Origin of the sequence: Fulvimarina pelagi HTCC2506 (assembly GCF_000153705.1) — a bacterium.
Lineage (GTDB): Bacteria > Pseudomonadota > Alphaproteobacteria > Rhizobiales > Rhizobiaceae > Fulvimarina > Fulvimarina pelagi.
In genome coordinates, this window is sequence record NZ_DS022272.1 from 2,314,268 (window position 1) to 2,429,610 (window position 115,343).

A 115,343-nucleotide genomic window follows, 5' to 3' on the forward strand; every position below is an offset into this window, starting at 1 on the left:
GCCGGTTTCGAGGTCGTGCAACACCAGCTTGGCGTTCGTCTTGCCGATATCGATGACGGCGACGTTTCGGATCGGACGCTCCATCGGCTTCAATCCATATGGAACAGGGGCTGGAGCGGCACAGCGACGGGTTCATTGTCGGGTTTGGTTCTCATGATGTCGGCCATCGTCGCCCACCAGCGCCGCATCACCGGCTGGTTCGGCAGGTCGTCCATGCCATGGTCGTGCGGCCGCGAGAGGATGCCGAAGAGGGCATTTGTCTCAGGATCGAGGAAGATCGAATAATCCCGGACGCCAGCGTCACGTAGCAACTCGACCAGTTCCGGCCAGATCTCGTCGTGGCGCCGGCGATACTCGTCCGCCATGCCTGAATTGAGCGCCATGCGGAAGGCATACCGTTCAAAGCCGGCCTTCTCGGAAAGATCAGGCGACATCGCGAACGCTCCCTTCCTGGGAAGCCTTGGCCACGATGAGCCGCACACCGGCGGCCTCGACCATCGCTGCGTCCTTGTCGGAGACACCGCCGTCGGTGATCACGACATGCGCCCGCTCGAGCGGCGCGATGATCATGCTCGACGGGTGGCAAAATTTTGAGGAATCGACGAGCAAAACGAGTTCGTCGGCTTGGCGCATCAGCCGCTGTTCGGACTGGATGATCAGAGGGTCGGTTTCCGCGATGCCAAAGGGGGAGATCCCCTGCGCCCCCATGAACATCCGCCGCGCTCGGAAATGCGCGATCCCATCGTTCTCGAAAGGGCTGAGGATCAGGGCCTGATCGCGATAGATCGCGCCGGCCGGCACCATCACAGTGCATTCGGAATGCTCGGTGAGATGAGTCGCGACCGAGAAGGAATTGGTCAGCACCTGAAGTCGGATACCGGCGAAGTGATGCACCATCTGGAACGTGGTCGTCCCGCCATTGATGATGATCGCATCACCCTCCCCGCAGAGCCGTGCGGCTTCCTTCGCGATCGCGCTCTTCTCACTTTCCTTGATCGTACGGGCGGTTTCGAACGGCAGGCTCGAAACCTCGCCGAAGGGCGCGGCTTCCATAGCTTCCGCACCGCCGCGCACACGTTTCAGCTTCTTCCGCAGCGCGAGCGCGGCGATATCCCGGCGGGTCGTCGCTTCCGACGCCTCCGTCAGCCGGGCGAGCTCCTGCACGGTCGCAACCGAGCGGGCCTGAACCACGCTGAGGATGATCCTCTGTCTTTCGCGCTCGTGCATATCCGGCGTTTCTCCCACTCCGGATGCTGGCCGAACCCCGAATGGTTGTCAATCAATTTTGATCATTTTCAATCATATTGCGATGCACAATGATGATTTATGATTGAATTCGTTGACTTGAATGCTGTTTTGGCAAATGCTGCGCGCGAATATCGCTTCGAAGAGGTTTACGATGCCGACACATCCGGAGACGAACGGGTCCGGGCTCCTGCCTTCGCTCTGGGACGAGACCCATGCATCGACCCTCGACGAACCCGGCCGGCTTCTCTACCGCTCGAACCTTCTTGGTGCGGACAAGCGGATCACCAATTACGGCGGCGGCAACACCTCGGCGAAGGTGACAGAGAAGGACCCGCTCTCCGGCGAGGACGTCACGGTTCTATGGGTGAAGGGCTCGGGCGGCGACGTCGGCACGATGAAGCGAGACGGCTTCGCGACGCTCTATCAGGATAAGCTCGAAGCGCTGAAAGGCCTCTATCGCGGCGTCGAGCACGAGGACGAGATGGTCGGCTATCTGCCGCACTGCACCTTCGCGCTCAATCCCCGCGCGGCCTCCATCGATACGCCGCTGCACGCCTATCTGCCCTATATCCATGTCGACCACATGCATCCCGACGCCGTCATCGCGATCGCCGCGACGTCGACGAGCCGTGAGCTGACCCGCGAGGTCTACGGCGAAGAGATCGGCTGGCTCGGCTGGCGCCGGCCAGGCTTTGAACTCGGGCTGGAGCTTTCCGCTTTTGCGGAGGAAAACCCGGACGCCAAGGGCGTTGTCCTCGAGAGCCACGGTCTCTTCACATGGGGAGATACCGGCCGCGACTGCTACGAGACGACGCTCCGCATCATCAATAAGGCCATCGCCTTTCTTGACGAAAAGACAGCCGGCCAGTCGGCCTTCGGCGGTCTCGTTCGCAAGTCTCTGGACGAAAACGAACGCCGCGCCGTAGCCGCGCGGCTGATGCCGGAGATCCGCGCTCGGATCGGCCAAGACGAGCGCAAGATCGGCCATTTCGACGACAGCCAGACCGTTCTCGAGTTTGTCGGCTCCAAGAAACTCGGCGACCTCGCACCGCTCGGCACTTCCTGCCCAGACCATTTCCTGCGCACGAAGATCCGGCCGCTCGTCCTCGTCCTTGGCCCGGCCGGCGACGTCGATACGCGTATCTCCGATCTCGACGCCTCCATCGCATCCTATCGCGAGGACTACGCGCGTTATTACGAGACCTGCAAGCATCCCGACAGCCCGGCGATGCGCGATCCCAATCCCGTGGTCTATCTCGTCCCCGGCGTCGGCATGATCACCTTTGCCAAGGACAAGGCGACGGCGCGGATCGCCGGCGAATTCTACGTCAACGCGATCAACGTCATGCGCGGCGCCTCGGCGATCGGCACCTATCGGGGCCTCCCCGAACAGGAAGCCTTCGACATCGAATATTGGCTCTTGGAGGAGGCAAAGCTCCAGCGCATGCCGAAGCCGAAGGCGCTTGCCGGCCGCGTCGCCTTCATCACCGGCGGCGGCGGCGGCATCGGCCGGGCGACGGCCGAACGGCTCCTAACCGACGGCGCCTGCGTCGTCCTCGCCGATATCGACGAAGGGGCGCTGGAGCGGGCGACGTCCGACCTCGCAGGGCTTTTCGGCGGCGATCTGGTGCGGTCCGTCACCGTCGACGTGACGAGCGAACAGGCAGTCGCAGACGGGTTCGCGCGCATGGCCGTCGACTATGGCGGCGTCGACATTCTCGTCTCCAATGCCGGCATCTCGTCCTCCGCGCCCATCGAAGAGACCGAGCTTTCGATGTGGAACCGGAACATCGATATCCTCGGCACCGGCTATTTCCTCGCCTCGCGCGAAGCCTTCCGCATGTTCCGTCGCCAGAAGCTCGGTGGCGCCGTGGTCTTCATCGCCTCGAAAAATGGCCTCGCCGCCTCACCCAATGCCGCCGCCTATTGCACGGCGAAGGCCGCCGAGATCCACCTCGCCCGATGCCTGGCGCTGGAGGGTGCGGAGGCCGGCATCCGCGTCAATGTCGTCAATCCAGATGCCGTGCTGCAGGGCTCGAAGATCTGGACCGGCGAATGGCGCGAGCAGCGCGCCGCTGCCTACAAGATGGCACCGGACGAACTGGAGGAGCACTACCGCAAGCGCTCCATGCTGAAGCGCTCGGTCCTGCCTTCGGATGTCGCGGAGGCCGTCGCCTTCCTCGTGGGCGATGCCTCGGCAAAATCGACGGGTAACATCATGAATGTCGACGCGGGCAACGCGCAGTCCTTCACACGCTAACGCCCTATACTTTCCCTCGCCTAGGGCCACTTAAGAGTTTCAGCCCATGACCGACATGCCGATCGATCCTTCGGTAATCGAAAGCGATAACGCCGAGCGAAGCACAGGCTTCGAGGCGGATTTTGCGGCCCTTGGCGAACAGCTCGAAAGGTGCGGCGTTGCGATCGACACCATCGTCAAGGCGGTGCGCGATTTCACCGTCGCGGTCCCCTCCTGGGGTGTGGGCACCGGTGGTACGCGGTTCGCCCGCTTTCCTGGCCCTGGCGAGCCGCGCGGCATCATGGAAAAGCTCGACGACTGCGCCGTGATCCATCAGCTCGGCCGTTCGACTCCCTCGGTCTCGCTGCATATTCCGTGGGACCGCACCGACCCGGCGGCGCTGAAAGATAAGGCGCAAAGCCTCAAACTCTCCTTCGATGCCATGAACTCGAACACGTTTCAGGATCATCCCGACGATCCGAAACAGCCGCTCTCCTACAAGTTCGGATCACTCAGCCATGCCGACGAGGCGGTGCGGAGACAGGCGGTCGAGCACAATCTCGACGTTATCGAATTCGGCCAAGCGATCGGATCGACCGCAATCACCGTCTGGATCGGTGATGGCTCAAACTTTCCGGGCCAGGTCGACCTTTTGCGCAGCTTCGAGCGCTATCTTGAATCGGCGAAGGCAATCTACGGCGCCCTCCCCGAGGATTGGCGCATCTTCACCGAACACAAGATGTACGAGCCGGCCTTCTATTCGACGATCGTGCAGGACTGGGGCACGAACCTCCTCATCGCGCAGGAGCTCGGGCCGAAAGCCTACTGCCTCGTCGACCTCGGCCACCACGCGCCGAACGTGAATATCGAGCAGATCGTCTCGCGGCTGATCTTCGCCAGAAAGCTCGGCGGCTTCCATTTCAACGACTCGAAATATGGCGACGACGATCTCGACACGGGCTCGATCGATCCGTTCCGGCTATTCCTCGTGTTTAACGAACTGATCGAGGCAGGCGAAGCGCTGGAACGTCTTGATCCGGCACACATGATCGACCAGTCGCACAACGTGACCGATCCGATCGAAAGCCTTATTCGCTCCGCAGACGAAATTCGCCGGGCCTATGCGCAGGCGCTTCTCGTCGATCGGGTCGCGCTACGAGAATATCAGGATGCGAACGATCCAATGATGGCGTCCGAATGCCTGAAACAGGCTTTCCGAACGGACGTTACGTCGATCCTCGCGAAGGCTCGGATAATGGATGGGGGCGCGATCGATCCAATCGCCGCGTATCGCGCCAGCGGCTACCGCAAAAAGGTCGCCATCGAGCGCCCTGAGGTCAAAGGCGGTGGGGGCGGCATCGTTTGATCGGATCCTCCGATGACAACGCTCACGGTCTGAGTTTGGTGGCCAATGGGTAGCGATAGCTTGGCTGACGCGATGAAGACCGAGCCGCGCGGCCGTCCATTTTCATCGCACCGCGCGCGATGCTCCGAGGTGAAGCCACCACGCAGGCGACCGAGCGCCTAGTTTCCAAAAGTCGCTTCTTACGTCGACTGCGCAAAGATGAGCACGTACGACCGTGGGGTCGAGCATGTCGGCCGACTGCTCTTGCTCCGCCATCGCGGCAAGCGTTTCCGGTATCGCATCGCACAAGCCGGTTTCGACCCAACGGCGATAACGCCGACTGTTCCACGTGCCATGCCGATCACCGTTCAGTTTTGGTGTATCCTGAGTTAAGCACACAGTGCATAGCGCTAGAGGATATCTTTTGATCGATGAATTGAATGCGAAGTAATTTTTGGAGCGGCACCTGTTTCAAAATCTCTCCATGAAGGAGGTGAATGGTGGGCAGAGCGTTGAGCGAAGATTTGCGTTCACGGGTTCTGAACGCATCTTCGGACGGGATGCCCGCACGTCAGGCTGCAGCCCAGGCCGGGGTCGGCATCTCGACGGCAATCCGTTAGGTCGGGCGCGCGAAGGTTTGTGAGCGAACGCCACAGCTGCAAGGTTGGCGGCGCGGTTCGGCTCTTGATTCGCATGAAGCTTTCATCGTCGGGATGATTGAGGAGCAGAAGGACGTCACGCTCGACGAGATGGTTAAGCGTCTCGTCGACGAAGTGGGAGTTCGAATTAGGTGCAGTACTATGAGCGTCTGGCTCTACCGCCGCGGCTGGGCCTTCAAAAAAGATCGCACACGCGCTGGAGCAAGAGCGAGCCGACCTCCTGGGTCGACGCCGAGCCTGGCTTAAAGCCAGCCCGATCTCGATCCCGCACGCTTGGTGTTCATTGATGAGATGGGACTGTCGACCAATATAGCCCGCTCGCGGTCGGGCGCCTTGCGGCGAGCGTTACCGGGCGGAGATCCCTCACTGTTACTGGAAGACGACGACCTTCACCGGCGCGCTGCGACTGACGGGAATGACTGCGCCCATGGTTCTGTACAGCGCCGCACACGATATCGCCTTGTAGGCCTACGTCGAACAGGTGCTCGTGCCGACGCTTATCCCAGGTGACATCGTGACCATAAATGATCTTCCGGCGCTACAGGCCGAGAGCGTACGATCGGTGATCGAGCGCGCAGGTGCCACGCTGCTTTATTTACCGCCCTACGATCTCGACTTCAATCCGATCGAGATGGCCTTTACCAGTTTCAAGTCACTTCCGCGGGCATGAGCCGAGCGCTCAGTCGACTGGCTCTGAGACGCTGTCGGCACCGTCCTTCCGCTCTCCCAAACCGACGAATGTGCCAATTACTTCATCGCCGTCAGATATGAGCCGGATCAAGATGGATTTGCTCTAAATCGTCGCGTTTGTTGGGACTATCGGAAACCCAGTGTGTGTGCGAGGATATTAGGGACTAAGGAGGCTGCCCTTGGCCGCCGCAGGGACCCAGGGTCCTTAGGCTACGTGAACAAAGGTCGACGCGCTTTCGCTTGGTCGATAGAGACTGCCATTTGGAGGCAGTTTTGGGCGAGCGCATCGAAATATCTAATAAGACTGTGCGATCATCGAGCCTCTCCTGCCTGCGGAGCGCGGGCGCGGATGCCGACCCTCACACGATAACCGCCGTTTCTTCGAAGGCATGAGGTGGCTTGCCCGGACCGGGCCGCAATGGCGGCATCTGCCCGATGAATACGGCAAATGGAACAGCGTCTTCCGGCGTTATCGCCTTTGGCTCGAAACCGGCCTGTTCGATGCGATGCTCGAAACGCTGGCGGAGATGGCGGATCGAGAGCGATCGGCCGACATGGTCGATTCCACTGTCGTGCGCGCTCATCACTGCGCGGTGGGCGTAAACGTATGGCCCGCCCCTGTTGCAAGTGGTTTCCGATTGAAGGCGTGAGCAGTCTGCAAAAACGTATCCGGCATGTCGGTCGTGCCGCCGCCAAGATGGAGATCCGCGCGTTCTGATCCTCATAAAAGGGCCGGCTTCGGAGAGCCATCTTGCACCGGAGGTTTTGAGAGCGCCGATCGACTGTCAGGCCATCTTCCTTTCACCGCTCGCAGCTCGTTGGCTCCGGCACGGAAATCGAGGCCAATTTCATCAGATCGTTTGCGGTCGCTCCTCGTAAGAACAAGCGTGACGAAGTAGCGCCCAGACGGTCCGCGCCATCTTCGCCGCAAGCGCGACCACGGCGGTGTTGGGATGCGTCCTCGCCAGAAGTCCGCGCAGCCACGATCCGACGGCCGTGTCCGACGCCCGCAAGACCGGCATTGCCGCTTGGGCACCCTGGATCAGCATCTTGCGCAGTATTTGGAACCGCGCTTAGTGATCCCAGAAGCTTGGGCCGTCCGCCGGTCGTCACCTGTCGCGGAACGAGGCCGAGCCAGGCCGCTAGGTCGCGTCCCTTCACAAAAGTCGCGGCGGCTCCCATGGCGGCCACAAGCGCCGTGGCGTTGAGAGGACCAATGCCCGGAATCGTCGTCAGCCGTTTGGCGCGTTCATCGCTTTTGGACATTGAGACGAATTCCGCGTCGAAGGCGGCGATCCGCCCGTCCAATTCGTCCCAGCGCTTTCTCATGTCCGCCAGCAGGAAGCTCATGCGGACACCGAGCCTATCGGTCTCGCCCTCGAGCAATACTTCCAACCGCAAACGCAACTTTACATGCCTTTGAGCGACGACATTACCGCGCTCCAGAAGCAGGCTTCGGATCTGGTTCGTCAGTGGTGTGCGGTCGCCGACGAGCCTGTCGCGCACCCGGTGCAGGGTTTGAACGTCTAGTTGCTCTTCGCTCTTGAGAGCGACGAACCGCATGGTCGGTCGTGTCGCAGCTTCCGCGATCGCCTCGGCATCGCGGTCGTCATTTTCTAGGCCTCCACGTAAGGCCGAACGTATTCCGGCAACATCATGCGGATGTCACGGCCTTGCGCCTGCATCGCCCGGCCAGCGTGATGAGCGCCATAGCAGGCTTCCATCGCAATTACGCAGGAGGAAGCTTGGCGGTGAAGGCAATCAAGTTCTCACGCCACACCCGACGCCTCAGGACCATGGTTCCACCTTCGTCGAAGCCAACGAGGTTGCAGCTGTTCTTGCCGAGATCAATGCCCAGAATCATGATGTTCACAGTTCGCTCCTTCCTATCCAGACATCGGCAACCCTACACGGGAGCCTGAGGGGCGGACCATCCATGAAAGGGACTTAGAAAACCTAAGCGCTCGGCCGATCGCAGGTCGACTTCACCTCGAAGCTCCACGCGTGGTGCGACGGCAAAGGGCGCCCGCTCGGCTTTCTCCTGCCACCGGGCCAGACACACGACGTCATCGGCTTCGGCCCGTTGATGCGCATGATCGACGATCGGATCGAAGCGCTTTTAGCCGATAAGGGAAGGGATACGACGTAGGACGCAGCCGGGGTGCGTAAGGAATTGCGAGTGGCGAACATCGAGGCGGTTATTCCCGCCAAGCGGAACCGGATCGATCCGTCGTCGCATGACGCTGAGAAGTACAAATGGCGCAATCTCGTCGCGCGCCTGTTTTACAAACTCAAGAACTGGCGGCGGGTCGCCACACGACACGACGAAACCAGAGAACCCTATCTCGGCTTCGTCTCCATCGCCGCAGTCAAACTATGGCTACCCTTCGTCCATTGGGCCTAATCTCTTCGCGAATGCGATGAACGGCACGACCTCGCCGTAGCCCTTTCGCGAGCTTTGGCCAATCGCCACGTGTCTCAGGGCCCGCTCGGCGTGTTCGAGCGCCGTTGGGTCTTCTATTATTCAGCGGTCGCTGCATCGGTGGTAGCTGGGTGGATGTCTTCCCGCGCTATGGCAACGGGCTTGCCGCTCTTGTAGGACATGAAGTCGAGTTTGTGACGCAGGACATGGACGATCCAGGTTTTAACCGTAGCGTTCAGGAAACGCCGGTGATTGCTTCTGGAGAGGCCTTCAGGCCGTCAATACCTGGAGGACCTCGTCGACTTCACCGGCTTTCATCTCGTTTGCGAGATGCAGCCAGAACTTAGCGCCCTCGTTCTGCTTCTGCCAGAAGTCAGTGGGTCTCTTTTCTGCCGTCGTCAAGAACCCCGAAAGCAATATGAACCGCCTTGTTGCGAACGAGACCTTTATCCCTAATCTTATCGGGGAAAACCAGGGAATAAACCGGCTGGATCGACTGGGCCCATCAGGGGACAACCCTGTCCAGAACCGCATCCATCGCCGCCGGGATCAGGTCCGACGAGACATCGGCGCATCAGAGACCATGGAAATGACTGACAATCTCAGTTAGTCATGCGGCCGCCGTACATCGAGATAACTTTCTCCTTGAAGCCCGGAAAGCGGCACTCCTACTTCAACACGTCGCTGTTTTTCGGCGTGGAGATTAAATGCCCTGTTACGAGCGATTTACCGATTCGACCAAATATACATTCCGAATTAACGGAAAATAAACAACTGAGAGGCTCTCCCTTCGGTCGCAGAAATACTTATTTTCGATAATTTTTACCACACAAAATTCCATCAGAAACCGTCTATTCTTTGCGGAAGTCGCTGCGCGCCTTCTGTAGATCGCCGATTTGCCCGACATCGATCCAATATTCGCGCATAGGAAAAACCACCGCTTTCATATTTCGCTCCAATATGCGGTCGAATAATTGTGTCATGTCGGCATGCTCTCTATACGCCAACAACTCAAGAGAATTGGGAGAGAGGACGTAGATACCAGCGTTGACATACTGAGATATAGTTGGCTTCTCTTCAATAGAAAGCAACCGGGCGTCGTCGCTCCGCACTACACCATATGGTATCTGCACGAGATGTTCCCTGGCGCAGAGAGTTGCATCTGCCAAGTGCTCGTCATGAAAACGGATGACCGATTCAAAGTGCAGTGTCGTAAGCAAATCACCGTTCATGATAATAAAGGGCCGGCTTGGGCGCTCAGGCAATAATGTAAGCGCGCCAGCTGTCCCTAAAGCCTCCTCTTCTTGGACGTAGGTAATTGAGGAGTCAAATGCTGAGCCATCGCCGAAATAGTCACGGACAACGTTGGCCATATAGTTGAGGCATATCGTAAAATTACGGAAGCCTTGATCCGTAAAATTTCTAAGGATGATCTCGAGTAGCGGCCGACCTCCAACCGGCAACATAGGTTTCGGCATTGTTTCAGTCAGCGGCCTCAGCCGTTTTCCAAGACCTCCAGCCATCAATATCACCTCAGTCTCTCTAGATTGAAGAGTCGAAAAGTCATCTAGAAAGGCGACATCAAATAGAAAACCGTCCGCGTCAATGATTGGCATATGATGGACGTTTTTTTCACGCATAAGCCGCGCGGCATCTTTGCGTGATGGGGCAGAAATAAAGTCTGACTGCATTATTCGGTTTACTGGGTCCTCGAGCGAAACGCCCTGCAGAAAACCCCGCCGCAAGTCACCGTCGGTGACCATAGCGACAAGCCGCCCATTGGACGAGATTACAAATGCGACTTGCCGACCGGCATGATCGATGCTTTCGATTGCTTCTCGAATTGTCGCATCTTCAAGTATGCAAAGTTGCTTGATATCTAACACGTTGTACCCTCGAAATTAGATCTGCCGCGTTTGCTCATGAAAGCGTCCAAGCCTACAGCTCCTGGATAGCAAAAAAGAAATCAATGCTAACCGAATGCTTGAATATTCGCGAAGCAAATTACCGCTGCGGCTGAAGCACGTGGTCCGATGCGACGTAAATGTCAAGCGTGGATCGCGAACGAATACCCGAAACTTGCTTCTTCTATGTATTTTGAGCTGACCTTGTGGTCCGAATTCGTGCAATTCTATGTTTTCCGCGTCGGTAAATTCAGACTGCGGTTCGCGATTCAATCTGTCGGGCCGATATAAAGCAGGCATGGCACGAACAATATCGATTGATCTCCGGCAATGGGTAGGACGCAATGCGCCAGGGTGCGATAACGCATGCGGCGGCTAATTGATCCAGAATACGGCGTAGGGCGCCTAACCGTTCGGCCTCATCGACTAATCGCGCGACAGGATTCGAGGACACTTCGAACGGGTGGTCCAGCGCACCGCTCAGGATCGGCTTTTATTCACCTTCGACTACGGCAATGTACGGTTCTATGACGAACTGTTTAAGAATGCGCTCATTTCACACGCTCCTCGCTAGGTGCGCTGCTCCTACCTCTGGCTCATTACATTCAACTCAGATTCCTAAGGTCATCACATTGAGATAATAGCATTGAACGTAAAGGTTTTAGTCACTGCAATAAATGCGAAGGCCGCGAACCCTGGAAATTAGCTTTGCGTTTAAGCTGAAAGGAAATGACCATGCAATATTTTAGTGGCGGAGAGGCAGGGACTCGCCTCCAATTAAGTCGATGTCATTGTTTAATTTGTGATCTCTGCCACCACTCGTTTTTTCTTTTGTATCACTACACAATACCATTTGCCCGAATCGCAAATAATAGAGGGGCCCGGTTTCGAAGACGCCGGATCTTCTACCTTGAAAGGAGAAAGCATTGCACGCAGCCGTTTCTTTTTACAGCGAGCGACTGCTTCCCCCTGGGTGACCTGCCACTCATTTCGTCGCGACACTTGATTAGACTCCGCTCTTGATGAGTGCGACCGAAATGACGCGAAAGCCTTTTACGGACGAGCAGATAATCAACGGCCGAAATGAGTATTAAGCCAGTGTTAAGGGCGCTGATCTCGCCCGCAGGCACGGAATCTGCGAGGGGACGCTTTACAACTTGAAGGCCAAAGACGGCGGCATAGCTGTCTCCGACACCAAGCGCCTTGAGGCTTTGGAGGAGGAGAACGCCAAGCTGAAGAGTTCCTGGCCGAACAGATGCTGGATTGTAGCCGCGCTCCGCGACGTTCGACCTACGGTCTCCCTGTAGCGAAAATGGTAGAGCCCGCCGCCAAACGCGGAGCCGTTTCGCATCTGCGGGCCGTGATGGACCTGTCAGAGCGGTGGGCCTGCCAGATCGTCGGTGCCGATCGGAAGATGGTTCGCTACCAGTCGCGCAGACCACCGGATAGAGAGCTTCGCGGCAAGCTGCGCGATCTGACCCATGAGCGGCGTTTTTTCGGCTACCGCCGCTTGTTCGTTCTCCTGCGTGGCGAGGGCGAGCCTTCCTTGATCGTCCGCATCTATCGTCTGTATCGCGCGGAAGGGATGGCAGTCCGCAAGCGCCGTGCCCGGCGGCGTGCCGTGGGAACCCGGGCGCCGATCCTCATCGAGGCCAAGCCGAACGCTCGCTGGTCATTGGATTTCGTCCACGACCAGTTTGCCTGTGGACTCCGTTTCCGCGTTCTCAACATCGTCGACGATGTCACGCGAGAATGCCTCGCAGCAATCCACAATACATCGGCCTCCGGTCGCCGTGTCGTCCACGAACCAAAAGCGTTGATCGCGAGCCCTGGCAAGCCTGGAATTATCTCCGATCACGGCACGGAGTTCACCTCGAACGCGATCCTCGCCTAGTCAGAAGACCATAGAGTGGAATGGCACTAAATCATGCCCGGCAAGTCGATGCAGAACGGTTTCATTTAGAGCTTCAATGGCCGCATACGTGACGAACGACTGAACGAGAGCTTGTTCCTCAGCCTCGGCCACACGCGCGCAGTTCGATCACCGCCTGGATCCGGGATTTCAACACGCGGCGGCCGCGCTCCCCGCTCGGCTACCTGACCCCGGCGGACTTCGCCAAGACGATCAGCACAACCGGCTTCGGCGCTCCGCTATCAGAGCGCTTCAAGTCTACGCCGTCCTGCGGACCTCAACCCGCGCCCGGCGGAGTAGCAGAAACGGACAAGGCTCCAATCGCCGTAGGATGAAAGATCGGGGGCAGATCAGATCGCAAAATTGCATTGCATCCAGCGCAGTTCACATGACGGCATATGGCGGCTGTTGAAGCCCTCTAATGATGACTATAAAACAATTTTTGTTCGGTGGCGGGCAAACGGATGGCTACAGGTCAAGCAGCTTTCGGAGGGGCCGCGCTATTGGCGATAGCGATCTACGGTAAGATAATTGGAGCTCCGAATAGCATTTCATAATTGAGCCTTGTCGCTCTTTTGGCTTTTGCTTGCCGTTCCTCAACTGGTTTGCAATTATTTCCCTGACGCGCTCTAGAGCTCGACCATCACGGAGCACATCGACTGCGGATTCATTAGCAGCAAGTCGCTTAAGCGTTGGAACTATCTCCTCTGGTGAAGATATCTCTGGTGCAATTCCTGATGAGTCGAGGTCGAATGGTAGAGGCTTTCCAAAAGGATTTACAGCGATGGCTGGCTTTTGCATTGCATGAGCCTCGATGGCAACGGAACTAAAGTGCGTAAAAACAGCGTCCGAGGCAACAATTGCAATAGGAGACTTCGCTTCCTGATTAACTAGGATCTCGATGTTGTATGTTCGTGCAAGTTCATCATAGGCTTGGCGGTACGGGCTGGTCTCGTTCGGATGCATCTTAATCAAAACTGTGACACCACCGCGAGCCAACGCTGCATCACAAACTACACGAGCGACGGTGATGATGGTTTTGACGCCAAGCGGCTGCGAAGCGAAGAGCCATACGTCACCATCTGTGCTGAGCCCAAGACATGAACGTGCTTCAACTTTATTCAGCGTTCGGTACGGCGCCATATCGTGATCAACTTTGAAGCTGCCGATCGGAAGCACGCCGTCCTTCTTGCCAAGACGCGCAAACATCCGCGCTGACTCATCGTTCAGAGCGAAAACGGTCTTGGCCGCCGGGGCTAAAAAGCGTCGTGTCCGGGTAATCGTGCCTGTTTGTACATCGAACGTTGGCAATCCCACTTCATGGGCGGCGGCAACCAGGATGTTCGACGGCAGATGCCGTCCGGGCACGACGATCACTCCATCAACACACGACACCAGCCTTTTTGCCTGTCTCCATATAACGCGGTGTAGCCGTTCTAGTCTCATGCATTCGCGCAACGCGAAGTCATGAAGGGCAGGTCCGAAACGATCCTCCATCTGTTCATATCCAGTTGCGATCCGACTAGCCGACCGCCCGACGTCCCGCATGCGTTTGAGATCTGCCATAGAGGCCTTTACGGTCGGAACCTTAACTAGGTCTACAAGAGCGAGCTTTTTCACCGGATTTGGAAGGTAGTTTTTAAGAAAATCCGGCTCAAAAGGGCCTAGCGATGCGTTCGATATTACGAGGTCGAAAGTGCGTGTCAGATCATTCAGAAGCGGCGCGGCGACACCGACATATTGCAAATTACCTGTAGCGATCGACAAACAAAGCCGGCCACGCGATTTAGAGCGTTCGAGTTTACGGATTGCCGTCTCATCGTAGCCCCTCAACCCGCCGCGCTGGATCGCATCCCATACCTCCTGTGCTGCGTTCCGGGACGGGGGAGGACTACCGACCGAGCGCAGGCGCTTGCCGAAGGATGCTGCGAGCAAATCCCAGAGTGCACGATTGCTGGTCTCATCGGGCGACGAAACGAGCGCGACCTCTACATCAGGTTCATCGGACAGAAGACGTTCCAAGACATACGGGCCTCGCAGTGCCGCAACGAGTCGGTCCTGAAGTGCCACGAAGTGGCTCCAGCGCCACTCTTCCCTGACGCATGCAGAATAGCCTTCTGCGACAGCTTGGCAGAACCCGTAAAGCAGATCGTCATGTTCACCCCCGACGCTCTCAAATGCAAGAAGCTCATAGGGCAGATCCCGATCGCGAATAACAGAAGCTAGTTCCGTCTGGCTATGCCTGTCCGGGCAGAACAAACGCGTTTTAGACGACCCTGGGGTGTCAGCGACGACTTCCGCAATCGCTCGAACGGCATCAACCTTCGGCTGTATGACGTAGACTGTGTTCGCTCTGTTCATTCCAAATGCCTCGTGCCTCGCGCACGTTCCTTGCGTGACAGAACAGACCGATACTCCCAAAAGTAGAGTAAGTCAGATGAGTTCTTCGCTTTTCACTGCAATTGTATCGCTCGCCATCGCCGGAAGGGAAAGTGCGACGACAGCGGAATACCTCACTTCGTGCTCCACCTCTTTGCAGCCGCTTCTAAAAATCTTTGTAGCGGAGGACGTTGTTGGTGTCCCAGGCGAATGAAACCAGGAACTGGTTCGGAACTTGTATATTCCAGTCCGATCTGCCTGATCTGACTTCCATCCGCAACAAACGATCTATTTGTGCTTGATGTGTCAATTGTGCGACGACTTTCAACTCGAACCTACGCGAAGGTTCAAAATGCGCTGCAATAGATGACTGTTACGTCTTATGTGTTGACAGCGAAAGCGGCACTGGGCGCAAATCTATCGAAGCGACCGGTCACCTCCGAAGCCGTCGGATGGCCGTATGGTTGGTGCATCAATTGCCGCTATCTGCCACCGATACAATCAGTAAAGTTGACCGTCTCCAGGATGCCATGCCTCCATCAATCCTTGTAAGATTTGCATTATTTCACCGCTGTTTCAAATTGCGATGATACTCTCGACGCGACCATTCCGCGTGCTGCTCGTCGCCTACATCCATTAATTGTAGGACCAAGGCACCGCATTCCAGCGACGTACACGTCGATCTTACAAACCAAAAATATGTTTTATGCTTCGTTACGTTAGATGATTGCAGTATGTCTGCAAATTGCAGCTCGTAGGGCAGCCTTGAAGTTGATTGTCAAGAACGCGCGTGTAGCGAACCGTTTGAAGGCGTTAGTTCCGATGGCTACGCCAATGCCACGGAGCAATTTAAAAGGCCGGTCATCCAATAAACCTGCCCTCTTCCGGTTCACTCGCGGCTGCGAATGGGCCGGTGGCGAGTTTCAGTGTATACCACAATAAGATGCGCTTAATTGTTTCTTCAAAAATTGAAAGCATCCTCAATGCTGCAAAAGCGTAAGAAGCAGAGCGTTCTTGCCAATATATATCAGAAATCAGAGAGTGTTTATCGAAAAGAGATGGGTAATTTTGAAGCTGCATTATGTGTACTTACTTCAATTGAACCCCTCGAAAAACACCCCTCCTGTCGTGATTTATGATTACAACGGCCTGATCGGGTTGGGAGGATGGGATATGTAAACAGCTGGAATTCTGGGATATCGATGAGCGCAATGGCTGACTGAGTGAGGCCGGCGATCTTCTTGACAAGAAGAACGCGATCATTCCGGGGAAAGGTTTTTCGGAAGCCGCTCTCTAAGGCTCTCAAGCGCTCGGACGGATCGCAGGGCAGCAGACCGCCCTACGATCCGGTTCGGATGTTCGAGGTGTTGATCCTTCAGATGCTTGACAACCTCCCGGACGATCAGGCCGAGTTTCAGATAGAAGACCGGCTCTCATTCATGCGGTTCATCTGGCTCGATCTCGACGACAAGGTCTCGGACGCCAAGACTATCTGCCTGTTCCGCGAACACCTTTCCGAACGTGGTGCGATCAAGAGTTTGTTCGCTCGCTTTGATAGCATCTCGCGAAGGCCGGCTAACTGACGATGGGCGGCTAGTTCGTGAACGCGACGATTGTCGCGGTATCGAAGCAGCGCAATACCGAAGACGAGAAGGTTGTGATCAAGGCCGGCGAGGTGCAGGGAGCCTTAAGAACAAAGGCGCCAAGCTGCGTCAAAAGGATCGTGACGCCCGGTGGACCGTGAAGTTCTTCAAGACGAAGCCGGCAGCGGAAACCAAACAGCAGCATATCGACATCGCGGTCCCCGCGTTCGGCTACAAGAACCATGTGTCGATCGACCGTCGTCGCGACTTCATCCGCGGCTGGTTAGCGACGATCGCCGTCTGGGACGGGGCGGAACTGACGGAGGTCCTCGCTCGGCAGAATACGAGTTCAAAGGTCTGGGCGGATACCGCTTACCGATCGAAAAGAACGATGACTGGTTGGATCGGAACGGCTTCACGTCGGATATCCACCGCAAGAAGCCAAAGAGGAGGCCGATGAGTGAGTGAATATCCGCGTCAATGGCCGGCGTTCTGTGATCCGCTTTAAGATCGAGCATGTCTTCGCTCGTCAGCATGGACCCAGGAGCACCTTTATCCGAATCATCGGATCGCGCGGGCCGAGGCGAAGATCGGCGTGGGTATTCTCGCCTACAATCTCACGCGCTTTGTCTGGCATCAGCGGCGAGGTGCGCCCGCATGATGGCAAAAGCGCCGTCAGAGCGACTTGAAGGCGGTCTGCAAATTACGAAAAAATCCGAAAATGCGACGCGTCAAAGAAAATGCGACCCCGACACAACCTTCAAGCCGTCTTTAGCACTTGCAAATCGCGGTTCTTCGAGATGCCCAACTTGAAGGCCAAAGACGGCGGCATAGCTGTCTCCGACACCAAGCGCCTTGAGGCTTTGGAGGAGGAGAACGCCAAGCTGAAGAGTTCCTGGCCGAACAGATGCTGGATTGTAGCCGCGCTCCGCGACGTTCGACCTACGGTCTCCCTGTAGCGAAAATGGTAGAGCCCGCCGCCAAACGCGGAGCCGTTTCGCATCTGCGGGCCGTGATGGACCTGTCAGAGCGGTGGGCCTGCCAGATCGTCGGTGCCGATCGGAAGATGGTTCGCTACCAGTCGCGCAGACCACCGGATAGAGAGCTTCGCGGCAAGCTGCGCGATCTGACCCATGAGCGGCGTTTTTTCGGCTACCGCCGCTTGTTCGTTCTCCTGCGTGGCGAGGGCGAGCCTTCCTTGATCGTCCGCATCTATCGTCTGTATCGCGCGGAAGGGATGGCAGTCCGCAAGCGCCGTGCCCGGCGGCGTGCCGTGGGAACCCGGGCGCCGATCCTCATCGAGGCCAAGCCGAACGCTCGCTGGTCATTGGATTTCGTCCACGACCAGTTTGCCTGTGGACTCCGTTTCCGCGTTCTCAACATCGTCGACGATGTCACGCGAGAATGCCTCGCAGCAATCCACAATACATCGGCCTCCGGTCGCCGTGTCGTCCACGAACCAAAAGCGTTGATCGCGAGCCCTGGCAAGCCTGGAATTATCTCCGATCACGGCACGGAGTTCACCTCGAACGCGATCCTCGCCTAGTCAGAAGACCATAGAGTGGAATGGCACTAAATCATGCCCGGCAAGTCGATGCAGAACGGTTTCATTTAGAGCTTCAATGGCCGCATACGTGACGAACGACTGAACGAGAGCTTGTTCCTCAGCCTCGGCCACACGCGCGCAGTTCGATCACCGCCTGGATCCGGGATTTCAACACGCGGCGGCCGCGCTCCCCGCTCGGCTACCTGACCCCGGCGGACTTCGCCAAGACGATCAGCACAACCGGCTTCGGCGCTCCGCTATCAGAGCGCTTCAAGTCTACGCCGTCCTGCGGACCTCAACCCGCGCCCGGCGGAGTAGCAGAAACGGACAAGGCTCCAATCGCCGTAGGATGAAAGATCGGGGGCAGATCAGATCGCCCTGCCATCCAGAACCTGCCCACGATGGCAGGGGCGCCACCCCTCGCCCGATGCGTACGATCAGCGATCGGATTGAAGTGCTACTTGCCTAAAGGGATACGATGCTGCCGCGATCTGCGAGGAACTGCAAGAGTCGGACATGAGGCGGTCATTCCCGACAAGTGGGACTAGATCGATCTGACGCCGCCTGACACCGAAAAGTGAAGATATCGCAATCGGGTAGAGCGCTCTTAAACAATTTAAAGAACTGAACCCAGGTCCGCAACGCGAGAAGACAAGACTAAAGAGCCCTAACTTGGCTTCCTCTCCATCGCGGTGTCACACGACGGTTACCCGTTGGTCATACACTTAGTGGTTTAGCCAAGTCGGATAAGCCCTTGATCGGTTTCCGATTTCCGTGGACGCACGCCACTCTTGAGCATGCATGAAAGAATATTAACCGAGCATGGCGCCGGCGATCGCGACCGGCTCAATACGATCGTTGCCGATCCCAACATGCCGCAGAAGCATGTCTGGAGGGCGCGGATCGTGATCATGAGCGCCAATGGTGTCTGCACGAACGCGATTAGGACCGCGACCAGCAAGTCGAATACAACGGTTTGGCGCTGGTAAGAGCGCTTTGTAAGGGAAGGCGTCGACGGGCGCTTGCGTGATAAGTCTTAGCCGCCCGGCTCGCCGCTGGTTTCGAATTGAGCGATGAAAGAAGTCGTGCGCCTGGCTCAAGCGCGTCCACCAAACTAGGCGACGCACTGGAAGGCACAGACGATGGCGAAGGCTTTTGCGCTGGCAGTCTCGACCCTTCAGACGATCTAGAAGGCACACGGCCTTGCGCCGCGGCCGGCGGCATACCTTCAAGCACTCAAACGATCCGGCCTTCGTCAAGATGCTTTGCGATGTCAACGGCCTTAACGTCGGACCGCCGGCGCCTGCCGTGGTTCTCAGCGTCGATGAGAAGAGCCAGATACAAGCACTCGATTGTACACAAACAGGACTGCCCGCGAAGACCGGCGCGGCGCGGCGCGACGACGACGCATGACTACATGTGGCATGCGACGACGACGCTGCTTGCCGCTCTCGACACCCTCGACGGGACCGTCATTGGCCGGAACATGCAGCGCCATCGCCATCAGGAGTTCAACCGCTTCCTCAACAACATTGAGCGCCGCTTTCCGGCGAGCAAACCATTCATACCGGGCTCGACAACTACGCAGTCCACAAGCACACGAAGGTCCGGGACTAACTTGCGCTGCGTCAACGCTGGACCTTCCACTTCACGCCGACCTCGTTGTCAAGGTTCAATGCGGTGGAAGGGTTCTTCGCAAAACTCAGCAGCAAAAGGCTGAAGCGCAGCGTCTTCCTCTCGCTCGTTGAGCTTCAGGAGACCATCAACCGCTTCATCGACGAATACGACGCCAACGATCCAAGCCCTGCGTGTGACAAGCCGACCCTAAGATAATCATTGTTGCTCGAAGTCGGGTTCCCGGCGTCAGAGCCGGACCACCAGCAAGAGGAATTGTGCAGACATTGCGCATAACGCTTACCGAAAGACGTCCTTCAGCTTTATCAAGTGAACTTATCGACAGTCGAACGAGTCGAGCGCTTCCTAATCGGTTCCAGCTAGTTGCATGGCAGCGCGGCCCATACAAGAACTCTGCCGACTAATGCCGCGCCGGCATCAAACTAGCGACAACGCGTCTATGGCTTGGGTCGTAGTTCCGTGTTTTAGGGGCTATAGCCTGCAATCCGTTCATGGTGAGGAAGCGCTAAAAGGTGATCGGCGATGCTACACAAACGCCCATCTTCTTTTGTACTGAGAAATGCCTTTACTTGTTGTAGAACGCCAGGCTTAAAGAGACGATCGTATCTATCGTCAATCTCGATTTCTACGGGTGGCTCAAATGCAGAGTGAATTTCCCAAAGTTGCTCCATTGGCCGCAATAAGAACCTCCTATGAACCGAATGAACTTCAAGGCCCCAGCGGCCCGGCGTACCCCAATTTGCTGCGTAAGAGAAAAGGGCCCCCTTCGTGCTTTCTCCGCTACCTGCGAATCGGCTGGAGGTTGGATGCCAATCCAATTCACCGGATGTAGTGGCATTAAATCTTCCTACTGGAGTACCGGCGATATAGAAAGCGAGATCAACAACGTGTGTCGAATTAGCAAGGAACCAGTTCGATTTTATAAGGGGGGACTTTTCGAGAACGCTAACACGTTCTGAAAGCTCACTAAAATCGAAATTGACAAGCTTAACTCCGCCGTCAGCAGCGACAAGTTGGCATAAATGATCTACTGAGGCATAAAAACGACGATTATAAGCAACATATAGCTTTGAGTTGAAGCCCTTCCAAACGCTCCCGAGACGACGTATTTCATCTCCATTCAGGCCGGCCGGCTTTTCGACGAGAATTCGGCTGCAACCAGACTCCATCAGAGCGATCGCATTGGCGCTGAGTGTTTCTATGCTCGTCGAAACAATTGCGCCTACCGGAGAACCATACTTGATGATTGCTGCTTCGAGGCCACCGCGCTCGACTTCTCTACCAGTTCTTGCTTCTAACTGGGCAGCGCTAATCTCGCTCCTTCCGACTATCCGAAATTCGCAGTCTAATGCCTCCAGAACTCTTACATAAGCCTCTGCCATAGGCCCTGCACCTATCAGCCACAACTTTTCAGTCACCGCGGGTCTTCTCCAGCACGAACGATCCTTAGGTAATTGGTAGCGTGTGCGTGTCACCGCCGTTCGCGATGCTATGCAATATTAGCGCCTCTAGGATTAAAGACTCAGCTCTCGCAAGCGGTTGCAGCGCCGGCAGTTCAGTTTCTTGGCCCGAAATTACTTGATCGACTATTTTCCCAGTTAGAGAGCTTTGCAATTCTAATTTTCCTTTGAGTATGAGACCATCGTCGCGTTTACAGATACCTTCACCCTCGTAAATTCGCCACTGATACGAGTTTGTGTTGACTGTAATGAGCAGTGGCTTGACTTCAGGTTGCGCCTCCATCGATAGCTCTATTCCTCCTTGGAACTCTACGACGAGACGGCCGAACACATCAATGAAGCCAGGCCGCTTTGCCGTATGCCATTCAGACCACAAGCTCGAAGTGTCTGCGGCTATTGGTTCCGCATTGCTCCAAAACCGGACGAGATCAATGAAATGCATCGCATTGCAGCTAATGCTCCAATCACCTCCGTGCACACTCACGGATTTAGGACCCCCATCCTCTCGTATCAGCCGTGCGATATGCTTGTGCCACTCCATCGCTCGCCTTGGTGTGTTCACAACCGCTCGATTTCCACAGGCGGAAACAATACCCTGAATATCTTCGAGTGACTGAGCAAGCGGCTTCTCCAAGATCCAGTATTTGACGGACGCATTTAAAAGAAGTGCCTCTATGGCTATGCGGCGATACTGAGCAGTTGTGGCAACTATCGCTATATCAATGTTATCTACCAACTCCGTACTGAGACGATGCGGACTCTTCTCGCCCCCAGCTTCTACCCATCGCTGCAAAGCCAATTCCCGATTTGTAGCTAAAGGCTCGACTATATGGATAACAAGTGAGCCCAATGAGCTACGGACAAGGGCTTGGAGGTGACGCGAACCGATTGCCCCGAGTCCTAAGATGGCTATCCTATACATTGCTTAGGTCCATTACTCTCAATCTTATAGATGACACCTCAGACCCCCATGCGTTGAACTTTATCGATTTTACAAATCCACTGCACTATAAGATCGGGAAGGCGTAACGCAAGCCGAGATGTTGCAACTGCTCTTCTTTCTGGTGTTTTGTAACGTTTAATTCTATCGACATGATATCTAAGTAACGTTCGCCAGTGAAAAATATCGAGGAGCACGTCAAAAGAGGGCAGTCTTTCTTTATCGCATGGCGATGCGATGGGCCTGCTTCAGTCGATCAAATGAGCGCTTTAGCTCGTTGCAATCTCTGCAGTGGCGAAAGTCGCATTCGGCAGGCTCTCAGCGGTCGTGCTAGGGTACGATGGCCGGGAAATAGCCTCGTTTAACCAAAGATCTTTAATTGCCGGCTTTCGGAAGTGTCAAGAATTTCGTGTGTGGGCGGGCGGTTGAAGATTTTCAGGCCCTAGCCGCTGTGAAGCGCTCGCCGTAGAGGATGGCGAACTGCGCTTTGGCCATCGCCCGGTCACTGGGCGCCATTTGCGACTCCTTCTCGGCCCGGTTCAAGGCAAGGAAGGGACGCTTGATGGCCGCGTCGTCGCGCGGGAAGTGGCCGCGGGCGGGTACCGTCCGGCGCAGTTTGGAGTTCATCGCCTCGATTTGATTCGTGGTGTAGACGATTTTGCGAACCTCTTCGGGGAAGGCGAAGAGCGGGATGACCTCGCTCCATGCCCGGCGCCAAGCTCTGGCCGATGGCCATGTATTTCTGGCCCCATTCGCCGTTCTCGACCGCCATCAGGGCCTTTTCAGCCGCTTCGGCGTCGGTGGCCCGGTAAATGTCCTTCAGCGCCACGGCGACGGGCTTGCGATCCTTGCGATGAAGTCGAAGCTATGACGCAGGAGATGAACGATGCAGGTTTGGACCGTGGCACCTGGAAAGACCGCGACGATCGCCTCGGGAAAACCCTTCAGGCCGTCGACGACGGCGAGGAGAACATCCTCGACGCCTCGGTTCTTCATCTCGTTCATAACCCGCAGCCAGAACTTGGCGCATTCGTTCTGCTCCAGCCAGAGGCCGAGGATGTCCTTGGTACCGTCGGCGCGCACGCCAAGGGCGATGTGGACGGTCCTGTTGCGGACGAAGCCCTCGTCCCGGATTTTGACCCTGAGGGCATCAAAAAAGACAAGAGGATAAACTGGCTCGAGCGGCCGGGCCTGCCAGGCGGCAACCTCGTCCAGAACCGCGTCGGTGACGGCCGAGATCAGGTCCGGCGAGACGTTGACGCCATAGAGATCGTGGAGATGGCCGACGATCTCTCGGTTGCTCATGCCGCGGGCATACATCGAGACGACCTTTTCATCGAAACCCGGAAAGCGGCGCTGATATTTGGCGATCAACTGCGGATCGAAGCTCGACTGCCGATCTCGCGGAACGGACAGCTCGAACTTGCCGCTGTCGCTCGTCACGGTCTTCTTGCCGTAGCCGTTGCACCCGTTTCCAGCGCCCTTCTCGCCGGCGAGATGGTGATCCATCTCGGCGTTGAGCGCCCGCTCGGCGGGCGCCTTCTTCAGGCCGTCGAGCAGGCCGCCGGGGTCAAAAGCAGTCGTCGGATCGGCGCCCAACAGAAGCTGGTCGAGCAATGCGTCAGAGATGTTGGGTTCCTGGCGGCGGGCCATGGGTGATCTCCTTTGGTCCCATTATGCCCGCCCACACACGGGGATACCTAACACTTCTGACGAACCCGACGAACTTCGGAATACCCGGAAGGGACAAACCATCAGACCGACTTATTAGCCGCGGCAGCTCTAACGCGCCGACCAGACGCCGTCGTCGTCTCGATCGAGGCGCCTCATCCAGAACTGCATCGGCTTCTTCGTCTCCTGCGTATCGCCGACATCGCGCCAGGACATCGGCGCCTCGATCCCCTTGAGGACGCGGTAGCCACGCTTTGTCCAGAAGCCGTCGAGCGGCTTGTAGTCGTCTGGCTTCATGGGGTGATCCGCAGGGCGCACCACACCGCAAAACGAGACGATGGAATAGCCCTGCTCCCGCGCAGCGGCTTCCCGCTCGTCGAAGAAGGCGTGGCCGATGCCGTATCCGCGCCACTCTGGCAGGAGCACCGATTCGGCGCAGTAGAAGACCTCGTTCGGATCGATGCCATTCTCGGCGAAGGCCTTGGCCAGTTGCGGCTGATGGTCGGAGAGCGGCGCCGCCGTCGAAGCGCCGATCACATCCCCACTTGGCGCCCGCGCCAGTATGACCACGGCACCCTTCGATTCCGCATAGGTCTTCAGGTAATCCCTCTCGTATTCGAGATCGCCATCGTAGAGATAGGGATAGGCCCGAAAGACCGAGATCCGAAGGCGGGCGACGGTGTCGAGCACATCGAGCACCGCATCACCGGCCAGCCGTTCGATCGTCGGCTGCGTCGCGCTAGGCGGCATCAACACCGAATGCGCCCTCGCAGGAAGGCGTCTCCTCATCGCGGATCTTGGAATTGCGGGTCGCACCGATCGACTGGATGCGGTCGCTCGCATCGGTCACGAGATCGATTTCGCAAACGCGGACCTCAGTCCCATCACCCGCCGCGGCCGATGGTGCAACATAGCGCTTGCGCCAAGTGTAACGGACGCCGCCATTGCGTTCGCCGTATTCGGCAAACGGGCTGCCGTACCGGGCGAAGAACGCGTCGGCCGATTGCCCACGCCAGCGCTCGGACAGGCTCTGCGGGCTTATGTCTCCGCCATTGACGCTTACGCAGGCGGACAGACCGGCGGTTACAACGAAGGCGACTACGGCAATACGGAGATTGCGGGCCAAGGTCGGATCTCCCAGCGGCGAAATTACCTGCAAGGCTGATTGAAGGCGAAGCAAGGTCCCGTCAAGGCTTTCCGCAAAGGTTCGGTCGCGAAACGACCGGCCCTTACAACATCTGCCGCACCCTGGTGTGCACGCTCTCGAAGACCGCGTCCGGCACGAAGAAATCTGCGACCGGATCTCTGCCGCCTTCCGGTCCATAGACGGAGAAATCGGTGACGCCTGCGTCGCGAAGGACTAGTTCGTCGATGAAGAAGTTCCCGGTCGTCTCACGGGCCGGCCGGGTGAGGATCGCATGGGCGGCATCGGCGACGATGTCCGGACTGCGGCTGATCTTGGCCATTGCGTCCCCACCGAGGACATTGCGCACCGCGGCCGTGTCGATCGCCGTCAACGGCCAGAGCGAATTCACAGCGACGCCCCGATCCTTGAATTCTTCTGCCATCCCGAGCGTGCACATGGACATGCCGAACTTCGCCATCGTGTAGGCGGTGTGACCGGCGAACCATTTCGGCTTCATGTCGAGGGGCGGCGCGAGATTGAGGATATGGGGATTTTCGGCCTTCAGGAGATGCGGCAGGCAGGTCTTCGAGACGAGGAAGGTGCCGCGCGCATTGACCTCGTTCATCAGGTCGTAACGCCGCATCTCGGTTTCGAGAGTGCCGGTCAGCTGGATGGCGGAAGCATTGTTGATGCAGATATTGATACCGCCGAACCGCTCGACGGCCCTTTCTACGGCCGCCTTCACCTGATCCTCCTCCCGGATGTCGCAGACGGCGGCAAGTCCCTGCCCGCCTGCTTTCTCGATGTCTTCGACAGCAGTATGGATGGTGCCGGGCAGCTTCGGATGAGGTTTGTCGGTCTTGGCGGCAATAACGACATTGGCACCGTCCCGCGCCGCCCGCAGCGCGATCGCATAACCGATCCCGCGAGAGCCTCCGGACATGAAAACCGTCTTTCCCCTTAGACTCGCCGCCGCCATTTCTTGCCATCCCGGTTCGACCTGATCGTCAAACTGGGCTGACAAATACGGTATGGCAAGTGAAGTCGATGTGGGCTTTGCGCGTGAGGAGCGGCTCTCTGATCCGAGTCGCCGTTCGCTGACGAGACCATATTCGGAATAGGATGCTCGGCGATTCGGCGGTTACTCGAGCCAGATGGTAGTCGTAACCTAGAGATATCGCGCTATTCACCCTGGCCTAGGAAACGAGCAAACTCATCAGGCGCAGTCAATGTTCGATGAGGTTTGCGATAGCGTGACCGTCCCCATTGGCCGATTCTGATCGAGAAAGCAGACGCTGCTGCGTTGATCCAGGCAACCTCGAAGACACGCTTAGGGAGCGCGGTCCGTCCCTTTCGGACGACTGCGGATGGCAGGGCTTCGTCTGAGCCTACCAGTTCGGGGAGAATTTCGAGTTCGATGCGGTTACGACCGTTTTTCTTGGCCCGATAGAGCGCCCGGTCCGCTGCTTGGAACAGATCGCAAAACGCGTTGATGTCCTCGTCTATGGCGACACCGACACTCGCGGTGATTTTGACGCGAAACTCACCGTTTTCAACCGCCATCCGGATACGTTCTGCGACGCTGCAGGCGTCGGAGTGCTGGGTCGACGGCAGGATGACCGCAATCTCTTCGCCTCCGTAACGCGCCAGAATATCGCCCCGGCGCACCTGACGGCGGATAGTAGTCGAAACGCTTCGGAGAACCTTGTCGCCGAAGAAATGCCCCCACTGGTCGTTGACCTGCTTGAAGTGATCGATGTCGATCAAAAGCAGGGCGACAGGGCCTGGAACCTCCCCCCGTTCGCGCAGATCGCTCAGCCGCTCCACGGACTGATCGAAGGCGCGGCGGTTCGGCAGACCGGTCAGCGAATCGGTAAAGGCTTCCCGTTGCAGGATGCGCGTCGCATGACGCCGCCGGCCGACACCGGTAAGGAAGTGGCCCAGCAACAGGATGCCGAACCAGTTCGCAGCAACGTGAGGCACCAGCGTGCGCATGGGATCGACGCCCGGCGCGAAAAACGGGATCAGCAAGAGGAGGAAGCTCTGGGCACAACCCAGTGTCGCGAGAACGAGCAATTTCGAGGGATCGTAGCCACCTTCACGCTTGCGCACGAAGCGACTGCAGAGGATGCCGATCAATACGGCAGAAACGACGACAATAACACCGAGATAGGCGCCGGCGCCGCCGATCCAGAGCCTGTAGGCGCCTGCAATCAACCCCGAAATGAGGCCCGCGAGCGGCCCGCCGAACGGCGCGGCGAGAACGAGAACGATCCCACGAGCGTCGACGATCACGCCCGGCCCGAGTTCGAACGGGTCGGACATCGCAATGACCGCCGCAAAACCAAATGCGAGGCCGATCGTGAAACCGCGGGGCAGAACCGACGGAGCAATGTCCGAAACGAAGCCGTAAAACAATGCGACGAGCGAAAGCAGCGCGGTGCCGCGTATCAAGACATAAATGATTTCCGACTCGAAAAGCGTCATCTGGGCCCCGCTCTGCGTTTTCAAGGAATCCCATAGAGACTGCAATTTTCCGTTAAATTCGAAGAATCCAGCCTGCAGATCGCCTGAAAATCCGTGGCCCTACGCAAATGACGGGCAAAAGAACTCCCGTGGAGGCGTTCCCACGAGCAGGTTCAGACTGTCCGGAGCTCGTATTCCAGAGCGAAGGGCTTCCCGCTGGCTCAGCGTACATCACCAGTAGCCATTGATGAAACCATAAGCCGGGAAGCGCCGACAGGACCGGCGCCCGCTTTCTTTGGCTTTACGTGAAACCTATGCGGCCTTGTCCTTGTGATCCTGCAAGCCATAGCTGCCGAAGGATTTCACCGTGTCCGCAATTTCGCCTTCGCTCAGGAGGTTCGGGCCACCTATGAGGAGGGACATGTAGTACTGTTTTGCGATCGTCTCGAGTTCGACGGCGAGCCACATCGCCTTGTCGAGATTGGCACCCGTCGCGATCATGCCGTGATTGGCGAGGAGGCATCCGGTACGGTCCTCAAGCGCTTTGAGCGCCGCAGTGGAGAGTTCCTTCGTGCCAAAGGTCGCGTAGTCCGAGCAGCGGATGTCCATGCCGCCGAAGGCCGCCATCATGTAGTGGCAGGCAGGGATCGACTTACCGGCGATGGCGAGCACCGTTGCATAGGTCGAATGGGTGTGGACGATGCCGCCGACATCGTGCCGGCCCTTCATGATGTCGAGGTGGAAGCGCCATTCGGTCGAGGGCTTCAGCGGGCCCTCCCAGCTGCCGTATTCGCCGTCGACCGGCATTGAGGCAACCATATCGGGCGTCATCGCCTCGTAGGCAGTGGCCGACGGCGTGATCAGCATCCGATCCTCGTGCCGGGCCGAGATGTTGCCCGACGTACCCTGATTGAGGCCGCTGGCATTCATCCAGCGCGCCTTTTCGACGATCGCCTCGCGCAACTCGCGTTCCGTCTGTGCCATTGCAATGTTTCTCCATCATACGGGATGACGCCCCAGGGCAGCGCTTGGGAGGACGGGTCAAGGGGCGTCGTTGAACGGCGCGGACAACCCTGTCCGCGCCCATAGGCATTTCGGTCAGCTTCCGAGCGTGAAGGGACCGGTCATCTGGTCGACGTTGTCCGGTGTGATAAGCGAGCAGTTGAACTGCTGCTTCTCAGTCTCCGGCTCGGTACCGTTCTGGATAAGGGCGTCGGCCTGGCGCACCGCTTCGGCCGCGAACTCGGCGACCGGCTGCAGCACGGTGTAGGACATTTCGCCGGCCTTCACGGAATCGACGGCGTCCGGGTTGCCGTCGAAACCACCAACGACCATGCCTTCGGAGAACTTGCCGGCTTCCTTGAGGGCTGCGATCGCTCCGAGCGCCATCTCGTCATTGCCGGAAATAACGGCGCCGACATTCGGGTTCGCCTGGAGGATCGACTGCATCTTGTTGTAGCCTTGGGTGCGATCCCAGTTGGCGGTCTCCTGGGCGAGCTTTTCGAGATCCGGATATTGGGAGAGCACCGTCTCGTAGCCGTTGGAGCGGGTGGCAGCGTTGTTGTCGGCCGGGTTTCCGAAGAACTCGACATATTGTGCGTCGTCGCCTGCGAGCTCGACCCATTTCACCGCTCCGTCCGCGGCGCACTGGGCGTTGTTGGAGACGAGCTGCGCCTTGGCGAGGCCGGTCTCATTGATCTCGGCATTGATGAGGAAGACCGGAATGCCGGCATCGACGGCCTTCTTGACCGCGCCGATCGAGCCGTCGGCATTGGCGGGATCGAGGAGGATCGCGGCGGACTGGTTGGTGATCGCCGTGTCGATGAGGTTGCTCTCGACATTGGTGTCGCCCTTATGGGCGGAGACGCTGGCCTGGTAACCCATTTCCTCGGCAGTTGCCTGGGCGACGTCGCCCTCGGTCTTCCAATAGGGGTTCGCCGGATCGTTGACGATGATGGTCATCAGACCCTTGTCCTGTGCCATCGAGACACCGGCTCCTGCAAGCAGCGTGGCGGATGCCATCGCGGCGATGGCGACGCGGCGTGTGATTGTCAGCATGGATTTCCTCCCGTTTGAATTGAGCCGGCGAAACCGGCGGTCTTTCCGAAGGTCTTGGCGCTATTCCTTGGCCTTGGCCTGCGGAGATGGCGGTGTTCCGGACCCCGACGGCTTGCGACCACCGGATCGGTACTGGATCGAGTTGAGTAGGACGGCGAGCACGATCACGGCGCCGGTGAAGACAGTCTGCCAGTAGGTCGAGACGCCGATGATCACGAGGCCGTCGGCGAGAAAGCCGATGACGAAGGCCCCAAGCAGAGTACCGCCCACTCGGCCTCGGCCGCCGGACAGGGCCGCTCCGCCGACGACGACCGCGGCGATGGCCGTCAGCTCGTAGGTCTGGCCGGCCGTTGGCCCGGCGGAGGTCAGCTGAGAGGAAAGAACGAGACCCGCGATCGCCGAGCAAATGCCCGATAGGACATAAACCGCGATCGTGACGCCGCGCACCGGCACGCCGGAGAGTTCGGCCGCGCGGGCATTGCCACCTGTCGAATAGATCCAGCGGCCGAAGGCGGTGCGCTTCAAGATGAGCATGGCGATGACCGCCACGACAGCAAGCACGATGACGCCGATCGGGATTCCGAACAGACGGTTGAAACCGAGCCAGTCGAAGCCTGTGTTCCCAAGAGCCTCGCGACCGCCAAGATTGTTGTAGGTGAGGCCGTTGGTCATCAGAAGCGCAACGCCGCGCGCCACATAGAGTAGGCCGAGCGTCGCGACGAATGCCGGCACCTTGAAAAAGGCGATGAGGACGCCGTTTACGAGGCCGACGAAGGCCCCGACGAGACAGGTGAGGATCGCGACCACCCAGACCGGCGGATAGGCGGTGAAGCCAAGGCTTTCGAAGGCAACCCCCTGCATCAGTGCGCCTGCGACGACGCCGGCGAGCGCCAGAACAGAGCCGACCGACAGGTCGATGCCGCCCGTTAGGATCACCAGCAGCATGCCGATCGCGAGCAGGCCGAAGATTGCCACATGCGAGGACATGATCAGGAAATTGTTCACCGAGAAATAAACCGGCGACAAGATCGAGAAAACGATGATGATCGCGATCAGGGCGAAGAAGGCGCGGCCTTCCAGCAGGATCCGCGCGATGTCGAACCGCCCGTCCGTAAGGCCGGGGATCGCGACTTTGCGTGAAGCGCCGATATCGGACATCTGGTCGGACTCCGCTTGAGAAAGGTTCAGGCCGCGGCCTTCGACTCGCCGGAGGCGGCCATGATCGCCTCCTTGGTCGTGTCGGGGCCGAATTCCGCCGCGATGGTGCCGCGGCGCATGACGATGATGCGATGGGCGATCGACAGACACTCGCCCACCTCGGAGGTGGTGAAGAGCACTGCGAGCCCTCGTTTTGCGCCTTCGGCGAGTAGTCTGAAAACCTCGGCCTTGGCGCCGATGTCGATGCCGCGGCTCGGCTCGTCCAGAAGCACGGCCTTCGGCTCGGTCGCCAGCATCTTGCCGATCACGACCTTCTGCTGGTTGCCGCCCGACAGCGATGTGATCGGAGCCTCACCGCCATCAGTCTTGATGTGGACGTTGCGGATCGAGCCGGTGACGATGTCGCCCTCGCGCTTCTTGGAGGTGAAGAGGCCCTTGGTGAAGGCCCCGATGGAAGCGAGCGAGAGATTCTGCCCGACCGACATGGTCTGGACGAGGCCGTCGCGCTGACGGTCCTCTGGCACGAGTACCAGTCCTTCGGCGATGCGGCCAGCGATCGAAAGCCCGTTCATCTCGCGGCCATTCAGCCGGATTGTGCCGCTCGTCTCCTGAAGGCGGCCCGCGACGCATTCCATCAGTTCGGTACGGCCAGCTCCCATCAGGCCGTAGATGCAGACGATCTCACCGGCCTTCACGTCGATGGAGACCTTGTCGACCAGAAGCCGCTCGGGATTGACCTTGTCGGGGACGCAGAGATTCTCGATCGAGAGCGCTGCCTCGCCCATCGTGTGGCCGACGGGCGGCGAGCCGAGGTCGAAGCCCTCGCCCACCATGTTGTGCACGATCCATTCGAGATCGATCTCGGAGCGCGGCGCGCGGGCGGTCATCGAGCCGTCCCGCAGGACGACGGCGTGATCGGTGATTTGCAGCGCCTCTTCCAGATGGTGGGAGATGTAGACGATCGAGACGCCGCGGCTCTTGAGGTCGTGGATGACGCTGAAGAGCACCTCGACTTCGCTCGCCGAGAGTGCCGAGGTCGGCTCGTCCATGATGAGAATGCGTGAATTCACCGACAGCGCGCGGGCTATCTCGACGATCTGCTGCTGGCCGAGGCGCAGGTCTTCGACCATGGTGAGCGGATCGATGTCTTCTTCGAGCTCTTCCATGAGAAGGCGCGTCTGGCGCTCTTCCTCGGCGTAGTCGATGCCGCCGGCCCGGCCCTTGATCTCGCGGCCCATGAAGATGTTGTCGCGAACTGAGAGATTGGGCGCGAGGCTGAGCTCCTGGTGGATGATCGAGACGCCGCGATCGCGCGCATCCGTCGAGGAGGCGAAGGTCACGGGCTCTCCGTCGAGGATAATCTCGCCGGAGGTCGGCTTCATGACGCCCGACAGGATCTTCATCAGTGTCGACTTGCCGGCCCCGTTTTCACCGAACAGCGTCGTCACCTGCCCCTTGTGGACGTCGAAATTGACGCCCTTCAACGCATGGATATTGCCGAAGGACTTCGCGACGTCCCGCGCCGATAGGACGACCTCGCCCATCGCGTATTCGCGTGCCGCGGTCATTGTTCGACGCTCATGCGGACCGGCGTCACTAGCCAGTTCTTTGGGTTGATCAGCTTGAAGACGCCGGTGACGGTGATTGTCTTGCCGGTCAGTTCGGAATTGTCGATCGGCTGGAGGACCTCGGCCTTCATCACGTCGTTGATAGCAGCGCCCGCGTTTTGATACTCGATCTGGTTCTTGAACTGACCGAATTCGATCGTGCCCATGGCATCGCGCAGGTCGGTGCCGTTGACGGCCGGACCGGTCTGAACGCGCACGCGCGTCTCTTCAGGCAGGCCCTCGACATTCACATCGTAGACGCCTGAGCGACCGTCGCCGACGACGCCGGAGAACTTGACCGGCATCACGGCACCGACGCCGGCGGATACCCCGTATTTCTCGGACGCTGCGGCCTTGTCTGCGGCAATCTCGTTCGCAAGGGTTTCCGCTTCGACGGCACGCGTCTCAACGAAGGTCTGTATATCCGGGAATTGGGCGGCCCCGAATTCTTCCGGAGAGAATGTGTCCGATGCGAAGGAGGCCGCCTCTTCCGAGCCCTCCCAGACGATCGTTGTGTCGAGCGCCATAGCCACAAGCAAAATCGCTCCCGCCGCGGGCAGAAGGATGCGGGCGGAGAAAAAGTTACCGCCGTTCTTGGATCTTGAAGTGGACTGAAGGCTCATGCGCTCGATCCCTCGTGCTGTCCGTTTGAAAATAATGCGGGAGCGAGACATCCTAGGACCCAGGACGGCGACCAAACCAAGCGGAAACGGCGCGGCCTCGTCTGATCCTGAAGGCCTCCTCCCGAAGCCTTTGCCGCCGCCCGGCATTTACCCTTGGGAGGTCATTTCGGGCAGCGACTGGGTTGATCCTACTAGCAATCCCCTGCAAAATGCAATAAGTTTCTTGTCATGAAATTTATTGCATCGCAAAAAAGAGACGGGAACGGACGAGCGATGGTGAGCGGAGTAACGAAGCGCAATGCAGATACGAGTCTCGCAGTCCGCGCGGCTTGGCTTCACTATGCTGGCGGTATTACCCAGGCCGAGGTCGCCAAGCGCCTCAAGGTGTCGAACGCGACCGCGAGCCGATTGATCGCAAGCGCACACGAAAGCGGCGCAGTGAAGGTTTCCGTAGTTGGAGACGTCGCCGATTGCCTTGCGCTCGCTGAACGGCTGCGACTGGCCTATGGCCTTTCGGCTTGCGAGGTTGTGCCCGATCTCGGAGAGGAAGGACTGCCGCTACGTGCGCTCGGGCGGGCCGGCGCCACCTTCCTGGAGCGCACCATTGAAAACGCCGATGGTCTCACGCTCGGGCTCGGCCACGGTCGGACTCTCGCGGCCGCGATCGACGCCATGTCAGGTGTTGACGGAAGCGGCCTCGAATTCGTGTCCCTGCTCGGGGGTGTCACGCGGAATTACGCCGCCAACCCGCACGACGTGATGTTCCGCCTCGCCCAAAAAACCGGCGTCGCGAGCTACTGCCTGCCAGTGCCTTTTTTCGCCAACACCGCTGCGGATCGAGACGTTCTTCTGGCCCAACGCGGTGTTCGACAGATATTCGACAAGGCGCTCGGCGCCGACATTATGGTAGCCGGCGTCGGCACGGCGGTCAGCGACACCCAGTTGCGCCTCTCGGGCATGCTGGAAGCCCACGAGATCGAGGAGGTGCGCGCGGCGGGCGGTGTCGGCGAGTTCCTTGGCCACTTCTTCGATGGAAACGGCATGCCGGTCCGAACCTCTCTAGACGGTCGTACGGTATCGCCGGGGCTCGACGACCTGTCGGGTCGCCGGGTCATCGCGATTGCAGGTGGAGCTGAGAAGGTGGCGCCGCTCTCGGCGGTCCTTCGCAGCGGCTATATCAGCGAACTGATCGTTGATGAGGCTACGGCGCTTTCGCTCGTTACGATGAAACGCCCGATCAAGATTACCGAGAAAGAGGCCGTATGATCTGGATCGAGACTCAGCGGCAAGATCCCGGAGCGCGATCGGAGCCCGCCGGTCATGGCTGATCGCGGCGACATCCTGATCGGCATCGACGCCGGCACGTCCGTGATCAAGGCGGTCGCCTTCGATCTCACCGGCCGGCAGTTGGCTTCGAGCGCGGTGCTCAACCGCTACGACGAAGGCGAGGACGGCTCGGCGACCCAGCCGATGCTGCGCACATGGACCGATTGCGCCGAGGCGCTGCGTGGGCTCGGCGACAAGATTGAGAACCTCGCCGCCCGCACCCTGGCGCTCGCGGTGACCGGTCAGGGCGACGGCACCTGGCTGGTCGGCGCGGGCGACGAACCCGTCGCGAATGCCTGGCTGTGGCTCGACGCGCGATCGGCGCCAACCGTCCGTAAGCTCGCCGCCGGTGATAATGAACGCGCCCGCTTCGAGGCGACGGGAACCGGCCTTAACACCTGCCAGCAGGGCTCCCAGTTGGCCCATATTGCAGCCCATCATCCGGAGCTTCTAGCCAGAGCCGAAGCCGCGCTCCACTGCAAGGACTGGCTCTATCTCAACCTCACCGGCGTGCGGGCGACCGATCCATCCGAAGCCTGCTTCACCTTCGGCAATTTCCGCACGCGCGCCTATGACGACACGGTGATTGCGGCCCTCGGTCTGGAAGACTATCGCCATCTCCTTCCCGAGATCGTCGACGGCACAAAGACCACCCAAAGTCTGACGGCCGCTGCGGCATCGCAGACCGGCCTCTTAGAAGGAACGCCGGTCTCGCTCGGTTACGTCGACATGGCAATGACCGGCCTCGGGGCCGGCGTCCATACCGGAGACCCGGCCGCGGCCGCCTCGACCGTCGGCTCCACCGGCGTCCACATGCGCGCCGTAACGCCGGACGAGGTGGTGTTGAACGCCGAAGGCACCGGCTACGTCATCGCGCTTCCGGCGCCCGATATGGTCACGCAGGTCCAGACCAATATGGCCGCGACCCTCAACATCGACTGGTGGCTCGATGTCGCCGCCGACATCGCCGGCGAATTCGGGACTAGCCCGAAGCGGAGCGATCTCGTCGGCCATATCGACGGCTGGCTGTCGCGCAGCGATCCCGGCGCGATCCTCTATCATCCCTATATCTCGGCGGGCGAGCGCGGCCCCTTCGTCAATCCGGACGCGCGCGCCGGCTTCATCGGCCTTTCGAGCGGCCACCGCTTCGCCGACCTGATGCGCGCCGTCGTCGAAGGTCTCGGCATGGCCGCGCGGGACTGCTACGCCGCGATGGGCGCAATGCCCGGCGAACTGCGCCTCACCGGCGGCGCGGCGCGCTCAAAGGCCTTTCGCGGGATCATCTCTGCCGCCGTCGGCGCTCCGGTCCGCATCTGCCGGCGCGAAGAAACCGGCGCGGCCGGCGCCGCGATGATGGCGGCGGTCGCCCAAGGGGTCTACGGCTCGATGGACGACTGCGTCGCCGAATGGGTGACGCCGCTTCTCGAGATCCCCGAAAAACCAGATCAGGCCCTCACAGAAACCTATGTGGCGCTCTATCCGAGCTACAAGCTCACCCGCGAAGCCCTTATTCCCGTCTGGGACGGGATGGCGAAGGACCGGCCACGGAACCGCCGCGTGGATGCGAGTGCCACGCCGCTCGATACGACCATGACAGACGAGCAGAAGGACGAAACCCGATGAGCGAAGACAATCTTATCGACGTCCTCGTCATCGGTGGGGGCATCAACGGGGCCGGCATCGCGCGCGACCTCGCCGGGCGCGGCCTCTCTGTGATCCTCTGCGAAAAGGACGATCTTGCGGAAGGCACGTCGTCGCGCTCGGGCAAGCTGGTCCATGGCGGCCTGCGCTATCTCGAATATTACGAGTTTCGGCTGGTGCGCGAAGCGCTGATCGAACGCGAAGTTCTGCTGAACGCCGCGAGCCACATTATTTGGCCGATGCGCTTCGTCCTGCCCCACAGCCCGGAGGACCGGCCCGCCTGGCTCGTGCGGCTTGGCCTCTTCCTCTACGACCATCTCGGCGGCCGAAAGAGGCTGCCGGGGACGCGGATGCTCGATCTCAAGCGCGATCCGGAAGGTGCGCCGATCCTCGACAAATACACAAAGGGCTTCGAATATTCCGACTGCTGGGTCGACGATGCCCGCCTCGTCGTCCTCAATGCCGTCGGAGCCGCCGAAATGGGCGCGGAAATCCTGCCGCGCACGGCCTGCACTTCGGCCCGGCGAGACGGCGAGACGTGGACCGCCGAGTTGAAGAGCGAGACGACCGGCGCGACGCGAAAGGTTCGTGCGCGCTGCATCGTCAACGCCGCCGGCCCCTGGGTCAACGACATCGTCGGCCGTGTCGCGGGCCGCAATTCGCGGCGCAACGTGCGCCTCGTGAAGGGCAGCCACATCATCGTGCGGAAGTTCTGGGAGGGCCCGCAGGCCTATCTCGTCCAGAACCACGACAAGCGCGTCATCTTCATCAACCCCTATGAGGGCGACAAGGCGCTGATCGGCACCACCGACATCGCCTTCGACGGCCGGGCCGAGGACGCCACCGCCGACGAGAGCGAGATCGAATATCTGATGGCGGCGGTGAACCGCTACTTTAAAGAAAAGCTGCGCCGCGAAGATATCCTCGAGACGTTCTCCGGTGTGCGCCCGCTCTTCGACGACGGCCAGGGCAACCCGTCCGCCGTGACCCGCGACTATTCCTTCGATCTCGACGAGGACGGCGGCGCGCCGATGCTGAACGTCTACGGCGGCAAGATCACCACCTTCCGCGAGCTCGCCGAGCACGCGGCGGGGAAGATCGCGAAATTCTTCCCCAAGATTGGCAAGGACTGGACCGCCGACACGCCCATGCCCGGCGGCGAGATCGAGAACGCCGACTTCATCGCCTTCGTCGAAAAGATGCGCGCGCGCTTTCCGGGCTTCCCCCGCGATCTCCTCATTCATTACGGGCGCCTCTATGGCGCCCGAATGGAGAAGTTCATCGGCGGCGCGAAGACCCCCGACGATCTCGGCCGGCACTTCGGTGCCCTGCTCTACGAGGCCGAAGTGCGCTATCTCGTGAAGCACGAGTGGGCAATGCGACCGGAAGACGTCCTCTGGCGCCGCACCAAGCAACGGCTTCATCTGACGAAAGACGAGCAGGAAGCCTTCGCGGGCTGGTTCGAGGACACCGTTCGATCATCGGGTGTTGGCGGCGGTTTCCATGCTGCCGCACAGTGATCACGCGAATCGATTGACTCTCGCTATCGACCTGTGACGGCAACTGATTTGCTGGCCAATGCCCGATCGGCCCGGATTTTCGTGAGAAGTGTTTCGCTGCGAGAAGGCGCGCGCCATGACAGCGCAGGCCAAAAATGATTTCATGCGCGACGTCGAGACTCATCGAGATGGTCCAGCATCGGCTGCGCTAGTGCGCCGTCGCAGATGCACCATAGAACTAGTTGGCCCGGGCGCCTCACACCCGGCACGAGGAGGAACCCGTTGAGCAGCTTCGTCTTCCAGACCACGCCATCCATCCTGTCTGAAGTCGGTTCGACCGCCCGGATGGGCGAGATCATGGCGAAGAAGGGCTGCAGAACGGTCTTCTTCGTCACGGACAAGGGCATTCTCGATCTCGCCCTCGCGGAAACCGCGCTTGCCGGCTTCAGGGAGGCAGGCGTCGAGACGGTGGTCTTCTCCGACGTCGAGGCCGATCCGCCGGAAGCGATGATCCTGTCCGCCGTCGAAAAGGCCCGCGCGGCCGGTTGCGACGGTGTCGCCTCGGTCGGCGGCGGCTCCTCGCTCGACACCGCCAAGCTGATCGCCGTGCTTCTCGCCGGCGAGCAGGCGATCGCAGAGATCTACGGCGTCGGTCAGGTCACCGGCGAGCGGCTGCCCCTCGTTCTCGCACCGACGACCGCCGGCACCGGTTCCGAAGTCACACCGATCGCCATCGTCACCACCGGCGAGGCGGAGAAGAAAGGCGTCGTCTCGCCCCAGCTCTTGCCCGACTGGGCAATCCTCGATGCCGAACTCACCATCGGCCTGCCGGCCCATGTGACGGCAGCGACCGGCATCGATGCCATGGTGCACGCCATCGAGGCCTACACCTCCGCGCACAAGAAAAACCCGGTTTCCGATTGCCTCGCCCGCGAGGCGCTCGCCCTTCTCGGCGGCAACATCCGCACGGCCTGCAAGGAGCCAGAGGATCGCAAGGCCCGCGGCGACATGCTGCTCGGCTCGATGCTCGCCGGCATGGCCTTCGCCAATGCGCCGGTCGCGGCGGTGCATGCGCTGGCCTATCCGCTGGGCGGGCATTTCCATGTGCCGCACGGCCTCTCGAACGCGCTCGTCCTGCCGCATGTGCTCGAATTCAACATGCCGGAGGCCGAAGCCCATTATGCCGCGCTCGCGCCGATCGTCTTCCCGGAGCTTGCCGGAAGATCACCGACCGAGGCGGCCAAGGGGCTCGTCGAAGGCTTCCGCGCGCTCGGCCCGGACCTCGGCATGAAGACGCAACTGCGGGATGTCGGCGTCAGCCACAACAATCTGCCGAAGCTCGCCGAGGACGCGATGAAGCAGGAGCGCCTGCTGATCAACAACCCGCGCACCATGACCTACGAAGCCGCGCTCGCGATCTACGAAAAGGCGCTGTGAAACCAGTCGCAGTGGCGAATCAGGTCGGGATGAGGTTGAAGGCTAAGGCTTCAATATCTGGAAAAATCGATGCGCCAATCTGCTTCTGACGCCTTCCAGATTTATGTGAAGGTCTGCGATATGCACGGCACGAGGCTCGCAGTATCACTCTACGCGCCTAACGACGGCGAACGTGACCTTCGCCTCTTGGGCGAGCCGCTTCTTTCTGCCGCCCTGCCCTTGCCACCACTCGGCCTCTACAGTCGCTCTTTCCCCGAACACAGGCCGAAAGCCCCGGTGTTTTGGACCGGGGTTTTTGGGTTTGCTGTGTGTGTTGTTTTGAGAAGAAGGGTTTGTTTTTGCTTGGGATTTGCGGACCTGGCGGCGACCGACTTTCCCGCGTCTTGAGACGAAGTATCATGGGCGCTGGCGCGTTTCACGGCCGAGTTCGGAATGGGATCGGGTGGGGGCGCGCCGCTATGACCACCAGGTCGGCAAATACCAAGCAGGGTGAGAAGCTGGTTTTAGACAATAAGAAGAATGTTGATCGCCTTTGATCTGGCTTGGCCCTCGCCCCAAGAGGGCTCGGGGATCTCAACCTGGCGAACGCATGGTTCGCCTTCGGCCTTTCGGCCGAACCGGTCTCAGCCTTCGAGCTGGTAAGCTCTCCGGCATCTTCGGCTCAAAACAGTTTCACTGTTTTGCCCCTCCCTGTCGGTCGGGGTCGCCTTTGATGATCATGGGCGAATGGGAACGATCAAGTTCGTTCGGGCGATTAGTACCGGTAAGCTTCACAGGTTGCCCTGCTTCCACACCCGGCCTATCGACGTGGTGGTCTACCACGGCCCTGATAGGGAGCACTCGTTTTCAGGTGGGTTTCCCGCTTAGATGCCTTCAGCGGTTATCCCGACCGGATATAGCTACCCTGCAATGCGGCTGGCGCCACAACAGGTCCACCAGAGATCCGTCCATCCCGGTCCTCTCGTACTAGGGACAGATCCTGTCAATGCTCCGACACCCACGGCAGATAGGGACCGAACTGTCTCACGACGTTCTGAACCCAGCTCACGTACCGCTTTAATTGGCGAACAGCCAAACCCTTGGGACCTGCTCCAGCCCCAGGATGCGATGAGCCGACATCGAGGTGCCAAACAACCCCGTCGATATGGACTCTTGGGGGTCATCAGCCTGTTATCCCCGGCGTACCTTTTATCCGTTGAGCGATGGCCCTTCCACTCGGGGACCACCGGATCACTATGACCGACTTTCGTCTCTGCTCGACTTGTCTGTCTCGCAGTCAGGCGGGCTTATGCCATTGCACTCGACGAGCGATTTCCGACCGCTCTGAGCCCACCATCGCGCGCCTCCGTTACGCTTTAGGAGGCGACCGCCCCAGTCAAACTACCCACCATACACTGTCCCGGATCCGGATGACGGACCGCGGTTAGACATCCATGACGGCAAGGGTGGTATTTCAAGGATGGCTCCACGCAAACTGGCGTCCACGCTTCAAAGCCTACCACCTATCCTACACGTGCCGACACGAATGCCAGTGTAAAGCTATAGTAAAGGTGCACGGGGTCTTTCCGTCTGACCGCAGGAACCCCGCATCTTCACGGGGAATTCAATTTCACTGAGTCTGTGCTGGAGACAGCGGGGAAGTCGTTACGCCATTCGTGCAGGTCGGAACTTACCCGACAAGGAATTTCGCTACCTTAGGACCGTTATAGTTACGGCCGCCGTTTACTGGGGCTTCGATTCAAGGCGTGAACCTCTCCTCTTAACCTTCCAGCACCGGGCAGGCGTCAGACCCTATACGTCGTCTTATGCGACTTCGCAGAGCCCTGTGTTTTTGATAAACAGTCGCTACCCCTGTCTTGCCACCCCCACTACTGCGTAATGAGTCACGCTCTCGAAGTACGCGTGCAATTGCCGAGTCATCAGCACAGTCTCTCAAGCGCCTGGGTATCTCTACCATCCACCTGTGTCGGTTTCGGGTACGGTCTATAAGATGGAGCTCTTTCCTGGAACCGCTTCACCGCAACCTCAATCCAATAAGAGATTACGATACACGCGATCCGTCACTTTCCATCAGGCCCACGAATATTAAACGTGGTTCCCATCGCCTACGCCTTTCGGCCTCGGCTTAGGGGCCGGCTAACCCTGCTCAGATTAACTTTAAGCAGGAACCCTTGGATTTTCGGCGAGGGAGTCTCTCACTCCCTTTATCGTTACTCATGTCAGCATTCGCACTTCCAATACCTCCACGGCTCCTCACGGATACCGCTTCACAGGCTTATGGAACGCTCCGCTACCACTTGCCATAAGACAAGTCCTCAGCTTCGGTGCATGGCTTCAGCCCCGGTACATTTTCGGCGCAAAGACCCTTGTTTAGACCAGTGAGCTGTTACGCTTTCTTTAAATGATGGCTGCTTCTAAGCCAACATCCTGGTTGTTTTGGGATCTTCACATCCTTTCCCACTTAGCCATGACTTGGGGACCTTAGCTGGAGGTCAGGGTTGTTGCCCTCTCGACGACGGACGTTAGCACCCGCCGTCTGTCTGCCGGATAGGACTCCTCGGTATTCGGAGTTTGGTTAGGATCAGTAAGACGGTGAGTCCCCATAGCCCATCCAGTGCTCTACCCCCGAGGGTCTTCATCCGACGCTCTACCTAAATAGATTTCGCGGAGAACCAGCTATTTCCGAGTTTGATTGGCCTTTCACCCCTAGCCACACGTCATCCCGATCTATTGCAACAGATATGGGTTCGGCCCTTCAGTGCGTGTACCGCACCTCCAGCCTGCGCATGGCTAGATCACTCGGTTTCGGGTCTAATCCGACGAACTGAACGCCCTGTTCAGACTCGCTTTCGCTGCGCCTACACCTATCGGCTTAAGCTTGCTCGCCAGACTAAGTCGCTGACCCATTATACAAAAGGTACGCCGTCACCCGGTCATCAAATGCTTCGCATTTGTTGACCGTGCTCCCTTGTTATTGCTTTGGCTTCAGTCGCCAGCGCGGCCATCCGGCCGCTCGGCTTTCGTCCCGTTCGGGACGCCGCTTCGTTCAAAGCGGGGCTGTCCGCGCGATGTGTCGCCTATCGGCGACGCGCTCGGACCTGCCACACTCAAGCTTGCCCGCAAGACGCCCGAAGACGCCCTCGTCAGCCACCGTCCGCGCCCGCGACCCCGAAAGGGTCGCACATGGCAAGGACAGCCAAAGGCCGACCGGCCGTCGCGCCTGATGGCGCGTTAGCCAAGGTCGCGGATGCGACCGCCGGCGCTTGAGGCCAAGCAATAAAAGGAAACCGGCTTCAAATTCGAAGAATTTGAAGACCGGGCTTCGACTGTTTGTAGGCATTCGGTTTCAGGTTCTCTTTCACTCCCCTCGTCGGGGTGCTTTTCACCTTTCCCTCACGGTACTGGTTCGCTATCGGTCATGCACGAGTACTTAGGCTTGGAGGGTGGTCCCCCCATGTTCGAACAGGATTTCACGTGTCCCGCCCTACTCAAGGATCTTGATCAAAATTACGCCTACGGGGCTGTCACCCAATCTCGCAACGCTTTCCAACGTCTTCAGCTTGTTCAATCAAAACCACTGGCCTGGTCCGCGTTCGCTCGCCGCTACTAACAGAGTCTCGGTTGATGTCCTTTCCTCCAGGTACTGAGATGTTTCAGTTCCCCGGGTTCGCTTCTTTGACCCTATGGATTCAGACCAAAGATACTTTCACTGACTACCGTTAATCCTAGCCGCTCACGCCAGATCGCTACGCGATCGGCTCCGCGAGGGCGGGCCATAAGGCCCGACGGCCGGTCGGCCTTTGTGGCTGCCACACTCGCCATCACGGCAAGTGCGCCAACATCAAAGACCGCAGATCACCCTCTCGGGCCATCAACGGCTCAACGGTTAGAACTTAACGGTAGTCGAAAGTGGGTTGCCCCATTCGGAAATCGCCGGATCAAAGCTTATTCGCAGCTCCCCGACGCTTATCGCAGCGTATCACGTCCTTCATCGCCTGTGCATGCCAAGGCATCCACCAAATGCCCTTCAGACACTTGATCGTTCCCATCGCCCATGATCATCGGTTCAAAACCCTTAAAGGGTTTTGGACCGTTGTTCCTTATCGCTCACGCCAGATCGCTTGCGCGATCGGCTCCGCGGGGACGGCCTGACCGGCCGTCGCCCGTTCGGGCTCTGGTGTCCGTTCCCCCTTTTGCAAAGGAACACCCACCATCGACGCCAATATCCGCCCGCTCGTCAGAACGGCCGAATGGAGCTCGAAGGAAACAGTTGAGAGAGATCATGGTCGATCAGATCATTCTTCTTGAGATCGCACCGCATGATTGACCCTGATCCAGCCCCCGAAGGAACTAAAGACCAAAGCCTCCTGCAGCAGTGCGTCATGCCGGCTGGTTGTCTAGACCAACCGGCGAAAGACCAGCTTCTCGAAACGGATCCGGACGATGCGCGGTCAGGCGACATCGACTTCAAATGACAGGAACCGTCTAGTCCAGCGTCGAGCGATGCACTCGACCTCTGGCAATCCCTGCCGGCAGGACCGTCGGACTGCCCTCCCCTCTTAAAGAGGCAGGCAGAACGCTTCGGAGCGAAGCGCGGGACAAAAGCCCCTATCCATGACGATCCTTCCAGATCCGTCTTCTTCTTCACGATGTTTGAGAACAGGCAGACAAGCGAGCCGTCAAAGGCAAACCGCAAGCTGCAAACCTGAACTTTCTCTCCTGGATATCAAAGCGGTCGCCATAAAGCGCCCTGCCCTGGAACATGACCTCACCTAGGACCTCCCGGTGGAGCCTCCCCGTCCGCCCACAACAAAGCGAGGACGGACAAAGCATACAACCGATAGGCGACGCCAAGAGCGTGACGCCAGCCCTCGCACCGTAGGCGCTCGGGCATCTCCGCCTCAAAACAGTTTTACTGTTTTGCCGGCACCTTGCGGTGCCGTCGGCTACGATGGTGGAGCCTATCGGGATCGAACCGATGACCCTCTGCTTGCAAAGCAGATGCTCTCCCAGCTGAGCTAAGGCCCCAATTCTTATCGCTCACGCCCTGGCCGCGCTCCGCGAGGGCGGACCAGAAGGTCCGACGGCTGCCTGCGCACCGTAGGCGCTTCGGCATCTCCGCTTTCGATCGACATGCGATCGACCGAGCATGTCGGACAGCTACGATCGGCCGACGCTTAGCTTCGCGTCAGTCCCTCGAACCATCGAGGGCACGATCCGGTGGGCCCGTGCCGCGCTCTCGCAGGAGCATCGCTCCGAGAAAGCGAAAAACCAAAACCTGCCCGGGCCCACCATTTTTGGCTGGCACGCTGGCAGATCTAAACTCCAAACTCTCACCAAAAATGGTGGGCCCGGGTAGACTCGAACTACCGACCTCACCCTTATCAGGGGTGCGCTCTAACCAACTGAGCTACGGGCCCATTTCTTATCGCTCACGCGCGAAGCGCTCCGCGAGGGCGCCGAACAGTCGGCGGCGATCGGTCGATCGCTGCGGGAACAACCCCATTCGATCGAGCGAGGAAGCTCCGCGACGCCAAAACGTAGCGCGAACGCGCGTCGGCGATCGTTCGCCGTGCCGTCCGCAGGGAAGTCGAGCGAAGCGAACGCTCGGCCGTAAGGACATAATATCCAAGAGAAGAAAGAGAAACGAAGGCGGCGCTCAGCGGCCATCACGCCGTGGCAACTGTCAAGACAGCAGCTCATAGGCGTCTTTGTTGTGACCGCATGTTTCCACGCGGGCGGTGCGAGCCTGACTGGCCAGCACCTTTGTTCTGAAGAGATCCGATAGGGCGATCCATCCGAGGCCTGGCGCGAAAGCCAGGGGCCGGACAGGACCCATATGAGATCATCCTTAGAAAGGAGGTGATCCAGCCGCAGGTTCCCCTACGGCTACCTTGTTACGACTCACCCCAGTCGCTGAGCCTACCGTGGCTGGCTGCCTCCAAGAGGTTAGCGCACCATCTTCGGGTAGACCCAACTCCCATGGTGTGACGGGCGGTGTGTACAAGGCCCGGGAACGTATTCACCGTGGCATGCTGATCCACGATTACTAGCGATTCCAACTTCATGCACCCGAGTTGCAGAGTGCAATCCGAACTGAGACGGCTTTTGGAGATTAGCTCGGCATCGCTGCCTCGCTGCCCACTGTCACCGCCATTGTAGCACGTGTGTAGCCCAGCCCGTAAGGGCCATGAGGACTTGACGTCATCCCCACCTTCCTCTCGGCTTATCACCGGCAGTCCCCCTAGAGTGCCCAACCTAATGCTGGCAACTAGGGGCGAGGGTTGCGCTCGTTGCGGGACTTAACCCAACATCTCACGACACGAGCTGACGACAGCCATGCAGCACCTGTCACTCTGCCCCGAAGGGAGGAAACCGTCTCCGGTGACCGTCAGAGGATGTCAAGAGCTGGTAAGGTTCTGCGCGTTGCTTCGAATTAAACCACATGCTCCACCGCTTGTGCGGGCCCCCGTCAATTCCTTTGAGTTTTAATCTTGCGACCGTACTCCCCAGGCGGGAAGCTTAATGCGTTAACTGCGCCACCGACGAGTAAACCCGCCGACGGCTAGCTTCCATCGTTTACGGCGTGGACTACCAGGGTATCTAATCCTGTTTGCTCCCCACGCTTTCGCACCTCAGCGTCAGTTGTGAGCCAGTGAGCCGCCTTCGCCACTGGTGTTCCTGCGAATATCTACGAATTTCACCTCTACACTCGCAATTCCACTCACCTCTCTCACACTCCAGATCAACAGTATCAGAGGCCGTTCCAGGGTTGAGCCCTGGGATTTCACCCCTGACTGGCTGATCCGCCTACGTGCGCTTTACGCCCAGTAATTCCGAACAACGCTAGCCCCCTTCGTATTACCGCGGCTGCTGGCACGAAGTTAGCCGGGGCTTCTTCTGTGGGTACCGTCATTATCGTCCCCACTGAAAGAGCTTTACAATCCTAAGACCGTCATCACTCACGCGGCATGGCTGGATCAGGCTTGCGCCCATTGTCCAATATTCCCCACTGCTGCCTCCCGTAGGAGTCTGGGCCGTGTCTCAGTCCCAGTGTGGCTGATCATCCTCTTAGACCAGCTAAGGATCGTCGCCTTGGTACGCCGTTACCGCACCAACTAGCTAATCCTACGCGGGCTCATCCATCCCCGATAAATCTTTCTCCTTACGGACGTATACGGTCTTAATTCCAGTTTCCCGGAGCTATCCCGTAGGGATGGGTAGATTCCCACGCGTTACTCACCCGTCTGCCGCTCACCCCGAAGGATGCGCTCGACTTGCATGTGTTAAGCCTGCCGCCAGCGTTCGTTCTGAGCCAGGATCAAACTCTCAGGTTCGATCAAAAGAGGTTAAACCCTGACCTTCTGTCGCTTGCTCAAAGCAAAAAGACGAAAGAACCAGACCCCAAAAAATCCAGCCAGCCCGAAAGCCAACAAGACCAAAATGAGACCCGGCATCGCCGATCATCCACCAGCCCAGGCCAAAACCCGAACCAGCCAAACAACCAACGTCATCTATGCTTCGAAAGACAAGACATAAGTCAGCGTTCAAAAGCTCTCCCCAGTCATCCCGAACGGCAAAGGTACCGCCCAAGAAGCCGGGAGCCGCAAAACGCCGCCCACGTCTCTCTTTCTTCTCAATTACATAACCAACTTGTCAAAGATCACGCAGACATTGAATGACTGCGCCGGACATCAGATCAACGCCTCACCGAGGCCCCTCACCCGTCCGTTTGGAGAAACAAGCTTCCATCCCGCCCGTTCGATCAAAGACCAGAACCCGGAGGGCGAAAGCGCTTCGCCGATATGGAGTGACACCGCAAAAGCTTCAAGACCCGACCAGCGTCTCCGCCGATCACCACAATCCCTAACTCAGGACCGCCGCCTCGAAACCCGGAACCAGAGCGAGCTGAAGAGCTCGCCGGCGGCCCCGCGCCGTCGATGAGCGGCATATAGGCCAATCAAATCCAAACCGTCAACACCGCCAAACCAGTTTTTTCCAACAAATCTCGCACCGCAGCAAAATGCCAAAACAAGCGCCACAGCCCGCAAAATAAGCGGACCAAACGTCACCTGAACAAAGAAAACAATCAGGCACAAAAGGAAGCAAAGGCAGTCAGACGTTAAGTTCGCGAAAAGCGCCACGGTTGAAAACCCAGCTTCATATGAAACTGGGTCTTCGGATCCGTGATGAGGTGCGCGGGTCGGAGGCACTCGATCTATCAGACGAGCTTTGCGTCCAGCGTAATCTCGACGCCCGACAATGCCTTGGACACCGGGCAGCCTTCTTTCGCCTTGGTCGCGAGCTCCTTGAACTTTGCCTCATCGATGCCCGGAACCTTGGCTTCGAGCGTAATGGCGCTGGTTTTGATGGCGAAGCCGCCTTCGACCTGCTGGATATCGACTACGGATTTGGCGTTCAATTCGTCCGCAGGCGAGCCGCTTTCCGCAAGCATGTGCGAAAGCTGCATAGCGAAACAGCCGGCATGTGCTGCCGCTAGAAGCTCTTCCGGGTTGGTGCCTGCCTGACCGCTTTCGTCCTCAAAGCGCGATTTGAACGAATAGCCTCGATTTTCCAGCGCGCCAGACTGCGTTGTAAGATGCCCTTTACCATCGGCAAGTGCGCCCTTCCAAAGCGCGATCGCTTGGCGTTTCATCGAATATCTCCTTTAAACTGACTGCCTGATCCGATCATCAGGCTCAGGTTCGACAGGTGGAATAGTTCACACGTGAACAAGTTCCACGCTTATCACGCTCTGTTCATTTCTCTCCCGCTATTCTACGGGCCCGCGCCGCCGATCTACCCACAGGGGCAGTTGCCTGCCGAGCTTCGGCGGTCTGGAATTCGAAAGGCAGGCTATGTCGAATGTCCTGATCTTCGCCAGCAAGTCCGTCATGCGAGAGATCTCGGCCTGGCTCGAAGCATTGCGGAACGAGCGGCAGGCCAGCGAAGAAACGGTCGAGGCTTACGAGCGAGATGTGCGTCAGTTCATGATTTTCTTGACGGATTATCATGCGCGGCCTTCCGAACTCGACGATTTCGCCGATCTGAAGCCAATGGACCTGCGCTCATTTCTCGCCGCACGGCGCCGCGACGGGGCCGGAGCGCGCAGCCTCGGCCGAGGGCTTTCGGGGATCCGCTCCTTCCTTCGGCATCTCGAAAAAAGGGGCCTCGCCTCCTCCGCCGGCGCAAAGGCGATGCGCGCGCCGAAACAGACAAAAGGTCTTCCCCGGCCGCTCTCGGTCGCCGGAGCGCTCGACGTTACCGAGGAAGCCGATGCCTTCTCGACGGAGCCGTGGGTGGGCGCACGTGATGTGGCGGTGCTGACGCTTCTATACGGTTGCGGCCTGCGGATCTCTGAAGCGCTTACGCTCCGAGGCGACGCGCTGACAGACGAGATGGCACGTTCGATGACCATCAGAGGCAAGGGCGGCAAGACACGGCTCGTTCCGTTGATTCCCGCTGTTCACGAAGCGGTCGCGACTTATCGCCGGCTCTGCCCCCACGATCTCGATGCTGGTCACCCGCTCTTCCGTGGAGTGCGCGGTGGGCCACTTCGACCCCAAATCGTCCAGCGCAACATGGCCCGCCTGCGGGGTGCCTTCGGGCTTCCGCCTTCCGCAACGCCTCATGCGCTACGCCATTCCTTCGCGACGCATCTGCTCGCCGCCGGCGGCGATCTTCGGACTATTCAGGATCTCCTCGGCCATGCCAGCCTGTCGACGACCCAAGCCTACACCGCGGTCGATGCCGACCGCCTGCTTTCAGTCTACGACAACGCTCATCCGAGAGCCCGACGCAAAGCCGAAGTTTCCTAACTTCGAGACCAGGTTTGCGTTTTCCTGACCCGTCGATCGGGCCAGGCGTAGACATATCGAGACCTTTAACGCATCTCATTTGCTTCACTTCCAGAAGACTCCACACCGCGCCTCTGAAACATCCCGGAAGCCGCCAACGACAATGGTTAGCAAAGAGTGGAAGCCAGTAGATCTGGCGAAAATGAACTGGAGGATTCCGCCCAGCGCTCTTTCCGACGGTCAGATCACGCAGCTTTCCAAAAGCTTCGACGTGGGGTGCAGCCATTGACGCCCCTTTCGGCAAATCTCGGATTTCTGTGGAACGATCGTCCGCTTCCGGACGCCATCCGCGCAGCGAAGGCCGCCGGGTTCGACGCCGTCGAGTGCCACTGGCCCTATGCGCACGACGCCGATGCCGTGAAGGCGGCTCTTGAGGAGACCGGCCTCGCGATGCTCGGCATCAATACGGTCAAGGGTCCACGCGAGAGCGATTTCGGACTTGCCGCACAACCGGGCCGGGAGGCCGAAGCTCGCCGCGCGATCGACGAAGCCTTCGACTACGGCACCAGGGTCGGCGCGAGCGCGGTACATGTGATGGCCGGCCTTGCCGGACCGGACGAGATGGCATCAATGGCGAGCTTCGTGACCAATCTCGGACATGCCTGCGACTGGGCCCACGATACAGGCATGAAGGTGCTTATCGAGCCACTGAACCCTTACGACAACCCAGGCTATTTCCTGATCGGATTCGATAAGGCAAGGGAGGTTGTCGACGCAGTCGGCCGCGACGAGCTCAAGATCATGTTCGACTGCTACCACCTCCAGATCACCGACGGCGATCTTCTCCGCCGCTTCCGCGACAACAGAGCCGTTGTCGGCCATGTCCAGTTCGCGGGCGTTCCCGATCGCGGAGAACCCGATCACGGCGAGGTCGCCTACGACCGGCTCCTTCCAGCCATCGCTGATGCCGGATATTCCGGCGCCTTCGGCGCCGAATACAGGCCGTCTGGAAGGACCGACGCGACGCTCAAGTGGATGACGGCTTTCCGCTGATCGGCGCGCAGTATTTTGAGTTGCGCACCTCAATCGGACGTGCTTCAACGCTGTCATGGGATCGGTTCCAACACTGTCTGATGTTGCCAGGAAGGCCGGCGTTTCGCTTGCGACGGTCGATCGGGTCATCAATGGAAGACCCAACGTCAAGGCCCGCACCACCGAGCGGGTGCGCGCCGCGATGGCCGAACTCGACTATCGGCCGGATCCGCTCGCAGCCGGCCTAGCGCGGCGCAAGCGCTACCGGTTCGTCTATCTCCTCCCAGTCGGCACCAATGCCTTCATGATGGACCTCGCCAACCAGATCGGCGGCATGTCGAACTGGCTGTCCAGCAACCGCGCGTCGGCCGAAACGGTGTTCGCCGATGTCTTCGAACCGGGAACACTTGCGAGAGCCATCGACGAGATCGACCGTGCCGTCGACGGCGCCGCAATCATCGCGCTGGATCATCCCGAGGTCCGCGCGGCGGTCGACCGGTTGGTCGGAGACGGCGTCCCGGTGGTCACGCTCATTTCGGATGCTCCAGCCTCGCGGCGCTCGCGCTTCATCGGTATCGACAATCCTTCGGCCGGTCGCAGTGCGGGCGCGCTGATGGGCCGGTTTTCAGGCGGACGCACCGGATCGGTCGCCGTACTTGTCGGCTCGCTGTCCCTGCGCGATCACGTCGATCGCTGCTTCGGCTTTTCGCAAGCGATCGAACGGGAGTTCCCACGTCTCAAGATTCTTCCGGTCCGCGAGACCCGCGACGACCGATCCCTTGCCCAACGCGAAACGGTCGAACTGCTCCAAGCGAACGACGATCTCGTTGGACTTTACAATGCCGGGGGCGGCAACGTGGGCGTGGCAAAGGCGATCTGCGCGATTAACGGACACAATCGCCCGGTCGTGATCGCCCATGAACTCACCCCACGGTCGATCGAAGCGCTGAAGGATGGCAGCTACGACGCCGTGCTCGCCCAGAATCCAGGGCATGAAGCGCGGTCGGCCGCGCGGATCTTGCTGGCCAGCGCCAATGGCACCAGCGTGATCGAGGAGCAGGAGCGCATCCGTATCGACATCTTCATTCGCGAAAATTTGCCGGCGTGATAAATTCGAGAAGTTTTTGATGTGCGCACTTCAAAAACGAGTCTACCTGTGCCAGTCTCGCTGAAAACGATGCGACCCGCGCCAGCTGGCTGATGGGTCCGCCCGCCAGAGCTGGCGGCAGTCTGGGAGGACATACATGCAGACGATCAAGGGTCCGGGCATCTTCCTCGCTCAGTTTGCTGGCGACGAGGAACCGTTCAATGACTTTTCGTCGATCTGTCGTTGGGCGGCCGGGCACGGTTACAAAGGCGTTCAGCTTCCGACCTGGGATGCACGGCTGTTCGATCTCTCCAAGGCCGCCGAATCTAAAGACTATTGCGATGAAGTGACGGGCGTCGCTCGCGAGGCCGGCGTCGAAATCACCGATCTGTCGACCCATCTGCAGGGCCAGCTCGTCGCGGTCCATCCCGCCTTCGACGAGGCTTTCGACGGGTTCGCAGCACCGGAAGTGCGCGGCAATCCGAAGGCACGGAAGGAATGGGCGGTAAACCAGCTGATGATGGCGGCGAAGGCCTCAGCCCATTTCGGGTTCAATAGCCACGTCACCTTCCCCGGCGCGCTCGCCTGGCCCTTCCTCTATCCCTGGCCGCAGCGTCCGGCCGGGCTGATTGACACGGCCTTCGCCGAGCTCGCCAAGCGCTGGGTGCCGATCCTCGACGCCTTCGACGAAGCGGATTGCGATGTCGGTTACGAGATTCATCCGGGCGAGGACGTCTTCGACGGGGCGACTTTCGAGATGTTTCTGGAGGCGGCGAAAAACCATCCGCGCCTGAAGATCAATTACGACCCCTCACATTTCGTGCTGCAGCAGCTCGATTATGTCGGCTTCATCGACATCTATCACGAGCGCATCTGCGCGTTTCATGTGAAGGATGCCGAGTTCAATCCGACGGCACGGCAGGGCGTCTATTCCGGTTACCAGCCTTGGACGAAGCGTGCCGGCCGTTTCCGCTCGCTCGGCGACGGGCAGGTCGATTTCTCGGCAATCTTCTCCAAGATGGCGGAACATGGCTATACGTCATGGGCCGTGCTCGAATGGGAATGCTGCTTGAAGAGCCCCGAACAAGGTGCGGCCGAGGGCGCGCCCTTCATCGCACACCACATCATAGAAACCACCGACAAAGCCTTCGACGACTTCGCATCCGGGGGAACGGACGAAGCCGCCAACCGGCGCATGCTCGGCATCGAACGCTAAGGGAGGTCCGGCATGGCCATCGAAGGACGCGACGACAAGCGCGGCCGGCGCATCCGGCTCGGCATGGTGGGCGGCGGTCAGGGGGCCTTCATTGGGGCCGTGCACCGTCTCGCCGCGCGGATCGACGACCGGTTCGAGCTCGTCGCCGGCGCACTCTCCTCGACGCCGGAAAAGGCGAAGGCTTCAGCCGCCGAGATCGGGCTCGATCCGGCGCGCAGCTATGGCGCCTATGAGGAGATGGCGAGGGCCGAGAAAGAGCGCGAGGACGGCATCGAGGCGGTGGCAATCGTCACGCCCAACCACATGCACTTCCCGGTGGCGAAAACCTTCCTCGAAGCCGGCTATCACGTGATCTGCGACAAGCCGGTGACGACAACCAAGGCCGAGGCGGAAGAGCTCGGCGAGATCGTGAAGCGCTCAGGCAAGGCCTTCGCGCTCACCCACAACTATACCGGCTATCCGATGATCCGGCAGGCGCGGGCGATGATCGAGGCTGGCGAACTCGGCGCGATCCGCATCGTGAAGGCCGAATACATCCAGGACTTTCTCGCGACAAAGGTGGAGGACACAGGCTCCAAGCAGGCGACCTGGCGGGTCGATCCCTCGAAGGCTGGCGCGGGCGGCACGATCGGCGATGTGGGCACCCACGCCTTCAACCTCGCCTGCTTCGCGACGGGCCTTACCGTCGACAGCCTCGCCTGCGAATTGACGAGCTTCGGCGAAGGCCGCGTCCTCGATGACAATGCCCAGATGCTGTTGCGCTTCAAGGAACGGGACGGCGTCGCCGCCAAGGGCTCTCTCTGGGCGAGCCAGGTCGCGGTCGGCCACGAGAACGGGCTCTCCCTCGTCATCGTCGGCACCAAAGGTGGCCTCTCCTGGCATCAGGAGGACCCGAACAAGCTCTGGTTCACGCCGCTCAACGAGCCGAAGCAGTTGCTGACGCGCGCCGGAGCGAGTGGCCTCGACGCCGCAAACCGCGTCACCCGCGTACCCGCCGGCCACCCGGAGGGCTATCTCGAAGGTTTCGCCACGCTTTACGCCGAAGCCGCCGACCTCATCGCCGCGCTAGACGAGGGCCGCACCCCGCCGGAAGGCCTTCGCGTTGTCACCATCGAGGACGGCATCGAGGGCATGGCCTTCATCGAGGCCTGCGTGAAGTCGTCGAAGTCTGACGGCGCATGGACGAAGCTGTGAGAGTGGCATGACCACCCGCGCCGCCCCGATCCTCGAAGCCCGGCAGGTCCGCAAATCGTTCGGCCCAGTCGAGGTGCTGCACGGCGTCGACTTCTCGCTCAGGCCTGGCGAGGTGCACGCCCTTGTTGGCGAGAACGGGGCCGGCAAGTCGACGCTGATGAAGTGCCTCACCGGCTATCAGCCTGTCTCGGGCGGCGAGATCGCCCTCGACGGCGAGCCTGTGACCTTCGCTTCGAGCGACGAGGCGGAAAACCGGGGCATCGTCCTGATTCATCAGGAGTTCAACCTTGCCGAACAGCTCTCGGCGGAAGCCAATATTTTCCTCGGGCGCGAGGTGAAGAAAGGCTTCTTCCTCGACTGGAAGCATATGCGCCGACGCGCGTCCGAACTTCTTGCAGAGCTCGCGACACCCGTCGACACACGTCGCCCGGTCTCCTCGCTTTCGGTTTCCCAGAAGCAGATGGTGGAGATTGCCAAGGCCCTCGCCCGCAACGCCCGCGTCCTCGTGATGGACGAGCCAACCGCAGTCCTCACAACGCGCGAGGCTAAGGTTCTCTTCGAACAGATCGAGCGCCTGAAGGCCGAGGGCGTCGCGATCCTCTACACGTCCCACAAGCTCGACGAAATTTCGCGGGTCGCCGATGAGGTGACTGTCCTGCGCGACGGGTCCTTCATCTCCAATCGTCCCGCGAGCGAGACTGATGCCGACCGCATGGCCCGCGACATGGTGGGCCGCGAAATGAGCGACCTTTTCCCGCAAAAGACGGCGCCCAGGGCCGAAGCGCCGGCCCTGGAGGTATCAGGTTTCTCTGTGCCGGGCTACGCCGAGGAGATCTCCTTCAAACTCGCCAAGGGCGAGGTTCTTGGTTTTGCTGGCCTCGTCGGGGCCGGCCGCACCGAGCTGATGGAAGGCATCATGGGCCTTCGCGAGAACTCCGGCACGGTTCGGCGCGACGGCAAGGACATTCGCATTGCGAGCCCGCGCGACGCGGTCGGCCACGGGCTCTCCTATCTCACTGAGGATCGCAAGGGTCGCGGACTTCTCCTCAAATACGGCTTGCGCGAGAACCTTACCCTTCTCGGCCTCGACCGCTTTTCCCGGCTTATCGTCGACGAGACCGCCGAGAAGAAAGCGCTTGAAGACGCGATCCAGCGTTTCGACATCCGCGCCGCCTCGCGCGAGGGACCGGTGGGCAACCTGTCCGGCGGCAACCAGCAGAAGCTGCTTCTCGCGAAGACCATGCTCGTCGATCCGGAGATCGTCATCCTCGACGAGCCGACGCGCGGCATCGACATCGGCACCAAGCAGCAGATCTACCGCTTCATCCATGATCTCGCCGAGGAGGGCCGGGCCGTCATCGTGATCTCTTCGGAAATGTCAGAGGTGATCGGGCTTTGCCACCGGGTCGTCGTCATGCGCTCCGGCCGTATCACCGGCGAACTCTCGGGTGATGCCATCACCGAGGAAGCCATTGTGCGCCGTGCCATGGGGCTGGAATCCGAACCGCTGGAAGAGGTCGCCTGAATGACGTCAGCCAACGCAGAAAGCCCCCCGGCAAAATCGAAGACGAGGAGCGCTCCACGCTTTGATCTTCACGTTTGGGGGCCGGTCATCGCGCTCGTTGCACTCGTCCTCTTCGGAATGTCGCTGAACGATCAGTTCCTCTCGGCTGGCAACGTGACAAACGTCCTGGCTCGCTCCTCCTTCATCGGCATCATCGCCGTCGGTGCGACCTTTGTCATCACGATCGGCGGGCTGGATCTCTCCGTCGGCTCGATGTCGGCATTCCTCGCGGGGCTGACGATCATCGTTCTCAACGCCATGGTGCCTTCGCTCGGCATCTCTTGGGTGACGATCATCTTCGGCATGCTGGCCTGCCTCGCCCTTGGACTTTCCGCCGGCTTTCTGAACGGCATCCTGATAACAGTCGGGCGAATCGAGGCCTTCATCGTCACGCTCGGCACGCTCGGCATCTTTCGCTCGCTCGTTATCTGGCTCGCGGACGGGGGCACGCTGTCGCTCAATTTCGAACTGCGCGAGGTCTATCGCCCGGTCTATTACGGCGGCATATTTGGTATCGCTTGGCCCATCATCGTCTTCGCGCTTGTCGCGATCCTTGGTGAGATCGCCATGCGCAAGACCGCTTATGGCCGACATGCGGCCGCCATCGGTTCGAACGATCAGGTCGCGCGCTATTCGGCGATCCCCGTCGAACGCGTGCGGCTTGTCACCTACATGTTGCAGGGCATGCTGGTGGGCGTTGCGACCATCATGTACGTCCCTCGCCTCGGCTCGGCATCCTCGACGACCGGCCTCCTCTGGGAGCTCGAAGCGATCGCCGCCGTCATCATCGGCGGCACAGTGCTGAAAGGCGGCTTCGGCCGCGTCTGGGGAACCGTTATCGGCGTGCTGATCCTCAGTCTGATCGACAACATTCTCAACCTGACGGATCTGGTGAGTCCCTATCTCAACGGGGCGATCCAGGGCGTCATCATCATCCTGGCCGTCGTCCTTCAACGAGGCCGGAAAGGTGCTGCATGATGCGGTGCCACAAAGGGAGGTACTGAAATGAAGAAACTGACCAAACTGGCGGCTGGCCTCGGGCTCGCTGCTGCTCTCGCACTGCCGGGCGTTGCGATCGCTCAGGAAGAGGACGGCGCGACGATCGGGGTTTCCATTCCGGCCGCGACCCATGGCTGGACCGGCGGCGTGAACTTCCATGCCCAGGAGGCGATCGACAGCCTTTCTGAGACCTATCCGAACCTCGAATTCGTGCTCTCCACCGCTGGCGATCCCGGCAAGCAAGTTTCCGACCTCGAGGACATGATGGCGACGCGCGACATCGACGCCCTCGTTATCCTGCCCTTCGAGTCCGATCCGCTGACCGGGCCGGTCAAGCGCGTCGCCGATGCCGGCAAGTTCGTCACCGTGGTCGATCGCGGCCTCGCCCAAGAGGGCATCGAAAATCTTTACGTGGCCGGTGACAACACCGCCTTCGGCCGAGTGGCTGGCGAGTACTTCGTGGAGAAAATGCCGGACGGCGGCAATATCGTTGTCATGCGCGGGATTCCGACCACCATCGACAACGAGCGTGTCGAAGCCTTCCAGGCCGCCATCGAGGGTTCGGGCATCGAGGTTGTCGGAATGGAGCACGGCAACTGGAACCGCGACGAAGCCTTCGAGGTGATGCAGGATTTCCTGTCTCGACACTCCGAAATTGACGCTGTTTGGGCGTCCGACGACGACATGGCGCTGGGCGCAATCGAAGCGATCAACCAGGCCGGCCGCGAAGGTGAAATGTGGGTGCTCGGCGGCGCCGGCATGAAGCAGATGGTCGAGCGGGTGCGCGACGGCGACACCATGGTGCCGGCCAACGTCACCTATCCGCCTGCGATGATCGCCACCGCGATCCGCCTGACGGCCGACCGCTTCGTCTCGAATGCCCCGATGGAAGGCCGCTTTATCATCGACTCGGTGCTGATAACGCCGGAAAATGCTGAACAGTACTACTATCCGGACTCGCCGTTCTAAGGCACGGATCACCACCCGGGGCGGCGCATGCCGCCGCTCCGCCCAGTTGGCAAGCTCCGACATATCGACGATCCACCGCCGCCGCTTCACGCGGAGCCGCGACGATCCTCCTGTGAAAGCTGTATCCCATGACGTCCCAGTTCTTCGGCCGCTCCGAACCCGTCGCCTATGCCGGCGAGCAAAGCCGCGATCCCCTCGCCTTTCGCTGGTACGACAAGGATCGCGAGATCGCCGGCAAGCGAATGGAGGACCACTGCCGCTTCGCCGTCTGCTATTGGCATTCCTTCACTTGGCCGGGCGGCGATCCGTTCGGCGGCGAGACCTTCAATCGGCCTTGGATGCACGGCGACGATCCAATGGCTCTTACCAAGCAGAAGGCCGACGTCGCCTTCGAGATGTTCCGGCTCCTCGATGTGCCGTTCTTCACCTTCCACGATGTCGACGTCGCGCCGGAAGGCAGTTCGCTCCGCGAATTCAACGACAATCTGAAGGCCATCACCGACATCTTCGCTCAGAAGATGGAAAGCGCGAAGGTGCGGCTCCTCTGGGGGACGGCGAACCTCTTCTCAAACCGCCGGTTCATGGCGGGTGCGGCGACCAATCCGGACCCGGACGTCTTCGCCTTCTCTTGTGGACAGGTGAAAGCTGCGCTCGACGCCACGCACCGCCTTGGCGGCGCGAACTATGTCTGCTGGGGTGGACGAGAGGGATACGAGACGCTGCTCAACACAGACATGAAGCGCGAACTCGACCAGATGGGCCGTTTCTATTCGATGCTGGTCGACTACAAGCATAAGATCGGCTTCGAAGGCCCCATTCTGATTGAGCCGAAGCCGAAGGAGCCGACCAAGCATCAGTACGATTTTGATGCCGCCGCCGTCTTCGCCTTCCTGCAGAAATACGATCTTCTCGGCGAAGTGAAGCTCAACATCGAGCAGAACCATGCGATCCTCGCGGGCCACAGCTTCGACCACGAGATCCGCTACGCCTACGCCAACGATCTCTTCGGTTCGATCGACGTTAATCGCGGCGACGATCTCCTAGGCTGGGACACCGACCAGTTCGCCATGAACCCGTCGGAGATGGCGCTGATGTTCCACGAGATGCTGCAGCATGGCGGCTTCTCGACCGGCGGACTCAACTTCGACGCCAAGATCCGCCGCCAGTCGATCGCACCCGACGATCTCCTCATCGCCCATGTCGCCTCGATGGACGCGTGTTCGCGCGGCCTACTCGCGGCAGATCGGATGCTGAAGGACGGCGCGCTGACCGAACCGCTCCAGAACCGCTATGCCGGCTGGGACGCGGGCGAGGGAAAAGCCATCCTCGCCGGCGAACGTTCTTTCGAGGAGGTCGCAAGCCGCGCCTTGGATCTTGATCCGCAGCCCGTTTCAGGGCGTCAGGAGATGCTCGAAGGCATTCTCAACAGGTATGTCTGAGGCGGAAAAGCGCGCAGCATTGACGGCGCCCTCACGCTGTCGCTCCAAGTGCCGAATACGTAGTGGCTCGCCTGCAATCAGTCGCCGGATCCCGGCTCAGCGGAGAAGTATTTCTCGAACTTGCCTTCTTCGCCATCGTATTTCTCGGCGTCTTCCGGCTTCTCCTTGGCGATCGTAATGTTCGGCCACTTCTCGGCATACTCGGTGTTGATCTTCAACCAATGGTCGAGCCCCGGCTCAGTGTCAGGCTTGATCGCCTCAGCCGGACATTCCGGCTCGCAGACACCGCAATCGATGCACTCGTCGGGGTGGATGACGAGCATGTTCTCGCCCTCGTAGAAGCAGTCGACAGGGCAGACCTCGACACAATCGGTGTATTTGCACTTTATGCAATTGTCGGTCACCAGATATGTCATTGCAAATTCCCTCGGGCCTTCTCAGCTTTCCCGGCGTGAAGCGGAGATTTTCCGCATCGCGCCCATTATTCGGCGGACTATCGATTGCCCACGGTGCTGGCAAGGAAAAACGATGCCGCAGGTGGGCTAATCCGCGCAAAGTCATTCGAAATGCTGATCTTTTCGCAGCGGATTACCAGCTTTTCCGCTGCGCTCGTTCCTTGCGAGCCTTGCGTCTGTCCTTATCACGCTGAACTGGATCTTTGCGCTTGCGAACCATTACGTCGAGAATGTCTTGGAAAGGAGCCGCTACAATCTCGTCAGCTTCAGCACGATCTGAACTGCCCTGGTCTACTTCTACGACCGGCGCATTTAAGTCTTCGTACAGTGCCTGCGCATCGCCTGGCGATCCACGTCGTCCTGCGAAGCCCAATACTTGGAAAACGTGCACCCGGCTCGAATAGCTGATCGTAAGCACGTCACCGACCCGGACGTTGCGCGCGGGATTGTCGATCTTTTCCTTATTGAGACGAACCTTCTTGGCTTCGACGAGCTGCTGCGCAATGCTCCGGGTTTTCACGACGCGTGCGAAGACCAGCCATTTGTCGATCCGCTGCGAAGAAGCTTCTGGTCCCGCCTCCCCGTCTTTGCTGGAGGATCTGCCGTGCCTATTTGCCAAGCTTGTCCTTCAAGGCGGCGAGTTTAGCGAAGGGTGAATCGGGATCCGCGCGCTGGTTGCGCTTGTCCTCTCGTCGCTCGCTGCCTCCATGGCCACCACGTTCGCCGCTCTTCGGCTTGTCGAAGCGACGCTTGCCGCCCTTGCCTCCAGGTTTGCTTGGTCCTCCACGGTCCTGACGGCCATCCTCGCGTTCGCCGCCCTGCCCTCGTCCCCGGGCCTGCTGACCCTCAAACCGCTGCCCGCCGGTCCGCTGACGCTGGCCGCCAGGGCGCCGGGTGCGGTCCGAACGATGCTGGCGCCAAACGAGAACCGTACGCGGCTCTTCCGGCTCTTCGGAGCCGGCGGCAACGAGATCGGACGGCGAGCCGCTCTCAGGAGAGGTTGCGTCATCGCCTACTTCGAGTTGCTCGGCAGTGGTCTTCGCAGCAGCGGCTTCGGCTGATGCCAGGATAACGGTCTCGCGATCGGGCGGCTGCGTCTGCGACGATTGCTGAGCCGCGAGCGCGTCTCCCTTACCGGCGTCCTCACCGATCTCGACTTCGATCGCCTCGCTTGCTGGACGATCAGCTTGAGCAATTGGGCGCGCTTCATGACCGAGCATGTCGGCAGCGCTGCCCCTGTCGACTTCACCCTTGGTCGACGCAACGGCATAGGCAGCGCCTTCAGCCGGCGTTTCCGGGGTTTCGAGCGAAGACGAAGCGGGATCTACACCTTGCTCATGAGAGGCAACTTCGGAGGCCGGAACAGTCTCGCCGACGGATGCATGTGCTGCGCCATCCCCTTCAGGGCCAACCGCAGCGGCAGAAGTTTCCGCGGCTTTTGCGGCTTCGGCTTCCTTAGCGGCAGCAATCTTCGCTTCGGCATCCGCATCGAACCGGTCGAGCTCAGCCTCGATAGCGTCGGCATTCTTCTGGTCTGCGCGATAGCCCAGACCTTTAAGTATCTCCTCCATGTCGTCCGCCGTCGCACCGAGGATCGACATCATGCCCGGCGTGATCAGGAACTGGTTGCCGCTATAGCCTCCGTCGGGGCGACGCCCCTCGCCTGGCTTCCAGGAGAGCGCGGGGCGGATGATATCGGCAAGGCGTTCCAGAATATCGACGCGAACCGCGCGGCGGCCGAGCAGGCGATAACCGGCAAGTTCGTAGAACTTCGGATCATAGGTCGTATCGGCGACCGCTGAGGTGCGACCGGTGGCGAGCAATTCGGGAACGTCGCCGTAACCCGCCCTTTCGCGTGCGTCGTTGTGGATCGCCCAAAGCAACGTGATGAGATTTGCCGGCGCGGGCTTCACCAGGACCGGCACGAAGATGTGGTAGGCGCCGAAGCGCACGCCCAGCCTGCGCAGCGCCGCGCGCGCAGCCTGATCCAGCCCGCGTACGTCCTCTGATATCTCCCGGCGCTGGACGAGGCCGAAATTCTCGTAAAGGCGATAGGCGATGCCTTTGGCTGCACCGTCGAGCCCTTCGCCGTCACGCAGGTCGATGAGCGGCTTCAGGATCGTCGTCACCTGATAACCGAGGAAACGCTCGATCCGCGCAGCAACCTTGTCGCGTGCCGGACCGGTCAACTGGTCGTCGGCGAGCAGCACGAATTTCGGCTTCAGCGGGTCATCGCTCGCAGAAAGCGCAGCTACCGGAGCACCGAGCCAGCGAACGATCGCATCCGAGCCGATCGCGAAGTCGCCGTTGGGGGCATTGGCGAAGCGCTCGGCGCGTTTATCGAACTCACCGGCCAGCGCCTTTTGCGAGGCGGCACGCACGGCCTTCCCGTCCTGCCCTTCGGCAGTCGCATCGATGGAAAAACGGAACCCCTGGAGTTCGCCGACGGCGTGGCCCTCGACCATCACGGTGCCGTCGTTCGCGATCTCTGCTTCCATGAATGCGTTCTCTCTTAACCGCCTCATCAACACGCTTGTCCTGCGGTCTACGAAGCGTTTCGTCAACCTGTCGTGCAAGGCGTCCGAAAGCCGGTCCTCGATGCTTCTCGTCTTTTCACGCCAGTGTGTCGGATCGGCCAACCAGCCGGGACGGTGGGAAATATAGGTCCAGGTGCGGATTTCGGCGATCCGCTGGGAGAGCGTGTCGATCTCCCCATCGGTGCGGTCGGCACGTGCGACCTGGGAAGCCATGTAGTCCTCCGCGACACGGCCCTGCTTTGCCAGATCGCGATAGACGGTGGCGATGATTTCGGCGTGCTGGGCCGGTGCGATGCGGCGATAATCGGGCAGCTTGCAGGCTTCCCACAGGAGCTCGACCTTCTTGGGCGAGCCCGCCAAATCCATTACGTCTTCGTCGCGTGAAAGATATTCCAGCGCCCGGCGATCGACCGCCGGCAACGCCTTGGCGAGATTGGAGTCGGGTGGCGCAGTGTCGAGACTGTTCTTCAGCGCCTCGACTGTCGAGAAGTCCATATTCGCCGAGCGCCACTGCAGCACCGGCACCGACTGGAAGCTATGCGACTGCAGCGCATCTACGAGGTCGTCGGACAGAGGATCGACATGCGCCGTCACTCCGAACGTCCCGTCGCGCAGGTGACGGCCGGCGCGTCCGGCGATCTGGCCGAATTCTGCGGGTGTCAGCTGGCGGTACTGGAAGCCGTCGTATTTCCAGTCCTGAGCAAATGCGACGTGATCGACGTCGAGATTAAGACCCATGCCGATCGCGTCCGTCGCGACAAGGAAATCCACCTCGCCGGTCTGGTAGAGCTCGACCTGGGCGTTGCGCGTGCGCGGGGAGAGCGCACCTAGCACCACGGCCGCCCCGCCCCTCTGCCTGCGGATCAGCTCGGCGATGGCGTAAACCTCGGCGGCCGAAAAAGCGACGATCGCCGAGCGGCGCGGCAGCCGGGTGATCTTCTTCTGGCCGGCATACATGAGGTTGGAGAGGCGCGGCCGCGTGGCGGTCTGCATACCTGGAAGCAGGCGATTAAGCACGCCGGCCATTGTCGAAGCGCCGAGAAGCAGAGTCTCCTCGTATCCCCGACAGTTGAGGATGCGGTCTGTGAAGACGTGACCACGCTCGAGATCGGACGCAAGCTGCACTTCGTCGATCGCGACGAAGGCCGTGCCCGGATTGCGGGGCATCGCCTCGACTGTACAGACCGAATAGCGCGCATGCGGCGGCTTAATCTTTTCCTCGCCGGTGATCAGCGCGACGTTCGCCGCGCCTACCCTGTCGCATACCTTTTGATAGACTTCGCGGGCGAGGAGCCGGAGGGGCAGGCCGATCGTTCCGCTGGAATGAGCGACCATCCGCTCGATCGCGAGAAATGTCTTGCCCGTATTGGTAGGACCGAGAACGGCGGTCACCTGTCTCGTGTCGGCTTTGGAGGAAGAACGGGCGAAGAGGACGGAATCGCTCATAGGTCCCCATATAACAAGTGATACTGCATTGCGCAGGGTGACCAACGGTTCGTACGGTCGTATGCCCTTTGAGTCGTAAGGCGAGCGATATTTTCGCGTTCAGTCTTCTTCGGAACTCAGAAAATGATCGGCGTAAATGTCTCGCAGTTCCATTTTCAGGATCTTGCCAGTCGCCGTATGCGGAATCTCGTCGACAAAGACGATGTCGTCCGGCAATTGCCAACGGGCGACATGATCGAGAAGGAAATCGCGGATCGACTGGGCATCGGGCTCGGCACCTTCATTCAGTACGGCGATCAGTAGCGGGCGCTCGTCCCACTTCGGATGGGGAATGCCTACGACCGCAGCTTCCGCAACCGACGGATGGCCGACGGCCGCGTTTTCAAGGTCGATCGAAGAAATCCACTCACCGCCGGACTTGATGACATCCTTTGAACGATCGGTGATCCGCATGACGCCGCTTGGATCGATCGTCGACACATCCCCGGTACGGAACCAGCCTTCCGCATCGCTCTCTCGCTCGTCGCGCCGGAAATAGCCGTCCGCCACCCAGAAGCCGCGGACCATGAGATCGCCGAAGGTCTCGCCGTCGTGGGGCAGTGGAACACCTTCGTCGTCGACGATCTCGATCTCGACACCGTATAGCGGGCGACCCTGGCGCGAACGCATCTCGTCAAGCACCTCGTCGGGCGCGTTCGCATCCTCATGCGGCACGCGGGCGATGGTGCCGAGCGGGCTCAATTCTGTCATTCCCCAAAAATGCATGATCTCGACGTCGTGACGCTTGCGGTAGTTCGTTATGAGCGAAACCGGACAGGCCGAACCGCTGACGACAAGCCTGCGCAGCGATTTGAGGGACTGCTTGGTCTTGGCAAGATATTGCAGGACGCCGAGCCAGATCGTCGGCACGCCACATGATATCGTTACCCTTTCGGCATCGATCATTTCCGTAAGGTGCGGCCCATCCAGCTGATTGCACGGCAGGACCAGCTTGGCGCCTGCAAGCGTTGCGGCATAGGGCAGCCCCCAGGCATTGGCGTGATACATGGACGAGGCAGGCATCACGCAGTCCCGCGCCGAAATGCCGAAGGCGTCCGGCATGACGGAGGCATAAGCGTGAAGGATGGTCGAGCGGTGGCTGTAGAGAACGCCTTTCGGGTTTCCCGTCGTCCCGGAAGTGTAACAAAGCGCGGCCGCGGTCTCCTCCGGCAGGTCGGGCCATTGGAAAGTCTCGACTTCGTCTGTGAGCAGATCTTCGTAACAGAGGAGGTTTCCGACCTTCAGATCCCTCGGCATCTCATCCCTACTGCAAAGGACGACGAACGCCTCTACCGAAGGGCAAACTTCTGCGATTTCCTCGACGAGACCGGAGAATGTGGGATCAAAGAAGAGAACGCGGTCCTCGGCGTGATCCACGATGAACCGGATCTGCTCGAAGAAGAGTCGCGGATTTATGGTATGACAAACAGCGCCGAAGCCAGAGATGGCGTAATAGAGCTCGAGATGGCGATGGGTGTTCCAAGCGAGCGTCGCGACGCGGTCGCCGACCTCGACACCAAGCGACTGCAGAGCATTCGCCGCCTGGCGCGAACGTCGCGCCGTCTCGTGGTAGGTGCTGCGGTGGATCGATCCGTCGACGAGCCTGGAGACGACTTCCGTCGATCCATGGGTGCGGGCGGCATGCTCGATTAGTGAGGCGATCGAGAGCTGCCTGTTCTGCATCAAGCCAAGCATATCGCATTGCACTCCGTTCATCTCGCGTCTGCGAGATAAGACTGAGGCCTAGCGGATTTGAGGGGGCATTGCCAGCAGATCGTTGGGTGGGGATATGCGTAGGGTCTTTGACGACCTACCGCTCATGATTCAAGCGCGATAATGACGGCAAGAACGATCTCGCGAGAGGCTCAAAGGTCAAAGACAATCACGCGGCATCTTTGAACCTTTCGCCATCCTCGGTCGCCGTCCCGATTATGGCGTAGGAGCAAATGGCGGCACTCAGAGACATCGATGGCCAAGAGATCTGAGTGACTACCCCCTCAGCCGATCCCAACCTGCATCCGGCGTGAAGCGCTCGCCGTGCTTTTCCTTAAGCGCGTTCATCTTGGCGACGATCTCGTCAACGCCGCGCTTTTTGGCATAGTTGATGGGGCCGCCGCGGAACGGGGCGAAGCCGGTGCCGAAGATCATGGCGCCGTCGGCAACGTCCTCGTCTGTGATCACGCCTTCGCGCAGGCAGGCGACGATGGCGTTGAGCATGGGCAGGATGAGGCGATCGATGAGGTCGGGATCGTCCTTCGAGCCGTCTTTCAACGATTCGACCGGCTTCTTCTGCGGCTTGCCCTTGTCGTCTAATTCATAAAGCCCCTGGCCGGTCTTACGGCCAAGCTTGCCGTCCTCGACCATCTTCTTGAGCCATCCCGGCGTTGACGGGAATACGCCGCCGAGGCGCTCGCGTAGGGATTCGCTCACATCCAGCGCCACGTCGAGGCCGACCTGATCGTTGAGCTCCACCGGCCCCATCGGCATGCCGAATTTTTCGGCACGGTCGTCGATTCGCTCCTTCGGGATGCCCTCGTCGACCATGATCAGCGCTTCGGCCATGTACGGCAGCAGCGCTCGGTTCACGAGAAAGCCGGGTGCAGACTTCACCGGCGCCGGCAGGCGCGAGAGTTCGACCGCGAAATTGGTCGCGCGGCTCGTGGTCTCCTCGCTTATGCGGTCATGGCTGACAATCTCGATCAGTTGCATGCGCGAGACCGGATTGAAGAAGTGGAGGCCGACGAAACGCGAGGGATCGGACAGACCTTCAGCAAGATCGGGCAGCGGCAGCGCCGAGGTGTTGGTCGCAAGGATCGCGCCCGGTTTCAGTTTCGGCTCGATATCGGCGTAGATCTTGCGCTTCAGGTCGAGCTTTTCCGGCACCGCCTCGATAACGATGTCGGCGCGTGAAATGCCAAGCCCATCCGTATCGGGGATCAACCGATCGAGCGCATCGCGGACCTTCAATGGATCCTTCAAGACGCCCTGCAACATCTTGAAGGCGGCCTTGATCGCCTTGCCCATTGGCTTCAGCGCGACGTCGCCAAGCGTCACCCGAAAACCCTGCTTGGCGGCCCAGGCAGCGATTTCGCCGCCCATCGCCCCGGCACCGATCACATGCACATGTTTTACGCCTGACTTGCCGGTGCGAAGCCCGCGCATCTTCTCGCGCAGAAAGAACACCCGCACCAAATTACGCGAAGTCTCACTTTCGATCAGTTTGGCGAAGCTCGAAAGTTCGCCCTCCTGCATGGCTTGTTCGGACCCGCCATACTCCTCCCAGAGATCGATCAGCGCGTATGGTGCCGGATAGGTGTCCTTTGGAGCCTTCTCCGCTGTCTTCTTGCGCATCTGCTTCGCGGCGAGCGTTCGGGCCGGCTTCAGCGAGAACGCCTGATGCTTTACGCCATGCGAGGTCGGCTCGATGTCGTTGTGGAGCGCAGCGTCGACGGCGGCGCCGACATGGCGCTCCTCCACTACGGCATCGACGAGACCGATCGCTTTGGCCTTCTTCGCATTGATCGACTTGCCCGTGAGCATCAGCGTCATGGCTTCCACCGGATCCGCCTTCATGGTCGAGCGATATGTGCCGCCAAGACCCGGATGGAGGCCCAGCATCACTTCGGGGAAGCCTAGCGAGGCGTCCTTAACCGCGATCCGCATGTCGCAGGCGAGCGCAAGCTCCAATCCGCCGCCAAGACAATGGCCATGGATCACAGCGATCGTCTTCGCTTGAAGATCGGCCAGCCGGTCGAGAACGAGATGACCTTCCTTCAGCATGCCGCGGATGTCGCCGGTCGTTGCACCGACGAACTGATTTATGTCCGCGCCTGCCGCGAAACCGGCCACCTTTGCAGAGCGAATAACGACTGCAGACGGTTTTTGATCGATGATATGATCGATGTGATGGGAAAGCTCGGTGAGCACGTCACGATCGATCGTGTTCACCGATTTCCCAGGACAGTCGAGAACGAGCCAGTAGACATAGTCGTCGTCGATTGCCGCGCGCCAATTGCCTTGTTGCTCGGCGAGCCGGGCGGCACCCAGTTCCAAGGCACGGTCTTGAAGCGCGGAAAGCATTCTGCCCATCGGTTCTCTCTCGTCTTTCGTCTCGTATCCGTTCGGTCAGATGTTCACCGAAGCGTCTGCCGCGTTGGAAGAGAGGCGAAACCGCCTCCTCGAAGCAAGTTCGGGATTCTCAGGCCGCTTCAAGCAGCATGGCGCCGCCTTGGCCGCCGCCGATGCACTCGGTCGCGATTCCCCGTCTCTTGCCGAGCCGCTTCATGGCGTTTGCGAGATGGAGGGTGATCCGGTTGCCGCTGGTGCCGACGGGATGACCGAGCGAAATCGCGCCACCATCGACATTCAGGCGATCCATGGCAATTCGCCCGCCGGCTCCATTCAGACCCAGCACCTCATCGGCGATGGTGCTGTCGTCGAGTGCCTTGACGCAGGAAAGCACCTGCGCCGCGAACGCCTCGTTGATCTCCCAGAGATCGATATCGGCAACCGCCATTTCCTGTCGCTTCAGGATCGGCGCCGTCGACACGACAGGACCGAGCCCCATGATCGATGGATCGAGTGCACCCCATTCGGAATCAACGATGCGGGCGATCGGCTTCAGGCCGTGCTGTTGGACGGCCTCCTCCGAGGCAAGGATTGTCCAAGAGGCTCCGTCGGTAATCTGCGAGGCATTGCCGGGGGTTACTTTGCCGTATGGCTTCTCGAAAACGGGCTTCAGCTTGGCGAGAGACTTCACGTCCGAATCTGGGCGAACACCGTCGTCCTTTTCATAGACCGAACCGTCTTGCGCGACGGCAGGCAGCATCTCGTCCTTGAACCAGCCTTCATGCGTCGCTTTGGCGAGCCTGTGATGGCTTTCTACGGCGAAGGTGTCGGCATCGCGCCGGGAGATGTCGAAAAGATGGGCCAGGATCTCAGCGGTCTGGCCCATATTGAGTTCGGTAATCGGATCGGTCAGACCCCGTTCCAAACCGAGTACCGGCTTCAGATAATCCGGCTTCAACCCCGACGCCGCCTTCAGTTTCTGCCCGGCCGTCTTGGCTCCGTTCAACCGAGCGAACCAGTCGACGGCGCCGCGACGCAGGACGAGCGGCGAATGGCTCAGAGCCTCGGCCCCACCGGCCAGAACGATATCTGCCGTCCCGCGCTCGATATAACGGAAGGCCGTATCGATCGACTGCATGCCGGAGCCGCAGTTGATCTGGACGGAAAAGGCCGGCGTCTCGTCGGAGATGCCAAGTCGCAGAGAGGCGACACGCGCCGGATTCATTTCGTCGGCTATTACGTTGACGCAGCCAAGAATGACGAGATCGATTGCCGTTTCCGGAAACGGTTGGCGCATCAGGAGAGGCCGTCCACACTGGACCGCCAGATCGACAGGCGTGAAGGGTCCCGGCTTCCCGCGTGCCTTGATAAAGGGCGTGCGGGAACCGTCTACGATGTAGACCGACTTCGGCATTACTCGGCAGCCTCGCGATTTATCTCATGGGAATTATGGCCGGTGCCGCGCGCATCTTCCGCCGTGAAGCGCGAGACCTCCGTCATCTTGAAGGCGTCGACTTCGATCACCTTGCGCTGGGCGGCCTTGAACGCAGTGAAAGTGTCGAATTCTTCGGTCGTGATCACGCCGTCGTCGCGTGCCCTCTCCGCGTTGGAGAGCTTCGCTTCACGCATCTTCTTCTCGATTGGCTCGCACTTGTGGGCCAGCACAAAGGCACGTTCGAGATCCGCAATCGGATGCGCGTCGCGGTGCTCACCGAGATAGAGGTCCGGCGTCAGGCGATCGCGCTGCGAAGATGGCCGAAGAAGAATGTCGGCTACTTCGCGGACGAGATCGTCGGAAGGCTGCTGGTACGGAACGCCCAGCGGGAAGGCGACAAAGCGTGTCAAGGAAGCTGCCCAACGGGCAGGAAGGTTATCGAGAACACCGTTGAAGGAGATCGCGATCCGGTTCATCCCCTTTTGCATGATCAGTTCCACGATCGGGCGGTCGGCCTCTGGACGTCCCTCGACCTCGAAGCGCTTGAGGCAGGCCGCGAGAAGGTAGAGTTCCGATAGGATGTCTCCGAGGCGTGCGGATATCATCTCGCGACGCTTGAGGCTTCCGCCGAGCGTCAGGAGGGCAAGGTCCGACAACAGTGCAAAGGCAGAGGACAACCGCGACAGCTGACGCCAGTGACTGGTCATCGCAGCCTTCGGAGCAGGAGCGGCGAGTCCGCCGGTCCAACCGCGCCAGAAGGCTCTAAACACGTTCTTCACGGAATGCCCGGCATGGGCCCAGAATGCCTTGTCGAATTGCTTCAACCCTTCCTTCTCATCGGGGTTGGACAGTGCGAGCAGCTCTTTCAGCATGTATGGATGGGCGCGAATTGCACCCTGGCCGAAAATCATCAGGCTGCGCGTCAAGATGTTCGCGCCCTCGACCGTGATGCCGATCGGAACACCGCGATAAGCTGCCGCCATATAGTTCTTAGGACCCTCGATGATGGCCTTGCCACCATGAATGTCCATGGAGCGCTCGATCGACTCGCGCATTCGATATGTGGCGTTCGCCTTCATGATTGCGGAAATGACGGAAGGCTTGTGACCCTCGTCAAGCGCGGCGACCGTCAGACGGCGCGCGGCATCGATGAGATAGGCGTTGGCAGCGATCTCGGCGAGCGGTTCTTGTATGCCCTCGAACTTGCCGATCGGTACGCCGAACTGGGTTCGGACGCGCGAATACGCACCGGAAACGCGGGCGCACATCGCGGCCGAAGCACCGGACTGCGAGGGTAGCGAAATACCGCGCCCTGCCGCGAGCGCGGTCATCAGCATGGTCCAGCCTTGGCCGATCTGCTTCTCGCCGCCGAGAATCCAGTCCATCGGGATGAAGACGTCTTTGCCGTAGATCGGACCGTTTTGGAAATAGGTATTGAGTGGAACGTGCCGCTCGCCCTGGTCGACACCCGGCGTCGAAGTCGGAATGAGGGCGACAGTGATACCGAGGTTTTCGCCGCGACCGAGGTGGTTCTGAGGGTCGCGCATCTTGAAGGCAAGGCCCATGACGGTCGCGACGGGAGCAAGCGTGATGTAACGCTTTTCGAAATTGAGACGGATGCCGAGGACTTCCTTCCCCTCGTGCTTACCATATTCGACGATACCAGTATCAGTCATCGCAGCGGCGTCGGAACCGGCTTCGAGCGAAGTCAGACCAAAGCAGGGGATCTCACGGCCGTCGGCAAGGCGCGGCAGCCAATAGTCGCGCTGTTGCTGTGTGCCGAAGTCGAGCATCAGTTCGCCTGGTCCCAGGGAGTTCGGAACCATGACAGTCACACCAGCAGCGACGGAGCAGGACGACACCTTGCGGACGACTTCGGAATGAGCGGTGTTGGAGAAGCCGAGACCGCCGTATTCCTTCGGAATGATCATGCCGAAGAACTTGTTCTCGCGCATGTATGCCCATGCTTCAGGCGGCAGATCATGATCCTCGCTGATGATCTTCCAGTCGTCGATCATCGAACAGAGCTTTGAAGCCGGCCCGTCGAGGAACGCCTGCTCTTCCTCGGTCAGCATGGCCGGCGGCATGTCGACGAGGCTTTGCCAATTTGGATTTCCGGTGAACAGTTCGCGGTCGAACCAAACGGTACCAGCGTCGATCGCTTCGCGCTCGGTTTTCGAGATCGCGGGCATCACGCCCTTTGCCCATTTATAAATCGGACGGGTCAGCTTCTCGGCTCGCCAAGACATGCAGATGCACTCCTCGTTGCTTCACCCTGCCCAGTTCAAACTAACGTAGGCGAATGGGTTTAGTTTCCAGTCCAGAAATCGAATTTGGATTGTCTGCCGGAAGCGCCAAAACCGCTGGACCCGCCGTCGACTTCACAAAGACAAATCTTACGTTGCCCCTGTTTACGTAAACGGAAGACAAATGAAAAGGGGGAAATTTTGTCGCTGCTTACGTGCTCCCTGCGTAGCCGGATACATCTCAGACGAGCACTTCGATGAGTCATTAGGAGGCGGGCAGATCGAAGACGTCGACGACAACACTGCACTCCTGGTCGCTGACACGCTCTTCGGATGGCGAGTCGTACGCGATCAGTATCTTGAGGTCTCCTTTTATCGTCGCTAACGCGAGACCCTCCGCACTATCGACCCCACGCTTCGGCGGGAGATCGAGCAGCCGTTTGACCTCAACCATCGGATATAACGACCGCTCGGGATCATAGTCCGTGATCTCGATTACGGACTGAAAGCATTCCAGATCGGTGGTGGCTCCGGTTAGGATCAGCAGCCGTTCACCCTGCCAGACCATATCCCGGATGCCCTGGCCGTTGAGGTCGACGGACTGAAGGGCATAGCGCTTCCCTGTCGCTTCCTGCTTTCGCGCCTTGAGGAAGCCGCCCTTCGTCTTCTTTATTTCAAGCCGTATGATCATCGCATAACCGCCGATGACGGGACCGCGCAGGCCGATCAATACCGTATCGCCCCGCACCGCGATCCCTTCGATATCAAAACCGTTCTCCTTGCAGGGCAGCGGCACATAGGGACCGATCAGCGGATCTTTCGCCATCATATCCCGGATCGGAACCTTGTTTTTCGAGAACTTCACCATTCTGGCGTGCCGAGCTGGCGTCTTGTCGAGCGGCTCGTAAGCACCGACGAGATCGAATATGCCGTCTCCCTTGTCGAGGAGGGGCACACGGCCGAGAAAGCCACGGTTCGCGTCCCAGTCCAGATCCTCGAGATCGTAGACTCCGCCGCCTTCGATCTTGTCGCGCTTGAGCGAATGGGATCCGCAAATCCAGAGATATCCATCGGCGACGGCGAGGCCCTCGATATCCATCTCCCCGTCCGGCCCGTCGGGCAATTCGAAAGTCCGGCCGAGATTGAAATTGACGTGGTCTTCCGCCCTGAGGGTATCCTCATCGAGCACCAACCTCTCGACAGTCGAGGTCTCGTCGCAGGTCGAGAAGATCGACCGACCGACAATCGCAAGGGAGGAGATGTCGCGCCAGATTGGATCGTTGACTTCGGCAAAATGCTCGAGCGGTCTGAAATACATACTGATCGTGCCTGAGCGCTCGCGTTCGAGGGCGTGCTCCTTCTCAAGCCCCGCGTTCGCGCGTTCGGTAACCGGCATAGTCTTGGTCATATATGCGGCCCTTCCTTCTGGTGCGGGCTTCAACCCCTCCTACTCGAACGACGAAGATGACCGGGCACCGGTCTGCCGTCCAGTCTCCAGAACCGACCTTGCCGGCATCGTCGATGCGCTAGTTGCAGCGCTAGAGACGAACACGCAGCGGTCGGGCCCTTGACGATACTGATCTGGATCGCGGTCGCCGCCGCCTCGACAGCCATCGTGTGGAAGGCAAGCGGCGCGCTGGAAGGTTCGAGCGAGAAGCTCTCCCGGTTTTACGGACTGCCCCCGGTCGTCCAGGGTACGATCGTTGTGGCGGTAGGCTCGAGTTTCCCAGAGCTCGCGACCACCGTCATCTCCGCACTCATCCACGGCGAGTTTCAACTCGGCGTTGCGGCGATCGTTGGCTCGGCCATCTTCAACATTCTCGTCATTCCCGCCCTCTCCGGCCTCTTCGCCAAGGAGGGGCGGCTTGAGAGCAGCCGCGAACTCGTCTTCAAGGAAGCGCAGTTTTACATGATTTCTGTCGCAGTGCTGCTGCTCACCTTTTGTTTCGCCGTCATCTACTTCCCGGTCGAATCAGGCGCAGACACCGTGGCAGGCGAGGTCAATCGGCTGCTCGCGCTTATCCCGCTCGGGCTCTATGCCCTCTACATCTGCGTCCAGTATCTTGAAACCGTCGAGAGCACGCAGGACAACGATAGCGGAAACGTTTCGGTCGGCAGACAATGGGCGATCTTTGCAGGCTCACTCCTCGCCATCGTCATCGGCGTGGAGGGGTTGGTGCGCTCGGCGATCCGATTCGGAGAAATCTTCGACACACCGAGCTTTCTCTGGGGCTTCACGGTGATCGCGGCCGGCACGTCAATCCCGGACGCCTTCATCTCAGTGCGCGCGGCGCGCAAAGGTGACGGAGTCATCTCTATCGGCAACGTCCTCGGCTCGAATATTTTCGATCTTCTGGTTGCGATCCCCGCTGGAGTGATGGTCGCAGGAGCGACCGTCATCGTGTTTTCGGTCGCCGCACCCTTGATGGGTTTGCTCACGCTCGCGACGATCGCACTCTTCGTGGCCTTGCGGACTTCAATGGTGCTGAAGCGACGCGAATGCGTAATGCTGCTCGGGCTCTACGTCGTGATCGTCGTTTGGGTCGTGCTGGAGAGCTTCGGCGTCACAACGATGATGCGCGGACTTCTCGCAGGCTAAGCTGGCGCGTCGGATCCGGAATCCCGGGCAAGAGCTGCGATCGCCGGGTAGAGCGCGCGGTAGCGACCATAGGCTTCCTCGAAAGCGCCCTCGAGATCCGTGAGCGGCTCAAAGCTCTCTGCGATTGGCGGCATGGTCATGACTGTAGACGGGTCTTCGCCCGTCGCGGCGCATCGGCCGAGGCGGGCCGCGCCCAGAGCGGCCCCGAAATCACCGGCTTCGGGAAGCACGATCTCGGTCTTCAGGACGGTCGCCAACAGTTGCAGCCAGTAGGCCGAACGTGCACCGGCACCGACCGCCACCAGCCGCTTCGGGCGCGAAGATGCGGCGCCGGCCTCCAGGCAATCGCGCATCGAAAAGGCGACACCCTCCATCACGGATCGAATCATCGCCGGGCGGTCGGTATCGGCTTCCAGCCCCGCGAAGACGCCGCGGATTTCGGCGTCGTTATGCGGCGTGCGCTCACCCGAGAGGTAGGGGAGGAAGGTCAGCCGTCCTGGCGCTGAAACATGCTCGCCGAGTGAACCTGTCAGGTCGCCCGGTTTTTCCTGCAGAAGCTTGGAGAGCCATTCGATAGAGCCGGCGGCGGACAGGGTAACGCCCATCTGGTGCCACAAACCGGGAATTGCGTGGCAGAACGTGTGGATCGCAGTTTCGGGCGCCGGTTCGTAGCCGGCTGCAGGTGTGAAGAGGACACCTGAGGTGCCAAGCGAGAGAAACCCACTGCCAGGCTCCGAGACGCCCACCCCGCAGGCCGAAGCCGCGTTGTCACCCGCCCCTCCAGCGACCCTTACCCCCCTTCTGAGCCCGAAACGCTCGGCGAGGTCGACACGCAACTCACCCGAGGCCTCAGTCCCTTCGACGAGGCGCGGCATGTGAGAGCGGGACAGATGCGTGCGCTCCAGCATCCGGTCCGACCAGTCGCGCGCGCCGGTATCGAGCCAGGAGGTTCCCGCAGCATCGGACATCTCGGAGACGCGCTCGCCGGTGAGCCAGAGCCGCAGATAGTCCTTCGGCAGAAGGACTGCGGCGACTTTGCCGAAGATATCTGGCTCGTGGGCACGCACCCAGTCGAGCTTTGGCGCCGTAAATCCGGGAAACACGATGTTGCCGGTGATCTGCCGCGCTTCGGCATCGTCGAGGGCAGCGGCTTCCTTGGCCGCGCGCGTATCGTTCCAGAGGATGCAGGGTCGCAGCGGAACTTCGGCCTCGTCGATGAGCGTCGCCCCATGCATGTGGCCGGAAAGGCCGATACCCTCGACGGCTGCGAGCATCTCCGCATGGTCGCGCTTCAGTTCAGAGAGAACGGACTCGCAGGCGACGATCCAGCTTTCCGGATTCTGCTCGGACCATCCGAACGCTGGTCGCTCGACCGTCAGATGCGCGGTAGCCGAAGCGATCGGCTTACCGTCCTCGCCGACGAGAAGCGCCTTAAGCGAAGAGGTCCCGAGATCGAGGCCGAGCGTGACGGTCATGATGTCTTCCAGCTTTGCGATGGGTTCAAAATCGCCGGCATCCTGCCGCCGAACTTCGTCTTTCCGCAACCCTGCCCTCGCCTTGCTTTCCCCGCGATGGCGGTGACAGGGCGCGTGGGCTGCCTCGCGCGCAATTCCGTGACAAGTATATTTATGACCGGCCCGCCAGGGCTATTCCGATCATCTTACGCAAGGAAAGTGAAATCGAGAACTCGAGCCAGACCTATTAGGCCTGTCCAAATATTAATGCGCCCAACCTGAATTTATATGAACCGTCAAGCATACCGCGCATTGTGGGACCAGAAGCGACAACACAGCGTTTCACAGACGATCGATGCGGTCGGGGAGAGATGGCGGAAGAATGTCTTACGAGATCGATCCATCGTTTCCCGCGGCCGAATTCAAACCAGGGACCGGCGATGGTCCGATCCCTTCAAAACAGCAAGAGGACTTCACGATGAGGAAGCTACTTCTCGCAACATCCATCATCGCACTCGGCATGAGTCCGGCCCTTGCCCAGACCGGCGATTCTCCGAGCGACATGACGAACGGCAGCACCGGCGCCGCAGCGACCTCCGAGTCGGATGCCGCGCCGCCGGCGACGTCGGAGTCGACCACCGGCGCCACGAGCAACGCGCCGATGTCGACGGAGGATATGGTCGCTTCGCAGGAAAAGGTGCTGAACGCCCTTGAAGAGGCCGGTTACACCGACGCCGAGATCATGGATGCGGCCTATATGGTGCAGGCCCAGACGCCGGACGGTGAGCAGGTCCTCATGATGATCGACACCAGCGGTCGAGTCATGGGCGCTCAGCGCGCACCTGAAAGTGGCGCCGCCGCCAACGGCAGCTCCTCCAGTACGGATTCGATGGACAGCGAGTCGGGTTCAGGCTCGATGGACGATTCCTCGAATGCCGAGGAACTGGACGGAGCATCCAACTGAGTCCCGTTCATCGCTGACCAAACGGCGAAACAATCGAACCGGCGCGCTTATAAAGGGCGTGCCGGTTTTTTCGTGCGCGATCAGTTAGGTTTGCCAAGACAGTCTCTCAGGGATCCGGCGAGATCGAGGCGCACCCGCATCGGCAAGGACCGAAAGCATTCGCGCGCGCGATCCATCCGTTCCTTGCGCCCAAACCGCTTTTAATGCGCACCCATGATGTCGTCCAGATAGAGAAAGTCTGGTGCGGCATAATCATGAAACCGAGCTGGCCATTTCTTGCATGAGGGGTGCCCAGATCGCATTCGCGCATTCAGTCGTCGATATCTCGGTCACGGCGTGCTCCTGCTCGAACTGCCATGCGGCATGATCTTCAGTGTTGAAGACTCGCGCTCTCTTCGAATTGTGAACGGTGCGGCCATCCGGCTGTAATGGAACCGTTGCGGAATAAGTTTATTTTCCGCAGCGAAACGCCCGTAGGCTTGCTGCTGCAACCGAGCAGGCCAGCCTCCCGATTTTGGGCAAACATCGTCAAAACCACCCGCGAGGTTCAGTATCATGGCAACGAATGGCCAGGCGTCTCTGCACGCAACGAAACATCCTCTTTCTGAAAATACACGCGGCGCGATGGTGCAGCTTCTTCAAACCCATCTCGCGACGGCGCTCGACCTTACCTACCAGACGAAGCAGGCCCACTGGAATGTGAAAGGGCTTAATTTCATCGCAGTCCATAAGCTTTTCGACGAGTTGCATGAGACGACAGAAGAGTTCGTCGACGACATCGCCGAGCGGCTGACGGCGCTTGGCGGCCAGGCCCACGGTACTGTGCAGGCCGCTTCGGAGAACACGCTTCTCGATCCCTATCCGCTCGATCTCATCGACTCCGAGGCGCATCTCCGGCGGCTCTCGGATTCCTACGCCAAGTGGTCGGCGAAGCTCATGAAAGGCATCGACGAGGCGAGTGAAGCCGGCGACGATCTGACCGAAGATCTTCTTACCGAGGTTGGGCGCGGCATCGACGAAGGTCTTTATTTCCTCGAGAGCCATTTCCAGGCTGTCGAGACCTGATCGATCCACATCCAGCCAAATTGGCGATCCCGAAAGCGCCGTGGCTACGCCGCGGCGCTTTTGTTATGTGCCGCAGCCGACTCCTATATCCTCGCCCATGGCGAAACCCCTCGAATCAGGAGCCGGCGTGACGGCCAATGGCGACCTCTTTCCGCAGACGACCGTGCCCGTCCTCGTGCCGCTTCCGGTCGACCGGCCGTACTCGTACGCGGTGCCGGAGGGGATGGCAGTCGAGCCGGGCTCGATCGTCCAGGTGCCGCTCGGTCCCCGTCAGGTGGCGGGCGTTGTCTGGGAAGCGACCGGCTTGAATGGCGATGAGGTCGACTCGAAGAAGCTCCGACCGATTACGCAACTCTTCGACTGCCCACCTATCGGCGCCGACATGCGCCGATTCATCGACTGGGTCGCCGACTATACGCTGTCTCCGCCCGGTCTCGTCGCCCGCATGGCGCTCCGCGCGCCGGCCGCCTTCGATCCCGAACCCTGGATTGAAGGCCTGGAAGCGACCGAGGCTCGCCCCGAACGGATGACGGACGCGCGCCGGCGCATCTTCGGGGCGGCGGAGGAAGCACTCGTCTGGACGAAGTCGGGCCTTGCCCACGCCGCTGGCGTCACGCCCTCCGTGGTGGACGGCTTGATGAAGCTGGGCGCGTTCAGAGCGGTGAAGTTCCCGCCGCCGCCTGCCGTTGCCGAACCTGACACGAGCTACGGTCGAGCCGAGTTGAGCGAGGAGCAGAGCGAGGTTGCGGGCGAACTTGCCGCGACAGGCTGCCAGAACGAATTTTCGGTCACGCTGCTCGAGGGTGTTACCGGATCGGGCAAGACAGAAGTTTATTTCGAGGCCGTGGCATCGGCGCTCGATGCCGGAAAGCAGGTCCTCATCCTCCTGCCGGAAATTGCCCTCACCCAAAGCTTCCTCGACCGCTTTCACGAGCGCTTCGGCGCGCCCCCTGCCGAATGGCATTCCGACATCGCTCCGAGGATGCGCGAGAAGATTTGGCGGCAGGTCACGGAGGGTCGCGTGCGCGTCGTCGCCGGCGCGAGGTCCGCGCTTTTCCTGCCGTTCAAGGAGTTGGGGCTCGTTGTCGTCGACGAAGAACACGACCCTGCCTACAAACAGGAGGATCGCACATTCTACCACGCGCGAGACATGGCGGTGGTGCGCGGCCGCGTCGGCGGCTTCCCGGTCATCCTCGCCTCTGCAACGCCCTCGGTGGAGACACGGGTGAACGCGGATCTTGGCCGCTACCGGCATCTGCGCCTCGAAGCCCGCTATGCCGAGGCTTCGCTGCCCGATCTTTCGCTTGTCGACATGCGCCATGCCCCGCCGCCACGAGGCCGCTTTGTTTCACCGCTTCTCCTCACCGCGATCAAGGAGACGGTGGCGCGCGGCGAGCAGGCGCTGCTCTTTCTTAACCGCCGCGGCTATGCACCCCTCACGCTTTGCCGCGTCTGCGGCCATCGCTTCCAGTGCGCGTCCTGCTCGACATGGCTCGTCGACCACCGCCTTCGCGGCATCCTGCAATGCCACCACTGCGGCTTTCAGACCGCGCGGCCGGAAGCCTGTCCGGAATGCGGGACGCTTGATCATCTTGTCGCCTGCGGGCCCGGTGTCGAGCGGATCGCGGAAGAGATGCTTACCGATCTGCCCCACGCGCGCACAATACTCCTGTCTTCGGATTTGCCTGGCGGCGCGAGGCGCCTGCGACGGGAGCTCGAAGCAATCGCCGATGGAGAAGCAGATATCGTCATCGGCACTCAGCTTGTCGCGAAGGGCCACCACTTTCCGATGATGACGTTGGTAGGCGCGATCGATGCTGATCTTGGCCTTGCGAATGGCGACCCCCGTGCGGCCGAACGCACCTTTCAGCTTCTCCATCAGGTTACCGGACGAGCAGGCCGAACGGGAAAGGCAAGCCGCGGGCTTATCCAGACGTATCAGAGCGAGCATCCGGTGATGCAGGCAATTGCCTCGGGAGATGCGGAGACCTTCTATGCGCGCGAGATCGCCGAGCGAGAGCGTTCGCAGCTGCCACCCTTCGGTCGCCTCGCCGCGATCGTCGTTTCGGCGAATTCGAAGAAGGAGGCCGAGGACTACGCCCGGCAGGTTCGGCAAGCCGCGCCGGACGATCCCGACCTCGAAATGCTCGGCCCGGCCGAGGCGCCGCTTGCTGTTCTGCGCGGCCGGCATCGCTTCCGCCTTCTCGTCCAGGGTTCGCGCCGTGCCCCGCTTCAGTCCTATTTGCGTGCAACCCTCAACCGCGCTGCGGCACCGCGGGGGTCGGTGCAGATGCAAATCGACATTGACCCACAGAGCTTTTTGTGACGTTGCGCTTTAAGCCTTACGTAACGATATATTGGACAAGGGAGGAATGGATCGGTGAGACTTTTGGGATCGAGGACGTTTCGCCCGCTTGGGATCGGCCTCTTGGCGCTGACATCGCTCGCGGCCGTCGTCATGTCCGCCAGCGCACAGAGCGAGTCCGGTAACGAAGAAGCTGCCCCGCCGCCGCCATTCGAAAGCACCCAGCCCGGCCAGAGCGCACAGCCAAATGTCAGCGAGCAGGCGCAGGGTCTGCATCTCGGCGAGCTTCACTGGGCGCCGATTGAAAGCCAATGCGGCTTTACCGGCGGCGCGAATGCCGTCCCCGAAATGGAAACGAAGGAGGCGCAGCCCCTCGTCTTCGTGACCATGGCCTCGGCAATGCCCGACCGCACTTCGCTGCTGGAGCGCGGTTATATTATGGCGAACGGAATCGTGCGCGAACTCGAACGCGGCAAGTCCGCGCCGAACCGGGAAGGCACTGTCACAACGGTTTGGCGATCTGCTGGCGAGCCGCGCATCAACGTGTCGGTGGCGATCGACGAGACGAAGAAGACCGGTGGCGAGGTCGAGTACGACGGATCGATGACGGTCCACTGGGGCGACAAGAAGGAAACGGTCGAGATTCAAGGTCGCTGCATCGACCCCAGTGCAGCTTCAGGCACGCACTGAGAAGTGCTTCATTCCAGGCTAGTTCGGGCCTGAAGCAGAAGCTTTAGGATATGAGAGGACGGGAGTAGCACGCCTTCTTCGGTTAATTCGGGCAATCGATCGAATGAACCGGTTTTAGTGAACGGATATGATGGTCTATAAGCCGGTCGTCATTTCCTCAGCACATCGACCTTCCCATGCAGTTTGCCGTTCCGACCGAGTTCCGCGACCTCCTCCCCTTCGTCTCGGCTTGCGTGACGATCCTTCTTGGATTGATCGCGCTCTTCGCACCGCGCCTGACCTTGCGCGCGCTCAGGCTGCAGCCTCGTGAGACGCGACCCGAGGCGGCAGGGGAACCGCGTTCGGTCATCGCTGGATTCTGGCTCGGCGTCGGGATAGTCACCCTTTTCTTCTTCGATCAGATGTTCATTCAGCTCTGTCTTGGGGCCGGCTGGCTGATGAGTGCATTCGGCCGGTTCGTCTCGATTCTCTCAGATGACGGCGTGACCCTCGTGAACTGGCTCGTTCTGCTTTTCATGCTGGCCCTTGCCTTCGCCGCTCTCGCCCCCGCTCTGGGTTTCGTCACTTGAATTCGACAAGAGATATGCGGCTTTCGCATCCGTCGGAAGGCGAAAAACTCAAAACTTCCAAGGGTTTCGAAACTCACTCGCAGCGCTCGGCGCGACGGTTCGCCGATAGGTGCCGAAACCGCCCTTCAGTATGTTGTCGCGCCAAAAACCCTATGCTAGAGGGTCCGCTGTCTTCACGAAGGGTGATGCGGACGCGATCGTCTGCACCTCGCCCTTCTTGATATTTTCGGTGGACGGCGCACCTCCTGGCGTGATCACAAGCTGAAAATTCAGGAACAACCAACGCGAAAGAGAAACGGTCGTCCGTGGCAAAATCATCCTCTCCCGTTTCGGAAGTTGCTGACCGCTACGCCCAATCCCTCTTCGATCTTGCGCGCGAGGACGGCTCCATCGAGACCGTCGAATCCGAACTGGATGGCTTCCGCGACCTGATCGACGAGAACGCGGATGTCAGGCGTCTGGTCGAGAGCCCTGCCTTCACCGCCGATGAGCAGGCGAAGGGTGTAGAGGCGATCGTGAACAGCGCACAACCCAGCGCGTTGACCGGTAATTTTCTCAAGGTTGTCGCGAGAAATCGCCGGCTTTTCGTTCTGCCCGGCATGATTCGGCGCTTTAAGCAGCTCGCCGCCGCCCATCGTGGTGAGATCGAGGCGGAAGTAATCACCGCCAAGGAAATGAGCGACGCCGAACGCAACGAACTCAAGGACGTTCTCGGCACCTATGCCGGCAAGACCGTCACCCTTCGCGAGCGCGTCGATCCCTCGATCCTCGGCGGACTGATCGTTCAGGTCGGTTCACGCATGGTCGACACCTCGATTCGCACCAAACTCAATTCGCTCAAGCTTGCACTGAAAGAGGTCGGCTGATGGACATCCGCCCCGCGGAAATTTCCGATATCCTGAAAAACCAGATCAAGAACTTCGGTGCCGAAGCCGAAGTCTCGGAGGTCGGTCAGGTTCTCTCGATCGGCGACGGTATCGCCCGCGTCTACGGCCTCGACAACTGCCAGGCCGGTGAGATGGTCGAGTTCTCTGACGGCATCCAGGGCATGGTCCTGAACCTCGAGGCCGACAATGTCGGCGTCGTCGTGTTCGGCTCGGACCGCAACATCAAAGAAGGCGACACGGTCAAGCGTACGGGCGCCATCGTGGAGGTTCCGGTCGGCAAGGGCCTTCTCGGTCGAGTGGTCGACGGCCTCGGCAATCCGATCGACGGCAAAGGCCCGATCGAGAGCTCGGAAAACCGCCGCGTCGACGTGAAGGCACCGGGTATCATCCCCCGAAAGTCGGTTCACGAGCCGATGTCGACGGGCCTCAAGGCCATCGACGCTCTGATCCCGATCGGCCGTGGCCAGCGCGAGCTCGTCATCGGCGACCGTCAGACCGGCAAGTCGGCCATTCTTCTGGACACGATCCTCAACCAGAAGCCGGCCCATGACGAGGGCCGCGAGAACGACAAGCTCTTCTGCATCTACGTTGCTGTCGGCCAGAAGCGCTCGACCGTCGCGCAGTTCGTTCGTACGCTCGAAGAGCGCGGCGCGCTTCAATATTCGATCGTAGTCGCCGCGACCGCTTCGGACCCGGCTCCGATGCAGTATATCGCGCCCTTCGTCGGCTGCACGATCGGCGAATATTTCCGCGACAACGGCATGCATGCAATGATCGGTTACGACGATCTGTCCAAGCAGGCCGTTGCCTACCGCCAGATTTCCCTGCTGCTTCGTCGTCCGCCGGGACGTGAGGCTTATCCGGGTGACGTCTTCTACCTACACTCCCGTCTCCTGGAGCGCGCTGCTAAGCTTTCCGACGATCACGGTGCCGGTTCGCTCACCGCGCTTCCGGTCATTGAGACCCAGGCAGGCGACGTTTCGGCCTACATTCCGACCAACGTGATTTCGATTACCGACGGACAGATCTTCCTTGAGACGACCTTGTTCTATCAGGGTGTCCGTCCGGCCGTGAATGTGGGCCTGTCGGTCAGCCGCGTGGGCTCGTCGGCGCAGATCAAGGCGATGAAGCAGGTCGCCGGCTCGATCAAGGGCGAACTTGCCCAGTATCGCGAAATGGAGGCTTTCGCCCAGTTCGGGTCCGACCTCGACGCCTCGACCCAACGGCTCCTCAAGCGCGGACAGCGCCTCACCGAACTTCTCAAGCAGCCGCAATTCTCGCCGCTGAAGACCGAAGAGCAGGTCGTCGTAATCTACGCGGGCACGAACGGCTACCTCGACGATCTGAAAGTCGATCAGGTCGGGGACTTCGAAGAGGGGCTCCTCAACGCAATGCGGAACGATCACAAGGACGTTCTCGACGCGATCGCGGAGAAGAAGGCCCTTTCCGACGAGATCAAGGACAAGCTCAAATCGGCGGTCGACAAGTTCAAGAAGAACTTCGCCTGATCGATCGGCGCAAACGATCGAGATCAAACGGAACCGCCCGGCCCCTCTATAGGCGGCCGGGCCGCGACATCCCGGAGACGCGCGACACCCAATGGCATCCCTGAAGGATCTTCGAAATCGTATCTCCTCGGTCAAGTCGACCAAGAAGATCACCAAGGCCATGCAGATGGTGGCCGCGTCGAAGCTGCGCAGAGCGGAAGAAGCCGCGCAGAACGCGCGTCCCTATGCCGAGCGCATGCATTCGGTCCTGTCCAACCTCGCCGGCATCAACCAGAACGAAGCTCCCAAGCTGATGACCGGCACGGGCAAGGACGACGTGCATCTGCTCGTCGTCTTCACCGCCGATCGTGGGCTGTGCGGCGGCTTCAACGCCTCTATCGTCAAGAAAGCCCGCGCCAAGCAGCGTGAACTCGAAGCCAACGGCAAGTCGGTGAAGTTCTATGCCGTCGGCAAGAAGGGCTACGACCTGATGCGCCGCGATCTTTCGGACAAGATCGTCGACTCGATCAGCTTCCGCGAGTCGAGCCGCGTCGGCTTCGACGAGGCCGCGCAGGTCGGTGACAAGGTCATCGACATGTTCGAGGCCGGTGAGTTCGACGTCTGCCACCTCTTCTATGCTGAGTTCGAGAACGTGATGACCCAGGTCCCGACGGGCCAGCAGGTGATCCCGGCGTCCGTCGAGGAAGACGAAGACGGCGAAAACGAGAAGAAGGGTTCGGACGCGGGAACGACCTACGAATACGAGCCCGATCCAGCTGGAATCCTCGACGATCTGATCCCGCGCAACATCAAGATCCAGATTCTTCGAGCCCTGCTTGAGAACGCTGCGTCCGAACAGGGTGCGCGCATGACCGCCATGGACAGCGCGACGCGCAATGCCGGCGACATGATCGAGAAGTTGGAAATCTCCTACAACCGTCAGCGTCAGGCCCAGATCACGACCGAGCTGACCGAAATCATTTCTGGCGCCGAGGCGCTCTAGTACACTCTCACGGAAGGAGGCCACGATGGCTGACACCGACAATCAGAACCGGCCGAAGGGTCGCGTTGCCCAGGTCATCGGCCCGGTCGTCGACGTAGAGTTCGACGATCATCTCCCGGCGATCCTGAACTCGCTCGAATGCGACAACAATGGCAACCGGCTCGTCCTCGAGGTCGCCCAGCACCTCGGCGAGAACACTGTCCGTACCATCGCAATGGATCTGACCGAGGGTCTTGTCCGTGGGCAGCCGGTCAGCGACACCGGAAATCCGATCCGTGTGCCGGTTGGCGATGCAACTCTTGGCCGTATCCTCAACGTCATCGGAGAGCCGATCGACGAAGTCGGCCCGGTCAATTCGAACGAGACCCGTGCGATCCACCAGTCCGCACCTGATTATATCGATCAGTCGCCGGAGTCGCAGATTCTCGTGACCGGCATCAAGGTCATCGACCTTCTGACGCCTTATGCCCGCGGCGGTAAGATCGGCCTCTTCGGCGGCGCTGGTGTCGGCAAGACCGTTCTCATTCAGGAGCTGATCAATAACGTTGCGAAGGCCCATGGCGGTTACTCCGTGTTCGCCGGCGTCGGCGAGCGGACGCGCGAGGGCAACGATCTCTACCACGAGATGATCGAATCCGGCGTGAACGTCGATCCGCACAAAAACGATGGCTCCGCAGAAGGCTCGAAGGCGGCACTCGTCTTCGGTCAGATGAATGAGCCCCCGGGAGCCCGCGCACGCGTCGCGCTCACGGGTCTCACGATCGCCGAGCATTTCCGCGACGCCGGCCAGGACGTCTTGTTCTTTGTCGATAACATCTTCCGCTTCACGCAGGCGGGCTCCGAGGTGTCGGCGCTTCTCGGCCGTATTCCATCGGCCGTGGGCTATCAGCCGACGCTGGCCACCGACATGGGCCAGATGCAGGAGCGCATCACGACGACGAACAAGGGTTCGATTACCTCGGTGCAGGCAATCTACGTTCCCGCCGACGACTTGACCGACCCGGCACCGGCGACGACCTTCACCCACCTGGACGCGACGACGGTGCTCAACCGCTCGATCTCGGAGAAGGGCATCTATCCGGCCGTCGACCCGCTCGATTCAACCTCGCGCATGCTGCAGCCGATGATCGTCGGCGAAGAGCACTATCAGGTAGCGCGCGAAGTGCAGGAGATCCTGCAGAAATACAAGTCGCTGCAGGACATCATCGCCATTCTCGGCATGGACGAGCTGTCCGAAGAGGACAAGCTCACGGTGCAGCGCGCCCGCAAGATCGAGCGCTTCTTCTCTCAGCCCTTCGCGGTCGCTGAGATTTTCACGAATACGCCAGGCGAACTGGTTCCGCTGGAAGACACGATCCGTTCCTTTAAGGGTCTCGTCGAAGGCGAATACGACCATCTGCCGGAGTCGGCCTTCTATATGGTCGGGTCCATCGAACAGGCGATCGAAAAGGCACAAAAGCAGGCCTCGCAAGCCGCTTGATGCAATGAGAAGCGCGTCGTCCACACGGAGGGCGCGTTCCCCGTCCGCTTGAAAGCGGCTCGTCAACGCCACCGAAGACAGGCGACATGGCTGACAGTTTCAAATTCGAGCTCGTATCACCAGAAAAGCTCTTGCTCTCCGAAGACGCCAATTCCGTCGTCGTTCCGGGCAACGAGGGTGAATTCACCGTGATGAGCAATCACGCGCCGTTCATGACGACGCTGAAGCCAGGCATGGTCACCGCGAAGCTTTCGGGCGGCGAGGAAAAGAAGCTCTTCGTTCGTGGCGGGTTCGCGGACGTCAACGAGAACGGCCTCACACTCCTTGCCGAACATGCCGAGCCGGCGGACAACATGACCGCTTCGCAACTCGACGAGCATATCGAAGCGGCACGAAAGCGCATGGATGATGCCGAACACGACGACACGCGTTTCAAGGCGGAGGAGTATCTGTCTCAGCTACTCCACGCAAAGACGCAGCTGCCGGCCTGATCCAAGTACGAGCACATCGAAATTGGCGAACGCCATCCCTCGGGGTGGCGTTTCTCGTTTCTGGGGTCATCGACTGCGCCCTCGCCTATTTCAAGGCGGGCGCGACTCTCAGGCTTTCTTGACCGGACCTGTCGAGTTCACGTCGGATATACCCGTCCACTTTGGCCTCTTCTACAAAACGCGACAGCTCATCGGCGAGGTGTACGAAACGGCGCGGCAGAGCCATCGCTTGGCCGATCGCCGTGATCGTGCCATCGAGCATGCGGTAGGCCGGATCGTTGCCGAACGCTTTCTCCAGCGATTGCGTGACCCCGACGACGGCATCGGCAGTGCCACCATCGGCCTTGAATGCGGCGAACGACGCGCCGGGATCGGCTTCGCGAAGAAGCTCCATGTGCTGGGCATGTTCGCTGAGGAAGAGGTCGTAAGCCGAGCCCTTCGCCACCATCAGTTTCACGCCCCTGCGATTCAGGTCCTCTACGTGGCGCAGCGGCGAGTCTGAGCGGACGAGAGCCTTAGCTTCGATCAGAACATAGGGCGCAGAAAAGGCGACATGTTCTTCGCGATCCGGATCGATCGCGCAGAATGCGATCCGCCAGACATCGTCAGCGGCTGCATCGACCACTTTGCCGGCCCCGGGAAATTCGATCAGTTCCGGCTCGGCCCCGAGCGCGGCGCAGAGCCTTTTTGCGAGAGCCACGGTGATGCCGCCGAGTTCGCCCGTCGCTTTGTCGCGAAAGGCGAGTGCCGCATTGCCGAGGTTGATGGCAACGCGGAGCTTGCCATTCTCGACCAGTTCGGCACGCATGGTTTCGTAGTTCGTCATACGCCATAGACCTCAATGCTGCGGATTCTGCCGCCGGCTGCTAACGCTCGGCACCCCAGAAAGCACATGTGAAGAGCTGTCTGAGTTGGAGTTTGCCTGCAGGCCACCGAAGTCCAAGTATCATTTTCAGATAGTAGCAAGCCAGCGTAGAGCGGAGCGTGATCGAATGGCGAACCAGCGACCGAAGGCCATCATCTTCGATATCATCGAAACGATTTTTGCGCTCGAGACTGTTCGACCCGAACTGGTGCGTCTGGGGCTTCAAGCCAGCGACCTCGAGACATGGTTCGCCTTTGGTCTGCGCGACGCCTTCACCCTCAACGCGACGCGCGCGGTCAAGCCTTTCCCGGAAATACTCAAGGGCGCGCTTGCACAGCTTCTCGCCAAGCGCGAGCTCGATCCTCCCGTGGAAGACCGCGAGCGGGTCTTCGAGGCCATGCGAAACATGTCGGCGCATGACGATGCTGCCGAAGCGCTTGCGATCCTGCGGGACGCGAATCTGCCTGTCTATGCACTGTCCAACGGCGCGCGCGCCTCGACGCAGAGCCTGCTTGACAATGCGGGACTGACCCATTTCTTCACCGACCTACTCTCGGTCGAGTCGATCGATCAATTCAAGCCGAGCAAGCCAGTTTACGACCATGGCGTCGCGGCGACCGGTCAACGAGCTGCGGACGTCATGTTGGTTGCGACCCATGCCTGGGATTGTCACGGCGCAAAGATGGCTGGAATGCAGGCGGCTTTCGTCGCGCGGGGTCAAGTTTATCCCGATGTGATGGTTGCGCCGGATCTGACAGGCGTTGAACTACTCGATGTCGCTCATTCCATCGTGAACCTGAACGCTCCCGCCGAGCGTTAGGAGATTTGGTTCGAATTTGAGACTGAACGTCACAAGGATCGGCTGACCGATCGTGCTGATCATAATGTTTCAGGCGCGAGTACTTCCAAAACGCGTTTCGGCATTCGCATTGGCCGGCCCTCCGGCGAAATGACCGCGACTTTCACCTGCGCTTCGACCAGCACCTCACCGTCACGCGAGATCGACTGGTCGAGCAGCACGCGCGCGCCGCCGAGTTGCCTGGTGCGGGTTGAGACGAGAAGCACCTCATCAATCCGCGCAGGCCGGAGGAACTCGATCTCCATCTTGCGCACGGCAAACGCCATCGGATTGCCGAGCGAGCCGCTCATCAGCTGGCGATGACCGATCCCCTTCAGCCGTAAGAAGTCCGAACGCCCGCGCTCAAGGAAATGCAGATAGCGGGCGTGATACACGACACCGGAAAAATCCGTGTCCTCGAAATAGATGCGGACATCGAGTTCATGCCCCTCATCCGTCAGCCGGCCCGCCAGTTCGCTGTTCATGGTATTTCCATTTCACGCGAAACGGAGCCTTGCAAGACGCGGGTCTCCAGAAGGCGGATACGCTAGAACAGCTCCAACTGAAGTGCCTGCTTTCGAGCCTTCGGCAGAAAATTGTCGCGTAGACCGGCGCTGTCCGTCAGTCCACCCGGCGACCAGTCCGGCGTCAAGATGAAGGGGCGGACCTTGTCGATCGACTGGCAGAGCTTTGCGACATCATCGAGCCGAAGCGTTCGGAAGCGACGCGTGGAGAGGATGCGCTTCACCGCTCGGGTGCCAAAGCCCGGCACGCGCAACAGCATCTCGCGATCGGCCCGGTTCACGTCCACAGGGAACCGGCCGCGATTCTTGAGGGCCCACGCAAGCTTCGGATCGATCGCAAGATCGAGCATGCCGCCGTCACCACCCGACACGATTTCGCCGCGGTCGAATCCATAGAACCGCATCAGCCAGTCGGCTTGATAGAGCCGGTGCTCGCGCATCAGCGGCGGCTTGACCAACGGCAGCTTGGCCGAGGAATCTGGTATCGGCGAGAAAGCGGAATAGTAGACGCGTTTCAGCCGGTAATTTCCGTACAGATTCTCCGAGCGTCCAAGAACAGCGTCGTCGTCCGCTCCATCGGCTCCGACGATCATCTGCGTCGATTGCCCGCTCGCGGAAAATTTCGCCGGTTTCCGGCGGTCGCGCTTCTCCCCTTTATGCTCCTCGATCTTCTCGCGAAGATGAGCCATCGAGCGCCGAATATCGCGCGGGTTCTTTTCCGGTGCGAAGGCGCCCAGAGCAACGTCGGTCGGCAGTTCGATGTTGATCGACAGCCGGTCGGCGAAGAGCCCCGCCTCCTCGATAAGCTTCGGCGCAGCATCGGGAATCGTCTTGAGGTGGATATAGCCGGCGAAGTTCTCTTCCAGCCGCAGCTTTCGGGCGATCCGCACCATCTCTTCCATCGTGTAGTCCGAATTACGCACGATTCCGGACGATAGGAACAGTCCTTCGATGTAGTTGCGCTTGTAGAAATTCATCGTCAGGTCGACGACTTCCTGAACCGAAAACCGCGCCCGCTGCACGTTCGACGACGATCGATTGACGCAATAGGCGCAATCGTAGATGCAGAAGTTTGTCATCAGGATCTTGAGCAGCGAAATGCATCGACCGTCTGGTGCATAAGCATGGCAAATGCCATGTCCTTCGGTCGAACCGATACCACCGGTCTTCAACGAATTACGAGATTGTGCGCCCGAAGACGCACAAGACGCATCGTATTTCGCGGCGTCGGAGAGTATCGCTAGCTTGTCGCGGATAGAGAACTTGGCCATCTGCGACATATAATGTTCTTGTTTCGTTCGATCCAGTTCAAACTTTGCCGCTCTTCAGTCAGAACCCTTAGTGAGACGTTCTGGTGAGAATCAGATTTTTTGCTCGCGTTCGTCAGGCCAACCGCATTCCCAACGTTTCACGGTCCAATTGGGATGGTCGCCGGCCCATTGGGCAACGTACGGCGCCGAGAGCATCACGCATTGCGCAAGTGACTGGCGAGCCTGAAAACTCAGGCGCTCCTCGCGGCAGGATTCTGGGTTGGTCACCATGCAGACTGTCAGGATCAGATCGACCATCATACTCGACGTTCCTCCCAAGAACGAGTTGATCCGGCGGTACGAACTATGTCGAACCCACCGATTGGCGCCCGAGATTGTTTATGTGATGCGACTGCATGGCATCGCAAGCCTCGGAGAAGGGTCATGGCGCCGCAGGTTCGCGAACCAAAACCTGCGGCGCATACGTCCCGTCCCATCCGGGCTGCGCAGGAAGCTACGAAGCGCCCCTTCTGATGGTTTCGTCACACTTTGAGGACAGAGATAAAATGCCGACGGGCGGTAAGGAGCAACTCGTCGTTATTGATCTAGCGACTTTCGTTTTAGCCAGCTTACCCGCTTGGACGAGAGTCTTCAGCGTGCCTCAGTCAAAGACGCGCTATTCCCCCGCCAATCGCTTATCGTATCCGGGTGGCTCATTCGCTCGGCTGCTGATTCAGTCCAATCGCCCGCAACTTGGCCTAATATACCAATGGCGAGAATAACGCCGAGTGCCCCGCTTAGCGTTTGTAATATAGGTGTGGAGGTGACGTTGTGGTGAATAGGATGTTCGGCGTGATGGTAGATGGCCATCGCACTCACTCCAATCTTTCTCGGTGATACCCTTCCACCGATACATAATCAAAGTGAATGATAAGACAAATGAATGTTAGATATGATATGCATCATTGATATTGATCAATAACGCGCGTTTCAGTGCTGCTCTGCGTGAATAAGCATTCAGAAGTAGTGCTGAATTACGCAGTTCTGAGTGTCCGAAGCGACGGCGGTTACCGAATCTGAAGGTGCGCGAACGCTCTGACGACCTTCTCGTAAACCTCGCGCTTAAATGGAACGATGAGGTCCACGAGGTCGTCCATTGGCTTCCAGGCCCATTCGTCGAACTCGGCGTTCTCATTGCCTGGCGGGGGGTCGATCTGAATCTCGGATTCCTCGCCCTCGAAGCGGAAGGCGAACCATCGTTGAGTTTGCCCGCGAAAACGGCCTTTGAGAGCAACGCCCACCAAGTGTGGCGGGAGTTCGTAATCGATCCAGTCCGGCGCTTCGTGAAGCAGAGAGATGGTCTTGATGCCGGTTTCTTCCCAGAGCTCGCGCCGGGCGGCTTCAAGCGGGTCTTCCCCCTCGTCGATCCCACCCTGTGGCATCTGCCAGAGCTTGGTGGCGCCGGACATCTCACCGTTGTCTTCTATTTTGCGACGCCCTGCCCATACGAGATTGTCGTGGTTGAGGACCATGATCCCAACGCATGGTCGCAGGGGCAGCGGGTCATAGTCGATCGGCTTCATGGGCGGGCCTGCTTTGTCGTGCTTGGAACGTGCGACCCCGTCGGGCGGCTTGTGCGGTGACATCGTGCTAAGCAAGACAAGGGCAAGGGCCACGAGGTTCTCAAAGGCCCGGAGCCACATCGGGCGGCCTTTAAAGGCGCGTCAGCGTCCCTCCGGATCCCTAACGACCGAAGAAACCGGGGTCACCGTGATGCCGCGCCGTTCGGCTTCACGAATCCAGCTGCCGATAACGGACGTCGTCGTCTCGAAGGCAGAAGCGACGCCAATAGCGTGGCCTCTAGTCCGGGCAATCTGTTCGAGCTGATCGAGCCTGCGGCTGATCTCGCCGGCGTCCTGAACGTCGTCCAGAACAAGGTCGGCGGCACCGGCAGGTATCGACGTCGTTTCGGCGAGATCGACAGCGACGGAGCGCGCCGATGAGCCGTCGTCGAGATACATGAGGCCGCGCCTTGCGAGCTCGCTCATGAACGGATGGAGGGCACTTGCATCGGAGGTCAGTTGACCGCCGAGATAATTCATGACGCCGACATAGTTCGTCATCTGTCCGAGCGAGGCAAGAACGCTGGAGAAGTCCTCCGCATTCATTTGTTCGCTGGTGACCGTGTTGTCACCCGGATCGTTCGTCGGGTAGCCGACGGGTTCCATCGGCATCTGCAGAAGCAGTTCATGTCCGCCGCGCCGCGCCTCCTGCATCCAGCGCGCGAGACTGTTGCCGTTCGCCGCAAAGGCGAGCGTCACTTCCGACGGCAGGTTCCTGATCGCACTCAGCGTGCCGGACTGGCTGATTCCGAGGCCGCCGACGACGATGGCGACGCGTGGCCCCATCCGCGACGGCGACGCGCCGCGATAGACGTCGAAGGGCCTACGCCCGTCGACGGCGCGCACCGGAAGTAGACCATATTCGCTGTCCTCGATGAAAGCGTCGTCCGGCATGTGAGCGACCGATATAGCTTGCCGCATATCGCCGAGATCGCGCACTTCCATGTTCGCCGGCTGGTAGGGGAGTTCGGTCGTCTCGCGCCGCGCGCGCTCATTGAGGGCTGCGTCGATATCGATCTGTTTTGCGGTTCCGCGAACGCTGGATATGCCACCTGTCGCCACTTGATCTATCCCCGCCAACTCCACCGTTCCGGACGCGTCGGAGGGATGACGATCGATCCGATCGAACCAAGCGGGATAGAGCGACAGCGCAATCAGAATGACAGCCACGGTGCCGAGCCCTAAGTCAGCGCGCGTCGGCCGCAGGCTACGTCGGGGCGAACGGGCATTCGCTTTCAAGGGTTGAGAGAAAATCGCGTCCATGGCCGCAGAGCTTAGCGGTCAAGGCTGACGCGGGGCTCGCTGATCTCGATGGGGTCTTCGGCGGACGGCTCGACGTCCTCTCAAAAAATCGGCCCGGATGAGACATCCGAGCCGATCGAATACCGTGTCGGTGGGCAGAGCGGTCAGTTCGCTGCCGTATCCGCTGACGAATTGGTGTCGACCTTGGCCTGTTCCTTCGGCGGGAACATCGCATTGGTTTCGACACCGTTCAGTAGATCGAGAGCGTATTTCAGCTGAAGATCCTCTTCGCGATCCTGCGGCACGTAGCTGGACGAACCGGAACCCTCGTCGGTCTCTTCGTTGCCCGTGATATGGCCACGCAAGGAAGATTCGCCTCGACTTATCTCCTCTTCAGGGTCAAGGCCCATCTGGCGCTTGATCTCGTCAGGCAGCGGCTGCTCGACCATGATGTCCGGATCGATGCCTCGGCCCTGGATAGAGCGGCCCGACGGCGTGTAATAGAGCGCCGTCGTCAGACGCATGGCGCCGGCCGATCCGAGCGGGATGATCGTCTGCACGGAACCCTTGCCGAAGGATCGCGAGCCGACGACGGTCGCCCGCCGTTGATCCTGCAGCGCACCTGCCACGATCTCGGACGCGGAGGCCGAGCCACCGTTGACGAGCACGACGAGCGGCTTGCCGTCGATGTCGTCGCCGGAACGTGCGTTGTAGCGGCGAGTCTCGTCGGCGTTGCGACCCCGGGTCGAGACGATCTCGCCCTTTTGGAGGAAGGCATCCGAGACCGACACGGCTTCGTCGAGGAGGCCGCCCGGGTTGGAACGCAGATCGAGGACGTAACCCTTCAGATCGTCGCCGACTTCCGCGTTTATCTCGCGCACAGCTTCCTCGAGACCGACCGTGGTCTGCTCGTTGAAGCTGTTGACCTTGATGTAGCCGACATCATCGATCGCTTCGTGCTTCACCGACTCGACGGTGATCAGATCGCGGGTCAGCGTCATGCGAAGCGGCTTCTCGGCGCCCTCGCGCACGACCGTGAGCTTCACATCCGTGCCGATCTCGCCCTTCATCTTGTCGACGGCTTCGGAGAGCGTCAGACCGCGCACCTGGTCGCCGTCGATCTCTACGATGAGATCCCCAGAGAGGATACCGGCCTTTTCAGCAGGCGACTCGGCAAAGGGCGAACCTTCGACGAGAACGACTTCGTCTTTCATCGTGACCTGTATGCCGAGACCACCGAACTGACCGCGCGTCTGAGAGCGCATGTCCTGCGCTTCCTTCGCGTTCATGTAACTGGAATGCGGGTCCAGCGAGGTCAGCATGCCGTTGATGGCGCTCTCGACCAGTTCCTGGTCGTTCGGCTCTTCTACGTACTGGGCGCGGACGCGCTCGAAGACGTCGCCGAAGATCGCGAGCTGCCGATAGGTGTCAGAGCCTGCAGCGTTCGCAACGCCGGAACTCTGGCCAGCGACGGTCACCGCCGCCGCTCCCATCAATGCCCCGGCAAAGAGTATCGAAAGCTTACGAAACATTCCCCGTCCTTCCCAAGGTCTCAATCCGTCCACCATGCGGATGGATCGACCGGTCTTCCGTTTTTTCGGAACTCGACGTAAAGGGCGGGGCCCTCCGTACCGAAATCCGTCGCATTGACGCTCGCGAGGCGCCGTGAACCCATTGCGGCGATCGGCTCTCCGGCCGAAACGAACTGGCCGGTGTCGACATCTATCCGATCCATCCCTGCCAAGACGACATGATACCCGTCGCCTGCATCTAGGATCAAGACCTCACCATAAGACCGGAACGGCCCGGAATACAAGACTTTGGCATCGGCCGGCGCGGTCACGACGTCGCCTGAGCGCGAGGCATATGAAGCACCGGTCGTCTCCCGCCCGATATCGTCGCGTTCACCGAACCCAATTAAACGCCGCCCTGCAACCGGGCGAGACAAACGCCCCTTCATTGTCGAAAATGGGGCGGAAGGTTCGAGAAAGCGAATGCGGCTGCGCAGTGCCTCGATGTCGTAAACTTCTGTCTCGCTTTGCGTTTTTGGATCATCGTCCGCAGAGAGCGCAGCAACCTCGTATGAGGTGTCATCTTCACCCTCTGCTTCCGCCACGATTACAGTTCCAGCATCCGCGGACTCCGGCTCGGATTCAGGCTCGGCTGCAGCCTCCGCATCCGCCAGACGTCTGGCTTCGGCCGCAGCAACCCGCTTCGCCTCGGCATCCCGCTCCGCCTCGGCCGCGCGTTCGGCCTCAGCGACCCTTTTTTCATCCGCAATGCGTTCCGCTTCTGCCGCCCGCCTCTCGGCATCAAGACGCGCTACACGCTCAGCCTCCTCTACCCTCGCCTTTTCGGCGGCGATCTGACGTTCTCGGGCGAGACGCGCCTCCTGACGGGCCTTCTCAGCGGCTTCGGCGCGCGCTTTCTCGGCCGCTTTGCGCTCGGCTTCCTCGATCATGCGCGCAGTCTTAACGTCTTCGTCGAGGGCGGCGATCAGGCCTTTCAGATCTTCGGCCTCGCCAGCGAGTTTGTCCGCTCGCCGTTTCACGGTATCGCGACGCTCAAGATTGTTCTCTTCCAGCGATACCTTTCTGGCAGCGAGACGCTTGAGGCGCTCTTCCTCGCGGCGATGGGACGCAAGTTCGTCGCCAAAGCTACCCATGCGCACGGAAAGTTCATCCCGGACCGCGTCTAGCTTCTCAAGATCGGCCAGAAGAACGACGGTTTCGTCCCGAAGGCTTGGTACGACAGAACCCAGGAGAATGGCGCTGCGCACCGAGCCCAAAGCGTCTTCGGGCTTGACCAACAATGCCGGCGGCGGCTTTCGACCAAGTCGTTGTAGAGCGGCGAGAACCTCGGCGAGCAGCGCTCGTCGTTCCGCGAGCGATGCCTTTAGGTCTCCTTCCTGCGACGACAGATCCTCAATCTGCGCCTCCAGTTCGTCGAGTTTATTGCTTGCCTGCTTCTGACGTTCCGCCGCCTCGATCATGGCCTCACGGATTTCGTTGCGGTCGTTTCTGAGCGACCGAATCTCGTCGTCTAGCCGAGAGAGTACTTTTTCGGTCACCTCTGAATTGGAAGCGATCGTCCTCAATTCCTCGAGTGTTTGCCGACGCTGGCGTTCGAGGACGGCGGATCTTGTGGGCTGCAGGGCAGCGGTCTCTATAGAATCGGTCGTTTCATCCGCGGCGACCACGAGAAGTTGGTCTCCGGGCCCCTCCTCCGCACGGGCGCTCGGCGGAATATAGTGTGTCACGATAAAGACGCAGGCGAGCAGGATCACCCCGAGCAGGCGGGTCCGGCGCGGCGCATCAGATGTCGACCGTCCTTTCAACCCGTACCTCGCTTCCCTTCCCCGCCTTTGTCCGACCTTGGAACTTCCTGGACCTGCCTCGGCACCTGCCGATCCTGCCCGGATTGAAACGATGAATCATTAACAACGCATCAACCATGTGCAGGCAATGACCGGAGGGCGCTTCGCGCGTAAAAATCGAACCCCGTTGTGCGCGAAGCACGGCAGTCTCATCGGAAGTTAGGAACGATGGTAGGGATGGCCGGCGAGAATCGTGACCGCCCGGTAGAGTTGTTCTACGAGCAGAATACGGGCAATCTGGTGAGGAAAGGTCATCCGTCCGAGCGAGAGTGCGAGATCGGCACTTTGACGCAAACCGCCGTCGAGCCCGTCCGGTCCGCCAATGACAAGCGCGCAGTCGCGCACACTGTCATCGCGCCAAGCGCCGAGGATCTCGGCGAATTCTTGAGAGGTTAATGTTCTACCGCGCTCATCGAGAGTGACGAGTCTTGCGCCCTCCCCTGCCACCGCCTTCAACTGTGCGGCCTCGTCGGCTCTTTTTGCTTTCGCATCCTGTTCGCGCGACTCGGGGAACTCCGATAGCGCTTGCCATTCAAGACCGACCTGCGGACCGGCCTTTTTAAGCCGGTCGACATAGCGCTCGAAGAGCTCGTTCTCAGGTCCTCGTTTGAGGCGCCCGATCGCTGCAATAGAGATCCGCATCAGCCAGAACCATCCGGCCGCGATCGCCCGTTCAAGGACATCGACCCTTTTTACCCGCTTGTGCCAAATGTCCGCGGGCAAACCATGGTCTCGGACACCGCCTCTTCCAGATGGTCCGTCAGTGCACAGTCTCTGCAGACTGGTTGCTGCCGACGGTCCACATCTTTTCCAGATTGTAGAACTCCCGGACTTCCGGTCTGAAGATGTGGAATATGACGTCGCCGGTATCGATCAGGACCCAGTCGCCATTCTGCAGGCCCTCGACCTTCGGCGTCTTGACGCCAGCGTCCTTGAGGTCCTTGAGGAGATGGTCGGACAAGGCAGTGACATGACGATGCGAGCGCCCCGAAACGATCACCATGTGATCGGCCAGCGCCGACTTGCCTCTCATGTCGATAGAAACGATGTTTTCGCCCTTGGAGTCTTCGAGGCTCCGCAGCGCGTGTTCAAGAACGGCCTGTCCGTCCGATTCTTCGGCGGCGGGCGTTTCGGAAGCAGCCGGATAAAATCCGCTCTTCGCTTCAGCCATTGGTCTCAGTGTCGTTTTCCCTTTCTCGAAGACCGCGGAGCCGGACGATCTTTCTCCACCGGCTCAACCCCAAGGTGGCAGCGTTTTGCGACAGTTTCAAGATGATGCAGTCGAGACAGCCGCCACTAAAAGTAAATGCCGCAGCATAGCATCGTGTCAGCATCGTCACTTTACGAAACTACCCTTCTTTGGCGCGGCATGCCCGCAAAGCGAAAGTCGAAACTCAAGGGGAAAATCACATTCGCCCAGAGCCTGAGTGTTGTACATCTCGTAGACCCCGGCGCTTGTGACGGAGTCCGAGACAGCCAGAGGGCGAGAACTTGAATGCCTTCAGCAAGTCATCTGTTTGGGATCTTGGACCGACGCTGAAGACACGAGGCGAAAGCGAAATGATCAACCTGTCTTCGGATCGTCCTTTAAGACGGTCGAATCGCTTCTCGGTCTCGGGCTTTGAGTGAAACCGGCGCCTCTCCAAACGGTTTTTACGGTGGCGGCAGTGGCATTCGAAGCGACCGACCCTCTAAGAAACCAATCCGGTGACACTTTCCAAGTGACGCCCGCTTTTGAGCTGACCAATTTCATCGCGTCCTCAAACAGCGAAATTTGCACCTAGCCGGCTGGTGCTATCGGTCTTATTCACAGGGAGACTATTCAACTTCGACGTCGAGGACTTCGATGACGCTTCAAACAGAACCATCACAACGGCGGGATGGCCTGACGGTCCATGCTGGCCGCAGCGGAAGCGGTTCTTCCACGTCGGAGGTGTCTGGGACGGCTTTCGTTAAGCGACCGGATCGAATGGGGCCGCTCGCCGTACTCCCAGTCTTTTTCGAGCTGAAGAACAAACGCGTTGTCATGACAGGTGGAGGCCCGGGTGCAGCGTGGAAAGCCGAACTTCTCGCCGCGACCGGTGCATTTGTCGACATCTACATTCCCGCGGCCGAAGTCAGCGACGAGATGGCCGACTTTATCGGTTCAAAGGCGGCTGATGAGAAGATCCGTCATCTCGATCGGCCTTGGAGTGTTGACATCTTCGCCGGTGCAGCAGTGGCGGTCGGCGACGTAGAGAGCGAAGCCGAGGCGCAGGCGTTCCGCTGTGCGGCAAAGGCGGCGGGCGTGCCGGTGAACCTCGTCGACAAACCCGCCTATTGCGACTTCACCTTCGGGTCGATCGTCAACCGCTCGCCGCTCGTCGTCGGCATTTCGACGGCCGGTGCAGCGCCAATCCTCGGCCAGGCCGCAAGACGGCGCATCGAGACGCTGCTGCCGCCAAGTCTTCAGGAATGGGCGGAGGCGGCTGCGCGGCTGCGCGACCGCGTGATCCTGCGCCTCGCGCCCGGCGCGGAGCGTCGGTCGTTCTGGGAGCGCTTTTCGGATGCTGCATTCAAGACCACGCCACCTCAAGACGAAGCCGAGCTCGATGAATCGATCCGGACGATCGCGGCCAGTTCTTCCAAGGTTGGTATGGTCACCCTAGTTGGCGCAGGTCCGGGTGAAGCGGAACTCCTGACGCTCAAAGCCGTGCGGGCGCTTCAGGCCGCCGACGTCATCCTCTTCGACGATCTCGTCTCGTCCGACATTCTGGAGCTCGCCCGCCGCGAGGCCAAACGCATGCTCGTTGGCAAGCGCGCCGCCCGCGAAAGCTGCAAGCAAGAAGACATCAATCGAATGATGGTCGAGTTCGCGGAGGCCGGCAAATCGGTCGTGCGGCTGAAGTCCGGCGATGTTTCCATATTCGGCCGGGCCGGCGAGGAACTGGCCGAATTGAAACGTCGCAAGATCCCATACGCGATCGTGCCTGGGATCACGGCCGCCTCGGCGCTCGCCAGCACCTTCGGCATTTCCCTCACCCATCGCGATCACGCCCAGCAGCTGCGTTTCGTGACTGGTCATTCAAAGAAGGGCGGACTCCCGGACGACGTCGACTGGACCGCGCTCGCTGGTCCGCGCGCGACGACGATCTTCTACATGGGCGGCCGTATGTCCCAGAAGATCGCCGACCGGTTGATGCAGGAAGGGCTACCGGCCGAGACGCCGGTCGCGGTCGCCGCCAATCTCAGCCGCGACGACGAGACCCGGGCCGTCGGGCGCATCGACCGGTTGGGCGAGATCGTGGAGCGGATTGGCGTCGACCGGCCCATCCTCATCGGTGTCGGGAACGTGTTCTCGGAGGTCGCCGCGAATTCGATCGACGTCGATCATCCCGAAACAGCAGCGCTTGAGAGGCGATCGGCCGCGGGATGAGATCCCGTCAAACGGACCGCTCGTCCAGTGTTTTCGCGGACAGGTTATGCTGGTGGCGGGCGCGCAGATAGCGGGCTCGCTCATCCGTTAGCCTGTCTACGCACCGCGGGCAGGAAACACCATGCTCGTAGCTCTTCGAGCGCGTCTCGTCTTCGGACAGGGGTTCGCCACAGGCATAGCAGGCGATCCATGACCCGGCTTGGAGACCGTGGCCGACGGCGACCCGGTCGTCGAAGACGTAGCATTCACCGTTCCATCGGGACGTTTCCGGCGCAACATCCTCGAGATATTTCAGAATGCCGCCTTTGAGATGAAACACCTGCTCGAAGCCTTGGGCGAGCATGAAACTCGAGGCTTTTTCGCAGCGGATGCCGCCCGTGCAGAACATCGCGACCTTCCGGTGTTTCGACGGATCGAGCTCCGCTTCCACATAGGCCTTGAACTCCGTGAAGCTTTCGATGCCGGGATCGACCGCGCATTCGAACGTGCCGACTTTCGTCTCGTAGCGATTGCGGGTGTCGACGAGGAGCACCTCCGGATCGGCGATCAATTCGTTCCAATCAACCGGCTCGACATAGGTGCCGGCCCGGACACTGGGATCAGCTTCCGGTGCACGCATGGTGATGATTTCGGGGCGGATGCGAACCTTCATGCGCATGAAGGGCCAGGCGGCCGCGTGCGACCGCTTCACCTCTCCCTGCGAGATTTTACAGATGGCATCAAGGCAATCGACCAAAGCTTGAACGCCGCGATCGGGACCTGCGACGGTCCCGTTGATTCCCTCATTCGCGATGAGGATCGTTCCGCGCAAACCCTCCGCCTGGCAGAATTTGAGTAGCGTTTCCCGCAGGAGCGGCAGGTCGTCGAGGGGAACGAACCGATAGAAAGCAACGACATTCAGCATCATGAGCGGCTCTTAGCGCCGGCTAGAGACAGGCGCAATGATGCATCATCGCGAGTTCGCTAGCGCCGCGCGAAGCGTTTCGCTTCCCCGGTCAAGGCCTACGCGCTATGTCGTCGGGTACGATCGCAGCCACGTTCTGAAAGTCCTCCCATCCAAGTTCCCAACCGCATTCTTGGTCTGGCGCTCCTCGCGACGGCCCTTTTCACGATATTTCGCGACTGGTTCGCCGTGCCCGGCAGCGGGATGCTAGCGGCGTTCGGTGTCGCCGTGTTTCTCGCCTTGGCATGGCCTAGTGCCACCTGGTCGCGCCGTATGTTCGTGGTGATCGGGCTCGCGCTGACTACAATAGCGGTTGCGACGCGGACGGAATGGTCGGCTCTCCTGCTCGCCGCCCTCGGTCAGGGCGCGTTCATCGCGACCTTCTTCGTCGCGCTCGCGACGCTGCGAACACCTGCTGCGATCTCCCCGTCGATCATCCGATGCGGAGAATATCTCGCGAGCCAACCGCCGGGTAAACGCTATCTCGCGCTTACCAGCGGCGGCCATCTCTTCGCGCTCGTCCTCAATTATGGAGCGATCCAACTCCTGGGTGGCCTTACCGAGAGCATCGCGGGCCGCGAACCGAACGAAGAGCTTCGCGAGATTCGAAACAAGCGCATGTTGCTGGCAGTCCAGCGTGGGTTCTGCGCATCCCTTCTCTGGTCGCCGCTGGCTTTCGCCATGGCGATCACGACCTCGATCATTCCGGAAGCGAGTTGGTCCTCGGCGGCTGGCCTCGCGATCATGAACGCCCTGATCTTTTCCGGGATCGGATGGACTCTCGATACGATCGTGAAGCCGAAATTAAGCGGACCCCGCCCCGCTCCCGCTAAATCGAGGGGATCGATCCGCGACCTGAAACCGCTTCTCCTTCTCCTTTTCTTGATCTTTTTCGGGGTCGGCCTTTTGGAGCTCGCGACTGGTTTTCGGGTCGTGACGGTGGTGATGCTCTTTATACCGATTGTCGCCTTCGGGTGGCTCGTCATCGAAGCGCAGAAAGAGGCCGAGCCGGCAAAGACCATTCGCTCGTATCTATACAACTTCGCCTTGACGGAGATCCCGTCCTATCGCTCGGAGGTGGTGCTCCTAATCATGGCCGGCTTTATCGGCTCGTTGGGCGCAGCTCTGGCGGTCCCTGTCCTGCAGCGGTCTGGCCTAGATCTCTCGACACTACCAACCTGGGTGATCATCGCGGCCCCGGTTTGGCTGATCCCGCTCTTCGGGCAGTTCGGCATGAATCCGATCCTGTCGGTCTCGCTTTTCGCTCCGATCCTGCCGGCGCCGGACGCGATCGGCGTCGCGCCGGAAGCGGTTGTCTGTGCGATCACCGCCGGCTGGGCGCTGGCCGGCGCGACCTCGCCTTTCACGGCGACGACGATGCTGATCGGTCGCCTGGGACACACCACAGCCTTTAGGGTCGGCACCTACTGGAACCGCACCTTCTTCCTCGTGGCGGCCACGGCCCTCACCGGAACCAGCCTAATGATCGCGACGCTCGGCAGCTGAGACTGTGCCTCCCCAAAAATGAGGCCGATCCGTGCGCTACAGGTTTCTCAAAGCTGCGCGAGGATGTTGCGCGCGGAGGTCTTCTCAGCTTCTCCCGGAGAATCCTCGATCGCCAAAGACGAGACGACACCGTCCTTCACGATCATGGAAAAGCGTTTGGATCGCGTACCCATGCCGGCGGCCGACAGGTCGGCGTCGAGACCGGCGGCTCGGATGAACTCGCCGTTTCCGTCCGACAGGAAGAGTATCTTTCCTGATGCCTCCTTCGCTTCCTCCCAAACGGCCATGACGAAGGGATCGTTCATGGAGACGACGGCGATCTCGTCGACACCTTTGGCGCGAATTTCCGCGTTCTCGTCGAGAAAGCCCGGCAGATGGTTCATGGAACAAGTCGGCGTAAACGCGCCGGGGACGCCGAAGAGAACGACCGTCTTGCCTTTGAAGATGTCGTCGGTCGACAGGTCATTCATCCCGTCGGCCGTCTTGGTGCGGAACGAAGCATTAGGCAGCGGATCGCCGACTGCTATGGTCATGGTTTCCCCCTTGGTCTTTGAGATCGTGCCGACCCGGTCACCTGCGGGCATTCGGCAATGGGTAGGAACCTAGAGGGTAGCAGCCGGCGGGCGAGTCTCGCTCTCGACCGTTGCAGATATTACCCGCGCTTTGCACTCCAGCGGCCCGAAGGATCGGCAAAGTCGGCGAGAGCGCCGTGTACACCCACCACCCGCGCCGCCATATCGCGTCCGGCCTCGACGGCCTCTCGCATCGAAGCCCCGGTGAGGCGCGCACCCAAATAGGCGCCGTTAAAGGAATCACCAGCGCCCGTCGCATCGACCGGCTTCACGTTCGGAAGCGCATCGACCGTTCCTTCCTCGTCGTTGGAGCAAAACGCGATGGCATGGGGGCCGTTCTTGACCGCAATTTCAGCGACGCCGGCGGCCCGGTAACGTTCGATCGTCGTCTGCGGATCGGCATCGCCGAACACCGCCGTCTCGTCGTCAAAGCTCGGCAGGACGATCGTCGCGGCCGCGGCGAGCCGCATGACCGCCTCCCGTGCGTCTTCGAGACCCGACCAGAGCGCCGGGCGAATATTGGGATCGAAGGCGACCGTCTTGCCGGCCGAATTCGCCTCACCGCAGAGATCAACAAGTAACGCACGCCCCGCTGCCGGGAGGATGGCGAGCGTGATGCCTGAGAGATAAATGCAGTCGGCGCTCGCTATCGCCTGCCTAAGCGCGTCTTCGTCATCCGCAAGTTGCCGCGCGGCGGACGTGTCGCGCCAATAGGTGAAGCGTCGATCGCCATCCTTCTGCTCGATGAGATAAAGACCAGGCCGCTTGCCCGGGATTCTGCGGATCGCGCCGATTTCGATGCCGTTTGATCCGAGAAACTCCGCTATCCGATCCGAGAAGCCATCGTCGCCGAGCGTCGTGAAATAGGAAGCCTCGTCACGCTCCGGATCCAGTCCGGCGCGCACATACCAGAGCGTATTCAGCGTATCGCCTGCAAATCCGAGGCGCCAGGCCTCGCTCTCACTGCTTCCATGCCAGCCGCCGGACATCTCGATCATCACTTCGCCGATGGAAAGGAGCCTCATCGCATTACACCGGATATCCTCTGGCTATCGTCGCCTCATTTCACGATCGGTGCGGACTTGGAAAGGTCAAAGCGCTTCGTCTACCGAAACACCGGATCGATGAAATAGCTCGGCTGACCGCGAAGTTACTCCCACTCGATCGTCCCGGGCGGCTTCGACGTTACGTCGTAGACCACCCGATTGATGCCTTTGACCTCGTTGATGATGCGAGTCGCGGCGTTGCCGAGAAACTCCATGTCGAAATGATAGAAATCGGCCGTCATCCCGTCGACGGAGGTGACGGCGCGTAGGGCGCAGACGAATTCATAGGTGCGTCCATCGCCCATCACGCCTACCGTCTGGACGGGCAGCAGCACCGCGAAGGCCTGCCAGATGGCATCGTAGAGCCCCGCCTTGCGGATTTCGTCGAGATAGATCGCGTCGGCCTCGCGCAGGACGCGCAGTTTGTCGCGGGTGATGCCGCCGGGGCAGCGGATCGCAAGGCCCGGCCCCGGGAAAGGCTGGCGGCCGACGAAACTCTCAGGGAGCCCCAGTTCCTTACCGAGGATCCGGACCTCGTCCTTGAAGAGTTCGCGCAAGGGTTCGACGAGCTGCATGTTCATGCGCTCGGGGAGCCCGCCAACATTGTGGTGCGACTTGATGGTGACCGACGGGCCGCCGGTAAAGGAGACGCTCTCGATCACGTCCGGATAGAGCGTACCCTGAGCGAGGAAATCGGCTCCACCGAGCTTCTTGGCTTCGGCCTCGAAGGTCTCGATGAAGAGCCGGCCGATAGTCTTGCGCTTCACCTCCGGATCCATCTCGCCTTCGAGAGCGTCGACGAAGGTGTCTTCGGCCTGAACGTGGACGAGCGGGATGTTGTAGTGGTCGCGGAACATCGACACCACTTCCTCGGCCTCGTTCAGCCTGAGGAGCCCATGGTCGACGAAGATGCAGGTGAGTTGGTCGCCGATCGCTTCGTGGATCAGCACCGCGGCGACCGAGGAGTCGACGCCGCCGGAAAGCCCGCAGATCACCTTGCCGTCGCCGACCTTTTCGCGAATTTCCGCGATCGCCTTGTCGCGGAAGGCGGCCATCGTCCAGTCGCCTTTGAGGCCGGCGACCTTGTGGACGAAATTGGCGATCAGTTGCGCGCCGTCGGTCGTATGGACGACCTCCGGATGGAACATCAAGCCGTACATGCGGCGCTCTTCGTTCCCGAAGACCGCGTATGGCGCCCCTGGGGATTTGGCAAAGATCTCGAAGCCCGGCGGCATCTGGATCACGCGGTCGCCATGGCTCATCCAGACCTGGTGTCGCGTTCCGGCCGGCCAGAGATCCTTGAAGAGAGCGCAGTCCTTCTCGATGTTGAGAAACGCGCGACCGTACTCGCGGTGATCCGAGGGCTCTGCCTTGCCGCCCATCTGCACGCACATCGTCATCTGGCCGTAGCAGATGCCAAGTACAGGCAGACCGGAGTCGAAGATCACCTGCGGAGCCTTCGGCGAGTCGATGTCCCCAGTGGAGGCCGGCGAACCCGAAAGGATCACCGCTTTCGGCTTCAACTTGCGAAAACTCTCCTCGGCCGACTGGAACGGCACGATCTCGGAATAAACACCCGCCTCACGCACGCGCCGAGCGATCAGCTGTGTGACCTGTGAGCCAAAATCGACGATAAGAACGGTATCGGGGAGCGCTGTCATGGAGCATGCCATAGTGTTTCCACGAATGCGGTGCAACACGCGCGGGATGGGCCGGCCTCAAGCCGGTGGAAAATCGGTCTTTACTGGAGATTATTGGCCTTTGTCGTCGCGCTTCACCGCCACTCTCGCGCTTTCCGCGCTATTGCCGTTCGCCCTCGCCGCCTGCGAGACCGACGGTACGGGCGATGTGCTGAAAGACGCCGCTACGTCGATTCAGGCGGCGGCGCCGCCGCAGCAATTCCAGTACACCTCGGCGAGCCAGACCAAGTATAACCCGTTCACGGTCGATATCTGGAACCAGCCGGGAGCGGGCGCGGGTCCTCAGAAATCTTTCGTGCGGGTAGCGTCGCCAGGCATCTCGATCGGGTCACCTCAGCACGAAGCGGTCGCGCGGGCCGTGGTGGTGGAAGTCGCCAGCGAGCGTCTTTGCCAAGCGGGAACTTCGCCGCAATTCCAGCAGCAATACGGCCGTGACGTTTATCTGAACGAGCGCGTCCAGAAATGGGGCGCGATCGTTTATTGCGACACGGCGCCGGCTTTCCAGTCGCAACAAGGTCCCGCAGTCGCCGAAGCGATGCCGCCCACGCCGAACCAAAGTCAGAGTGCCTATAGCGGCAGCACGGTCGACGCACTGCAGGCCCCGATGCCGCCGGCGCCTGTCGCGACTACGCAAGACACGATCACTCCCTTGCCAGAAACGAATTCTCCGCTGCCGCTCTCGATGATGAGCTCAGACAACTTTCAGTAAGGCGTTTAAGCGCCCCGCGCCTATCTCGGTTTTCAGCTGATCGACGGCGGCCGCGAGCTTCTCGTCGATCACGTGCAGGAGCACGGTCCAGTCGTCGAAATGGTGCAGATCGGCAGCGCCGTCCGAGACGCCGCGCAGGCCGATCAGCGGAAGGCCATAGAGTTGGCAGGCGCGCAAGACGGCAAAGCTCTCCATGTCGACGAGCTCGGCATCGATCGCATCGTAGGCGGCTCCCGACACGATATTGCTTCCGGTCGATAGCCGTGCCGTAGAAAAGCCGGGAATTGGCGTCGGCAGTTCACTGTGGACAGGGTGGTCGAGAAACGGGGTCACGCCCTTGGTGAAACCTAGGGGCGAGGCGTCTATATCGCGCCAGGCCACGGACGAAACCTGATAGATCTCGCCCTGCTCGAGAACACGCGACCCCGCCGATCCCAGCGAGACGACGAGTTTCGGAAGCCGGTTTTCCGCGTGCAACCGCTCCAGCGCGATCGCCGTTCCGAGCGCCGACTCGATTGGACCAACGCCAGTCATCAAAGGCGTGATCCGGGTCTTCAGGTGATCGCCATATTCAGCATCGGCTGCCATGACGAAAAGGACCGGAAGCCCGGCCAGGTCCGTCAACGGGACGGCCTCATCTAGTGTCATGCGTTCATCCACCACAAACTTACATTGAGGATCGTGGCATAGCTCGTCCAAAGCGCATAGGGCAGGAACAGCAAAGCAGCGATCCGTTCGTTTCTCCACGCATTCACAACGAAGACGACGATCATCGCGTCGAGTGCCAGGATGACGCCGAAAGCGACAAGCAACTGCTGTGCTGCGAAGAAGATCGGTGTCCAGGCGAAATTGAGAATGAGTTGCGTCCACCATAAGCCTTGAAGGGGCTGGTCGCCGATGCGCCAGACCCGCCAGCCGGCGATGCCAATTAGAATATAGAGGGTCGTCCAGACCGGACCGAAGACCCAGTTGGGTGGGTTGAAACCCGGCTTTTCGAGCGCCGCGTACCAGCCGCCAGTCTCAACGGCGAGCCCGACGAGCCCGCCACCGCCAAGCGAAAGGAGAATGAAAAGGGGAAGCGCAAACCATGCCATCAAGGCTGTTTTCGTATCGCGCAGACGAAGAAACCGTCCGTGCCGGTCGTGGCCGGCGTCATCGTTAGTGCTGTTCCCTCACCCACTGAAACGCGGTGGATCCCATCCTTGTGGCTTCCCGGTACGAGACCAACCCAGACCTCTCCAAGTTCGTCGACAACGAAGCCGTTGGTGCGTTCCAAGAATGCGCTTATTCGATCTCCGTTCTCGTTCGGCAGCACCGAACAGGTGACGTAGACCAGCCGGCCGCCCGGTTTCACGAAACGCGCGGCCTGATCGAGCACCGCATCTTGCTCGGCGACTCGCTTCTCGAGCGCGGCTTCGGACAGACGCCACTTCGCGTCCGGGCGCCGACGCCAGGTACCGGTCCCGGTACAGGGCGCATCGACAAGAACGATATCCATCGCACCTTCGAGATCGGAGAGATCGGCGCGAGGATCGTGCACCTGCACGTTCCGAACGCCTGCCCGCTTCAAACGCTCGTATATTGGCGCAAGACGTTGCCGATCGCCGTCATAGGAATGGATCTGACCGGTGTTCTCCATGGCGGCGGCCAGTGCGAGCGTCTTGCCGCCGGCGCCCGCGCACAGATCGAGCACCTGGTTGCCGGGTTGGGCTCCGCAGAGGGCGGCAGCGAGCTGAGAGCCCTCGTCCTGAACTTCGAACCAGCCCTTTTGGAAGCCGGCTTCCACCTGAACGTTTGGGTGCCGTCCATCGCCCGCGATTGGAGCGATGCGAATACCGGTCCGCGAAAGCTCGGAAGCTTTTGCTGCGAACGGCTTCAGCGCCTCGATCACTTTTGCCCTCTCCGCCTTCAACGTGTTCACACGTAGATCCAGCGGTGGGCGATCGGATAACGCGGCGGCTTCCCGCACCCAGGCATCGCCAAAGAGAGCCTGGAGTTTCGGCGCCAGCCAGTCCGGTACATCGGCCGCGACGGCGTCTGGCGCACCGGACGCGTCACGTCCAAGAAACCGATCCATGACGTCTTCATCCGGCAGATTCGGCGCGAACCTGTCGCCTTCGAGTGCGGCCAAGAGCTCACTTGCATCGAGACCAAGGCCGTCGAGCGCTGCCGCCGTTACGATGCCGCGAGGCGTATCCTCGCCCATCCTGTACGCGTAGGAACGCTTCCGCCGAAGCGCGTCGTAGACCAGATTGCCGATTGCCGAACGGTCCTTCGAACCGGCGAAGCGATGGCTGATACCCCAATCCTTCAGTGACTGCGCGACGGGACGGTGTCTCGCCTCGATATCGGTCAGAATGTCGATGGCTGCGGACAGCCGGCCGCCCAGTCGCATGGTCGATCCCAATCAAGATGTCTGCAGTCTAATACCCGCATTCAGCGTGGTTACGACGGGTTGCCTGCATTTGAGCAATAAGGTCAAGCTGCTAGCGCATGAGCGCAGAAGATCGGAACCCCGTTCCCGTTCGGCCGCCGAACAATTCGCTTTCAAACAGATATCGAATTTGCAAGACTTACCTTCCGAAGTATTGGCTCCGCTTCGACACGATCCGCTCGCATATCGATAAACTGAGAGATGGCTTGGGAGGGCCAAAGTCTCGATGGAGGAGACTTCTGGAACGCTATGCCGTTTCGTGGCGATGTCAGCGTTTGGTGCGGCAGTTATGCTGACCGTGCATCAGTCTCTGACGTCGCCGGCTTTCGCCGAAGGCGGATATGAGAAGGTCGAGAAGGCCATCCAGCAAGTAATTGCGGCTCCTGTCGACAAGGAGTATGGCGAATATCTCGCGGGGGAATGCGCAACGTGCCACTCCTCCCATGCCGATCCGGATGCGGAGATCCCGCAGCTCGTTGGCCGCAGCAGCGAAGATCTCATTCGGGCCATGGTCGAATACCGCACCGGCTATCGAGACAATCAGGTGATGCAGACAACCATGGCCACGAAAAGCGACGAAGAGATCGCTTCACTGGCTGCTTGGTTCGCAAGCAACTAGCAAGGAGTATTGCTGCCGCCGGCCCGGTTCGGCGGCGTTTCCATCATACAAAGGAGGAACAGATGACATTATTTTCCAAACGTCAGTTCATGGTGATGAGCGCGACCGCATTAGGCACGCTCGCCGTCCCATCGCTTTCCTTCGGACAAAATCGCAGTGCCAAGCCAAAGGTGGTGATCATCGGCGGCGGGGCGGGCGGCGCATCCGCCGCTCATGAACTCTTGCGCGCAGCCGGCGATACGCTCAACATTACGCTGATCGATCGTGAATCGCAGTACACCACCTGCTTCTATTCCAACTTGTACCTCGGTGGTTTCCGAGATTTCGACTCGATCACCCATAACTGGGACGCCCTCTCGGAGATGGGCGTCAACAAAGTCACCGGCAGCGCGACCGGGATCGATCGCGAGGCTAAAACCGTCTCCATGGAAGACGGTTCGAGCATCGCCTATGATCGTCTGATCGTTTCGCCCGGGATCGATCTCATCTACGACTCCGTGCCCGGCTACAGCGAAGAAGCGGCCGAGACAGCTCCCCATGCCTGGAAGGCTGGCCCACAAACGCAGCTTCTGAAAGAAAAGCTCGATGCGCTTCAGGACGGCGACCAGATTGTCATGGTGCCGCCACCTAATCCCTATCGCTGCCCGCCCGGCCCCTATGAACGTGTCTCGATGATGGCGCACGTACTGAAGGAAAAGGGTTTCACCAATTCGCGGATCATCATCCTCGATCCGAAACCGAGCTTCTCCAAACAGGTGCTCTTCACTGACGGCTGGCAAGCCGAGTATCCCGGCATGGTCGAGTGGATCGGTCCCGAGATCCACGGCGGCGTTGCCATGGTCGACGTCGAAGCCGGCACGGTCGAGACGGATTTTGACACCTTTCAAGGCGCGCTTCTCAACATCGTGCCGGCCCAAAAGGCGGGAGCGATTGCGACCGAAGCAGGGCTTGCAGACGACAGCGGTTTCTGCCCGATCGACGCTGAAAGCATGCGCTCGACGATGGATGAGAATATCTTCGTCCTCGGCGATGCGACGATCGCCGGCGACATGCCGAAGAGCGCCTTTTCCGCGAACAGCCAGGCGAAAGTCTGCGCCAACGCCGTGCGGGCCGATCTTACCGACACTCGGAAGTTTCCGGCGAAGTACTCCAACACCTGCTGGAGCCTGATCCAAACCGATAACGGCGTGAAGGTTGGTGCACAATATTCGCCAGTGGACGGGAAGATTACCTCCACTGCGGACTTCGTGAGCCAGCAGGACGAAACGGCCGAGATTCGCAAGGCGACCTATGAAGAGTCCATTGCATGGTACGACGCGATCACGCAGGACATGTTCGCAACCTGATTCTGATGCGACCCCGACAGTCTGAAAGGCCCGGCGTCCGATAGATTGCCGGGTCTAATTCTGTCCTACGAGCAGGTACGGTTCCAGGCTCGCCGAACGAGTTTCGGCATCGCACATCAGCGCGCCGGCTTAGCCTCGACCGTGGACGTCGAAACATTTCTCGTAGTGGTCTCGACCGTGGGCCGATCGACGAAACGATCGGCGATCGCAGCACCGGAGATCATGGAGGCGAGACCGATGAGAGAAGACACTGCGAGAACCGAGACACCTGTGAAACCGGCGCCGATCGTGCAGCCGACCGCAAGAATACCGCCGAAGCCCATCAGCACTCCACCGACGGTATAGCGTAGCAATGAGGGCGTACCCTCTTCCGAGAACGTCCGAATACGGAAGCCGCCGAAGAGGACGGAGGCGAGGAAGGCCGCGACGAGCGCACCGACAAGAACGCCCTGATCGAGCCCGGCCGGATCGCCCGATGCGGTCGCCATTGCGCCCGTCGTCGCAAGCGGCCGAATGAAGGAAAGGCTTTCCGCCTGGATCGGATCGAAGACCTGAAGGGAAAGGGTGTAGGTGAAATACCATCCGGCGACGATGCTGAGACCGACGCCGACCCCGCCAATCAGCTTCCAGAAGGAGAGACGCACTTTTGTGGCAATAACGAATGCGGCCGCCAGCAGCACCCCGCCGACGACTATACCGGTTTCCTGGGCGGTCCCGAGATGGGCGAGAAGATCGTTGCCGCCGATCGCGCTCGTGCTCCAAAAGCTGCCGACGAGGTCGCGCAACGGCACGAGAACGCCAGCATATGTAGCAAACCCCACCAGTGCCACGACGAGGGAAACGTAGATCGCCCTCAGATTGCCAGACGCGGAGAGAACGAGCAGCCTCGAGACGCAGCCTCGCGTAAGAACCATGCCGACGCCGAAGGCAAGACCGCCGACGATCGCGCCTGATAGCGATTGCGCCGTCGAGAAGAAACGCGTCTCGCGGGCATCGATATATCCGTAGCTGAGAAGCAGTTGAACGCCCAGCACGGCCACGGCGAATCCGATCGCCCACGTCGCAAGCGCCTTTAGATCACGACCCCGAACCACATCGAGTACGGCCGAGCGCGTACAAAATTCACTGCGTTGCGCGGCAAAGCCGAACAGACCACCAATGACCGCTCCGCCGAGAATGATCGTGTTCGGTTCACCGATCGCTTCGATGAGAGGGACGAAATCCATCGTGCTCGTGCCTTTGATGAGTGTGACACGAACATATCTGAAGAATGCAATTCTTGCAGGTGATAGAAGTGCTTCACGCCACGCTGGAGGAGCACCTAGTTGCGATAAAACCGGCGCTGGGCGATTTCTTTTCTCCGAACGGTCCCTATGCAGCGCTTTGGCCCGACGATCATGAAGCCGTCCTCGCTAAGCCGGATCAGAACGCTAGCGAGCCATGTAGAAAAGAAAACGCGGCCCGAACGTCGAAACGCCGCAGACGAGCGATAAGGCCGCGTGCTGCGCCAGGTCAGTCCACGCTGGAGTCGACTTCAGATTCTTCGCTGTTGGAATCAGGTGTCACATCGAGCACGCGGGCACGCATGGTGATCACGACCGGTTCCGGCTTGCAGTCGGACATGCACGGATCGGCATCGGCTCGGTAATGCCCTTCTTCAACACGATCGTCCGGCTCGAAGCCACCGGCATTCGGCATTTCGATCTCGGTGAAATTGGCCTTGGAAAGCTCGAAATCCTCGTCCTCGACGATGAAATTGAGGAACAAAATGTAGGCCGTCAGCGCGTAGACTTCGTCGTCCGACAGCGACTGGGCATTGCCGAACGGCATGGCGCGGTGGACGTAATCGTAGACTGTCGAGAGATAGGGCCAGTAGGAGCCGATCGTTTTCACCGGCCGCATTGCCGTCAACGTGTCTTCGCCGCCGGACAGCGCCGGCCAGCGGTCGCGGCCCTCGCCGAAATCGCCATGGCAGATGGCACATTGGGCATTAAAGATCTCTTCGCCTTCGACGACCGTGCCGGAGCCTTCCGGCAGACCGTCGCCGTTCGGGCTGACATCGACATCCCAGGCGGCGATCTCTTCCTCTGTCGCCGGCCGGCCGAGGCCGAAGGAGGTTTCGGAAGCGGTCGCTTCCGCCGGGCTTGCAGAGCCTTCCGCCGCACCGCCATCGAAGGCCGCATTCGCGCCGAAAGCAAAGCCGGCGGCCAGAAGAAGGGCGAGGCCCGTCGAGGCGCGCTTAAGAGACTTCGACATTTTCGAGCCCTCCGTCGGATTTCAGGAGCCAGGTCTGGATGCCGTTGTTGTGGTAGATCGAGTTCTCGCCGCGCGCGGCGCGCAGATCGTTCTTGGTCGGCTGGACGAAGCCTTCCGAATCCACCGCGCGGGACTGGAGTAGCAGCTCCGAGCCGTCCCAATCGAAGTCGTAGTAGAAGCGGTGCGCCGCCTTGTCGAAGCTCGGCCCATCGATCCGCGCCTCCACCCAGTTGCGGCCGCCGTCGAGCGAGACATCGACTCGGCTGATCGTGCCGTTGCCCGACCAGGCAAGCCCGGTCAGCACGGTGCGGCCCTTGCCATGGGTAATCGGCGCCTGGGGACTCGGATTGGTGATTACGGATTTGACGTCCATTGCCCAGGTGAACTTGCGGGCGACGCCGTTGGCGAGAAGATCGGTGTATTTCGAGGTTTCCTCGCGCTGCTCCCAGGGGGCATCGCCCACTTCGAGTCGTCGCAGCCACTTGATCCACATATTGCCTTCCCAGCCGGGCACGACGAGGCGAAGCGGATAACCCTGCTCGGGCCGCAACGCTTCGCCGTTCATCTTCCAGGCGACGAGGCAGTCGTCGAGGGCCTTCTCCATCGGGATCGAGCGGGTCATCGCGGAAGCGTCCGCGCCCTCGGCGAGGAGCCATTTGCCGGCCGTCTTCACGCCGGCTGCGTTCAGGACATTGCGCAAAGGCGTACCGGTATACATCACGCAGTGCACCATGCCGTGGGTGTACTGGCAGCCGTTCAGCTGCGCCCCGCGCCATTCCATGCCGGAGTTGGCCGCGCATTCGAGGAAGTAGACCCGGTTCTCGCGCGGGAAGCGCTTCATGTCTTCCATGATGAAGACGAGCGGCTCGTCCACCATCCCATGAACCATCAGGCGATGGTCCTGCGGCGGGATCTCCGCGACGCCGCCATGGTGCCGCTCGAAGCAGAGGCCATTCGGCGTGATGATGCCGTCTAGCTCGTGGAGCGGCGTGAAGTTGACCGAGCTCGTCGCATCAGCCGTCAGCCAGGGCACGTTCCGCCGGACGACATCCTTCTCGAACTGGGAGGGCATGCCATAAGGTGCAGCATCGACGCCCACGCCGAGGTACCGGTTCCAGTCTTGCAACTCCGTGATCTTGGGATCGCTTGTTTGGGCGATGGCGGTCCGCGAGGCCGCCAAACCGGTCAGCGCCGCGCCGCCCAGCGCGAATCCTCCTTTGAGGATGGCGCGACGCGAGCTGTCAGGCCCTCTCTCCTTCGTCCGATCTGCCATCGCTCCACCCTTATAGATATAATCATTTATTTGAATGTATCAGGTCGAACGGGGTTTGGAAACGCTTTTTGGCGCGTTACCCAGCGACTTTCACGCTTCGATTTTCTGTGGGTTCGACTGTAGAGTGGGCCGCGAGATACTCTTCGCAGACCTCCCAGATCGGTGGACCTTCCGTGCCTTCGTTGACCGAGGCCCAACCAGCGACGACGTATTCGCGAGAGGGATCAACCGGCTCGCCGGTCGCGATTACCGTCATGTCGGAGATGCGCTCTCCGATCTTTTTGGTGGGATCGATGCCGTAACCCATGCCGCCGACGCGGACCATGTCGCCGCCCTGCTGGTAGTAAGGGTCTACGTTGAAGAGATTGTCGGCGACGTCCTCCAGAACCAGCTTCAGCATCTCGCCGGTCATCGTCGAGCGATAGGCCGCCGGATAGGTCATGGCGGTCGCGTTGTGAAGATCTTCCACCGTGATGTCCGAGCCGGCCGGCAGGGAGGTTCCCCATCTGAAGCCCGGCGAGAGAGCGATCTCGGCCTCGCGCTGTTCGAGCAGGGCGTCGAGGATGAGGTCGTCCCAGGTGCCATTGAAATTGCCGCGCCGGAAGAGCAGACCCTCGGTCCGCCCGAGGACGCGTTTCAGTTCGTCCTCGTAGGGTGCCCTCACCTCTTCGATCTTCGCAGCCATTTCCTGATCCGGCGTGATGACGTCGGAAAAGACCGGGGTCAGGCGATAGCGGAAATCCTTGAGCGAACCGCCCGACACGTCGAGATCGAGCCGGCTGACGAATTTGCCGTTCGAGCCGGACGCGATCAGCATGGTCTTGCCGACCATGACCGGCTCGGGCAGCGCATCATGGGTGTGACCAGTGAGGATGATGTCGATGCCATCGACCTTCGCGGCGAGGCTGCGGTCGACGTCGAAACCGTTATGCGACAAGAGCACGACGAGATCGGCGCCGGCATCGCGGGCCTCGCCGACATGCCTTGCGATCTCCTCGTCGCGAATGCCGAAGGACCAGTCGGGAATGAGCCAGGACGGATTGGCGATGGGCGTGTAGGGAAAGGCCTGGCCGATGACGGCGATCTTCGCGCCGCCGCGCTCGAACATCTTCCAGGCCTCGAAGGCCGGCTCGTCCCAGGTGTTGTCGAAGATGTTGGAGCCGAGGAACGGAAAATCGAGACTCTCGATCGCCTCATTCATGCGGTCGGTGCCGTAGGTGAACTCCCAATGGCCCGTCATCGCGTCGGGCTTCAGCAGCGCCATGGTCGAGATCATGTCCTCGCCGGCGGTCTGGTTCGCCGTGTAGCTGCCCTGCCAGGTATCGCCGCCGTCAAGAAGGAGCACGTTGTTCTCGCCCCGTTCGGCGCGGGCGCGCTTGATGACGGTCGCGACCCGATCGAGACCGCCCATCCGACCATACTGCTTGGCGAGCGCGGAGAAATCTTCGGATGTCAGCGCGTAGGCCTCGGGCGTGCCGGGCTCGATGTCGTAGAGCTTCAGGAAGTCCTGCCCCGTGACGTGCGGCGGAAGTCCGGCCACCTCACCGACGCCAATATTCACGGCCGGCTCACGGAAATAGACCGGCTTCAACTGGGCGTGGATGTCGGTGACGTGGAACAGGGTCAGATTGCCGAAATTGGTCGTGCCGAGGAGATCGTCCTCGCTCATCGTCTGCTGGGCGCTCGCGCGCGACCAGCGGCCGGTGAGCGAGGCCCCGGTGATCGCCGAGAGCGCGACGGTCGCGGTCAGGAATTCGCGGCGGGAGAACATGGCGGTTCCTCGGAATTGGCTGAGAACGCACCCTGGATGTCATCCTCGAGCTCCGTACCGAGGATGCAAGGGTTTCGCGAATTGAGTTCGGCTTCAGCTACAGTGCGCGAAACGTCGGTTGCTCGGCACGCCGCATCGGGATCCTCGGGACGGAGCCCGAGGATGACGAAAGTGTGGAGCCGGGCCTACTGCCGTACTGCAGGCGTCTCGACCGACAGGCCGCCGCCGCGCCAGGCCGTGTAGACCTCGAGTGCCATCAGTTCGTCGGAGAACGCGTCCGGGAATTCGGCGCGCGTATCGCGGATGCAGCCTCGGAACCGGTTGTGCAGTGAAACCAACGCGCCCTGTTTCAGGCGGTAGGTCGGGAAGCCGTTGGTGTTGCCCTGGCTGAGGTGATCGGCACGGATGTAGCGGCCGTTGTTCTGCTCGTGGCAGGTGGCGCATGAAAGGTTGAGCTGGCCGGTTCGCAGGTAGTAGCGCTCCTTGCCCTCCTCCCACCAGCTCATCATGTCGCCTTCGGAAAGATCGATCTCGACCGGAATGCCAAGCGACTGGTTCTTGATGAACGCGGTCAGATCCTTCTGCGCATCCTCGTCGAACTTATAGGCTTCGGCGCCCATCTTCTCTTCGCGATGTTTGTTGATGAAGAGTTCGATATTGATCGGCTTGCCGCTCGCTTCATCCCATTTGGGGTAGCTTGCGCCGACGCCCTTCAAGAATTCCGACGCATCCTCGTGACACGAAGCACAAGACTGACCGGCCTCGCCTTCGGCAGTGTTCCAGATTTCCTCGCCGCGCTCCACGGCCAGCATGCCCGGATTTTCAAAGCTATCGGCTTCCATCGACCGCGTATCGGGCTCGCGGTAGAGCCAGCCGGATCTCACCTCGTCGAAGGGATGGCCTTCGGGCTCGGTCGGCGCCGGGGCGGTGGTGATGATCTCCTGG

General features: G+C 60.1%; 81 protein-coding genes, 2 tRNA genes, 3 rRNA genes and 9 pseudogenes (1 of these 95 cut by a window edge). 40 read left to right on the forward strand and 55 right to left on the reverse strand.

Features of this window, described 5'->3' with window-relative positions; all coding sequences use genetic code 11:
• Nucleotides 1–89: 89 nt before the first annotated feature.
• Nucleotides 90–434, reverse strand: a complete 345-nt coding sequence (rhaM, locus tag FP2506_RS10890) for an L-rhamnose mutarotase (protein WP_007067532.1) — start codon at nucleotides 432–434, stop codon at nucleotides 90–92.
• A complete protein-coding gene (locus tag FP2506_RS10895; protein WP_007067533.1) occupies nucleotides 424–1,227 on the reverse strand; it encodes a DeoR/GlpR family DNA-binding transcription regulator in 804 nt (267 codons plus the stop codon). Before FP2506_RS10895 ends, rhaM begins: the two co-directional genes overlap by 11 nt.
• A 172-nt stretch (nucleotides 1,228–1,399) precedes the next feature.
• Between FP2506_RS10895 and FP2506_RS10900 the strand changes: the two genes are divergently transcribed.
• The 4 genes and pseudogenes from FP2506_RS10900 to FP2506_RS19505 form a co-directional block, all read left to right on the forward strand.
• A complete protein-coding gene (locus FP2506_RS10900; RefSeq protein ID WP_040489771.1) occupies nucleotides 1,400–3,508 on the forward strand; it encodes a bifunctional rhamnulose-1-phosphate aldolase/short-chain dehydrogenase in 2,109 nt (702 codons plus the stop codon).
• A 46-nt stretch (nucleotides 3,509–3,554) separates the two neighbouring features.
• Nucleotides 3,555–4,853, forward strand: a complete 1,299-nt coding sequence (gene rhaI, locus FP2506_RS10905; protein ID WP_007067535.1) for an L-rhamnose catabolism isomerase — start codon at nucleotides 3,555–3,557, stop codon at nucleotides 4,851–4,853.
• Between the two features lie 479 nt (nucleotides 4,854–5,332).
• A pseudogene (locus FP2506_RS18375) lies at nucleotides 5,333–6,269 on the forward strand (IS630 family transposase); the annotation flags it as partial.
• 274 nt (nucleotides 6,270–6,543) lie between these two features.
• Nucleotides 6,544–6,658: pseudogene (locus FP2506_RS19505) on the forward strand (transposase); the annotation flags it as partial.
• A gap of 374 nt (nucleotides 6,659–7,032) precedes the next feature.
• Here the strand turns inward: FP2506_RS19505 and FP2506_RS10925 are convergent.
• A pseudogene (locus FP2506_RS10925) lies at nucleotides 7,033–8,054 on the reverse strand (IS110 family RNA-guided transposase).
• A 126-nt stretch (nucleotides 8,055–8,180) separates the two neighbouring features.
• Here FP2506_RS10925 and FP2506_RS19510 point away from each other — a divergent pair.
• Both FP2506_RS19510 and FP2506_RS18745 read left to right on the forward strand, forming a co-directional pair.
• Nucleotides 8,181–8,330, forward strand: a pseudogene (locus tag FP2506_RS19510) (IS5 family transposase); the annotation flags it as partial.
• A 30-nt stretch (nucleotides 8,331–8,360) separates the two neighbouring features.
• Nucleotides 8,361–8,585 carry a transposase gene (locus tag FP2506_RS18745; RefSeq protein ID WP_007067541.1) on the forward strand — a complete coding sequence of 75 codons (225 nt, stop codon included), beginning with the start codon at nucleotides 8,361–8,363 and terminating at the stop codon, nucleotides 8,583–8,585.
• 391 nt (nucleotides 8,586–8,976) lie between these two features.
• Here the strand turns inward: FP2506_RS18745 and FP2506_RS19515 are convergent, their stop codons facing one another.
• Together FP2506_RS19515 and FP2506_RS10940 are read right to left on the reverse strand one after the other, a co-directional pair.
• Nucleotides 8,977–9,096, reverse strand: a complete 120-nt coding sequence (locus FP2506_RS19515) for a transposase (protein ID WP_148227683.1) — start codon at nucleotides 9,094–9,096, stop codon at nucleotides 8,977–8,979.
• Nucleotides 9,097–9,454: 358 nt separating this feature from the next.
• Complete coding sequence (locus FP2506_RS10940; RefSeq protein WP_007067543.1) at nucleotides 9,455–10,489, reverse strand: nucleotidyltransferase family protein; 1,035 nt, start codon at nucleotides 10,487–10,489, stop codon at nucleotides 9,455–9,457.
• Between the two features lie 1,055 nt (nucleotides 10,490–11,544).
• Here FP2506_RS10940 and FP2506_RS10945 point away from each other — a divergent pair.
• A pseudogene (locus FP2506_RS10945) lies at nucleotides 11,545–12,754 on the forward strand (IS3 family transposase).
• A 133-nt stretch (nucleotides 12,755–12,887) separates the two neighbouring features.
• Here the strand turns inward: FP2506_RS10945 and FP2506_RS10950 are convergent.
• Nucleotides 12,888–14,780 carry a hypothetical protein gene (locus FP2506_RS10950; protein ID WP_040489097.1) on the reverse strand — a complete coding sequence of 631 codons (1,893 nt, stop codon included), beginning with the start codon at nucleotides 14,778–14,780 and terminating at the stop codon, nucleotides 12,888–12,890.
• A gap of 1,237 nt (nucleotides 14,781–16,017) precedes the next feature.
• Between FP2506_RS10950 and FP2506_RS18390 the strand changes: the two are divergent.
• From FP2506_RS18390 to FP2506_RS19205, 3 pseudogenes are all read left to right on the forward strand, one after another.
• Nucleotides 16,018–17,042, forward strand: a pseudogene (locus FP2506_RS18390) (IS5 family transposase).
• A 145-nt stretch (nucleotides 17,043–17,187) separates the two neighbouring features.
• Nucleotides 17,188–18,280, forward strand: a pseudogene (locus tag FP2506_RS19200) (IS3 family transposase); the annotation flags it as partial.
• Nucleotides 18,281–18,724: 444 nt separating this feature from the next.
• Nucleotides 18,725–19,780, forward strand: a pseudogene (locus FP2506_RS19205) (IS630 family transposase); the annotation flags it as partial.
• Nucleotides 19,781–20,026: 246 nt separating this feature from the next.
• Here the strand turns inward: FP2506_RS19205 and FP2506_RS18760 are convergent.
• The 12 genes and pseudogenes from FP2506_RS18760 to FP2506_RS11035 form a co-directional block, all read right to left on the reverse strand.
• Nucleotides 20,027–20,980 carry a Gfo/Idh/MocA family oxidoreductase gene (locus FP2506_RS18760; protein ID WP_148227543.1) on the reverse strand — a complete coding sequence of 318 codons (954 nt, stop codon included), beginning with the start codon at nucleotides 20,978–20,980 and terminating at the stop codon, nucleotides 20,027–20,029.
• Nucleotides 20,981–21,008: 28 nt separating this feature from the next.
• Nucleotides 21,009–21,944: a Gfo/Idh/MocA family oxidoreductase gene (locus tag FP2506_RS10980; protein ID WP_007067556.1), complete on the reverse strand. Its 936-nt coding sequence runs from the start codon at nucleotides 21,942–21,944 to the stop codon at nucleotides 21,009–21,011.
• A gap of 453 nt (nucleotides 21,945–22,397) precedes the next feature.
• Nucleotides 22,398–23,615, reverse strand: a pseudogene (locus FP2506_RS10985) (IS256 family transposase).
• Between the two features lie 129 nt (nucleotides 23,616–23,744).
• Nucleotides 23,745–24,383: a GNAT family N-acetyltransferase gene (locus tag FP2506_RS10990; RefSeq protein ID WP_007067559.1), complete on the reverse strand. Its 639-nt coding sequence runs from the start codon at nucleotides 24,381–24,383 to the stop codon at nucleotides 23,745–23,747.
• A complete protein-coding gene (locus tag FP2506_RS10995) occupies nucleotides 24,373–24,759 on the reverse strand; it encodes a hypothetical protein (protein ID WP_148227544.1) in 387 nt (128 codons plus the stop codon). The genes FP2506_RS10990 and FP2506_RS10995 overlap by 11 nt, the downstream gene beginning before the upstream one ends.
• A gap of 103 nt (nucleotides 24,760–24,862) precedes the next feature.
• A complete protein-coding gene (locus tag FP2506_RS11000; RefSeq protein WP_040489099.1) occupies nucleotides 24,863–25,738 on the reverse strand; it encodes an SDR family oxidoreductase in 876 nt (291 codons plus the stop codon).
• A 203-nt stretch (nucleotides 25,739–25,941) separates the two neighbouring features.
• Nucleotides 25,942–27,246: a GGDEF domain-containing protein gene (locus tag FP2506_RS18030; RefSeq protein WP_050765071.1), complete on the reverse strand. Its 1,305-nt coding sequence runs from the start codon at nucleotides 27,244–27,246 to the stop codon at nucleotides 25,942–25,944.
• 291 nt (nucleotides 27,247–27,537) lie between these two features.
• A complete protein-coding gene (locus FP2506_RS11015; protein ID WP_007067563.1) occupies nucleotides 27,538–28,209 on the reverse strand; it encodes a class II aldolase/adducin family protein in 672 nt (223 codons plus the stop codon).
• A 114-nt stretch (nucleotides 28,210–28,323) separates the two neighbouring features.
• Nucleotides 28,324–29,283: a D-ribose ABC transporter substrate-binding protein gene (locus FP2506_RS11020; protein ID WP_007067564.1), complete on the reverse strand. Its 960-nt coding sequence runs from the start codon at nucleotides 29,281–29,283 to the stop codon at nucleotides 28,324–28,326.
• 60 nt (nucleotides 29,284–29,343) lie between these two features.
• Entirely contained in the window at nucleotides 29,344–30,441 is a 1,098-nt protein-coding gene (locus FP2506_RS11025; protein WP_007067565.1) for an ABC transporter permease, read from the reverse strand.
• Between the two features lie 26 nt (nucleotides 30,442–30,467).
• Entirely contained in the window at nucleotides 30,468–32,009 is a 1,542-nt protein-coding gene (locus FP2506_RS11030; RefSeq protein ID WP_007067566.1) for a sugar ABC transporter ATP-binding protein, read from the reverse strand.
• Nucleotides 32,006–32,671, reverse strand: coding sequence for a DUF2291 family protein (locus FP2506_RS11035; RefSeq protein WP_007067567.1), 666 nt, complete (start codon nucleotides 32,669–32,671; stop codon nucleotides 32,006–32,008). The genes FP2506_RS11030 and FP2506_RS11035 overlap by 4 nt, the downstream gene beginning before the upstream one ends.
• A gap of 273 nt (nucleotides 32,672–32,944) precedes the next feature.
• On the opposite strand from FP2506_RS11035, the gene FP2506_RS11040 reads away from it, so the two are divergent.
• The 4 genes from FP2506_RS11040 to FP2506_RS11055 all read left to right on the forward strand — a co-directional run bounded on the left by FP2506_RS11040 (nucleotide 32,945) and on the right by FP2506_RS11055 (nucleotide 38,574).
• Nucleotides 32,945–33,937 (forward strand): sugar-binding transcriptional regulator, encoded by a 993-nt coding sequence (locus tag FP2506_RS11040; RefSeq protein WP_007067568.1) that lies wholly within the window; start codon nucleotides 32,945–32,947, stop codon nucleotides 33,935–33,937.
• Nucleotides 33,938–33,991: 54 nt separating this feature from the next.
• The gene (locus FP2506_RS11045) at nucleotides 33,992–35,620 is read left to right on the forward strand and encodes an FGGY-family carbohydrate kinase (protein ID WP_007067569.1); all 1,629 of its coding nucleotides are present in this window, start codon (nucleotides 33,992–33,994) and stop codon (nucleotides 35,618–35,620) included.
• A complete protein-coding gene (locus FP2506_RS11050; RefSeq protein WP_007067570.1) occupies nucleotides 35,617–37,158 on the forward strand; it encodes a glycerol-3-phosphate dehydrogenase in 1,542 nt (513 codons plus the stop codon). Before FP2506_RS11045 ends, FP2506_RS11050 begins: the two co-directional genes overlap by 4 nt.
• Before the next feature lie 261 nt (nucleotides 37,159–37,419).
• On the forward strand, nucleotides 37,420–38,574 hold the full coding sequence (locus FP2506_RS11055; protein ID WP_007067571.1) for an iron-containing alcohol dehydrogenase: 1,155 nt from the start codon (nucleotides 37,420–37,422) through the stop codon (nucleotides 38,572–38,574).
• A 355-nt stretch (nucleotides 38,575–38,929) separates the two neighbouring features.
• Here the strand turns inward: FP2506_RS11055 and rrf are convergent.
• From rrf to FP2506_RS11085, 6 genes are all read right to left on the reverse strand, one after another.
• Nucleotides 38,930–39,044 (reverse strand): 5S ribosomal RNA (gene rrf / locus FP2506_RS11060).
• A gap of 262 nt (nucleotides 39,045–39,306) precedes the next feature.
• A 23S ribosomal RNA gene (locus tag FP2506_RS11065) occupies nucleotides 39,307–42,615 on the reverse strand.
• Between the two features lie 911 nt (nucleotides 42,616–43,526).
• Nucleotides 43,527–43,602: transfer RNA gene (locus FP2506_RS11070), tRNA-Ala, on the reverse strand.
• A gap of 315 nt (nucleotides 43,603–43,917) precedes the next feature.
• Nucleotides 43,918–43,994 (reverse strand) — tRNA-Ile (locus tag FP2506_RS11075).
• A 435-nt stretch (nucleotides 43,995–44,429) separates the two neighbouring features.
• A 16S ribosomal RNA gene (locus FP2506_RS11080) occupies nucleotides 44,430–45,911 on the reverse strand.
• Together the 16S, 23S and 5S rRNA genes with 2 tRNA genes alongside form the textbook arrangement of a ribosomal RNA operon.
• A gap of 884 nt (nucleotides 45,912–46,795) precedes the next feature.
• On the reverse strand, nucleotides 46,796–47,230 hold the full coding sequence (locus tag FP2506_RS11085) for an OsmC family protein (protein ID WP_007067575.1): 435 nt from the start codon (nucleotides 47,228–47,230) through the stop codon (nucleotides 46,796–46,798).
• A gap of 202 nt (nucleotides 47,231–47,432) precedes the next feature.
• Here FP2506_RS11085 and FP2506_RS11090 point away from each other — a divergent pair, with 202 nt between their 5' ends.
• The 9 genes from FP2506_RS11090 (at nucleotide 47,433) to xylA (ending at nucleotide 57,871) form a co-directional block, all read left to right on the forward strand.
• A complete protein-coding gene (locus FP2506_RS11090; RefSeq protein WP_007067576.1) occupies nucleotides 47,433–48,392 on the forward strand; it encodes a tyrosine recombinase XerC in 960 nt (319 codons plus the stop codon).
• Between the two features lie 255 nt (nucleotides 48,393–48,647).
• Nucleotides 48,648–49,424 carry a hydroxypyruvate isomerase family protein gene (locus FP2506_RS11095; protein WP_341871889.1) on the forward strand — a complete coding sequence of 259 codons (777 nt, stop codon included), beginning with the start codon at nucleotides 48,648–48,650 and terminating at the stop codon, nucleotides 49,422–49,424.
• A gap of 55 nt (nucleotides 49,425–49,479) precedes the next feature.
• Nucleotides 49,480–50,511, forward strand: coding sequence for a LacI family DNA-binding transcriptional regulator (locus tag FP2506_RS11100; RefSeq protein ID WP_007067578.1), 1,032 nt, complete (start codon nucleotides 49,480–49,482; stop codon nucleotides 50,509–50,511).
• Between the two features lie 136 nt (nucleotides 50,512–50,647).
• The gene (locus FP2506_RS11105; RefSeq protein ID WP_007067579.1) at nucleotides 50,648–51,706 is read left to right on the forward strand and encodes a sugar phosphate isomerase/epimerase family protein; all 1,059 of its coding nucleotides are present in this window, start codon (nucleotides 50,648–50,650) and stop codon (nucleotides 51,704–51,706) included.
• A gap of 12 nt (nucleotides 51,707–51,718) precedes the next feature.
• Nucleotides 51,719–52,900, forward strand: a complete 1,182-nt coding sequence (locus FP2506_RS11110; protein WP_007067580.1) for a Gfo/Idh/MocA family protein — start codon at nucleotides 51,719–51,721, stop codon at nucleotides 52,898–52,900.
• Between the two features lie 7 nt (nucleotides 52,901–52,907).
• Entirely contained in the window at nucleotides 52,908–54,425 is a 1,518-nt protein-coding gene (locus FP2506_RS11115; protein ID WP_007067581.1) for a sugar ABC transporter ATP-binding protein, read from the forward strand.
• Nucleotides 54,426–55,442 (forward strand): ABC transporter permease, encoded by a 1,017-nt coding sequence (locus FP2506_RS11120; RefSeq protein ID WP_007067582.1) that lies wholly within the window; start codon nucleotides 54,426–54,428, stop codon nucleotides 55,440–55,442.
• A 27-nt stretch (nucleotides 55,443–55,469) separates the two neighbouring features.
• The gene (locus FP2506_RS11125) at nucleotides 55,470–56,432 is read left to right on the forward strand and encodes an ABC transporter substrate-binding protein (protein WP_007067583.1); all 963 of its coding nucleotides are present in this window, start codon (nucleotides 55,470–55,472) and stop codon (nucleotides 56,430–56,432) included.
• A 128-nt stretch (nucleotides 56,433–56,560) separates the two neighbouring features.
• Nucleotides 56,561–57,871: a xylose isomerase gene (gene xylA / locus FP2506_RS11130; RefSeq protein WP_007067584.1), complete on the forward strand. Its 1,311-nt coding sequence runs from the start codon at nucleotides 56,561–56,563 to the stop codon at nucleotides 57,869–57,871.
• A 77-nt stretch (nucleotides 57,872–57,948) separates the two neighbouring features.
• Here the strand turns inward: xylA and fdxA are convergent, their stop codons facing one another.
• From fdxA to FP2506_RS11170, 8 genes are all read right to left on the reverse strand, one after another.
• Nucleotides 57,949–58,287 carry a ferredoxin FdxA gene (gene fdxA / locus FP2506_RS11135; RefSeq protein WP_007067585.1) on the reverse strand — a complete coding sequence of 113 codons (339 nt, stop codon included), beginning with the start codon at nucleotides 58,285–58,287 and terminating at the stop codon, nucleotides 57,949–57,951.
• Nucleotides 58,288–58,459: 172 nt separating this feature from the next.
• Nucleotides 58,460–58,945: an RNA-binding S4 domain-containing protein gene (locus FP2506_RS18035; protein WP_007067586.1), complete on the reverse strand. Its 486-nt coding sequence runs from the start codon at nucleotides 58,943–58,945 to the stop codon at nucleotides 58,460–58,462.
• Nucleotides 58,935–62,309, reverse strand: coding sequence for a helicase-related protein (locus FP2506_RS11145; RefSeq protein ID WP_007067587.1), 3,375 nt, complete (start codon nucleotides 62,307–62,309; stop codon nucleotides 58,935–58,937). Before FP2506_RS11145 ends, FP2506_RS18035 begins: the two co-directional genes overlap by 11 nt.
• A 99-nt stretch (nucleotides 62,310–62,408) precedes the next feature.
• On the reverse strand, nucleotides 62,409–64,043 hold the full coding sequence (locus FP2506_RS11150; RefSeq protein WP_007067588.1) for a long-chain fatty acid--CoA ligase: 1,635 nt from the start codon (nucleotides 64,041–64,043) through the stop codon (nucleotides 62,409–62,411).
• 294 nt (nucleotides 64,044–64,337) lie between these two features.
• Complete coding sequence (locus FP2506_RS11155) at nucleotides 64,338–66,437, reverse strand: 3-hydroxyacyl-CoA dehydrogenase NAD-binding domain-containing protein (protein WP_040489102.1); 2,100 nt, start codon at nucleotides 66,435–66,437, stop codon at nucleotides 64,338–64,340.
• 109 nt (nucleotides 66,438–66,546) lie between these two features.
• A complete protein-coding gene (locus FP2506_RS11160; protein ID WP_007067590.1) occupies nucleotides 66,547–67,830 on the reverse strand; it encodes an acetyl-CoA C-acetyltransferase in 1,284 nt (427 codons plus the stop codon).
• A complete protein-coding gene (locus tag FP2506_RS11165) occupies nucleotides 67,830–70,100 on the reverse strand; it encodes an acyl-CoA dehydrogenase (RefSeq protein ID WP_007067591.1) in 2,271 nt (756 codons plus the stop codon). The genes FP2506_RS11160 and FP2506_RS11165 overlap by 1 nt, the downstream gene beginning before the upstream one ends.
• A gap of 262 nt (nucleotides 70,101–70,362) precedes the next feature.
• On the reverse strand, nucleotides 70,363–71,505 hold the full coding sequence (locus tag FP2506_RS11170) for a DUF3616 domain-containing protein (protein WP_007067592.1): 1,143 nt from the start codon (nucleotides 71,503–71,505) through the stop codon (nucleotides 70,363–70,365).
• 159 nt (nucleotides 71,506–71,664) lie between these two features.
• Between FP2506_RS11170 and FP2506_RS11175 the strand changes: the two genes are divergently transcribed.
• Nucleotides 71,665–72,696 carry a sodium:calcium antiporter gene (locus tag FP2506_RS11175; RefSeq protein ID WP_007067593.1) on the forward strand — a complete coding sequence of 344 codons (1,032 nt, stop codon included), beginning with the start codon at nucleotides 71,665–71,667 and terminating at the stop codon, nucleotides 72,694–72,696.
• On the opposite strand, the gene xylB is transcribed toward FP2506_RS11175, so the two are convergent.
• Nucleotides 72,693–74,171 carry a xylulokinase gene (gene xylB / locus FP2506_RS11180; protein ID WP_040489777.1) on the reverse strand — a complete coding sequence of 493 codons (1,479 nt, stop codon included), beginning with the start codon at nucleotides 74,169–74,171 and terminating at the stop codon, nucleotides 72,693–72,695. The two genes, FP2506_RS11175 and xylB, sit on opposite strands and share 4 nt — an antisense overlap.
• A 457-nt stretch (nucleotides 74,172–74,628) precedes the next feature.
• On the opposite strand from xylB, the gene FP2506_RS11185 reads away from it, so the two are divergent.
• The 10 genes from FP2506_RS11185 (at nucleotide 74,629) to FP2506_RS11230 (ending at nucleotide 85,091) form a co-directional block, all read left to right on the forward strand.
• Entirely contained in the window at nucleotides 74,629–75,114 is a 486-nt protein-coding gene (locus FP2506_RS11185) for a hypothetical protein (RefSeq protein WP_148227546.1), read from the forward strand.
• A 555-nt stretch (nucleotides 75,115–75,669) separates the two neighbouring features.
• Complete coding sequence (gene dps / locus FP2506_RS11190; RefSeq protein ID WP_040489103.1) at nucleotides 75,670–76,179, forward strand: DNA starvation/stationary phase protection protein Dps; 510 nt, start codon at nucleotides 75,670–75,672, stop codon at nucleotides 76,177–76,179.
• Nucleotides 76,180–76,276: 97 nt separating this feature from the next.
• A complete protein-coding gene (locus FP2506_RS11195; RefSeq protein ID WP_007067599.1) occupies nucleotides 76,277–78,505 on the forward strand; it encodes a primosomal protein N' in 2,229 nt (742 codons plus the stop codon).
• 54 nt (nucleotides 78,506–78,559) lie between these two features.
• Entirely contained in the window at nucleotides 78,560–79,174 is a 615-nt protein-coding gene (locus FP2506_RS11200; RefSeq protein WP_148227547.1) for a hypothetical protein, read from the forward strand.
• Nucleotides 79,175–79,350: 176 nt separating this feature from the next.
• Nucleotides 79,351–79,743, forward strand: a complete 393-nt coding sequence (locus FP2506_RS11205; RefSeq protein WP_007067601.1) for an AGROH133_08824 family phage infection protein — start codon at nucleotides 79,351–79,353, stop codon at nucleotides 79,741–79,743.
• 305 nt (nucleotides 79,744–80,048) lie between these two features.
• Nucleotides 80,049–80,609 carry a F0F1 ATP synthase subunit delta gene (locus FP2506_RS11210; protein ID WP_007067602.1) on the forward strand — a complete coding sequence of 187 codons (561 nt, stop codon included), beginning with the start codon at nucleotides 80,049–80,051 and terminating at the stop codon, nucleotides 80,607–80,609.
• Complete coding sequence (gene atpA, locus FP2506_RS11215) at nucleotides 80,609–82,138, forward strand: F0F1 ATP synthase subunit alpha (protein ID WP_007067603.1); 1,530 nt, start codon at nucleotides 80,609–80,611, stop codon at nucleotides 82,136–82,138. The genes FP2506_RS11210 and atpA overlap by 1 nt, the downstream gene beginning before the upstream one ends.
• A gap of 91 nt (nucleotides 82,139–82,229) precedes the next feature.
• Nucleotides 82,230–83,120 carry a F0F1 ATP synthase subunit gamma gene (locus tag FP2506_RS11220; RefSeq protein WP_007067604.1) on the forward strand — a complete coding sequence of 297 codons (891 nt, stop codon included), beginning with the start codon at nucleotides 82,230–82,232 and terminating at the stop codon, nucleotides 83,118–83,120.
• Between the two features lie 25 nt (nucleotides 83,121–83,145).
• On the forward strand, nucleotides 83,146–84,600 hold the full coding sequence (gene atpD / locus FP2506_RS11225; RefSeq protein WP_007067605.1) for a F0F1 ATP synthase subunit beta: 1,455 nt from the start codon (nucleotides 83,146–83,148) through the stop codon (nucleotides 84,598–84,600).
• An 86-nt stretch (nucleotides 84,601–84,686) separates the two neighbouring features.
• Nucleotides 84,687–85,091 carry a F0F1 ATP synthase subunit epsilon gene (locus tag FP2506_RS11230; protein WP_007067606.1) on the forward strand — a complete coding sequence of 135 codons (405 nt, stop codon included), beginning with the start codon at nucleotides 84,687–84,689 and terminating at the stop codon, nucleotides 85,089–85,091.
• Between the two features lie 85 nt (nucleotides 85,092–85,176).
• Here FP2506_RS11230 and FP2506_RS11235 read toward each other — a convergent pair whose 3' ends face one another.
• Nucleotides 85,177–85,917 (reverse strand): ABC transporter substrate-binding protein, encoded by a 741-nt coding sequence (locus FP2506_RS11235; RefSeq protein ID WP_007067607.1) that lies wholly within the window; start codon nucleotides 85,915–85,917, stop codon nucleotides 85,177–85,179.
• 166 nt (nucleotides 85,918–86,083) lie between these two features.
• Between FP2506_RS11235 and FP2506_RS11240 the strand changes: the two genes are divergently transcribed.
• Nucleotides 86,084–86,776 carry a haloacid dehalogenase type II gene (locus FP2506_RS11240; RefSeq protein ID WP_007067608.1) on the forward strand — a complete coding sequence of 231 codons (693 nt, stop codon included), beginning with the start codon at nucleotides 86,084–86,086 and terminating at the stop codon, nucleotides 86,774–86,776.
• Between the two features lie 59 nt (nucleotides 86,777–86,835).
• On the opposite strand, the gene ybgC is transcribed toward FP2506_RS11240, so the two are convergent.
• From ybgC to rsfS, 9 genes are all read right to left on the reverse strand, one after another.
• Nucleotides 86,836–87,279 (reverse strand): tol-pal system-associated acyl-CoA thioesterase, encoded by a 444-nt coding sequence (gene ybgC / locus FP2506_RS11245; RefSeq protein ID WP_007067609.1) that lies wholly within the window; start codon nucleotides 87,277–87,279, stop codon nucleotides 86,836–86,838.
• Nucleotides 87,280–87,341: 62 nt separating this feature from the next.
• Nucleotides 87,342–88,589: a putative DNA modification/repair radical SAM protein gene (locus tag FP2506_RS11250; protein ID WP_040489780.1), complete on the reverse strand. Its 1,248-nt coding sequence runs from the start codon at nucleotides 88,587–88,589 to the stop codon at nucleotides 87,342–87,344.
• Nucleotides 88,590–88,679: 90 nt separating this feature from the next.
• The gene (locus FP2506_RS11255) at nucleotides 88,680–88,889 is read right to left on the reverse strand and encodes a hypothetical protein (protein ID WP_007067611.1); all 210 of its coding nucleotides are present in this window, start codon (nucleotides 88,887–88,889) and stop codon (nucleotides 88,680–88,682) included.
• Between the two features lie 746 nt (nucleotides 88,890–89,635).
• On the reverse strand, nucleotides 89,636–90,151 hold the full coding sequence (locus FP2506_RS11260) for an RNA pyrophosphohydrolase (protein WP_040489782.1): 516 nt from the start codon (nucleotides 90,149–90,151) through the stop codon (nucleotides 89,636–89,638).
• A 141-nt stretch (nucleotides 90,152–90,292) separates the two neighbouring features.
• A complete protein-coding gene (locus FP2506_RS11265) occupies nucleotides 90,293–91,360 on the reverse strand; it encodes a divergent polysaccharide deacetylase family protein (protein ID WP_187289045.1) in 1,068 nt (355 codons plus the stop codon).
• A gap of 236 nt (nucleotides 91,361–91,596) precedes the next feature.
• A complete protein-coding gene (locus tag FP2506_RS11270; RefSeq protein WP_040489104.1) occupies nucleotides 91,597–92,964 on the reverse strand; it encodes a S41 family peptidase in 1,368 nt (455 codons plus the stop codon).
• A 20-nt stretch (nucleotides 92,965–92,984) separates the two neighbouring features.
• Nucleotides 92,985–94,769, reverse strand: a complete 1,785-nt coding sequence (locus tag FP2506_RS18040) for a murein hydrolase activator EnvC family protein (protein WP_007067615.1) — start codon at nucleotides 94,767–94,769, stop codon at nucleotides 92,985–92,987.
• Between the two features lie 198 nt (nucleotides 94,770–94,967).
• Nucleotides 94,968–95,450 carry a 23S rRNA (pseudouridine(1915)-N(3))-methyltransferase RlmH gene (rlmH, locus tag FP2506_RS11285; protein WP_040489787.1) on the reverse strand — a complete coding sequence of 161 codons (483 nt, stop codon included), beginning with the start codon at nucleotides 95,448–95,450 and terminating at the stop codon, nucleotides 94,968–94,970.
• Between the two features lie 118 nt (nucleotides 95,451–95,568).
• Nucleotides 95,569–95,979 (reverse strand): ribosome silencing factor, encoded by a 411-nt coding sequence (rsfS, locus tag FP2506_RS11290; protein WP_007067617.1) that lies wholly within the window; start codon nucleotides 95,977–95,979, stop codon nucleotides 95,569–95,571.
• A gap of 798 nt (nucleotides 95,980–96,777) precedes the next feature.
• Between rsfS and cysG the strand changes: the two genes are divergently transcribed.
• Nucleotides 96,778–98,223 carry a siroheme synthase CysG gene (gene cysG, locus FP2506_RS11295; RefSeq protein ID WP_007067618.1) on the forward strand — a complete coding sequence of 482 codons (1,446 nt, stop codon included), beginning with the start codon at nucleotides 96,778–96,780 and terminating at the stop codon, nucleotides 98,221–98,223.
• Nucleotides 98,224–98,230: 7 nt separating this feature from the next.
• Here the strand turns inward: cysG and trhO are convergent, their stop codons facing one another.
• The gene (gene trhO, locus FP2506_RS11300; protein WP_007067619.1) at nucleotides 98,231–99,130 is read right to left on the reverse strand and encodes an oxygen-dependent tRNA uridine(34) hydroxylase TrhO; all 900 of its coding nucleotides are present in this window, start codon (nucleotides 99,128–99,130) and stop codon (nucleotides 98,231–98,233) included.
• A gap of 225 nt (nucleotides 99,131–99,355) precedes the next feature.
• Between trhO and FP2506_RS11305 the strand changes: the two genes are divergently transcribed.
• Nucleotides 99,356–100,672 carry a hypothetical protein gene (locus tag FP2506_RS11305; RefSeq protein WP_148227548.1) on the forward strand — a complete coding sequence of 439 codons (1,317 nt, stop codon included), beginning with the start codon at nucleotides 99,356–99,358 and terminating at the stop codon, nucleotides 100,670–100,672.
• 47 nt (nucleotides 100,673–100,719) lie between these two features.
• Here FP2506_RS11305 and FP2506_RS11310 read toward each other — a convergent pair whose 3' ends face one another.
• The 3 genes from FP2506_RS11310 to guaA form a co-directional block, all read right to left on the reverse strand.
• A complete protein-coding gene (locus tag FP2506_RS11310) occupies nucleotides 100,720–101,205 on the reverse strand; it encodes a peroxiredoxin (RefSeq protein WP_040489106.1) in 486 nt (161 codons plus the stop codon).
• A 119-nt stretch (nucleotides 101,206–101,324) separates the two neighbouring features.
• Nucleotides 101,325–102,269 (reverse strand): sugar kinase, encoded by a 945-nt coding sequence (locus FP2506_RS11315; RefSeq protein WP_007067622.1) that lies wholly within the window; start codon nucleotides 102,267–102,269, stop codon nucleotides 101,325–101,327.
• 125 nt (nucleotides 102,270–102,394) lie between these two features.
• Nucleotides 102,395–103,951: a glutamine-hydrolyzing GMP synthase gene (guaA, locus tag FP2506_RS11320; RefSeq protein ID WP_007067623.1), complete on the reverse strand. Its 1,557-nt coding sequence runs from the start codon at nucleotides 103,949–103,951 to the stop codon at nucleotides 102,395–102,397.
• Nucleotides 103,952–104,138: 187 nt separating this feature from the next.
• Here guaA and FP2506_RS11325 point away from each other — a divergent pair, with 187 nt between their 5' ends.
• The gene (locus FP2506_RS11325) at nucleotides 104,139–104,699 is read left to right on the forward strand and encodes a hypothetical protein (protein ID WP_148227549.1); all 561 of its coding nucleotides are present in this window, start codon (nucleotides 104,139–104,141) and stop codon (nucleotides 104,697–104,699) included.
• Here the strand turns inward: FP2506_RS11325 and FP2506_RS11330 are convergent.
• Genes FP2506_RS11330 through FP2506_RS11340 form a run of 3 tightly spaced genes read right to left on the reverse strand, consistent with a single transcriptional unit; the run spans nucleotide 104,682 to nucleotide 107,094 of the window.
• Nucleotides 104,682–105,347, reverse strand: coding sequence for a 5'-methylthioadenosine/S-adenosylhomocysteine nucleosidase (locus FP2506_RS11330; RefSeq protein ID WP_007067625.1), 666 nt, complete (start codon nucleotides 105,345–105,347; stop codon nucleotides 104,682–104,684). The two genes, FP2506_RS11325 and FP2506_RS11330, sit on opposite strands and share 18 nt — an antisense overlap.
• Nucleotides 105,344–105,793, reverse strand: coding sequence for a TspO/MBR family protein (locus FP2506_RS11335; protein WP_007067626.1), 450 nt, complete (start codon nucleotides 105,791–105,793; stop codon nucleotides 105,344–105,346). Before FP2506_RS11335 ends, FP2506_RS11330 begins: the two co-directional genes overlap by 4 nt.
• Nucleotides 105,793–107,094, reverse strand: coding sequence for an RsmB/NOP family class I SAM-dependent RNA methyltransferase (locus FP2506_RS11340; RefSeq protein ID WP_007067627.1), 1,302 nt, complete (start codon nucleotides 107,092–107,094; stop codon nucleotides 105,793–105,795). Before FP2506_RS11340 ends, FP2506_RS11335 begins: the two co-directional genes overlap by 1 nt.
• A 265-nt stretch (nucleotides 107,095–107,359) precedes the next feature.
• On the opposite strand from FP2506_RS11340, the gene FP2506_RS18045 reads away from it, so the two are divergent.
• Together FP2506_RS18045 and FP2506_RS11350 are read left to right on the forward strand one after the other, a co-directional pair.
• Nucleotides 107,360–107,752, forward strand: coding sequence for a c-type cytochrome (locus FP2506_RS18045; RefSeq protein ID WP_007067628.1), 393 nt, complete (start codon nucleotides 107,360–107,362; stop codon nucleotides 107,750–107,752).
• Nucleotides 107,753–107,814: 62 nt separating this feature from the next.
• On the forward strand, nucleotides 107,815–109,098 hold the full coding sequence (locus tag FP2506_RS11350; protein WP_040489107.1) for an NAD(P)/FAD-dependent oxidoreductase: 1,284 nt from the start codon (nucleotides 107,815–107,817) through the stop codon (nucleotides 109,096–109,098).
• A 116-nt stretch (nucleotides 109,099–109,214) separates the two neighbouring features.
• On the opposite strand, the gene FP2506_RS11355 is transcribed toward FP2506_RS11350, so the two are convergent.
• The 5 genes from FP2506_RS11355 to soxA all read right to left on the reverse strand — a co-directional run.
• Complete coding sequence (locus FP2506_RS11355; protein ID WP_007067630.1) at nucleotides 109,215–110,324, reverse strand: YeeE/YedE family protein; 1,110 nt, start codon at nucleotides 110,322–110,324, stop codon at nucleotides 109,215–109,217.
• Nucleotides 110,325–110,610: 286 nt separating this feature from the next.
• On the reverse strand, nucleotides 110,611–111,354 hold the full coding sequence (locus FP2506_RS11360; protein WP_007067631.1) for a c-type cytochrome: 744 nt from the start codon (nucleotides 111,352–111,354) through the stop codon (nucleotides 110,611–110,613).
• Nucleotides 111,338–112,627: a sulfite dehydrogenase gene (gene soxC, locus FP2506_RS11365; RefSeq protein ID WP_007067632.1), complete on the reverse strand. Its 1,290-nt coding sequence runs from the start codon at nucleotides 112,625–112,627 to the stop codon at nucleotides 111,338–111,340. The genes FP2506_RS11360 and soxC overlap by 17 nt, the downstream gene beginning before the upstream one ends.
• 76 nt (nucleotides 112,628–112,703) lie before the next feature.
• A complete protein-coding gene (gene soxB, locus FP2506_RS11370; RefSeq protein WP_007067633.1) occupies nucleotides 112,704–114,398 on the reverse strand; it encodes a thiosulfohydrolase SoxB in 1,695 nt (564 codons plus the stop codon).
• Nucleotides 114,399–114,583: 185 nt separating this feature from the next.
• On the reverse strand, nucleotides 114,584–115,343 hold the 3' portion of the coding sequence (gene soxA / locus FP2506_RS11375; protein WP_007067634.1) for a sulfur oxidation c-type cytochrome SoxA. It continues 107 nt past the right edge of the window; only the last 760 of its 867 coding nucleotides appear in the window; the start codon falls outside the window, past its right edge; the stop codon is at nucleotides 114,584–114,586.

Bases quoted from the DNA above. Each gene is read 5' to 3' on its own strand.
- rhaM (WP_007067532.1), bottom strand. From the start codon at position 434: ATGTCGCCTGATCTTTCCGAGAAGGCCGGCTTTGAACGGTATGCCTTC.
- FP2506_RS10895 (WP_007067533.1), bottom strand. From the start codon at position 1,227: ATGCACGAGCGCGAAAGACAGAGGATCATCCTCAGCGTGGTTCAGGCC.
- FP2506_RS10900 (WP_040489771.1), top strand. From the start codon at position 1,400: ATGCCGACACATCCGGAGACGAACGGGTCCGGGCTCCTGCCTTCGCTC.
- rhaI (WP_007067535.1), top strand. From the start codon at position 3,555: ATGACCGACATGCCGATCGATCCTTCGGTAATCGAAAGCGATAACGCC.
- FP2506_RS10950 (WP_040489097.1), bottom strand. From the start codon at position 14,780: ATGAACAGAGCGAACACAGTCTACGTCATACAGCCGAAGGTTGATGCC.
- FP2506_RS10980 (WP_007067556.1), bottom strand. From the start codon at position 21,944: ATGTATAGGATAGCCATCTTAGGACTCGGGGCAATCGGTTCGCGTCAC.
- FP2506_RS10990 (WP_007067559.1), bottom strand. From the start codon at position 24,383: ATGCCGCCTAGCGCGACGCAGCCGACGATCGAACGGCTGGCCGGTGAT.
- FP2506_RS11000 (WP_040489099.1), bottom strand. From the start codon at position 25,738: ATGGCGGCGGCGAGTCTAAGGGGAAAGACGGTTTTCATGTCCGGAGGC.
- FP2506_RS18030 (WP_050765071.1), bottom strand. From the start codon at position 27,246: ATGACGCTTTTCGAGTCGGAAATCATTTATGTCTTGATACGCGGCACC.
- FP2506_RS11015 (WP_007067563.1), bottom strand. From the start codon at position 28,209: ATGGCACAGACGGAACGCGAGTTGCGCGAGGCGATCGTCGAAAAGGCG.
- FP2506_RS11020 (WP_007067564.1), bottom strand. From the start codon at position 29,283: ATGCTGACAATCACACGCCGCGTCGCCATCGCCGCGATGGCATCCGCC.
- FP2506_RS11025 (WP_007067565.1), bottom strand. From the start codon at position 30,441: ATGTCCGATATCGGCGCTTCACGCAAAGTCGCGATCCCCGGCCTTACG.
- FP2506_RS11030 (WP_007067566.1), bottom strand. From the start codon at position 32,009: ATGACCGCGGCACGCGAATACGCGATGGGCGAGGTCGTCCTATCGGCG.
- FP2506_RS11035 (WP_007067567.1), bottom strand. From the start codon at position 32,671: ATGAGCCTTCAGTCCACTTCAAGATCCAAGAACGGCGGTAACTTTTTC.
- FP2506_RS11040 (WP_007067568.1), top strand. From the start codon at position 32,945: ATGGTGAGCGGAGTAACGAAGCGCAATGCAGATACGAGTCTCGCAGTC.
- FP2506_RS11045 (WP_007067569.1), top strand. From the start codon at position 33,992: ATGGCTGATCGCGGCGACATCCTGATCGGCATCGACGCCGGCACGTCC.
- FP2506_RS11050 (WP_007067570.1), top strand. From the start codon at position 35,617: ATGAGCGAAGACAATCTTATCGACGTCCTCGTCATCGGTGGGGGCATC.
- FP2506_RS11085 (WP_007067575.1), bottom strand. From the start codon at position 47,230: ATGAAACGCCAAGCGATCGCGCTTTGGAAGGGCGCACTTGCCGATGGT.
- FP2506_RS11090 (WP_007067576.1), top strand. From the start codon at position 47,433: ATGTCGAATGTCCTGATCTTCGCCAGCAAGTCCGTCATGCGAGAGATC.
- FP2506_RS11100 (WP_007067578.1), top strand. From the start codon at position 49,480: ATGGGATCGGTTCCAACACTGTCTGATGTTGCCAGGAAGGCCGGCGTT.
- FP2506_RS11105 (WP_007067579.1), top strand. From the start codon at position 50,648: ATGCAGACGATCAAGGGTCCGGGCATCTTCCTCGCTCAGTTTGCTGGC.
- FP2506_RS11110 (WP_007067580.1), top strand. From the start codon at position 51,719: ATGGCCATCGAAGGACGCGACGACAAGCGCGGCCGGCGCATCCGGCTC.
- FP2506_RS11115 (WP_007067581.1), top strand. From the start codon at position 52,908: ATGACCACCCGCGCCGCCCCGATCCTCGAAGCCCGGCAGGTCCGCAAA.
- FP2506_RS11120 (WP_007067582.1), top strand. From the start codon at position 54,426: ATGACGTCAGCCAACGCAGAAAGCCCCCCGGCAAAATCGAAGACGAGG.
- FP2506_RS11125 (WP_007067583.1), top strand. From the start codon at position 55,470: ATGAAGAAACTGACCAAACTGGCGGCTGGCCTCGGGCTCGCTGCTGCT.
- xylA (WP_007067584.1), top strand. From the start codon at position 56,561: ATGACGTCCCAGTTCTTCGGCCGCTCCGAACCCGTCGCCTATGCCGGC.
- fdxA (WP_007067585.1), bottom strand. From the start codon at position 58,287: ATGACATATCTGGTGACCGACAATTGCATAAAGTGCAAATACACCGAT.
- FP2506_RS11145 (WP_007067587.1), bottom strand. From the start codon at position 62,309: ATGAGCGATTCCGTCCTCTTCGCCCGTTCTTCCTCCAAAGCCGACACG.
- FP2506_RS11150 (WP_007067588.1), bottom strand. From the start codon at position 64,043: ATGCTTGGCTTGATGCAGAACAGGCAGCTCTCGATCGCCTCACTAATC.
- FP2506_RS11155 (WP_040489102.1), bottom strand. From the start codon at position 66,437: ATGGGCAGAATGCTTTCCGCGCTTCAAGACCGTGCCTTGGAACTGGGT.
- FP2506_RS11160 (WP_007067590.1), bottom strand. From the start codon at position 67,830: ATGCCGAAGTCGGTCTACATCGTAGACGGTTCCCGCACGCCCTTTATC.
- FP2506_RS11165 (WP_007067591.1), bottom strand. From the start codon at position 70,100: ATGTCTTGGCGAGCCGAGAAGCTGACCCGTCCGATTTATAAATGGGCA.
- FP2506_RS11170 (WP_007067592.1), bottom strand. From the start codon at position 71,505: ATGACCAAGACTATGCCGGTTACCGAACGCGCGAACGCGGGGCTTGAG.
- xylB (WP_040489777.1), bottom strand. From the start codon at position 74,171: ATGACCGTCACGCTCGGCCTCGATCTCGGGACCTCTTCGCTTAAGGCG.
- FP2506_RS11185 (WP_148227546.1), top strand. From the start codon at position 74,629: ATGAGGAAGCTACTTCTCGCAACATCCATCATCGCACTCGGCATGAGT.
- dps (WP_040489103.1), top strand. From the start codon at position 75,670: ATGGCAACGAATGGCCAGGCGTCTCTGCACGCAACGAAACATCCTCTT.
- FP2506_RS11195 (WP_007067599.1), top strand. From the start codon at position 76,277: ATGGCGAAACCCCTCGAATCAGGAGCCGGCGTGACGGCCAATGGCGAC.
- FP2506_RS11205 (WP_007067601.1), top strand. From the start codon at position 79,351: ATGCAGTTTGCCGTTCCGACCGAGTTCCGCGACCTCCTCCCCTTCGTC.
- atpA (WP_007067603.1), top strand. From the start codon at position 80,609: ATGGACATCCGCCCCGCGGAAATTTCCGATATCCTGAAAAACCAGATC.
- FP2506_RS11220 (WP_007067604.1), top strand. From the start codon at position 82,230: ATGGCATCCCTGAAGGATCTTCGAAATCGTATCTCCTCGGTCAAGTCG.
- atpD (WP_007067605.1), top strand. From the start codon at position 83,146: ATGGCTGACACCGACAATCAGAACCGGCCGAAGGGTCGCGTTGCCCAG.
- FP2506_RS11230 (WP_007067606.1), top strand. From the start codon at position 84,687: ATGGCTGACAGTTTCAAATTCGAGCTCGTATCACCAGAAAAGCTCTTG.
- FP2506_RS11235 (WP_007067607.1), bottom strand. From the start codon at position 85,917: ATGACGAACTACGAAACCATGCGTGCCGAACTGGTCGAGAATGGCAAG.
- FP2506_RS11240 (WP_007067608.1), top strand. From the start codon at position 86,084: ATGGCGAACCAGCGACCGAAGGCCATCATCTTCGATATCATCGAAACG.
- ybgC (WP_007067609.1), bottom strand. From the start codon at position 87,279: ATGAACAGCGAACTGGCGGGCCGGCTGACGGATGAGGGGCATGAACTC.
- FP2506_RS11250 (WP_040489780.1), bottom strand. From the start codon at position 88,589: ATGGCCAAGTTCTCTATCCGCGACAAGCTAGCGATACTCTCCGACGCC.
- FP2506_RS11255 (WP_007067611.1), bottom strand. From the start codon at position 88,889: ATGATGGTCGATCTGATCCTGACAGTCTGCATGGTGACCAACCCAGAA.
- FP2506_RS11260 (WP_040489782.1), bottom strand. From the start codon at position 90,151: ATGAAGCCGATCGACTATGACCCGCTGCCCCTGCGACCATGCGTTGGG.
- FP2506_RS11270 (WP_040489104.1), bottom strand. From the start codon at position 92,964: ATGTTTCGTAAGCTTTCGATACTCTTTGCCGGGGCATTGATGGGAGCG.
- rlmH (WP_040489787.1), bottom strand. From the start codon at position 95,450: ATGCGGATCTCTATTGCAGCGATCGGGCGCCTCAAACGAGGACCTGAG.
- rsfS (WP_007067617.1), bottom strand. From the start codon at position 95,979: ATGGCTGAAGCGAAGAGCGGATTTTATCCGGCTGCTTCCGAAACGCCC.
- cysG (WP_007067618.1), top strand. From the start codon at position 96,778: ATGGGGCCGCTCGCCGTACTCCCAGTCTTTTTCGAGCTGAAGAACAAA.
- trhO (WP_007067619.1), bottom strand. From the start codon at position 99,130: ATGATGCTGAATGTCGTTGCTTTCTATCGGTTCGTTCCCCTCGACGAC.
- FP2506_RS11310 (WP_040489106.1), bottom strand. From the start codon at position 101,205: ATGACCATAGCAGTCGGCGATCCGCTGCCTAATGCTTCGTTCCGCACC.
- FP2506_RS11315 (WP_007067622.1), bottom strand. From the start codon at position 102,269: ATGAGGCTCCTTTCCATCGGCGAAGTGATGATCGAGATGTCCGGCGGC.
- guaA (WP_007067623.1), bottom strand. From the start codon at position 103,951: ATGACAGCGCTCCCCGATACCGTTCTTATCGTCGATTTTGGCTCACAG.
- FP2506_RS11330 (WP_007067625.1), bottom strand. From the start codon at position 105,347: ATGACACTAGATGAGGCCGTCCCGTTGACGGACCTGGCCGGGCTTCCG.
- FP2506_RS11335 (WP_007067626.1), bottom strand. From the start codon at position 105,793: ATGGCATGGTTTGCGCTTCCCCTTTTCATTCTCCTTTCGCTTGGCGGT.
- FP2506_RS11340 (WP_007067627.1), bottom strand. From the start codon at position 107,094: ATGCGACTGGGCGGCCGGCTGTCCGCAGCCATCGACATTCTGACCGAT.
- FP2506_RS18045 (WP_007067628.1), top strand. From the start codon at position 107,360: ATGGAGGAGACTTCTGGAACGCTATGCCGTTTCGTGGCGATGTCAGCG.
- FP2506_RS11350 (WP_040489107.1), top strand. From the start codon at position 107,815: ATGACATTATTTTCCAAACGTCAGTTCATGGTGATGAGCGCGACCGCA.
- FP2506_RS11355 (WP_007067630.1), bottom strand. From the start codon at position 110,324: ATGGATTTCGTCCCTCTCATCGAAGCGATCGGTGAACCGAACACGATC.
- FP2506_RS11360 (WP_007067631.1), bottom strand. From the start codon at position 111,354: ATGTCGAAGTCTCTTAAGCGCGCCTCGACGGGCCTCGCCCTTCTTCTG.
- soxC (WP_007067632.1), bottom strand. From the start codon at position 112,627: ATGGCAGATCGGACGAAGGAGAGAGGGCCTGACAGCTCGCGTCGCGCC.
- soxB (WP_007067633.1), bottom strand. From the start codon at position 114,398: ATGTTCTCCCGCCGCGAATTCCTGACCGCGACCGTCGCGCTCTCGGCG.